Source organism: Caballeronia sp. LZ003, assembly GCF_031451465.1.
Taxonomy (GTDB): domain Bacteria; phylum Pseudomonadota; class Gammaproteobacteria; order Burkholderiales; family Burkholderiaceae; genus Caballeronia.
In genome coordinates this window covers 736,121-851,463 of sequence record NZ_JARUXJ010000004.1, presented here as the reverse complement: position 1 = coordinate 851,463, position 115,343 = coordinate 736,121, and the positions used below count along the sequence as shown (strand labels likewise).

At 60.5% G+C, this 115,343-nt stretch carries 100 protein-coding genes and 5 pseudogenes (1 of these 105 cut by a window edge); 49 read left to right on the top strand and 56 right to left on the bottom strand.

Going from position 1 to position 115,343, the window contains the following annotated elements; genetic code table 11:
- From QCE79_RS28015 to QCE79_RS28005, 3 genes are all read right to left on the bottom strand, one after another.
- A protein-coding gene (locus tag QCE79_RS28015; RefSeq protein ID WP_250493225.1) for a fimbria/pilus periplasmic chaperone crosses the window boundary here: on the bottom strand, positions 1-235 show its 5' end (the start). The gene continues 509 nt to the left of window position 1, outside the view; the window shows 235 of its 744 coding nt (coding positions 1-235); it begins with the start codon at positions 233-235; its stop codon lies beyond the left edge, outside the window.
- A gap of 116 nt (positions 236-351) precedes the next feature.
- Positions 352-897 (bottom strand): fimbrial protein, encoded by a 546-nt coding sequence (locus tag QCE79_RS28010; RefSeq protein ID WP_244828565.1) that lies wholly within the window; start codon positions 895-897, stop codon positions 352-354.
- 416 nt (positions 898-1,313) lie between these two features.
- On the bottom strand, positions 1,314-2,816 hold the full coding sequence (locus tag QCE79_RS28005; RefSeq protein ID WP_309849461.1) for a PLP-dependent aminotransferase family protein: 1,503 nt from the start codon (positions 2,814-2,816) through the stop codon (positions 1,314-1,316).
- A 216-nt stretch (positions 2,817-3,032) separates the two neighbouring features.
- Here QCE79_RS28005 and QCE79_RS28000 point away from each other — a divergent pair, with 216 nt between their 5' ends.
- The 5 genes from QCE79_RS28000 (at position 3,033) to QCE79_RS27980 (ending at position 8,805) form a co-directional block, all read left to right on the top strand.
- On the top strand, positions 3,033-4,130 hold the full coding sequence (locus QCE79_RS28000) for an ABC transporter ATP-binding protein (protein ID WP_250493222.1): 1,098 nt from the start codon (positions 3,033-3,035) through the stop codon (positions 4,128-4,130).
- A gap of 85 nt (positions 4,131-4,215) precedes the next feature.
- Positions 4,216-5,256, top strand: coding sequence for an ABC transporter substrate-binding protein (locus QCE79_RS27995; RefSeq protein WP_250466692.1), 1,041 nt, complete (start codon positions 4,216-4,218; stop codon positions 5,254-5,256).
- A gap of 87 nt (positions 5,257-5,343) precedes the next feature.
- Positions 5,344-6,615, top strand: coding sequence for an ABC transporter permease (locus QCE79_RS27990; RefSeq protein WP_309849457.1), 1,272 nt, complete (start codon positions 5,344-5,346; stop codon positions 6,613-6,615).
- A 4-nt stretch (positions 6,616-6,619) separates the two neighbouring features.
- A complete protein-coding gene (locus tag QCE79_RS27985; protein ID WP_309849454.1) occupies positions 6,620-7,459 on the top strand; it encodes an ABC transporter permease in 840 nt (279 codons plus the stop codon).
- Between the two features lie 872 nt (positions 7,460-8,331).
- Positions 8,332-8,805, top strand: a complete 474-nt coding sequence (locus QCE79_RS27980; protein WP_250466687.1) for a DUF3331 domain-containing protein — start codon at positions 8,332-8,334, stop codon at positions 8,803-8,805.
- Positions 8,806-8,896: 91 nt separating this feature from the next.
- Here the strand turns inward: QCE79_RS27980 and QCE79_RS27975 are convergent, their stop codons facing one another.
- The gene (locus tag QCE79_RS27975; protein WP_250526588.1) at positions 8,897-9,511 is read right to left on the bottom strand and encodes an NAD(P)-dependent oxidoreductase; all 615 of its coding nucleotides are present in this window, start codon (positions 9,509-9,511) and stop codon (positions 8,897-8,899) included.
- A gap of 433 nt (positions 9,512-9,944) precedes the next feature.
- Between QCE79_RS27975 and QCE79_RS27970 the strand changes: the two genes are divergently transcribed.
- The 10 genes from QCE79_RS27970 to QCE79_RS27925 all read left to right on the top strand — a co-directional run bounded on the left by QCE79_RS27970 (position 9,945) and on the right by QCE79_RS27925 (position 24,627).
- Entirely contained in the window at positions 9,945-10,142 is a 198-nt protein-coding gene (locus QCE79_RS27970; RefSeq protein ID WP_244828575.1) for a hypothetical protein, read from the top strand.
- Positions 10,143-10,749: 607 nt separating this feature from the next.
- Positions 10,750-11,208 carry a cellulose biosynthesis protein BcsD gene (gene bcsD, locus QCE79_RS27965; RefSeq protein ID WP_309849447.1) on the top strand — a complete coding sequence of 153 codons (459 nt, stop codon included), beginning with the start codon at positions 10,750-10,752 and terminating at the stop codon, positions 11,206-11,208.
- 157 nt (positions 11,209-11,365) lie between these two features.
- Positions 11,366-12,226: a cellulose biosynthesis protein BcsP gene (gene bcsP, locus QCE79_RS27960; RefSeq protein WP_309849444.1), complete on the top strand. Its 861-nt coding sequence runs from the start codon at positions 11,366-11,368 to the stop codon at positions 12,224-12,226.
- Positions 12,223-13,008 carry a cellulose biosynthesis protein BcsQ gene (bcsQ, locus tag QCE79_RS27955; RefSeq protein ID WP_250466681.1) on the top strand — a complete coding sequence of 262 codons (786 nt, stop codon included), beginning with the start codon at positions 12,223-12,225 and terminating at the stop codon, positions 13,006-13,008. The genes bcsP and bcsQ overlap by 4 nt, the downstream gene beginning before the upstream one ends.
- Positions 13,005-15,221 carry a UDP-forming cellulose synthase catalytic subunit gene (gene bcsA / locus QCE79_RS27950; RefSeq protein ID WP_244828583.1) on the top strand — a complete coding sequence of 739 codons (2,217 nt, stop codon included), beginning with the start codon at positions 13,005-13,007 and terminating at the stop codon, positions 15,219-15,221. Before bcsQ ends, bcsA begins: the two co-directional genes overlap by 4 nt.
- Positions 15,222-15,231: 10 nt before the next feature.
- Positions 15,232-17,712: a cellulose biosynthesis cyclic di-GMP-binding regulatory protein BcsB gene (gene bcsB / locus QCE79_RS27945; RefSeq protein WP_309849439.1), complete on the top strand. Its 2,481-nt coding sequence runs from the start codon at positions 15,232-15,234 to the stop codon at positions 17,710-17,712.
- A gap of 1 nt (position 17,713) precedes the next feature.
- The gene (gene bcsZ / locus QCE79_RS27940) at positions 17,714-18,865 is read left to right on the top strand and encodes a cellulose synthase complex periplasmic endoglucanase BcsZ (protein ID WP_309849437.1); all 1,152 of its coding nucleotides are present in this window, start codon (positions 17,714-17,716) and stop codon (positions 18,863-18,865) included.
- Positions 18,865-23,682: a cellulose synthase subunit BcsC-related outer membrane protein gene (locus tag QCE79_RS27935; protein ID WP_404989443.1), complete on the top strand. Its 4,818-nt coding sequence runs from the start codon at positions 18,865-18,867 to the stop codon at positions 23,680-23,682. The genes bcsZ and QCE79_RS27935 overlap by 1 nt, the downstream gene beginning before the upstream one ends.
- A 195-nt stretch (positions 23,683-23,877) precedes the next feature.
- Positions 23,878-24,213 carry a host attachment protein gene (locus QCE79_RS27930; RefSeq protein WP_250466674.1) on the top strand — a complete coding sequence of 112 codons (336 nt, stop codon included), beginning with the start codon at positions 23,878-23,880 and terminating at the stop codon, positions 24,211-24,213.
- 144 nt (positions 24,214-24,357) lie between these two features.
- Positions 24,358-24,627, top strand: coding sequence for a hypothetical protein (locus QCE79_RS27925; RefSeq protein WP_250466672.1), 270 nt, complete (start codon positions 24,358-24,360; stop codon positions 24,625-24,627).
- Between the two features lie 41 nt (positions 24,628-24,668).
- Here QCE79_RS27925 and QCE79_RS27920 read toward each other — a convergent pair whose 3' ends face one another.
- Together QCE79_RS27920 and QCE79_RS27915 are read right to left on the bottom strand one after the other, a co-directional pair.
- Entirely contained in the window at positions 24,669-25,349 is a 681-nt protein-coding gene (locus tag QCE79_RS27920; RefSeq protein WP_250466671.1) for a response regulator transcription factor, read from the bottom strand.
- The gene (locus QCE79_RS27915) at positions 25,346-26,626 is read right to left on the bottom strand and encodes a PAS domain-containing sensor histidine kinase (RefSeq protein WP_309849430.1); all 1,281 of its coding nucleotides are present in this window, start codon (positions 26,624-26,626) and stop codon (positions 25,346-25,348) included. Before QCE79_RS27915 ends, QCE79_RS27920 begins: the two co-directional genes overlap by 4 nt.
- A gap of 297 nt (positions 26,627-26,923) precedes the next feature.
- Between QCE79_RS27915 and QCE79_RS27910 the strand changes: the two genes are divergently transcribed.
- Positions 26,924-27,112: a hypothetical protein gene (locus QCE79_RS27910; RefSeq protein ID WP_250509899.1), complete on the top strand. Its 189-nt coding sequence runs from the start codon at positions 26,924-26,926 to the stop codon at positions 27,110-27,112.
- Between the two features lies 1 nt (position 27,113).
- Here QCE79_RS27910 and QCE79_RS27905 read toward each other — a convergent pair whose 3' ends face one another.
- The 3 genes and pseudogenes from QCE79_RS27905 to QCE79_RS27895 form a co-directional block, all read right to left on the bottom strand.
- A complete protein-coding gene (locus QCE79_RS27905; RefSeq protein ID WP_309849426.1) occupies positions 27,114-31,970 on the bottom strand; it encodes an NAD-glutamate dehydrogenase in 4,857 nt (1,618 codons plus the stop codon).
- 168 nt (positions 31,971-32,138) lie between these two features.
- Positions 32,139-32,636 (bottom strand): LEA type 2 family protein, encoded by a 498-nt coding sequence (locus tag QCE79_RS27900; RefSeq protein WP_250509897.1) that lies wholly within the window; start codon positions 32,634-32,636, stop codon positions 32,139-32,141.
- Between the two features lie 58 nt (positions 32,637-32,694).
- Positions 32,695-33,253, bottom strand: a pseudogene (locus QCE79_RS27895) (metal-dependent hydrolase).
- A gap of 213 nt (positions 33,254-33,466) precedes the next feature.
- On the opposite strand from QCE79_RS27895, the gene QCE79_RS27890 reads away from it, so the two are divergent.
- A complete protein-coding gene (locus QCE79_RS27890) occupies positions 33,467-33,967 on the top strand; it encodes a M48 family metallopeptidase (RefSeq protein ID WP_244829716.1) in 501 nt (166 codons plus the stop codon).
- Between the two features lie 86 nt (positions 33,968-34,053).
- Here the strand turns inward: QCE79_RS27890 and QCE79_RS27885 are convergent, their stop codons facing one another.
- Positions 34,054-35,850: a ShlB/FhaC/HecB family hemolysin secretion/activation protein gene (locus tag QCE79_RS27885; protein ID WP_309849422.1), complete on the bottom strand. Its 1,797-nt coding sequence runs from the start codon at positions 35,848-35,850 to the stop codon at positions 34,054-34,056.
- A gap of 189 nt (positions 35,851-36,039) precedes the next feature.
- Here QCE79_RS27885 and QCE79_RS27880 point away from each other — a divergent pair, with 189 nt between their 5' ends.
- Positions 36,040-36,300, top strand: coding sequence for a hypothetical protein (locus QCE79_RS27880; protein ID WP_309849420.1), 261 nt, complete (start codon positions 36,040-36,042; stop codon positions 36,298-36,300).
- A 132-nt stretch (positions 36,301-36,432) separates the two neighbouring features.
- Here the strand turns inward: QCE79_RS27880 and QCE79_RS27875 are convergent, their stop codons facing one another.
- The 8 genes from QCE79_RS27875 to QCE79_RS27840 all read right to left on the bottom strand — a co-directional run bounded on the left by QCE79_RS27875 (position 36,433) and on the right by QCE79_RS27840 (position 48,744).
- Entirely contained in the window at positions 36,433-36,681 is a 249-nt protein-coding gene (locus tag QCE79_RS27875) for a hypothetical protein (protein ID WP_309849417.1), read from the bottom strand.
- The gene (locus tag QCE79_RS27870; RefSeq protein WP_250466659.1) at positions 36,678-37,061 is read right to left on the bottom strand and encodes a hypothetical protein; all 384 of its coding nucleotides are present in this window, start codon (positions 37,059-37,061) and stop codon (positions 36,678-36,680) included. The genes QCE79_RS27875 and QCE79_RS27870 overlap by 4 nt, the downstream gene beginning before the upstream one ends.
- 17 nt (positions 37,062-37,078) lie before the next feature.
- Positions 37,079-37,393, bottom strand: a complete 315-nt coding sequence (locus tag QCE79_RS27865; protein ID WP_309849414.1) for a hypothetical protein — start codon at positions 37,391-37,393, stop codon at positions 37,079-37,081.
- Positions 37,394-37,481: 88 nt separating this feature from the next.
- Positions 37,482-37,724: a hypothetical protein gene (locus QCE79_RS27860; RefSeq protein WP_250466657.1), complete on the bottom strand. Its 243-nt coding sequence runs from the start codon at positions 37,722-37,724 to the stop codon at positions 37,482-37,484.
- A 271-nt stretch (positions 37,725-37,995) separates the two neighbouring features.
- Positions 37,996-38,271: a hypothetical protein gene (locus QCE79_RS27855; protein WP_250466655.1), complete on the bottom strand. Its 276-nt coding sequence runs from the start codon at positions 38,269-38,271 to the stop codon at positions 37,996-37,998.
- Position 38,272: 1 nt separating this feature from the next.
- Positions 38,273-47,305, bottom strand: a complete 9,033-nt coding sequence (locus tag QCE79_RS27850; protein ID WP_309849409.1) for a hemagglutinin repeat-containing protein — start codon at positions 47,303-47,305, stop codon at positions 38,273-38,275.
- Positions 47,306-47,750: 445 nt separating this feature from the next.
- A complete protein-coding gene (locus QCE79_RS27845) occupies positions 47,751-48,212 on the bottom strand; it encodes a DUF3293 domain-containing protein (protein WP_309849407.1) in 462 nt (153 codons plus the stop codon).
- Between the two features lie 292 nt (positions 48,213-48,504).
- The gene (locus tag QCE79_RS27840) at positions 48,505-48,744 is read right to left on the bottom strand and encodes a hypothetical protein (RefSeq protein ID WP_244828611.1); all 240 of its coding nucleotides are present in this window, start codon (positions 48,742-48,744) and stop codon (positions 48,505-48,507) included.
- 388 nt (positions 48,745-49,132) lie between these two features.
- On the opposite strand from QCE79_RS27840, the gene QCE79_RS27835 reads away from it, so the two are divergent.
- Positions 49,133-49,396 (top strand): DUF4148 domain-containing protein, encoded by a 264-nt coding sequence (locus tag QCE79_RS27835; protein ID WP_309849403.1) that lies wholly within the window; start codon positions 49,133-49,135, stop codon positions 49,394-49,396.
- 36 nt (positions 49,397-49,432) lie between these two features.
- Here the strand turns inward: QCE79_RS27835 and QCE79_RS27830 are convergent, their stop codons facing one another.
- From QCE79_RS27830 to QCE79_RS27820, 3 genes are read right to left on the bottom strand one after another with little or no spacing between them, the layout of a single operon-like run.
- Positions 49,433-50,608 carry an acyl-CoA dehydrogenase family protein gene (locus tag QCE79_RS27830; RefSeq protein ID WP_309849401.1) on the bottom strand — a complete coding sequence of 392 codons (1,176 nt, stop codon included), beginning with the start codon at positions 50,606-50,608 and terminating at the stop codon, positions 49,433-49,435.
- A 59-nt stretch (positions 50,609-50,667) separates the two neighbouring features.
- Positions 50,668-51,093 carry a nucleotide pyrophosphohydrolase gene (locus QCE79_RS27825; protein WP_250510275.1) on the bottom strand — a complete coding sequence of 142 codons (426 nt, stop codon included), beginning with the start codon at positions 51,091-51,093 and terminating at the stop codon, positions 50,668-50,670.
- Positions 51,094-51,137: 44 nt separating this feature from the next.
- Positions 51,138-52,118, bottom strand: a complete 981-nt coding sequence (locus tag QCE79_RS27820) for a 2-dehydropantoate 2-reductase (RefSeq protein ID WP_309849398.1) — start codon at positions 52,116-52,118, stop codon at positions 51,138-51,140.
- A 261-nt stretch (positions 52,119-52,379) separates the two neighbouring features.
- Here QCE79_RS27820 and QCE79_RS27815 point away from each other — a divergent pair, with 261 nt between their 5' ends.
- The 5 genes from QCE79_RS27815 to QCE79_RS27795 all read left to right on the top strand — a co-directional run bounded on the left by QCE79_RS27815 (position 52,380) and on the right by QCE79_RS27795 (position 55,424).
- Complete coding sequence (locus QCE79_RS27815) at positions 52,380-52,814, top strand: Hsp20/alpha crystallin family protein (RefSeq protein ID WP_250466646.1); 435 nt, start codon at positions 52,380-52,382, stop codon at positions 52,812-52,814.
- A gap of 17 nt (positions 52,815-52,831) precedes the next feature.
- Entirely contained in the window at positions 52,832-53,236 is a 405-nt protein-coding gene (locus QCE79_RS27810) for an Hsp20/alpha crystallin family protein (RefSeq protein WP_250493346.1), read from the top strand.
- A gap of 119 nt (positions 53,237-53,355) precedes the next feature.
- Positions 53,356-54,135: an ABC transporter substrate-binding protein gene (locus QCE79_RS27805; protein ID WP_250509891.1), complete on the top strand. Its 780-nt coding sequence runs from the start codon at positions 53,356-53,358 to the stop codon at positions 54,133-54,135.
- 10 nt (positions 54,136-54,145) lie between these two features.
- Positions 54,146-54,913: a methyltransferase domain-containing protein gene (locus QCE79_RS27800; protein WP_309849393.1), complete on the top strand. Its 768-nt coding sequence runs from the start codon at positions 54,146-54,148 to the stop codon at positions 54,911-54,913.
- A 112-nt stretch (positions 54,914-55,025) separates the two neighbouring features.
- Complete coding sequence (locus tag QCE79_RS27795) at positions 55,026-55,424, top strand: hypothetical protein (RefSeq protein WP_309849391.1); 399 nt, start codon at positions 55,026-55,028, stop codon at positions 55,422-55,424.
- A gap of 17 nt (positions 55,425-55,441) precedes the next feature.
- Here QCE79_RS27795 and QCE79_RS27790 read toward each other — a convergent pair whose 3' ends face one another.
- Positions 55,442-56,851 carry a PLP-dependent aminotransferase family protein gene (locus tag QCE79_RS27790; protein ID WP_309849388.1) on the bottom strand — a complete coding sequence of 470 codons (1,410 nt, stop codon included), beginning with the start codon at positions 56,849-56,851 and terminating at the stop codon, positions 55,442-55,444.
- A gap of 163 nt (positions 56,852-57,014) precedes the next feature.
- On the opposite strand from QCE79_RS27790, the gene QCE79_RS27785 reads away from it, so the two are divergent.
- Positions 57,015-58,343 carry an aspartate aminotransferase family protein gene (locus QCE79_RS27785; RefSeq protein ID WP_250493201.1) on the top strand — a complete coding sequence of 443 codons (1,329 nt, stop codon included), beginning with the start codon at positions 57,015-57,017 and terminating at the stop codon, positions 58,341-58,343.
- 42 nt (positions 58,344-58,385) lie between these two features.
- On the opposite strand, the gene QCE79_RS27780 is transcribed toward QCE79_RS27785, so the two are convergent.
- From QCE79_RS27780 to QCE79_RS27730, 11 genes are all read right to left on the bottom strand, one after another.
- Positions 58,386-58,835 (bottom strand): PaaI family thioesterase, encoded by a 450-nt coding sequence (locus QCE79_RS27780; RefSeq protein WP_244828636.1) that lies wholly within the window; start codon positions 58,833-58,835, stop codon positions 58,386-58,388.
- The gene (locus tag QCE79_RS27775; RefSeq protein WP_309849383.1) at positions 58,832-60,292 is read right to left on the bottom strand and encodes an efflux transporter outer membrane subunit; all 1,461 of its coding nucleotides are present in this window, start codon (positions 60,290-60,292) and stop codon (positions 58,832-58,834) included. The genes QCE79_RS27780 and QCE79_RS27775 overlap by 4 nt, the downstream gene beginning before the upstream one ends.
- A gap of 12 nt (positions 60,293-60,304) precedes the next feature.
- Positions 60,305-61,879, bottom strand: a complete 1,575-nt coding sequence (locus QCE79_RS27770; protein ID WP_309849377.1) for a DHA2 family efflux MFS transporter permease subunit — start codon at positions 61,877-61,879, stop codon at positions 60,305-60,307.
- Between the two features lie 4 nt (positions 61,880-61,883).
- The gene (locus tag QCE79_RS27765; RefSeq protein ID WP_250493198.1) at positions 61,884-62,972 is read right to left on the bottom strand and encodes an HlyD family secretion protein; all 1,089 of its coding nucleotides are present in this window, start codon (positions 62,970-62,972) and stop codon (positions 61,884-61,886) included.
- A 150-nt stretch (positions 62,973-63,122) separates the two neighbouring features.
- Positions 63,123-64,043 carry a LysR family transcriptional regulator gene (locus QCE79_RS27760; protein WP_244828644.1) on the bottom strand — a complete coding sequence of 307 codons (921 nt, stop codon included), beginning with the start codon at positions 64,041-64,043 and terminating at the stop codon, positions 63,123-63,125.
- A gap of 16 nt (positions 64,044-64,059) precedes the next feature.
- Positions 64,060-65,265 carry an ABC transporter substrate-binding protein gene (locus QCE79_RS27755; protein WP_309849373.1) on the bottom strand — a complete coding sequence of 402 codons (1,206 nt, stop codon included), beginning with the start codon at positions 65,263-65,265 and terminating at the stop codon, positions 64,060-64,062.
- Between the two features lie 30 nt (positions 65,266-65,295).
- Positions 65,296-66,015 carry an ABC transporter ATP-binding protein gene (locus QCE79_RS27750; RefSeq protein WP_244828646.1) on the bottom strand — a complete coding sequence of 240 codons (720 nt, stop codon included), beginning with the start codon at positions 66,013-66,015 and terminating at the stop codon, positions 65,296-65,298.
- A complete protein-coding gene (locus QCE79_RS27745; RefSeq protein WP_244828647.1) occupies positions 66,012-66,758 on the bottom strand; it encodes an ABC transporter ATP-binding protein in 747 nt (248 codons plus the stop codon). Before QCE79_RS27745 ends, QCE79_RS27750 begins: the two co-directional genes overlap by 4 nt.
- Positions 66,755-68,632 carry an ABC transporter permease gene (locus QCE79_RS27740; protein ID WP_309849367.1) on the bottom strand — a complete coding sequence of 626 codons (1,878 nt, stop codon included), beginning with the start codon at positions 68,630-68,632 and terminating at the stop codon, positions 66,755-66,757. Before QCE79_RS27740 ends, QCE79_RS27745 begins: the two co-directional genes overlap by 4 nt.
- Before the next feature lie 173 nt (positions 68,633-68,805).
- Positions 68,806-69,705, bottom strand: a complete 900-nt coding sequence (locus QCE79_RS27735) for a LysR substrate-binding domain-containing protein (protein WP_309849365.1) — start codon at positions 69,703-69,705, stop codon at positions 68,806-68,808.
- 85 nt (positions 69,706-69,790) lie between these two features.
- Positions 69,791-70,753, bottom strand: a complete 963-nt coding sequence (locus QCE79_RS27730) for a 2-hydroxyacid dehydrogenase (RefSeq protein WP_309849362.1) — start codon at positions 70,751-70,753, stop codon at positions 69,791-69,793.
- 419 nt (positions 70,754-71,172) lie between these two features.
- On the opposite strand from QCE79_RS27730, the gene QCE79_RS27725 reads away from it, so the two are divergent.
- Positions 71,173-72,552 (top strand): MFS transporter, encoded by a 1,380-nt coding sequence (locus tag QCE79_RS27725; protein WP_244828654.1) that lies wholly within the window; start codon positions 71,173-71,175, stop codon positions 72,550-72,552.
- 56 nt (positions 72,553-72,608) lie between these two features.
- On the opposite strand, the gene QCE79_RS27720 is transcribed toward QCE79_RS27725, so the two are convergent.
- Positions 72,609-73,244, bottom strand: coding sequence for a TetR/AcrR family transcriptional regulator (locus tag QCE79_RS27720; protein ID WP_309849358.1), 636 nt, complete (start codon positions 73,242-73,244; stop codon positions 72,609-72,611).
- A gap of 150 nt (positions 73,245-73,394) precedes the next feature.
- Here QCE79_RS27720 and QCE79_RS27715 point away from each other — a divergent pair, with 150 nt between their 5' ends.
- The 4 genes from QCE79_RS27715 (at position 73,395) to folE (ending at position 75,302) form a co-directional block, all read left to right on the top strand.
- Positions 73,395-73,817: a nuclear transport factor 2 family protein gene (locus QCE79_RS27715; protein WP_250466624.1), complete on the top strand. Its 423-nt coding sequence runs from the start codon at positions 73,395-73,397 to the stop codon at positions 73,815-73,817.
- A gap of 37 nt (positions 73,818-73,854) precedes the next feature.
- Positions 73,855-74,310: a VOC family protein gene (locus QCE79_RS27710; protein ID WP_250509881.1), complete on the top strand. Its 456-nt coding sequence runs from the start codon at positions 73,855-73,857 to the stop codon at positions 74,308-74,310.
- Between the two features lie 49 nt (positions 74,311-74,359).
- Positions 74,360-74,578: a hypothetical protein gene (locus QCE79_RS27705; protein ID WP_309849350.1), complete on the top strand. Its 219-nt coding sequence runs from the start codon at positions 74,360-74,362 to the stop codon at positions 74,576-74,578.
- A gap of 73 nt (positions 74,579-74,651) precedes the next feature.
- The gene (gene folE / locus QCE79_RS27700; protein WP_244828667.1) at positions 74,652-75,302 is read left to right on the top strand and encodes a GTP cyclohydrolase I FolE; all 651 of its coding nucleotides are present in this window, start codon (positions 74,652-74,654) and stop codon (positions 75,300-75,302) included.
- Between the two features lie 5 nt (positions 75,303-75,307).
- Here folE and epsC read toward each other — a convergent pair whose 3' ends face one another.
- Both epsC and QCE79_RS27690 read right to left on the bottom strand, forming a co-directional pair.
- Complete coding sequence (gene epsC / locus QCE79_RS27695; protein ID WP_250466620.1) at positions 75,308-76,288, bottom strand: serine O-acetyltransferase EpsC; 981 nt, start codon at positions 76,286-76,288, stop codon at positions 75,308-75,310.
- Positions 76,289-76,385: 97 nt separating this feature from the next.
- On the bottom strand, positions 76,386-76,619 hold the full coding sequence (locus QCE79_RS27690) for a hypothetical protein (RefSeq protein ID WP_244828671.1): 234 nt from the start codon (positions 76,617-76,619) through the stop codon (positions 76,386-76,388).
- A 280-nt stretch (positions 76,620-76,899) separates the two neighbouring features.
- On the opposite strand from QCE79_RS27690, the gene QCE79_RS27685 reads away from it, so the two are divergent.
- Positions 76,900-77,517 (top strand): DUF3005 domain-containing protein, encoded by a 618-nt coding sequence (locus tag QCE79_RS27685; protein ID WP_250466619.1) that lies wholly within the window; start codon positions 76,900-76,902, stop codon positions 77,515-77,517.
- A 61-nt stretch (positions 77,518-77,578) separates the two neighbouring features.
- Here QCE79_RS27685 and QCE79_RS27680 read toward each other — a convergent pair whose 3' ends face one another.
- The gene (locus QCE79_RS27680) at positions 77,579-77,731 is read right to left on the bottom strand and encodes a hypothetical protein (protein WP_244828674.1); all 153 of its coding nucleotides are present in this window, start codon (positions 77,729-77,731) and stop codon (positions 77,579-77,581) included.
- Positions 77,732-77,916: 185 nt separating this feature from the next.
- On the opposite strand from QCE79_RS27680, the gene QCE79_RS27675 reads away from it, so the two are divergent.
- The gene (locus tag QCE79_RS27675) at positions 77,917-78,375 is read left to right on the top strand and encodes a hypothetical protein (RefSeq protein ID WP_309849342.1); all 459 of its coding nucleotides are present in this window, start codon (positions 77,917-77,919) and stop codon (positions 78,373-78,375) included.
- 98 nt (positions 78,376-78,473) lie between these two features.
- Here the strand turns inward: QCE79_RS27675 and QCE79_RS27670 are convergent, their stop codons facing one another.
- The 3 genes from QCE79_RS27670 to QCE79_RS27660 all read right to left on the bottom strand — a co-directional run bounded on the left by QCE79_RS27670 (position 78,474) and on the right by QCE79_RS27660 (position 82,861).
- Positions 78,474-79,412: an SMP-30/gluconolactonase/LRE family protein gene (locus tag QCE79_RS27670; RefSeq protein WP_309849340.1), complete on the bottom strand. Its 939-nt coding sequence runs from the start codon at positions 79,410-79,412 to the stop codon at positions 78,474-78,476.
- Between the two features lie 32 nt (positions 79,413-79,444).
- Positions 79,445-81,031 carry an aldehyde dehydrogenase (NADP(+)) gene (locus tag QCE79_RS27665; protein ID WP_250509875.1) on the bottom strand — a complete coding sequence of 529 codons (1,587 nt, stop codon included), beginning with the start codon at positions 81,029-81,031 and terminating at the stop codon, positions 79,445-79,447.
- Positions 81,032-81,328: 297 nt separating this feature from the next.
- Positions 81,329-82,861: an MFS transporter gene (locus QCE79_RS27660; RefSeq protein ID WP_250467442.1), complete on the bottom strand. Its 1,533-nt coding sequence runs from the start codon at positions 82,859-82,861 to the stop codon at positions 81,329-81,331.
- 263 nt (positions 82,862-83,124) lie between these two features.
- Between QCE79_RS27660 and QCE79_RS27655 the strand changes: the two genes are divergently transcribed.
- The 3 genes from QCE79_RS27655 (at position 83,125) to QCE79_RS27645 (ending at position 85,842) form a co-directional block, all read left to right on the top strand.
- Positions 83,125-83,595 carry a universal stress protein gene (locus QCE79_RS27655; RefSeq protein ID WP_309849336.1) on the top strand — a complete coding sequence of 157 codons (471 nt, stop codon included), beginning with the start codon at positions 83,125-83,127 and terminating at the stop codon, positions 83,593-83,595.
- Positions 83,596-83,696: 101 nt separating this feature from the next.
- On the top strand, positions 83,697-84,407 hold the full coding sequence (locus tag QCE79_RS27650; protein ID WP_309849333.1) for a helix-turn-helix domain-containing protein: 711 nt from the start codon (positions 83,697-83,699) through the stop codon (positions 84,405-84,407).
- 136 nt (positions 84,408-84,543) lie between these two features.
- The gene (locus QCE79_RS27645; protein ID WP_309849330.1) at positions 84,544-85,842 is read left to right on the top strand and encodes an SUMF1/EgtB/PvdO family nonheme iron enzyme; all 1,299 of its coding nucleotides are present in this window, start codon (positions 84,544-84,546) and stop codon (positions 85,840-85,842) included.
- 81 nt (positions 85,843-85,923) lie between these two features.
- Here QCE79_RS27645 and QCE79_RS27640 read toward each other — a convergent pair whose 3' ends face one another.
- Complete coding sequence (locus QCE79_RS27640; RefSeq protein WP_309849328.1) at positions 85,924-88,131, bottom strand: TonB-dependent siderophore receptor; 2,208 nt, start codon at positions 88,129-88,131, stop codon at positions 85,924-85,926.
- Between the two features lie 343 nt (positions 88,132-88,474).
- On the opposite strand from QCE79_RS27640, the gene QCE79_RS27635 reads away from it, so the two are divergent.
- Positions 88,475-89,386, top strand: a complete 912-nt coding sequence (locus QCE79_RS27635) for a sterol desaturase family protein (protein ID WP_309849326.1) — start codon at positions 88,475-88,477, stop codon at positions 89,384-89,386.
- Between the two features lie 71 nt (positions 89,387-89,457).
- Here QCE79_RS27635 and QCE79_RS27630 read toward each other — a convergent pair whose 3' ends face one another.
- Together QCE79_RS27630 and QCE79_RS27625 are read right to left on the bottom strand one after the other, a co-directional pair.
- Positions 89,458-89,640, bottom strand: a complete 183-nt coding sequence (locus tag QCE79_RS27630; RefSeq protein WP_250466609.1) for a hypothetical protein — start codon at positions 89,638-89,640, stop codon at positions 89,458-89,460.
- 455 nt (positions 89,641-90,095) lie between these two features.
- On the bottom strand, positions 90,096-90,986 hold the full coding sequence (locus QCE79_RS27625; protein WP_250509871.1) for an NAD(P)H-binding protein: 891 nt from the start codon (positions 90,984-90,986) through the stop codon (positions 90,096-90,098).
- Between the two features lie 367 nt (positions 90,987-91,353).
- On the opposite strand from QCE79_RS27625, the gene QCE79_RS27620 reads away from it, so the two are divergent.
- The 3 genes from QCE79_RS27620 (at position 91,354) to QCE79_RS27610 (ending at position 93,570) form a co-directional block, all read left to right on the top strand.
- On the top strand, positions 91,354-91,557 hold the full coding sequence (locus tag QCE79_RS27620) for a hypothetical protein (protein ID WP_309849321.1): 204 nt from the start codon (positions 91,354-91,356) through the stop codon (positions 91,555-91,557).
- A 76-nt stretch (positions 91,558-91,633) separates the two neighbouring features.
- A complete protein-coding gene (locus QCE79_RS27615; protein ID WP_309849319.1) occupies positions 91,634-92,761 on the top strand; it encodes a hypothetical protein in 1,128 nt (375 codons plus the stop codon).
- A 413-nt stretch (positions 92,762-93,174) separates the two neighbouring features.
- The gene (locus tag QCE79_RS27610; RefSeq protein ID WP_309849317.1) at positions 93,175-93,570 is read left to right on the top strand and encodes a hypothetical protein; all 396 of its coding nucleotides are present in this window, start codon (positions 93,175-93,177) and stop codon (positions 93,568-93,570) included.
- 99 nt (positions 93,571-93,669) lie between these two features.
- On the opposite strand, the gene QCE79_RS27605 is transcribed toward QCE79_RS27610, so the two are convergent.
- Complete coding sequence (locus QCE79_RS27605; RefSeq protein ID WP_309849314.1) at positions 93,670-93,930, bottom strand: YfbU family protein; 261 nt, start codon at positions 93,928-93,930, stop codon at positions 93,670-93,672.
- A 191-nt stretch (positions 93,931-94,121) separates the two neighbouring features.
- On the opposite strand from QCE79_RS27605, the gene QCE79_RS27600 reads away from it, so the two are divergent.
- From QCE79_RS27600 to QCE79_RS27570, 7 genes and pseudogenes are all read left to right on the top strand, one after another.
- Positions 94,122-94,949: a hypothetical protein gene (locus tag QCE79_RS27600; protein ID WP_404989425.1), complete on the top strand. Its 828-nt coding sequence runs from the start codon at positions 94,122-94,124 to the stop codon at positions 94,947-94,949.
- Between the two features lie 8 nt (positions 94,950-94,957).
- Positions 94,958-95,575 carry a hypothetical protein gene (locus tag QCE79_RS27595; RefSeq protein WP_309849309.1) on the top strand — a complete coding sequence of 206 codons (618 nt, stop codon included), beginning with the start codon at positions 94,958-94,960 and terminating at the stop codon, positions 95,573-95,575.
- Positions 95,572-96,507 (top strand): ATP-grasp domain-containing protein, encoded by a 936-nt coding sequence (locus QCE79_RS27590; RefSeq protein WP_309849306.1) that lies wholly within the window; start codon positions 95,572-95,574, stop codon positions 96,505-96,507. Before QCE79_RS27595 ends, QCE79_RS27590 begins: the two co-directional genes overlap by 4 nt.
- A 9-nt stretch (positions 96,508-96,516) precedes the next feature.
- Complete coding sequence (locus QCE79_RS27585) at positions 96,517-97,338, top strand: aspartate/glutamate racemase family protein (RefSeq protein ID WP_309849304.1); 822 nt, start codon at positions 96,517-96,519, stop codon at positions 97,336-97,338.
- Positions 97,339-97,421: 83 nt separating this feature from the next.
- A complete protein-coding gene (locus QCE79_RS27580) occupies positions 97,422-98,708 on the top strand; it encodes an MATE family efflux transporter (RefSeq protein ID WP_309849302.1) in 1,287 nt (428 codons plus the stop codon).
- A 534-nt stretch (positions 98,709-99,242) separates the two neighbouring features.
- Positions 99,243-99,471: pseudogene (locus QCE79_RS39385) on the top strand (transposase); the annotation flags it as partial.
- Positions 99,472-99,713: 242 nt separating this feature from the next.
- Complete coding sequence (locus QCE79_RS27570; protein ID WP_309850619.1) at positions 99,714-100,172, top strand: transposase; 459 nt, start codon at positions 99,714-99,716, stop codon at positions 100,170-100,172.
- Here QCE79_RS27570 and QCE79_RS27565 read toward each other — a convergent pair.
- From QCE79_RS27565 to QCE79_RS39375, 4 genes and pseudogenes are all read right to left on the bottom strand, one after another.
- The gene (locus QCE79_RS27565; RefSeq protein ID WP_309849300.1) at positions 100,074-100,928 is read right to left on the bottom strand and encodes a hypothetical protein; all 855 of its coding nucleotides are present in this window, start codon (positions 100,926-100,928) and stop codon (positions 100,074-100,076) included. The genes QCE79_RS27570 and QCE79_RS27565 overlap by 99 nt on opposite strands.
- 30 nt (positions 100,929-100,958) lie before the next feature.
- A pseudogene (locus tag QCE79_RS39380) lies at positions 100,959-101,186 on the bottom strand (RHS repeat-associated core domain-containing protein); the annotation flags it as partial.
- A 266-nt stretch (positions 101,187-101,452) separates the two neighbouring features.
- On the bottom strand, positions 101,453-102,034 hold the full coding sequence (locus tag QCE79_RS27560) for a lysis system i-spanin subunit Rz (protein ID WP_309849298.1): 582 nt from the start codon (positions 102,032-102,034) through the stop codon (positions 101,453-101,455).
- Positions 102,010-102,297: a pentapeptide repeat-containing protein gene (locus tag QCE79_RS39375; RefSeq protein ID WP_404989442.1), complete on the bottom strand. Its 288-nt coding sequence runs from the start codon at positions 102,295-102,297 to the stop codon at positions 102,010-102,012. Before QCE79_RS39375 ends, QCE79_RS27560 begins: the two co-directional genes overlap by 25 nt.
- Positions 102,298-102,578: 281 nt before the next feature.
- Here QCE79_RS39375 and tnpA point away from each other — a divergent pair, with 281 nt between their 5' ends.
- The 3 genes and pseudogenes from tnpA to tnpC all read left to right on the top strand — a co-directional run.
- The gene (gene tnpA, locus QCE79_RS27555; RefSeq protein WP_404989424.1) at positions 102,579-102,974 is read left to right on the top strand and encodes an IS66-like element accessory protein TnpA; all 396 of its coding nucleotides are present in this window, start codon (positions 102,579-102,581) and stop codon (positions 102,972-102,974) included.
- Positions 102,971-103,318, top strand: a complete 348-nt coding sequence (tnpB, locus tag QCE79_RS27550) for an IS66 family insertion sequence element accessory protein TnpB (protein ID WP_309849296.1) — start codon at positions 102,971-102,973, stop codon at positions 103,316-103,318. Before tnpA ends, tnpB begins: the two co-directional genes overlap by 4 nt.
- A 51-nt stretch (positions 103,319-103,369) precedes the next feature.
- Positions 103,370-104,781, top strand: a pseudogene (tnpC, locus tag QCE79_RS27545) (IS66 family transposase); the annotation flags it as partial.
- A gap of 433 nt (positions 104,782-105,214) precedes the next feature.
- Here tnpC and QCE79_RS27540 read toward each other — a convergent pair.
- The 8 genes and pseudogenes from QCE79_RS27540 to QCE79_RS27505 form a co-directional block, all read right to left on the bottom strand.
- Positions 105,215-106,300, bottom strand: a complete 1,086-nt coding sequence (locus QCE79_RS27540) for an RHS repeat-associated core domain-containing protein (RefSeq protein ID WP_309850617.1) — start codon at positions 106,298-106,300, stop codon at positions 105,215-105,217.
- Positions 106,284-110,270 carry a hypothetical protein gene (locus QCE79_RS27535; protein ID WP_309849293.1) on the bottom strand — a complete coding sequence of 1,329 codons (3,987 nt, stop codon included), beginning with the start codon at positions 110,268-110,270 and terminating at the stop codon, positions 106,284-106,286. Before QCE79_RS27535 ends, QCE79_RS27540 begins: the two co-directional genes overlap by 17 nt.
- Positions 110,271-110,336: 66 nt before the next feature.
- A complete protein-coding gene (locus QCE79_RS27530) occupies positions 110,337-111,485 on the bottom strand; it encodes a hypothetical protein (protein WP_309849291.1) in 1,149 nt (382 codons plus the stop codon).
- Between the two features lie 416 nt (positions 111,486-111,901).
- Complete coding sequence (locus tag QCE79_RS27525; protein ID WP_309849289.1) at positions 111,902-112,513, bottom strand: lysis system i-spanin subunit Rz; 612 nt, start codon at positions 112,511-112,513, stop codon at positions 111,902-111,904.
- Complete coding sequence (locus QCE79_RS27520; RefSeq protein ID WP_309849285.1) at positions 112,510-113,007, bottom strand: lysozyme; 498 nt, start codon at positions 113,005-113,007, stop codon at positions 112,510-112,512. The genes QCE79_RS27525 and QCE79_RS27520 overlap by 4 nt, the downstream gene beginning before the upstream one ends.
- Positions 113,008-113,078: 71 nt before the next feature.
- Positions 113,079-113,279 carry a hypothetical protein gene (locus QCE79_RS27515; RefSeq protein ID WP_309849283.1) on the bottom strand — a complete coding sequence of 67 codons (201 nt, stop codon included), beginning with the start codon at positions 113,277-113,279 and terminating at the stop codon, positions 113,079-113,081.
- Positions 113,280-113,315: 36 nt separating this feature from the next.
- Positions 113,316-114,296 (bottom strand): pentapeptide repeat-containing protein, encoded by a 981-nt coding sequence (locus QCE79_RS27510; protein WP_309849281.1) that lies wholly within the window; start codon positions 114,294-114,296, stop codon positions 113,316-113,318.
- 4 nt (positions 114,297-114,300) lie between these two features.
- A pseudogene (locus QCE79_RS27505) lies at positions 114,301-115,343 on the bottom strand (hypothetical protein); the annotation flags it as partial.

Sequence of the window (115,343 nt, the reverse complement as noted above, 5' to 3'; positions counted from 1 at the left end):
TGAACGGCACGTCGATGGCGTCCGGCTTGATGTTCGGATCGCCCTTGTCCATCCACACCTTGGTCAGGCCGGGAAGCTTGCCGTTGTTGGTCAGCTTCACCGTGACTTCGGAATCGCTTTGATTGAAGACGACCCGCGTGCCGGCAATCACCACCGACGCATTCGCGGAAGGAATGAACCCTTGCATCGCGACGATAAATGCCGCGGTCGTTATGAGTCTCTTTGCCACTTTCATGTTGACGTAATGCCCGAAACGGAGCGCGAGTGTAAAGATAAAGCGGGCTCGCGCCCGCATATGTACGGGTCTTCAACCGATGATCGCGCCGAAGACCCCGTTCCACTACCGCAAGATCACATGTAGTCGATGCTGTAGATCACGGACGAGTTGGCTGCGCCAGCGGTCGTCGCGCCCGTCGCGTAATACTGAACTTGATAGCTGAGCGATGCCGCGCCGCTGGAGATGTCGGCCGACTTCACGTTCTGCAGCTCACGCGAGTAGCCTGCCTTGATCATCGAACCATCGGAGTTCAGGAGTTGCAGCTTGACGTTGCCCGCGCCGCCCGTGGCCACGATCAGGCGGCCATCGTTCGCATCGACCGTTGCACCGGCTTCATAGAACACGCCCGCTTCGCTCGTAGCCGTAACCGGCGCGCAACCCGTCAACGCGATGTTGTACGAAGTCGTGCCGGCCGTCTGGCCCGATGCCGTCAGGGTCGACGTGGAAACGGTCGGCAGCGTGACCGTGAAGTCCTTGCTGCTGGTGCCGTTGCCGTTGATCGTGCAGGTCGTGGCCGTCAGCGCGCCATTGAACGTGATGGTGCCGTCCGACGCGAACGCGGCGCTTGCTACGAGGCCCAGTGCTGCGGCGACCATCGCCGAGATCAAGGATTTTTTCATTTGGATGTGCTTATAAAAATTGACAGGGATGGGTCGTCAGATCAAGCTGAATGTTCGGCCGCGAAAGGCGGTCGCCCACTCCTCGAACTTGACGCCCAAATGCCGCATCTCGGCTTCCAGGTTTGCTACAGATAGACATCCGCTTGCGCGCTACGTTTATCTCGTCTGGTTGAAATGCGAAGCGCAACGATAATCGAGACCGTCGAGAAACGGCACTCGATTTTTCCTAATTTGTCAGGGAATAGTTAGTGATGCGATAAATGCTGCCTGGCGCAAGCAGCAGCTATCTTCGACGTGACTTTAGTCAACGAACATCCGACGCCATGCAAGGCGCTCGCCTGCTTCGATTGCGCTTCAGCAGTTATCTTGACCGCCCCGCCGCGGTAACGCGGCGCAATGGTGCCAACGAGCCGTCATCACACCTGCATCGCCGGCGAGAGCGCCATCTCGATCGATTCGGCGAGCTTCGCAAACGCGGGCGCGATCTCATCGTTCGGCACGCACGCGTAGCCGAGCATGAGACCGGAACGCGCGGCATCCGCGTTCATGTAGTAATTGGCTAGCGGCCGTGTCACCACGCCCGCCGTCATTGCGTGACGCGTGATTTCGCGGTCGTCGACGTGTTCCGGCATGCCCAGGACGAAGTGCAGTCCGGCTTGATCGCCGTGCACCGCGAGCGTATTGCCGAACCGCGCGCGAATGGCGTTGATGAGCAATTCCCTTCGTTCGCCGTATAGCCCGCGCATGCGCCGCACGTGCGAGGTGAGATGCCCGTCGAGAATGAATTCGGTGAGCACGGCCTGCTGCATCAGTTGCCCTTCGCGATACAGCTCCGCGACGCCCGTGCGAAACGTATCGACGAGATTTTCCGGCACCACCATATAGCCCATGCGCAAACCGGGGAACAGCATCTTGCCAAGACTGCCGACATAGATCACCTGTCCGGCGTCGTCGAGTCCCTGCAGCGACGAAAGCGGCCGGCTGCCATAGCGAAACTCGCTGTCGTAATCGTCCTCGATGATCCACGTGCCATGTTGCCGCGCGAACTCGAGCAAGGCGCGACGCCGCGCGAGACTCATCACCATGCCGAGCGGATACTGATGCGAAGGCGTAACCAGCGCGATACGCGGCGGCGTGGCCATGTCACGCGCGTTCGGATTCAAGCCTTCGTCATCGACGGGCACGGGCACGAGCAACAGCCCGGACGACTGCAGGACGCTTCGCACGCCCCAGTAACACGGTTCTTCGACCCACGCGCGGTCGCCGAAATCGGTGAGCAGACGCACGGTCAGATCGATCGACTGATGGATGCCCGTCGTGATGATGATCTGATCGGGCGAGCACTTGACCGAGCGCGCGACACGCAAATAGTCCGACAACGCGCGCCGCAGCGGCCGATAACCGCCGCCGGGCGCATAGGTCAGCAAATCGGGATTCGCGCGCTTCCAGAGCCGCGCTTGCAAGCGGCTCCAAGTTTGCGCGGGAAACTCGCGTACATCGGGCACGCCGGGCATGAACGCGCCCCACTGTTTCGGCGATACCCCCGCCTGCGAGATCAAGCGCGCGCCGCGTTGCGAAATCGCGCAGGGCTTCTGAGCGGCGTCGGCGCTCGACTTGGCGCCCGGCTTCGCAGCGGCGCGTTCGCGCGGCGCCGTATCGGCCACATAGGTGCCGCTGCCGGTCGTCGACGTGACATAGCCTTCGGCCGTCAACTGGTCGTACACGTGCAGCACGGTATTGCGCGCGATGCCGAGATCGCTTGCCAGCATGCGCGAACTCGGCAGCTTGGTGCCGGGCGCAAGTTGACCGGTCAGGATGGCCTGCTGCATGAGTTCCAGCATCTGCCGGTACATCGGCTCCGCCTGCGAGCGTTCGACGAGTCGCGTACTCAGCCAGTCCGCGAGGATGATGGTATCCATGAATTTCCCCGAGCCCTCAGGAACCTCGCCAGAAGGCAAAGTGGTTCCAAGTTGAATATTGAAATGGCTCCACATTGTAGAACCGTCACGGGCTATAGTTATCGCAGGCAGTGGAAGAATTTCCGAGCGCCGCAAAGGCGCCGGTCAGGCGCCGTAGAGGCTTCATACAGGCCGCTCCCAGCTACAACGCATCGATTTCCGAAGGAGACACGGAAGATGAAATCCGATCAGGTGATCGTCAGTTTTCGCGGCGTTAGAAAGACTTATGACGGGGAAACCCTAGTCGTCAAATCGCTCGACCTCGACATCTACCAGGGCGAATTCCTCACGCTGCTCGGGCCATCGGGTTCGGGCAAGACCACTTGCCTGATGATGCTCGCTGGCTTCGAATTCCCGACTGGCGGCGAGATCTGGCTAGACGGCAAGTTGCTCAACAAGGTGCCGCCGCATAAGCGCGACATCGGCATGGTGTTTCAGAACTACGCCTTGTTTCCACATCTTTCCGTGCAGCAGAACGTGGAATATCCGCTGACGGTTCGCAAGATGTCCGCCGAGGAACGCGCGCATCGCGTCGACAACGCACTCAGGATGGTGCGCATGGAGAGCTTCGCGAAACGTTACCCGGCGCAATTGTCGGGCGGTCAGCAGCAGCGCATCGCGCTCGCGCGCGCGCTCGTATTCGAGCCCAAGCTCGTGCTGATGGACGAACCGCTCGGCGCGCTCGACAAGCAACTGCGCGAGCACATGCAGTACGAACTGAAGTCGTTGCACGAGAAGCTCGGCGTGACCTTCGTATATGTCACGCACGATCAGGGCGAAGCGCTCACCATGTCGGACCGCGTCGCGGTATTCGACAAAGGCATCGTGCAGCAACTCGATACCGTGGACCATCTCTACGAAGCGCCGTGCAACGAGTTCGTCGCCAACTTCATCGGCGATAGCAACCGCTTGCGCGGCACCATCGAGCAAACACAAGGCGAGTTCTGCGATATCCGCCTAGCCGACGGCACGCGGCTTTCCGGGCTGAATGTCGCGAAGGCGAAGGCGGGTGCGTCGGCTATTGCCTGCATCCGGCCGGAGCGCATGAAGCTCGCGGCTATCCGCGAACAGAACCATGCGACACATAACGCGCTCGCTGGCGAGGCCAAGAGCCTCATCTATTTCGGCGATCACGTACGCATGCGCTGCGGCGTACGCGAACAGGACGAATGCTTCGTGAAAGTGCCGCTCGGCAATGCGTTGCTCGATACCTTCACGCCCGGCGCGCCCGTCGCGCTTGAATTCGCTCCCGAGCATTTGCGCGTATTTGCCTAAAGCGGCGCGCGCTTCATCGCTTTTGCTTTGTCTACTCGCAAGTCCACTGCTAACACCAAGCCAAAAAGGAAGAGAGGAAACCACCATGAAGAAGTTCGCACTGTGCTCCATGGCGTCGGCGGCGCTCGTGTGCATGTCGGGCGCATCCGCATTCGCGGCGGAACTGACCGTCGTCAATTTCGGCGGCGCGAACGGCGATGCGCAAAAGGCCGCATTCAATCAGCCTTACGAAAAATCATCGAGTAACAAGGTCACGGCCGTCGAATACAACGGCGAGCAGGCCAAGGTCAAAGCGATGGTCGAAGCGAAGCACGTCAACTGGGATGTCGTCGAAGTCGAATCGGGCGATCTGGGACGCGGCTGCGACGAAGGTCTCTACGAAAAGCTGGACTGGTCGAAGATCGCGAAGAAGTCGGAACTCGTCACCGAATCGCCGCAAACTTGCGGAGCCGGCTTCTTCGTCTGGTCGACGGCGCTCGCCTATAACGCCGACAAGCTCAAGGGCGCGCCGGCCGGCTGGGCAGACTTCTGGGACACGAAGAAATTCCCCGGCAAACGCGGCATGCGCAAGGGCGCGCGCTACAACCTCGAATTCGCGCTGATGGCCGACGGCGTCCCGCCGAAGGATGTCTACAAGGTGCTCGGCACGAAAGCCGGCGCCGATCGTGCGTTCAAGAAGCTCGAAGAACTGAAGCCGAATATCCAGTGGTGGGAAGCGGGCGCGCAGCCGCCGCAATTCCTCGTCGCGGGCGATGTCGTAATGTCGACGGCCTATAACGGACGTATCGATGCCGCGCGCAAAGAAGGCAAGAATCTGAAGGTCGTCTGGAACGGCAGCATTTATGACCTCGATTACTGGGCCATTCCGAAGGGGTCGCCGAACAAGGATGTCGCGACGCAGTACATCGCATATTCGGTGTCGCAGCAGCCGCAGGAAACGTACGCGAAGAACATCGCCTATGGTCCGGTGAACAAGGCGGCCATCGCGGCGCTCGATCCGAAGATCCAGGCCGACATGCCGAATTCGCCCGCCAACGCGAAGAATGCCGTGCTGCAGGACATGGCGTTCTGGACCGATCACGGCGACGAGCTCGAACAGCGCTTCACGGCGTGGTCGTCGAAGTAAGCGTTTTTTGGTGAAAGCACGGCTGCGTTTCGTGCAATGCGAACCGCAGCCAACGCCAAGCCTTTGCATGGATAGGAGACAGAAAGCGTGAACACCTTGACGATCGCCGCGGACGACACGCGCGAATCGAGCGCGCGACTCAAGCGCGAACTGAAGCTCGTCGATGCGAAAAAGCGCGCAATGGCGCTCGCGCTGATTGCGCCGCTCGCCATTTTTCTGTTCCTGATCTTCGTGGTGCCAATCGGTGCGCTGCTCACGCGCGCCGTGCAGAACCCCGAAGTCGCGAACGCGCTGCCGCACACGGGCGCGGCGCTCGCAAACTGGGATCGCAAAACCGCGCCGCCCGATGCCGCTTATGCCGCGCTCGCGCAAGATCTCACCGCGATACAGGACGGCGAATCGATGGGCGCGCTCGCTCGCCGACTCAACACCGAGATTCCGGGCTATCGCTCGCTGGTTGCAAAAACTGCCCGCGCGATGCCGCTCGCCGCGGACGACGGCAAGCCGCTCGCCGCGCCGCAGATTCGCGCGAAGATCGTCGAACTGGACGAGCGCTGGAACGATCCCGCGTATTGGCAGGCAATCGCGAAAAACGCCGGTCGATATTCGCCGTTTTATCTGCTCGCTTCGCTGGATCACCGGCAGGACGGTTTCGGCGACATCGAGCATGCAGGTCCGGATCAATCCATCTATTTGAACGTCTTTGGACGCACGTTCGTGATCGGCGTCGCGGTGACGTTTTTCGCGCTGCTGCTCGGTTATCCGCTCGCGTACTGGATTTCCACGCTGCCCGCGCGCCGTGCCAATCTCGTGATGGTGCTCGTGCTGATTCCGTTCTGGACCTCCGTGCTGGTGCGTGTCGCCGCGTGGATCGTGCTGTTGCAAAGCGAAGGGCTCGTCAACAAGGCGCTGCTCGCGAGCGGGCTGATTGGTTCGCCGCTCGCGCTGCTGTTCAATCGCGTGGGCGTTTATATCTCGATGACGCACATTCTTCTGCCCTTCATGATTTTGCCGCTCTATAGCGTGATGAAGTCCGTGCCGCCGACTTATCAGCGCGCGGCTGTTTCGCTCGGCAGTCATCCGTTCGCGGCGTTCTGGCGCGTGTATGTGCCGCAGACTTATCCGGGCATCGGGGCCGGCGTGCTGCTGGTGTTTATCTTGGCGATTGGTTACTACATCACGCCGGCGCTTCTCGGCGGGCCGAACGACCAGATGGTCAGCTACTACATCGCGTATTTCACGAACGTAACGATCAACTGGGGCATGGCTTGCGCGCTCGGTGCGCTGCTGCTTGCCGCGACGCTCGTGCTTTACGTCGTCTACGGTCGATTCACGCGCTCGAACGTAAGCCTGGGGTAAGACAATGAAACTCGCCAAACCGATGTTCGCGCCGCATACGTCCGCTATCGAGCGCGTCTGGTATTTCGCATTGCGCGTCATTTGCGTGCTGACGTTGCTCTATTTGATTCTGCCGGTACTTGCCATCGTGCCGCTTTCGTTTTCGTCGAGCACGTTTCTCGTCTATCCCATTCCGGGCTATTCGATGCGCTGGTATCACAATCTCGTCATGTCGGACGAGTGGCGCATGGCGGCAAAGAACAGCTTTATCGTCGCGCCCTCGGCAACGCTCGTCGCGACTATTCTTGGAACGCTCGCGGCGGTTGGATTGACGAAGGCGAATTTCGCCGGCAAGAGCGTGCTCATGGCCGTGCTCATTTCGCCGATGATCGTGCCGGTGATCGTCGTCGGCGTCGGCATGTATTTGTTCTTTGCGCCGCTCGGCATCGCCAATACATATTTCGGGTTGATTCTGGCGCACGCGGCGTTGGGCGTGCCGTTCGTCGTGACCACGGTTGCGGCGACCTTGCAAAACTTCAACATGAATCTCGTGCGGGCGAGTCAGTCGCTTGGCGCAAGTCCGCTGCGGACGTTTTTTCGCGTGACGCTGCCGGTCATTGCGCCGGGCGTGATTTCGGGTGCGTTGTTCGCGTTCGCGACATCGTTCGATGAAGTGGTCGTCACGCTGTTTCTCGCTGGCGCCGATCAGACGACGCTACCGCGTCAGATGTTCACGGGCATCCGCGAGAACATCAGCCCGACGATCGCCGCGTTGGCCACGATTCTGATCGTGTTTTCGACGAGTTTATTGCTGGCGCTGGAGTGGTTGCGGGGTCGTGCGGCGGCGCGTGCGGTTGCGGAGTGATGATCTGCAAGCGGTCCGAGATGGCTCGCCAGATCGAGGCAAAGCATTGCCGGCTGAGGCTTCGAGTGGGGCCTCGGCCGCGAAAAGCACTGCAATGCGATATCGCCGAACTCCGTATTTTCAGGTTTCGGTCGGCGATAAGCGAGAGTTCGGTGTGCTTCTATGAATGTCGACGCTTTATCCGCAATGTTTTCGCTGCTACGCCAGTCCGCAAGCGTGCCCACGGTTGGCGTGAGGCGCTTGCGGGCTGCGCCTTCGATTGGGCCCGCGACCGCCGAACGACATGCAGTTTGCTACCGCTGAAGTCGCCTTTCCGCCGAGGCGCTGCTTGTAGATACTTCATTCATCGCGCGGCAACTGACTCACAGCGCGCGTGAAAATGTGACACGATGGTCATACACAGCGACAACGGCAACGTAAGACGCGGCACGCGCTGCTTGCGTCCGACACCGGCTTCGTTGCGCCACGCGACAGACCCAGGATGGCCACTTTTTGCGCGTTGACGCTTCGCCGGCCGTCAGATAAAGCCGTCGCTTTCCGGCAGATTCGCATTTAGCGCGACGCGTGGAAGCGCGTGCCCGGCGCATCGTCGCTTCCGGGACGAAGGACGCGTAAAGCGCCCGCTTACCCGCTTGCCTCATTGCTATGTCGGCCAATTAAGCCGCCAAGGCCGCCACTTCGGAGAACGATCGTACAATACCGGCGGTCCGCGATCGCAAGCGTCCGGCGCTCAAACCCATGTCCAGCAAGCCTTCGCTTCGCCAGCGCGCGATTATTCGCGGCAACGGGACAGTGTTTTCACCGATGCACTATTTATCGGAATATGCTTAATAGCGTACGTTCTAGGTCGAGTCAAAGCCTGGAACAATGCCATGACAGCTTTTTCGAAAATTGCAGACCCGTGGTCACAGACGGTTCACCTGCTCGAGGCCGCGCCGCACGACGCCGCCCACACCAGCCCCTCGCAAAAAACCGCGCGTATCGAAGATAGTTTCCTCGACCGCCTGACGCGCGACTGGAACCGCGCGCACCCGCATCCGCGCCCGTCGGATGACCGCCTGCCTTTCCCACAGGCAGTCGTGCGCGTGATCGAGCGGCCGTCCAGCGCGACGGCGCTCGTCTACTGGTCGGACCCAGGTACGTGCCACTATGGTTATCAAGGTTGGCGCGCGACGACGGCGAGCGCCGAAGGCATCTGCTCGCTCTCGGGGATGCCGATTCATCGCGGCGATCAGGTGTATCGCCCGTCACAGCGCGATCCGAAACCGCAGAATGCCTCCGCGATGATTCTCGCCGCAGCCATGCCGGCCAACAGCGAGGAAGTCGAATGCGACGTGCACGACTAAGCTGACCGCTCGGTCGCGCAGCGACGACGGCGACGAGTTCCGGCATCCGTGGGTGTCGGGATCGTCGCCGCCTTGCGTCTATTGGTTGCTGTCAGTAACCGACGGTGAAACGCTGCTTGATATGCGCTCCGCTCTCGAATTCATCGAGAAACGCGATGGCAAAGTCAGCGAAAGAGATCCAGCTTCGGCCATTGTTATCGACGAGCAATTCGTCCACGCCGATACGGAATTTGCGCGTGCGCGGACCGTCGACGAATTCCGCCGACGGCGAAACGAACGTCCATTCGAGTTCGCGCTCGCGACGCAGCGCGTCGAGAAATGCCGCGCCCGCGGTTGCCTCCGTGCGGTACATTTCTGGAAAATCGGGCAGATCCAACACGCGCTGGCCCGGCCCGACATAAAGACTCGCCGCGCCGCCCACCACGAGCAAGCGCCTGACGCCCGCGCGTCGAAGCGGCTCGGTGATCGCACTCTCCGACAATGAAGCGAAATGCGCGGCGCTGAAGACGGCATCGTGACCGGCGACGGCTTCGCTTAGCGCGGCCGCATCCGATGCGTCTACATTCTTCGCGGTGACTTCAGGACGCTTGGCGATCTCCGACGTGTTGCGTGCAAGCGCCGTCACCGTGTGTCCGCGCCGCAACGCTTCCTCCAGCAACTTGCTTCCGGCATGTCCGGTCGCGCCAATGATCGCTATTTTGCTCATTGTTGGTTCTCCTTTGTGACACCGCTTTCGCCGGCGATCGAGCCTGCGTTTAACTTACCCCACTTCGCAATAAATCGCTCATTCGCAAGGCGTTTCGCAACGATTCTTCATCATAGTTGCGTCATGCGACGATCTCGTTTTTCGCTGCGTGTTTAGCTACATTTTTCTCGCTAAAAAGGACGCAAGTTTCGAGCCGAAAAACAGATTTGCAAGACAATTCAGAACACGCCTCGTCATAATCAGAACGCACATTCACACGAGCGCGTCGCCCTTACACTGTAGGGCCCCGTGCTCTTGGGAACATGCAACTGCAGCGGTCATCGACGCACCGCGCGAAGCACGCTCATCAAGAGCTTCCATCGATTCGTCAATTTGTCATGTCATTGGTTTATATTGCATTTCCTCGCCGCTCCATTACCGGAAGGAGTTAATCGTGAAGAATCCGCAATTACAGGGTGCCATCGAAGGACGCGACAATCCGTCTGGCGAAACCGCCTACGAGTCGCTTCCGGTCAGTGCCGCGCCCGAAGAGTCCGCCGACGAAAACGGTTATTCCGATGCGCTAGACATTCCGCTCGACTACGGCATCGTCATGGATGCAGTTCGAGACGCAGTGCGCGCAAATCCGTGATCGTTGATTGGCCAAGAAAAAAACGCCCCGCTCAGGGCGTTTTTTTTCGCCTGTTGCGCCTTAGAGGCTTGCGTTGAGCCGCGTCGTAATCGGTCACATTGACCGAAATCAATTCAATCTACAGACATTTTTAAATGCCTCGAAACACTAATGTCAGACAAAAAGATGCATTTTGTCTCAACGCAATTAATAAGAGGATTAACCACTTCCTGTGATTGTCAATCCGTATGAATCAGGCCTGACTTTTGTCGTTTGATAATATTAACAAGATGGTACACTCTCGCGTCCGCGACCGCAGAGCCATAGCGGGCGGGCCTCCGCCCGAGCTTGTCTAAATTTTGTCAATAAGGGCAGGTTTATTCGAATGCTCGAACTAAGCCGCAATCGCATGCCTATTCGCTCAATGCGATAAAAAAATGCGCTGATAGTCTTTCCACTGGCGAAAAAAAACCCAGTGGGATACCTTCAGATGTGTTTTATCGACTGGACAAACCACCGGATCGGTGCTCTCTCGCGCAGTTAGACAGTCGCAGCGTTCCAGGTAAAAAGAACCGACGACATTGCAAGAATTCTTGCAGACTCCCTTAGGCCATTCTGAACGGCAACCATGTCAGCTACTTTCGATTACCTCTTCGACCACACGATTTCCAGGCAATGGCGTGGATTTCTTGGCGCGCTTGCCGAGGAGTTCGAAGCGCAGATCGGTCGTGCGGAACTTCGACAGTTGATGCATCGAGTCGGCAGCCGATTCGCCGATGCCCGGCCGCTTCCTCAATGCGATTCGACCGCCGACCTCGCACACGCGCTGAATGTTTTGTGGCGTGATTCGGAATGGGGCTTCGTCGAATTAGCCGACGAGCGCGAGTATCTGAGCATCGTTCACTACTGCGCGCCGTTGCCGGCGTTCGGAGAAAGCGCGCTTGCATGGACACCGGCTTTTCTCGAAGGCGCGTATCAGCACTGGTTGAGCGGTTTGGGCGCGCAAGGGCTTGCTATTTCCCAGGCAAGCGAATTGAGCAGTGAGGGTGCAGTCGAGTTCCGGCTCGCGCGCGCCGCAACGAGATAAGCGACGCAACTGAAGCGGCGCTGCAAGGATTCAATCAATTTCAACGACCGCCGTTAAATAGGAAGGCAACGGCGATATCGACTGTCCATGCAACGGACAGCGCCAAAAATATTGCATCAGGCCAGTTCGACGCAAGGCACGACGAGGATGCGGCAACATGAATACATCACGCGACATCGAAAAGCTGTTCGATCATTTCGGCGGCAATGCAGGCGACTACCAGGAAATCGGCCGCGAAAACGAGGCCAGGAATGCCCGCACGCGCTGGCCGCTCCTGGCCACGCTCGATTTCGCGCAACCGGCCATCCCGGAAATCGCGCCGCGTCGTGATGTGCAGGCGAGTCCGGTGCACAAGCGCGAGTTTGCGGCACAAGCGGATGCCGACCGTGCCACGGCCGCGCCCACGCCAATGCCGATCAATCGCGCCAAGCCGCCGCTTTTCGCGCGTGCGCATCGCCGCACGATTCCGCCCGTCACGCCGCCCGCCGCGCTCGATTCGCTGAGCGCCTCGCGCTTTTCGGCGCTCGCCGACGCCGCGCCGGTTGCCGTCGAGGCGAAGCCCGAAAGCGCGGCACCGATTCCCGATTCCGCTCCAGCGCCTGTTTTTGCGCGTCCGAGCGCGCCGGCGCGGTTTTCGGCGTCGCCCTTCGCGTCTGAACAGGGGAACGCTGGTGCCGTGACACCTCCGGCCATTCTTGCGGCGGAAGCGAGCGGCAGCATCAAAACCGCTTCGAACTCCCTCGCTCGGGAAGGCGCCTCGACCTTCCGCGCTCGCGAAATACCCGCCGCGCTCGACCCGGCTGTGCAAACCCGCACCGGCCCGCGCGAACTGGAAAGCAACGCGCCTTCCATTCTCGGCAAGCTCTTCAAGCCACAAGAGCCACAAGCACCGCAAGCCCCCGAAGGCTCGCTCACCGCGATGTTCGACCGCCTGCGCCAGCCGAGCCAGTCATCCGGCGCAACCGATTCCGCGCAGCCGAACCGCGCCCTCTTCGCTGCCCGCGTCACACGCTCATGAAAGTCATCACGGTAGTTTCCGCGAAAGGCGGCGTCGGCAAGACCACGCTCGCCGCGAATCTCGCCTCGGTGCTCGCCGCGCGCCATCGCCGCGTGATCGTCGTCGATCTCGATCCGCAAAACGCGCTGCGCTTGCACTTCGGCATTCCGCTCGACAGCATCGACGGCATTTCGCGTGCAACGCTCGCGGGCGACCCGTGGCAGACCGTGATGTTCGATGGCGTCGACGGCGTCACCGTGCTGCCCTACGGCGCGGTGCTGGAAGACGATCGCCGCCGCTTCGAGGCGCTCGTCGACCAGGACCCCGCGTGGCTCGCGCGCTCGCTCGAATCGCTTGCGCTCGATCTCAACGACATCGTTATCGTCGATACCCCTCCGGGCTCGTCGGTCTATACGCGCACCGCGTTGTGCGCCGCGAACTTCGCGCTCAACGTCGTGCTCGCGGATGCCGCTTCCTACGCCGCGATTCCCGGCATGGAGCGCATGATCGACGCCTACGCCGCGCCGCGTCAGGACTTCGGCGGACAGGGCTACGTGGTGAATCAGGTTGACCAATCGCGCCAGTTGAGCAAGGACGTGCTCAAGGTCTTGCGCAACATGCTCGGCACGAAGCTCTTTCCGGGCGTGATCCATCAGGACGAAGGCGTCTCCGAGTCGCTTGCGTGCGACACGACACTCATCCACTACGACCCGCTCTCGCAAGCCGCCGCCGATTTGCGCGCGTGCGGCGACTGGCTTCTCGCCACCGTCGATTCCATGGCCGCTTCGAGGAACGTCGCATGAGCTCCGCCAAGATTCCCTCGCAGGAAACGGAAGTCAGCGTCGCCACGTCGCGGCTGGAACGTTTCGTCGATGCGCGCATCTGGGGCAGCCGCATCCTCACGGTGTTGCTCACGCTGTTCGCGCTGTTCTCGCTCTACTTCGTGGTGACGGTGCCGCTCGCGTTCGGTCAGCAGCTCGCTTTCGCAACCGTTTGCTTTGCCTGCGCGCTCGGCTTCCGGCGTCTGCAAGGCCAGTACGCGACGCTCGTCATGATCATGTTGTCGGTCGTATCGTCGGGACGCTACATGTTCTGGCGTCTGACCGAGACGACCTACTGGGAGCGTCCGCTCGACGCCGCGTGGGGCCTGTTGCTCGTCGCAGCCGAGGTCTACGCGACGCTCGTGCTGCTGCTCGGCTACTTCCAGACCGCGTGGCCACTCAAGCGCAAGCCGCTGCCGCTGCCCGCCGATCGCAACGACTGGCCGACCGTCGACGTCTTCATTCCGACCTACAACGAACCGCTTTCGGTGGTGAAGCCGACCATCTACGCGGCGCTCGCGCTCGACTATCCGACCGACAAGATCGCGATCCACGTGCTCGACGACGGCCGCCGTCCCGAGTTCAAGGCGTTCTGCGAGGAGGTGGGCGTCAACTGGACGATCCGCACGCATAACCGCCACGCGAAGGCCGGCAACATCAACGAAGCGCTCAAGATCACGAAGGGCGAATACCTCGCCATCTTCGATTGCGATCACATTCCGACGCGCTCGTTCCTGCAAATCTGCCTCGGCTGGTTTTTGCGCGACAAGCTCATGTCGATGCTGCAGACGCCGCACCATTTCTTCTCGCCCGATCCGTTCGAGCGCAATCTCGGCACGTTCCGCAAGGTGCCGAACGAAGGCGAACTGTTCTACGGTCTCGTGCAGGACGGCAACGACTTGTGGAACGCGACGTTCTTCTGCGGCTCGTGCGCCGTGCTGCGCCGCTCGATGGTCGAAGAGATCGGCGGCATTGCGGTCGAGACCGTGACGGAAGACGCGCATACCGCGCTCAAGCTGCATCGGCTGGGCTATACCACGGCGTATCTCGCGATTCCGCAGGCAGCCGGACTCGCCACGGAAAGTCTTTCGGGCCACATCGGTCAGCGCATTCGCTGGGCGCGCGGCATGACGCAGATTTTCCGGATCGACAATCCGCTCACCGGCAAGGGACTGAAGCTCGGCCAGCGGCTGTGTTATCTCAATGGCATGCTGCACTTTTTCTATGGCGTGCCGCGTCTCGTGTTCCTTACCGCGCCGCTCTCGTATCTGTTCTTCGGCGCGCACGTGATCGAGGCGGCGGCGGGCACCATCGCCATCTTCGCGCTGCCGCACATGATGCACGCGAGCATCACCAATTCGCGCATGCAGCGTTCTTTCCGCCATTCGTTCTGGGCCGAAGTGTATGAGTCGGTGCTGGCGTCGTACATCACGGCGCCGACGCTGCTGGCCGTCATCAACCCGAAGCTCGGCAAGTTCAACGTCACGGCCAAGGGCGGCCAGATCGCGAAGGATTACTTCGACTGGGGCATCTCGCGTCCGTATCTGTTCTTGTTGCTGCTGAACCTGCTTGGCTTCATAGCGGGCGTGGTGCATATCGTCATCAACTGGCATATCCGCAGCGAAGTGCAGACCACCGTGCTGAATCTCTGCTGGACCGTCTACAACATGCTGATTCTCGGCGCGAGCGTGGCGGCGGCTAGCGAGCGGCGTCAGGTGCGCAGCACGCATCGCGTGACGATGAAGATGCCCGTCATGCTCAAGTTCTCGACGGGGCGCACGCTGGCTTGCGAGACGATCGACTATTCGGAAGGCGGCGTCGGCGTGAAGCTGCCGAACGACATCGAAGTGCCGATGCACGAACGCGTCACCGTCTCGCTCTTTCGAGGCGACGAGGAATACGCGTTCCCGGCCACGGTCGGCTTCACGGCGAAGGGCCGCGTCGGCCTGCGCTTCTCGCAGCTCACGCGCGAGCAGGAATACGACTTCGTGAAAACCACTTTTGCGCGCGCGGACGCGTGGACCGGCTGGTCCGAAGGACGCCGCCCCGATACGCCGCTGCGCGGCCTTTCGCACGTGCTGCTGGTAGGCACGCGCGGTATCGCGGGGCTTTTCGAGCATCTCTACAGCGACCTTCGGACCTGGACGAGCAAGCGTTCAGTCGACATGAAGAAGCTGAACACCAAAGACCAATAAAGGCACCGGCATGGCGAAGTTGCGTGTTGATCACGATGCGGGCGAGCGCGCGCCGCGTTTTTGCGAACGCCCGCTGGTGCGGGCGCTGGCGTTCCTCGCGGCACTGCAGACCGCGCTTGCCGGCCCGCTCGCGTCCATCGCGGCAGCGGCGGATGCCGTCGCGGCCAACGGTGTGCCGACGCAGCAGGCCACCGGCGTCGGCAGCGTGCCCGCGCCAAGCCCGGCCGTGATCTACAACTCCGCGACGATCGCCCAGCCCGCGCTCGCCATGCCGGTTCCCGCGTTCTCCGGCAAGCCGTCCTCGCCGCTCGCCGCGCGTCTTCCGACTACCGCCGATCCGGGCACGCTCGTTCCCGGCGGCCGTCGTCAGACGCTTACCTTCGTGGACCTCGGCGCGCAGGACCCGCTGCAAATGCGCGGCACCGATGGCCAGAACGGCGTGGCGTTTTCCGTGCGCGGCGACGAAGTCGTGACGGCCGCGGTCCTGCATCTGATCTATAGCTATTCGCCGTCGCTGTTGCCGTCCATCTCGCAATTGAAGGTGCTCGTCAACGGCGAAGTCGCGGCGACCCTGCCCGTGCCGCGCGATCAGGCCGGCACGCTCGTGGCGCGCGATATCGCCATCGATCCGCGCTTCATCACCGAGTTCAATCACCTCAACGTTCAGCTGATCGGCCATTACACGCAGCAGTGCGAGGACCCGTCGAATTCGACGCTGTGGGCGACGGTCAGCAACGCGAGTTCGCTCGATCTCACTTATGCGTCGCTTGCCAGCAAGCCCGATCTCGCCGCGCTGCCCGCGCCGTTCTTCGACCGGCGCGACGTGCGTCGCCTGGAACTGCCGTTTGTCTTCGCGGGCAAGCCGAGCCTGCCCGCGCTCGAAGCGGCGGGCACCGTGGCGTCGTACTTCGGCTCGCTCGCGGGCTATCGCGGCGCGATCTTCCCGGCACAGTCCGATAACGTCCCGCTCGCGGGCAACGCCGTCGTGTTTGCCACCGGCGATACGAAAATCGCGGGCGTCGATCTGCCGCCGGTTTCCGGCCCGACCATCGCGGTCGTCGAACGCGATGCCGCCGCGCGCGGCCGCTTGCTGCTCGTGATGGGCCGCGACGACAACGAGTTGAAGACCGCCGCGAAAGCGCTGGGTGTCGGTCGCAACGCGTTCTCCGGCACGAGCGCGACGATCACGCAATTCGCCGATCTGCAACCGCGCCGCCCCTACGATGCGCCTAACTGGCTGCCGTCCGACCGCGCCGTGCGTTTCGGTGAATTGGCCGAAGCGCAGGATCTGACCGCGCGCGGTTACGACGCCGACGCCGTGCGCGTGAACCTGCGTGTGCCGCCTGATCTCTTCATGTGGCAGACCAAGGGCGTGCCGGTCGATCTGAGCTATCGCTACACCGTGCGTCCGGCGCCGGACCGTTCGTCGCTCAATATCAGCGTGAACAATGGCTTCGTGCAGTCGCTGCGCATCCCGGCGGTATCGACTTCGACGTTCGATCTCGGCCAGTACTTCAGCCGCGTGATGCCGGACAAGACCGTGGCCGCGCGCCGCGAGGTTTATCTGCCGCCGCTTCTGATCTCGCCGCGCGCGCAGTTGCGCATGCACTTTTACTACGACATTCCGAAGACCGGCGAATGCACCGGCCGTCTGCTCGATAACGTCGTCGGCGCCATCGATCCGAATTCGACCATCGATCTTTCGAGCTTCCCGCATTACATGGCGCTGCCCGATCTGGCCGCGTTCGCCAACGGCGGTTTCCCGTTCACGCGCATGGCCGACCTGTCGCAGACGGCGGTCGTGCTGCCGAACGATCCGAACTCGGCGGACTACAGTCTCTTTCTGCTGGAGATGGGCCGCATGGGGGCGTCGACGGGTTATCCGGTCACGGGCGTCACGGTGACGAGCGCGAACGATGTCGACCGCTTCGCCGACAAGGACTTGCTGGTCCTCGGCTCGCCGGGCCGCCAGCCGCTTCTGCAACGCTGGGCGAAGAACATGCCCTTTTCCGGCGACGGCGACGCGCGCACCTTCCAGCTGAGCGATGTCGCGTTCAAACTGGTCGACTGGTGGCATGGCGAGCATGGCCCGGAACGTTCTCCGGCGCGCGCCGATCTGTCGCTCGTGAGCTCCAACGGCGACGCGCTTCTCACCGGCTTCGAGTCGCCGTTAAAGAGCGGGCGCAGCGCGGTGGCGCTCATCAGCGCGGCGGGACAGTCGGATGCGGATTTGTCCGCCGCCCTGCTCGACAACGACTTGTTGCCATCCATTCAAGGCGCGATGGCGGTGATTCACGGCCGCACGGTCGCGGTCACGTCCAACGGCGAAGCCTATTACGTCGGCCAGCTTTCGCCCATGCACTACATGCGCTGGGCCTTGTCCGCGCATCCGGTGCTGCTGGTGTTTTCCGCCGTGATCGCCGCGCTCATCATCGCTGCCGTCTTTTATCGTGCGCTGCGCTCGCTCGCCGCGCGGCGTCTGAGGGACTGACATGCGGGGTTCAATTTCGAAGGCCGCCGTCGCGGGTGTTCTTGCCGGCGCGGCGTTGAGTTCACAAGCTGCACAGCAATGCGAATGGCCGGCGTATCGGTTGTTCGTCGAGCGCGTCGTGCAGGCCGATGGCAGAGTCGTCGACCATTCCACCGACGCGCAGCAGACCACCTCAGAAGGCCAGTCCTACGCCCTCTTCTTCGCGCTGGTCGCCAACGACCGCGCGACTTTCGACCGTCTGCTCGACTGGACGCGCGCCAATCTGGCCGGCAATCAGTTCGATGCGAACAACGTGCGTCTGCCTTCGTGGCAATGGGGCAAGAAGCCGGACGGCAGCTATGGCGTGATGGACCCGAACTCGGCATCGGATTCGGACTTGTGGATTGCATACGACTTGCTGCAAGCCGGACGGCTGTGGAAGGAGCCGGCTTATACGAAGCTCGGCCAGGCGCTCGCGGCGCAGATCGCCAAGCAGGAAGTGGTCGATCTGCCGGGCCTCGGGCCGATGCTGCTGCCCGGTCCGCAAGGCTTTCGCACAGGCGATGTCACGCGTCTGAACCCGAGCTATCTGCCGCTGCCGCTCCTGCGCGCATTGGCTCGCGACATGCCCGACGGCCCGTGGGCGAAGCTCGCGCAAAGCGCCGCGCGCATGATCAAGATCACCGCGCCGCGCGGCTATGCGCCCGACTGGGCGGCGTATCAAACAAGTCAGAACGGCCAGTTCGTGGTCGATCCAAAAAGCGGCGATACCGGCAGCTACGACGCGATCCGCGTCTATCTTTGGGCCGGCATGACGGCAGCGGGCGATCCGCTCGCGAAGCCCTGGCTCGACGCGCTCGGCGGCATGCGCCAGAGCGTGGCGCAGACGGGATTTCCGCCGGAGAAGGTTTCTTCGACGACCGGTACGGCCAGCGGCGAAGGCCCGATCTCGTATTGGGGCGCGCTCGCGCCATACTTCAAGGCGCTGAACGACCAGCACGGCCTGGGCCTCGCGCGCACGCATCTCGAAGCACTCGTCGCGCCGCCGGGCGCGGGCCGCGAACCGGTGTATTACGACCGCGTGCTCGGTCTCTTCGGTGGCGGCTTCGTCGAAGGCCGCTATCGCTTCGACGAATCCGGCCGTCTCGTGCCGAACTGGAGAAGCGCATGCTGATGCGGGCCAGACAACGTACCTTGGCCATCCGCATCGCGGCATTGTTCGCGGCGGCGGCGCCGGCCATCGCCATCGCGCAGACGAGTGCCGATCCGCTCAACGTGTTGATCGACCAGGGCAAATACTGGCAGTCGCACAAGCGCGGCGACCTCGCGGAGCAGGCGTGGCAGAAGGTGCTGCGCCTCGACCCGAAGCAGCCCGATGCGCTCTTCGGCATGGGCATGGTGCTCGCCGATCGCAAGGACGGCAGCGGCGCGCAGCAGTATCTCGCGCAACTGCGTCAGGTCGCGCCGAACTATCCGAACATCGACGATCTGGGGCGGCGTCTCGGCGAAACCAGCGCGCGCGATCAGACCGTCAACGACGCGCGCCGTCTCGCGCAGAGCGGACAGAGCGCGTCGGCGGTGCAGGAATACAAGCGTGCCATCGGAGGCAAGCCCGCGACGCCCGAACTTCAGCTCGAGTATTACCAGGCGCTCGCCGCGACGCCGCAAGGCTGGGACGAAGCGCGACGCGGCCTCGAACAGCTCGCGCGCCAGAACGCCGACGATCCGCGCTACACCCTCGCCTATGCGCAGCATCTGACGTATCGCGATTCGACGCGGCGCGATGGCATCGCCCGGCTGGCGGCGTTGTCGAACGACAGCACGGTCGGCGCGCAGGCGAAGAAGAGCTGGCGGCAGGCGCTGCTGTGGCTCGGCGCGCGCGCATCGGACGCACCGCTGTTTCAGGCGTATCTGCAAGGTTCGCCCGACGATGCCGCCGTCAAGGCGCGTTTCGATTCGATGGTGCTGCAGGACAAGGAAGCACGCGAACGCGCGCAGGCGGGCGCAGTCGTCGATGCGCGCGGTCGCACTGTCGCAGAAGGATTCGCTGCCGTGGATCGCGGCGATCTGGTCGCGGCGCAGGCGCGTTTCTCGTCGGTGCTCGCAAGCGATCAGAACGATGCCGACGCGCTAGGCGGCCTCGGCGTCATCGCGCTGAAACAGGAGCGTTTCGCGGAAGCGCGCAGCTATCTCGAACGCGCGTCGCGGGCCGGCAATCCGGTGCGCTGGAAGGACGCGCTGACGAGCGCGACGTACTGGACCTATACGAGCGATGCCATCGGCGCACGCAGCAACGGCGAGATCGCGAAGGCCAAGGCGCTTTTCGAACGCGCCATCGCGACGAGTCCCGCCGATGTCACCGCGCAGACGCTGCTCGGCGAAATGCTGCTGGCGAATGGCGATCCGAAGGGCGCGGAAGCGGCGTACCGCATGGCGTTGCGGCGTCAGGCGGACAATCCCGATGCCATTCGCGGACTCGTCGGCGCGCTCGCGGCGCAGGGACGCGGCGATGAAGCGCTCGAGTTCGCCAACAAGCTGAACTCGGAGCAACAGGCGAAAGCCGGCGGCATCAACAAGCTGCGTGGCGATGCGCAAGCCGCGCAGGCACGCGCCGCCGAAGCACGCGGCGATCTGGGTACGGCGCGCAGTCTCTTCGAGGACGCGCTGCTCAATAGCCCCGACGATCCGTGGCTACGGCTCGACCTCGCGCGCATTTACGTGCGTCAGGGCGCGGTCGGCAATGCGCGCAGCATGATGGACGGCTTGCTCGCGGCGCACCCCGACATGACCGACGCGCTCTACGCGAGCGCCCTTCTGTCCGCCGAAACACAGGACTGGTCGACGGGTCTATCGCAACTGGACCGGATTCCTGCCGCGCAGCGCACGCCGGCGATGGGCGCGTTGCAACATCGTCTGTGGGTGCATCAGCAGACCGAACTCGCGACGCGCGCCGCCGCGGCCGGTCAGCGCCAGCAGGCCTATGCGATTCTGCGTCGCGCCGAGCCGCTTGCTGCCGGCAACGCGGAACTGACGGGCGCGGTGGCGTCGGCGTATCTGAAAGCGGGCGATGCATCGCGCGCACTCTCGCTCACGCGCGGCGCGATCGCCAATTCGCCGAACGATCCCGGTCTCTTGCTGCAATACGCGGGAATCCTCTCGCAGACCCAGCAGGACGCCGAACTCGGTTCCGTGATGCGCCGACTGCAGTCGATGCCGCTCACCGCGCAGCAACGCGCCGACTTCAACAATCTGAACGTCGGAATCGTGATCGCGCGGGCGGACAACGTGCGCCAGAGCGGCAATCTCGCGGCGGCTTACGACGTGATCGCACCTTGGCTCGCCGCGATGCCCGACAACGCCGACTTGCAGGCCGCGCTCGGCCGCATGTACACCTCGGCGGGCGACGACCGCAGCGCGCTCAACTGCTATCGAACTGCGCTCGCGCGCCGTCCGGACGACGTGAATCTGCAAGCCGCCGCGATGTCGGCCGCCACCGGCGTGCGCGATTTCAAGCTGGCGGAGACGCTTGCCAAACAGGCGTACGACACCGCGCCGAACGATCCGGGCGTGCTTGCATCGATCGGGCGGATGTATCGGGCAGAAGGCAAGCTCGATCTCGCCGCGCAGTTCCTCCAGCGCTCGCTGCTTGCGGCCAATACGCCGCTCGCGCCTGCTCCCGGTCAGCCAGCGAGCAACCTGCCGCGCGACTGGCAGACCGCGATGAGCCGTATCGGCACGATGCCGTTGCCGGGCACCAATCCATTCGAAGGCAAGACCGCCGTCGATACGGCGCCGTCCGCGCTTGCCGCCGGATCGAATGCGTTTCCGGGGTATCGCCAGAACATCACACCGACTTATTCGCAGCCCGTGCCGAACTATTTGCCGCCTCCTCAGACCGTGCCTTATTCCGCGCCTTATGTGAGTCCTTATAACGGCGCGCCGGGGGCGCCTGCCAATGTGCCTCGTCCGGTTGCGGGCGGTGGGTATGGCGGTGCGGCGGATGGGTCGGGGGAGTCGGGTGGCGGGGTCGTCCCTGTCAGTGTGCCGCGTCCGGTCGAGGGCGGCTATGGTCCCGACAGTTATGGCTCGGGGCAATCCGGTGCGCCGTTGCAGCCGTACCCGGGACAGGAGCAGGGCGCGGGTGGCGCGCAGCAGGCTTATCCGGGTCAGCAGACTCAGTATGCGCAGCCGGCTTCGTATCCTCAGCAAGCGCAGTACGCGCAACCCGCTTCATATCCGCAACAAGGTCAATACGCGCAGCCCGCGCCGTATCCGCAGCAAGCGCCGATGTATCAAGGCACGCCGTCTGCCGCTCAGGACGCGTACAACAGTTCGCCCTGGCCGATGTCGCCCGCGGCGCAAGCCGCGCAGTCGGAAGCTTATGCGCCGCAAAGCGCGAGCACTCGGGCGGGTACATCGACGGCGAAGCGCTCGGCATCGCGTAAAGCCGCCAACGCGCCGCAGCAGCAGTACGCGCAGGCGTCGTATGGTCAGCAGGCTTATGCGCAGCAAGGCTATCCGCAGCAGCAATATCAGCCGCCGTATCAGCAAGCGTATCCGCAGCAAGCTTATGCGCAGCAGCAATATCAGCAGCCCTACCCGCAGCAACAGTATCCGCAACAGCAATATCAACAACCCTATCCACCGCAATACGCCCAGCAACAGTACGTGCCGCAACCACCCGCCGGTTACGCGCAGCCGTATTATCCGCAAGCCGCGCAAACCGGGCAGCGCGCCGCGTCCGCCGCCACGATGAACACAGGCGGCACGCCCGCGCCCGTCGCGAATCCGCAGACGGCAGGCGTCGCCGATGAACTCGCGCAGATCGAGCGGGAACAGGCCAGCACGGTGTCGGGCGGGATCATCTTCCGCAATCGCAACGGCGAAGACGGTCTCTCGAACCTCACCGATATCGAAGCGCCCATCGAAGGCCGCATCAAGGCCGGCAACGGCCACGTGATCGTGCGGGCGACGCCCGTCACGCTCGACGCCGGCACCGCCAGCAGCGAGCAGAACACGCTCGCGCGCTTCGGCTCCGGAATCAACGCGATCGCTCCGGCCGCCGGCAACCAGTACGGCTCCCAGACGGCGACCGGCGTGGGACTCGCGGTCGGTTACGAGAACCGCAACTTCAAGGGCGACGTCGGCACGACGCCGCTCGGCTTTCGCGAGACCAACGTCGTCGGCGGTTTGCAGTATCAGAACGCCATCACCGATAAAGTCTCGTACTCGCTCGCCGTCGCACGACGCGCGGTCACGGACAGCCTGCTGTCCTATGCCGGCGCGCGCGATCAGCTCGCGGGCGCGACCTGGGGCGGCGTGACATCGAGCGGTGCGCGCGGCGACCTCGCCTGGGACGACGGCACGAGCGGTGTCTATGTCAACGCGATGTACCAGTTCCTCGACGGCAAGAACGTCGCCACGAACAACGCGGTCAAGGGCGGCGGCGGTGTGTACACGCGAATCATCAAGGACGCGGATCAGGCGCTGACCATCGGCGCGAACACCACCTTGATGCACTACGACAAAAACCTTTCGTACTTCACCTACGGACAAGGCGGCTACTTCAGTCCGCAGCAGTACGTCATTCTCAACTTTCCGGTCGAATACATGGGCCGCACCGGCCTTTTCACATACGACCTGAAGGGCTCGATCGGCGTGCAGCATTATCGGCAGGACGCGTCGAACTACTTCCCGACGGAGCCGAATTATCAGGCGGCGTTCGCGGCGGCCAACCTTGCACCGGATGCCGGCGCGGTCTATCCGAGTCAGAGCAAGACGGGCGTGTCCTACTCGCTCAACGCGACGGGCGAATACCAGCTTGCGCCGCAACTCGCCATCGGCGCGACGGCTTCGTTCGGCAACGCGTATCAGTATCGCGAATGGCTCGCTGCCGTGTACGTTCGATACAGCTTCACGCGGCAAACCAGCGTGCAGCCGCTCTTCCCGCCGCAGGCTTTCAGCTCGCCGTATTTGTCGTTCGCGAATTGATGCGGACTCGACGCCATGCGCCTACGTTGCGGTGCATGGCGCATCGAAATTGCATGAAGCTGCCTCACATCGTTGCTCCTCCTGGAACCCGCCGCGCGCTTTGCTGCACTGCGTGACAGACATGTCTGACGACGCGCGAGAGAAAGCGCACAATGTCGGGACTTCGCGCTCAAGGCCGCGAGGAGGAGGAGCAACATGACCGCCATCACCTGGGTTCTGGCCGCCGATGACAGCCGTGCCCGGATCTTCGAAACCAGAGGGCTTAAGCTTGACCTCAGGCAAATCGAGGAGCTTCGTAACCCGGCGCCCCGCGCCCCGCAGTCCAATGAACGCGACCGGCAATTCGCCAAAACCGTTGCCGAAATGCTCGAACGCAGCCGTGTGAATCATCGCTTCGATCGCTTGCGGCTGGCAGTGGAACCGCGTTTTCTCGGCACCTTGCGTGAGTATCTGAGCATCGAGATTCAAAAGCTCGTCCATGAAGATGCCAGCGAAGACTCAGCCGGCATGAGCGCGCGCCGCCCCTTCTGACGGCGCGCGCTCATGCCGACATCTGTGAACAAATGTTGAAAGTCCTTACAACGGCATACTAAGGGTCAACGAAAGACCCAAGCGCACGTTGATTCCGCATCGCGAGCCATCCGGCTTGCGGTCATGGAATCAGGAGCGCTTTAAATGAAAAAGATTTTCGCCGCGATCGTCATGGCTTCGCTGTCGCTGAGCGCGTTCGCCGCGCACGACAAGCACGACAAGCATGAAAAGCACGAGTACCGTCACGAAGAGCGTCGCGACGAACGCCGCGTCGATTCGCGTCGTCACGACGAACGCCGTCCGGACGCACGCCGTCGGGACGAGCTTCACGCCGACAACCGCGGCATGGAGCAGAATCGCGACCACGAGCACGCGCCGATGCAAGCACCGGAACACGGCGCTTTCCCGCACTAAGCCGTAACGGCAAGAAGTCGCGCCTGAGTTTCCGGCGCGGCTCAATGAACCTCTGCATTGCCAGCGCCACGCTCGCCACGATCACGGCTCGCGTACCCCGCGCATGCGCCGACTGAAGTGAAGATGCCCGCCTTGTCGGACAGACGCACCAGTTCCGCGAGCGAATGCGCTTCCATCTTTTCCATCACACGTGCGCGATGCACCTTCACGGTCTTTTCGACGGTGCCGAGTTCACTCGCCACCTGCTTGTTGAGCCAGCCGTTCACCACGAGTATCAGCACTTCGCGTTCGCGCGGCGTGAGTCGTTCGATACGGCGTTGAATTCCGGCCATTTCATCGCGGCTGGCTAGCGCCGCGGCCGAACGAAGCAGCGCGGCATCGATTGCATTGAGCAAGGCCGTATCGCCAACGGGCTTTGACAGAAAATCCGTCGCGCCCGCTTTCATGGCGCTCACCGTCATCGGAATATCGCCGTGACCGGTGATGAAGATGATCGGCAAGGTCTCGCTCGTGTTGCATAACGCGCGTTGCAAGTCGAGTCCGCTCACGCCCGGCAACTGAACATCGAGCACGAGACACGCGGGGTCCGCGCGCTTGCGCGCATGATCGAGAAACGCTTGTGCCGATGCAAACGCCTCCACGCGATAACCCGCCGCGCCCACTAGACGCTCGAGCGCGCGGCGCACGGAAGCATCGTCGTCGACGATGAAGACTTCGCTCATGGCGCGGTCCTTACGTGATCCCGAATCGGCAACCTGAAATGAAACGCCGCGCCATGTCCGCTGTTGCTCTCCGCCCAGATGCGCCCGCCGTGCATCTCCACGATAGTGCGGCTGATGGAAAGCCCAAGCCCGAGACCATCGCGCTTCGACGTATGAAACGGCTTGAAGAGTTCGTCCGTGAAAGCAGCGGGCAAGCCCTCGCCTTCATCACGCACGGTGACTTGCAGCCACGCATTGCCATCACGCGCAGCCGATATGGTCACGACGCGCTTGCCGGTGCAATCGTTCATCGCGTCGAAGGCGTTCAGCAGCAGGTTCAGCACAACCTGTTGCAGCTGAATCTTGTCGCCGTGGATCTGCGGCAAGTCGGGCGCCAATTCGAGCACGACGCGAATGCCGCGCACGATGGCGTCGCTATGCACGAGCAACGCGACATCGCCGATCACGCCAGCCATCGACAAGGGCGTGACTTCCAGCTCGCCCTTTTTCACGAGCGCGCGAATGCGTCGCAAAATCTCGCTCGCACGATTGTTGTCGGCGACGAGATCGCGCAGAATCTCGCGCATTTCGTCGAGGTCGATCGGCTCGCGGCTCATGAAGCGCTGCGCCGCCTGCGCGTTGCTGAGTATGGCTGTGAGCGGCTGATTCAATTCATGCGCGAGCGATGCTGCAAGTTCGCCGAGCATCGACACGCGCGTCATATGCGCGAGTTCCTGGCGATTGCGCTGCAGCTCGTAACGGTCCGTGCGGTCGATGACCACCGCAAGCGTGAGGCAGGCGTCGCTGCCGTGCATCGCGTTGAGGGCGACATCGGCCAGAAACTGCGTGCCGTCCTTGCGGCGTGCGAAGAGTTGCGCGACGGTCGTGCCGATATCGCCAGGCTGCTGCGGGCTCGCCATCTGCAAGCCGGGCACGACGAGCTCCGCGAGTTCGCCGATCAGCTCGCAGCGCGCATAACCGAGCAGCTTTTCGGCGCTGCCGTTCACGAACTCGATACAGCCATCGGCTTGCAGAATCAGGATCGCGAGCGGAAGGCATTCGAGCGTATCGCGCAAGGACGAATTGGGTTCGATGCTCGCGGGCACTGCAATGGCTTGCGATGCGGCACCATGCGCATGCCGCTTGAACGGCGGCACGGAGAACAGCGAGCTGAAACGAAGCGAGAGCGACGCGCGCGCCACCCGAATGTCCCGCGCCGGCGCGCGCTTGCCGAAGGGCGCGAGCGTCAGTCCCATCAACGCGGCCGCGAAGGCCGCTGTGGCGTGCACGATAGCCATGACCCCGTGCTCCTGTCAGTCCGTCGCCCGTTACAAACGCGGCGGCGTGAAATGGCATGCAGGACGTAGGCGATGCCCCGGCATTTGCCAAGCGCGTCGCTACTTTCTTCTCTTGCCGATCAAGGTCGCAGCGCCAACCCGCCATCTGCAAGGCGCAGCGCGAATGTTGCGTTCACCGAAAACCTCGATCGTCAAGGCTTCGTCCAAGCAATACCACAACCGCACCGCGCGGGCACGTCCCGTGCGTTCGAGATGCGTTAAAAACGAATCAACGAACGCAACCATCAGGCAAACGCCATGAAGAACCCTTTTCTGAGCATGTGGTTGTCCGGCGCCAATACCGTGGCCGGATCGGTGCGCGGCCACGCAACGGCGGCCGCCAGGCGACAGACGAAAACGGCGACGCGCCGCAGCCAGAAGCAAGTAGCCGACTTCTGGACCGCCGCGCTCACGCCACCGAAAGCCACCAGGAAAAAGCGCCGCTGATTCAGGCGCGTTCGAGCACCGCCATTTCGCGCACCACGACGAGCAGCATCGACAGACTCGTGCCGCCGCTCGCTCGAAGCTCGGTGAGCAAGCGCGTGTAGCGGTCGAGCGCCGCCTCGCGTTTGGCGCGCCAACTCTCCACGATCACATCCGGATCGTCGATGCCTCTCGACTGTTCGAGCGCACTCACCGTCAGCGCACGCTTGAGCCGGCCGAGCTCTTCGAGCGCGGCGGCGCGGGCCAACAAGTCCCAGTGCGTGGTGATGGGCAAAGCCATCGCGCGCTCGGCGATACCGCGATAATCCAGCAACGTGCCGATGCCGAAGTAGACGCTCGCCACGATTTCGAGACCACGCTCCGAGCAGGCGGCCACTTCCGCGCTATCGAGCACCGCCGTGGCAATCTCGCCACTCGCGACACGTGCGGCGAGACTGCTTTCCACGCCGGCGTCTTCGAGTTCACGACGGCGCGCGTACCAGGCATCGAGTTGCGTGGCCGGCAAGAGCGCGGGCAGTTGCGGCGCGAGCCTATGCGCGGCTTCACGGCAACGCGCGAGCACGCCCGCTGCATCGCTCGGACTTTGTTCGAGCGTTCGCAGAAACCAGAGTGCGGTGTCGTCAAGCAGACGCACGACATCGACGAACATGCGTGCCTGCACTTCATCCGCGACGAGATTGTCCAGTCCGTCGATATTGCGCCACAAGTCATCGAGGCTGAAGACGTCGCGCGCCATCAATGCGGCGCGCACGATATCGCTCGGCCGCGCATCGGTTTCCTCCATCAGCCGATGCACGAACGTGCAACCCGTGCGATTCACGAGCACGTTGGTCAGATGCGTGGCGAGAATTTCGCGCTTGAGTGGATGATGCTGCATGGTCGCGCTAAAACGGCGCTGCAGCGGCTTCGGAAAATACGCGGGCAGCAGATCGGCGACGAGCGGATCTTCCGGCACGTCGGATTCGAGCAATTCGTCGTAGAGCCACATCTTGCCGTAGGCAAGCAGCACGGCGCGTTCGGGCGATGTCAGTCCTGACCTTGCAGCGGCGCGCTCGGCGATTTCGTCGTCGGATGGCAGGAACTCGATCTTGCGCTTGAGCCGGCCCGCGCGTTCGAGATAACGCATCATGCGCGCCTCGGCATCGAGCGTTTCAGCGACGTGACGGTTCGCAATCGACAACGCCTGCGTCTGCGCGTAGTTGTCTTTCAACACGAGCAGGCCCACTTCGTCCGTCATTTCCGCGAGCAGCACGTTGCGCTGCTTCTCGGTCATCTCGCCGTCCGCGACCACGAGGCCGAGCAAAATCTTGATGTTGACTTCGTGATCCGAGCAGTCGACACCCGCCGAATTGTCGATGGCATCCGTATTGATGCGTCCGCCCCGCTGCGCGAACTCGATGCGCCCCAGTTGCGTGAAGCCCAAATTGCCGCCTTCGGCGACGACCTTGCAGCGCAGTTCCGCACCGTTCACGCGCACGGCGTCGTTGGTGCGATCGCCGACTTGCGCGTTGGTCTCGATACTCGATTTCACGTACGTACCGACGCCGCCGTTATAGAGCAGATCGGCTTCGGCGAGCAGAATCGCGCGGATCAGCTCGACGGGCGCAAGACTCGATGCCGTGATGCCCAGCACCTTCTGCACTTGCGGCGACACGGGAATGGTCTTCGCCGTGCGCGCATGGATGCCGCCGCCCGCCGAAATCAACGCGGTGTTGTAATCGGCCCAGCTCGAACGCGGCAACGCAAAGAGACGCTGACGTTCCTCGAAGCTCGTGGCCGCATCCGGATTCGGATCGAGGAACACATGCCGATGATCGAACGCCGCGATCAGGCGGATATGCCGCGACAGCAACATGCCGTTGCCAAACACATCGCCCGACATGTCGCCGACGCCGACCACGGTGAAGTCGGTGGTCTGCGTATCGAAGTTCATCTCGCGGAAATGCCGCTTGACCGACTCCCACGCGCCACGCGCCGTAATGCCCATCTTCTTGTGATCGTAGCCAACCGAGCCGCCCGAGGCGAAGGCATCGTCGAGCCAGAAGCCGTATTCATGCGCAATGGCGTTCGCATAATCGGAGAAGGTGGCCGTGCCCTTGTCCGCCGCCACGACGAGATACGGATCGTCGGGATCGTGGCGCACGACATCGGGCGGCGGCACGATGCCATCGGGCTTGCGGTTGTCGGTGACATCGAGCAGGCCGCGCAGGAACATCTGATAGCACGCGACGCCTTCCGCGAGAAACGCTTCGCGGTCGGTGAGCGGCGGCGGATTCTTCACGACGAAACCGCCCTTCGAACCGACCGGCACGATCACCACGTTCTTCACCATCTGCGCCTTCATGAGGCCAAGCACCTCGGTGCGGAAGTCTTCGCGCCGGTCCGACCAGCGCAAGCCGCCGCGCGCCACGCGGCCGCCGCGCAGATGCACGCCTTCCACGCGCGGCGCGTAGACCCATATCTCGAACATCGGCTTGGGTTCGGGCAGACCCGGCACTTTCGAAGGATCGAGCTTGAACGACAGATACGGACGCGGTTCTCCGTTCGGCTCGCGGCGGAAATGATTCGTGCGCACGGTCGCCGTGATGACGCCGAGGAACTGCCGCAGAATGCGGTCTTCATCGAGATTCGGCACCTTGTCGAGGGCCGCTTCGATATCGGCGAGCACGCGTTCGACGTGCGGTTCGCGCTCTTCGGCCGAGCCGCCGCGTGCGGGATCGAAACGCACCATGAAAAGTTCGAGCAGCTTCGTCGCGATTTTCGGATTGCCGGTGAGCGCGCGTTCGATATACGCGTCGCTGAAATTCGAGCCGACCTGCCGCAGATACTTCGCATACGCGCGCATGATGGTCACGTCGCGTGCGCCGAACTGCGCGCGCAGCACGAGGCGATTGAAGTCGTCGCTCTCGGTTTCGCCGGTCCAGACGCTCGCGAACGCGTTTTCGAAGAGCGGCTTCACGCGGTCGATATCGAACTCCACGTCGTCCTGCAATTCGAGACCGAAATCGTGAATCCACGCGGTAGGCGCACCGATCGGCTCGATCAGATACGGCCGCTCCTCGTCCACGCGCACGCCGAGATGTTCGAGCATCGGCAAGCTTGCGGACAACGCGATCGGCTCGCCCACGCGATACACCTTGAAGCGAAACGCGCGCCGTCCCGGTTCTATGGCCGCTTCGATCGGCCGATAAAGACTCATCGCGAGACCGCCGGGGCGCGAATGCGTCGCCTCGATCAGTTCGATGTCGCGCACCGCCGTGCGTGCCGGATAATCCTCGCGATAACCGGCGGGAAACGAATCCGCATAACGGCGCAACAGCCGGTTGCCCTCTTCCTCGCCGTGACTGTCGATGAGCGCATCGGCGAGATCGTCCTGCCAGCGGCGCGCGACTTGCACGACGCGCGCTTCGAGTTCGCGCGTATCGACTTCGGGCATTGCGCCACGATCCGCGCGCACGACGATATGAATTCGCGCCAGCGGCGACTCCGACAACAGCGGCGTGAACTCGATGCTCTTGCCGTTGAACGCCTCCATCAGCACTTTGGAAATGCGGCGGCGCAAGTCGGTGTTGAACTTGTCGCGCGGCACGAACACGAGACACGACACGAAGCGGTCGAAGCGATCGCGCCGCACGAACAGACGCGTGCGCTGATGTTCCTGCAGACGCAGCACGCCGAGCGCGATGTCGAAGAGCACGTCTTCATCGGCCTGGAAAAGTTCGTCGCGCGGATATTGTTCGAGCACGGAGATGAGCGACTTCGCGAGATGCCCTTTTTCGAGGAAGCCCGCGCGCCGCACGATGTTCGCGCACTTGCGCCTCACGATAGGAATCTCGGAGGTCGGCACGAGATAAGCCGTCGATGTGTAAAGCCCGAGAAAGCGCCGTTCGCCCGTGACCTTGCCGTCGGGCGAGATGCGCTTCACGCCGACGTAATCCAGATAGCCCGGCCGATGCACCGTGGCACGCGAATTCGCCTTGGTCAGAAAGATCGGCGCCGCGCCTTCGACGATAGTAGCCGCGCCCGGCGGCAGCGGCGTGAGATCGCCGCCCGCCGGCTCGCGCAGAATGCCCGCTCCCGAACCCGGCACGCCGCGCAGCGCGAGACCGTCTTCGTGCTCGACGAGGTCGTAATCGCGGCAGCCGAGGAACGTGAAGTGATCGGCCACCATCCATTCGAGAAAGGCGCGCGCTTCGAGACCGTCGGGAGACGTATCGCGCGTTTTCAGATCGGCGATGGACGCGCGCGCCGCATCGACCACTTTCGGCCAGTCCTCGACCGCCTCGCGCACGTCGCCGAGCACCCGCGCAATGCTCTCGCGCACTTCTTCGAGCCGCTCGCCTTCGCTGCAGCGGTCCACTTCGAAATGAATGAACGATTCGAGCGACGAGCGGCCATCGCCTGCATCGGCGTGACCTTGTCCTATACGCACGATCTCGCCGGCGTGCGGCCCGGCATCCGCGCGCCACACGCGAAACACCGGATGAATGGCCGAATGCAGCGCAAGACCGAGACGGTTCAGCTCCATGGTCACGGAATCGACGAGGAAAGGCATGTCGTCGTTGACGATCTCGACCACCGTATGGTCGGAATGCCAGCCGTGCTGTTCGAGATTGGGGTTGTAGACGCGCAGGACTTCGCGCCCGCCCGCGAACTGCTGCGCCGTTTGCCAGTGCGCCATGGCCGCGCCGTAGAGATCGGCGATATCGCGGCTCGCGATATCCTCGATATCCACCTGGTCGTAGTAATGACGCAGGAAAGGCTCGATGAGCTGGAAGGCGGCGTCAGGCAGACGCCCGCGTGCGAATTCGAGCAGATCCTTGATGAGATGTTCGACCTGCGCTTCGTTCCTGACCAGCATGGTGCCCTCCTCAGTCTTTTCGAGTCTGTCGGATGCTCTGCAGGATTATGCGCCCCGTCGTGCGGAAGCCTTGGATGGACCATGTGCGGATGCACAATGCGCGAGCGCTCGTCAGGGCACCTTATTCCGTCACGATGACGAACGCGCGACAGCCCGAAGACGGGCTGCTCAGTAACCCAACGCGCCGTTGCCGCCGGGAAAGTCGATGGTGCCGGAGTCGGAGAAACGCGTGCCGCCGAATGGACCGCCCGCGAGCTTGCCGCGCGCGACGTAGGAGACCTTGCTGACCGAGTCGCCGGATGCATAGCCGAGCGCCTGACGCGCCACCGATACCGCCGACACCGTCACCGGCACCGACACCACGACTTCGCCGAAGCGCGGCACCGTGCCGCTTTGCGGACTGACGCCGCTTGCGAAGGAACGGCCGTTGACGTCGAGATCGAGCGCGACGCCGTCGAAGTTCACGGCGGTATCGTTCGGATTCTGCACGCGCAGCTTCACGGCGAAGCGCATTTCGAGCCCCTGCCCTTCGAGCGGTTCGATGCCCGCGACGCTCACGCGCATGCTGTCGCGGTTGAGCAGACTCGCGCACCCGGAGAAGGCGAACAGCATCACGAGAGCGGTGATCAGGAAAAGGAAACGGCTTCGCGCGTGATTCGGTTGCATCGGCAAGGGCTCCTGTTGCGAGAGATTAGGCAACGGACATTCTAACGGGGTGATGCCTTCATGCCGGACCGGTCAGCACATGCACCGCGTTCAGCAGCATGCGAACATGCGCGTGATGGAACCAGAGATCGTCCACGACATAGAACGCGGCAACCCATGACAAGCCGACCACGATCAGGTCGCAGGTTCCGCTCGTCCAGAGATTGAGCGAATGACGCGGACCGATCCAGGGCACGCCGAGCGGGTTGGGCCAGTCCGCGAGCAAATGCATGATGCCGCCGCACGCGAACCCGAAGCCGGCCGCCGCGGCGGGATGTTGTCTCAGCAGATGCCACGAAAGCGCGAGCAAGGCGCCCCAGCCGATGCCCCAATGGGTCAGCGTGCGATGCGTGATCCAGAGCTTGCGCCTCTTGCTCCACCAGGCGACTTCGAGCCAGTCCGGCGCGGTTGCACCGGCTACCCCAGCGAGTAACGCCAGCGCAAGGTAAAGGTAATACATGCCGCCGCTGGTCTTGTCGATGCCTTGCGCGCTGCCGATGGCCCATATGGCCAACGATTGCCGCCGCGATGATTCCCGCAGCCCACCCGGTCGCGTGATGGGCCTTGCTCGATGCCATGACTGCCTTGTCCTGCTTGCAATGAAGAGCGCAGATGTTCGCATGGCGCGCGTCTGCCGGAGCGGGCGGATACAGAAACTTACGTAAATGCGGGACCTGCAACACCGCTCATGGTTCTTTCGGCGGCGAGATGGCGCAGCGTTGACTAGAATGAATAAAACAACGCTGCGCGTGCGCGCCTTCGTGCATCTTTATCTATCGACTTTTATCGTCATGCAACAGCTGAAATACCTGAGCGCTTATCCGAATACGCTACAGGACAAAGTGCGCCGATTGATTGCCCAGCAACAGCTCGGCAGCTATCTCGAAGCGCGTTATCCGCAGAAGCACGCGGTGCAGTCCGACCGCGCGCTCTATCAATACTGCGCGGAGCTCAAGAGCGAGTTTCTGCGCGTGGCGCCTTCCATCGACAAGGTTATCTACGACAGCAAGCTCGATGTGCTGCGTCATGCGCTCGGTCTTCATACGGCGATTTCACGTGTGCAGGGCGGCAAGCTCAAGGCGAAGAAAGAGATACGGATCGCATCGCTCTTCAAGGATACGGCTCCCGAGTTTCTTCGGATGATTGTCGTGCATGAACTCGCGCACCTGAAAGAGAACGATCACAACAAGGCGTTTTACCGGCTTTGCGAATTGATGCAGCCGGGGTATCACCAAATCGAGTTCGATCTACGGCTTTATTTGACGCATCGGGATTTGGTGCGGGGAGGATGATCAGAAAGAAGGCTAAGGGTGCGACGCCTGCTCGCTCAGTGCCCGAGCGAGGGGTCGTACTTTCAAGTACGCCCCTTCGCGATGACTTAGAGTTGGGCCGTCATCTGGAATCCAACCGTTACGCGTGAGGTTGGAAACCCTGACGGCTTGTAGATTGGCGTGCCGGCAAAAAGGTCGTAACTCAAGCCCGCATATTTCGTTGGGACGCCGCCGCGAATGCCGATTACCGCGCCCACGAGCTGCGTACCCGCGAGAAACGCCGTGTTCGGGCCAAACACGCGTCCATAGTCGATGCCTGCGTAGAGCGCTTGCCCTGTCTTTCCGATCGGCGCTTGCAACTCGTTGCGCCAGTAGAAACCGCGCTCGGCCGCGAGCATCTGTTCACCGTCGAAGCCACGCACCGTGTAGCGACTGCCGATGGTCAGATCGTCGATGTAGTTCAGCGTGTCGTTCGTGTACTGGCCGTGGATCGTCGTCACGTAGCGAAGCGCTTGATTTGCGATGGCGAACGGCACCGAGAGGTTCGCATCGAGCACGGCCATGTGGAAGCGGTAAGTCGGGCCGCTTGGCTTGGTCGCCGGCGTCGGTGCGATATTCGGGTCGGGCGGCAAGGATGGATCGGGCGTCGCGCCAAATGCGCCGATGCCCTGGCGAAACGCAAGCGTGCCGTCGAACTGCGCGCCACCCAGGTAATGCCGATCCGTCAGACCGAGTTCCAGGAACGTGTTGTTGCGGTGCTGGAGTTCGATCTCGGTGTCGTCAATGAAGCTCGCGCCGAAGCGCTTCGACAGTTGCACGTAGGTGCCGAACACGTCGCTTTGTCCGCGATGTAAGACGCGCGCGAGTTTGACGCCGGCGGTCTGTGAGTTGCCACTCGACACGAAGGTCTGGTTGGCGCCCGCGATCTGTTGATAGTACGTGTTGGTGTTGCCGAAGACGGTCGCGGTCCAATAGCCCCATGGCATCGAGTACGATCCGTTGAAGCCATGCGAGCCCAAGCCCTTGTCGCCGAACTCGAGGTCCTGATTTGCGCCGACAGTGAGGACGTCATTCAGGCCAAGGAGATTGTCGATGCCGAGACTGAGGTTGCCTTGCAGCTTGCCCGTTGCGCGACTGCCCGAGTTATCGACCGATGCGACGAACGAATAAGGCTTGCCGCGCTTGACCGTGAGCACGACATCGCTCTCGCCGGGGATGTCGGTCGGCTCGATCTTCATGTCCGCATCTTGACTGGCGACGCGCTTCATCTGTTCGATGCCTTGTTCAAGATCGCGTAAGTCGAGTACGTCGCCGGGTCTTGTGGGGAAAGCGGTTTTCCACGAACCCCGTGACAAGGGTTCGGCGAACCGTATGTCACGAATGACGCCCGGGACCAGCGCGAACTTGAGCGTGCCGTGCGACAGGTCTTGCTCGGGTAACAACACGCGCGTGGTGATGTAGCCGCGACTCAGGATCGCTTGCTGCAGGCCCTTGGTCAGCAGGTTCACGCCTTCCTTGCCGATGCATTGATAGGTGTAGTGGCCGAGCCATTCACGCGCGAACGCAAACGGATCGAGCGGTAAGGCCGATGCGCCTTTGGCGCGTATCGCGTCGGGCAGGCTTGGTGGAACGTCGAGCGTGAATGTGTTGATGCGAAAGCACGGCGATTCGGTGGGCAGGGTTGAAAAGTCCTGAGCACCGGGAACGGCTGAACGCACGGCGGGAGCTTGCACGGCGTCGTCGCGTTGCTGCGCTTCGCGTTGCTGCTGGACCTGTTGTTCTTGCTGGGCGTTGGCGCGCGCTGCTGCCGCTTCATTTGCGGAGTTTGGTGCTTGCTGTGCGTGTATCCCTAGTGATGCGAAGGCTGTAAGCGGCAAAGCCGTCAGCCACTTTCTGATTCTCATAATGCTCAAATACTCACTTTTACTTCGCATGCCTTCGTCTTCGCAAGCCTTCTTCGCTCATCATTTAAGCTCGAAATCACTTCGTCGGACGATGGCTCTCGTACGCTGCGTCTTTGAGGTGGCGATTTAGCGCGCTCTAGGTTCCCGAAGACGACGCGTCTTGCTTAGGCCAAACTCAGTTAAATCGCCATGATCAAAAAAGTCGCGAAACATCCCGATGACCACATCAACATCGCGGCAAACTGTTTGGTCATTCGACTGACCACCGTTGAGTTATTCAGTTCACTGGAGTGCTACCAACACTCGCGGCTTGCTGACCACCACCAACTCGACCAAGGAGTTGATATGGTTGATGCCAATCTTAAAGCAACAAACACGTTTTCGGTGCGCCCGATCAATTGCGACGCCAACGAGCACCACATGCCGCGTATCCGGCTTATGGGCCGATGACTTGAACAGGCCGGGTTCAAACCCGATTTCCGTGTCTGCATGCTTGTGCAGCACGGGCAGCTAATCATTACGCCACTACCTGCTATGCCTTAAAACAACAAAGCCGGCTGCGGCCGGGTTTGTTGTGGGTGCCTACATCGATGCTTCTTCGTCCGCTATTGCTTTGGGCAAGAATTCGCGGCCCCGCTTCACGATTTCCTTCCACTGCTCAATAGTCAATGCAACGTTTTTATCATTTGCATAAAACGTAAGTGCAAGCTGCTTTTCATCGGTAACACCTATTTCCATAAAAGCATTACCTTCTCCCTCTACATATACACAAATGTATGGGTATAGACTATTAACGTCACCAACCTTCTCGAATATCAAACCGTAGTTCATTTCTGCAATCCTCTAAATCCGATGAACTCACCCGATGTTGTCCAGCTAGCCGCTCGACCATCAGGAAGTGTGTACGTAATCCAACCATTCGGATACCGACCTCCGGCACCTTTCGTCTGTGTGCCATTTTGCAAGATATCTTGGACCGCTTGCGATGCAAGTTCATTCAACTGAGCACCGCTTCGATAGGTCTGCCGCATATCCTGTGTAGAGTCGAAACCAAAGTACTCGGGATGCTTGGTAGCAGCACGACCAGCATTGGTTATCGCTTGCCCATCTTTAAATGGTTCATTTGCTGCATTTTCAAGGTCGCTGACATTTCCACTGTTTGCGGACGCCTGGCTATCGCTGCCGCTATTCAGTATGGCATTACTAGGCACATACCCCGATGCGGAATCTATTCGAAGACCATGGCAAAGCCGTCTCCTGATAAGTTCATACCTACGTACTGAGTGAGCAATCCTTCTATGAGGCTGGAAGCCACAGCTACCGAGCGACTGACGTCAACCCCATCAAGATGAAGCGAGAAAACACTCTGATTACCGTCTTCATTCCACGATACAAACATATCTTCACTGCGTGAAATCCAAAACTGCACGTTTTTGAGCGCCCTTGACTTAATTTCGTGTAAAAGGTTTTCCGTGGCGGTCACGATCTGCTCACCTTCATCAGACCAAGAGGTTACTCTTCCAGTCTCTGGATTTTCGATCACCAAGCCCGCCGAATTGAGGCAAGCTGCGATAAAGTGAATGCCAAAACTAGGCGTCCTGGAATCGAAACACGCAAGATACGAGTTGCCATCATTTGGTCCCTGAGATGATTTTTACGTTCCCTTCGCCAAGAATTTTGGTCGCAAGGTTGATTGCCGATTGCGGGGTTCCTTCGGCGAAGTAGACCTGTGCCGACACGCCACGTTGATCAGCAATCGTTTGATAGATTCGAAGCTCCTGCCCCAACTTGCCAAGGTTGTTTGCCTTCGCGGGACCACCCACCGCAATAAGGTCACCGTTTGGCGCAACCACGTCGATGTCCGTCGATCCCATCGTCTCCGTGCTTGGTCGAATGGCCATAGGCATTTTCGACTGGCGTTTTATCCTTAGTGGAGGACCAGAACGAACTCTTATCGTTATCCCCACCGTCCGCACCGCTATCTCCATTTCCGCTATTCAGTATGGCAATACTCGGCACACCGCCCGAAGGAGGCCAGCGGGTGAGAATCTAGGTCGAGCGCAGCAGGCTCGTCATCACACCGGATTGAACGACTCTACAAACGACAAGCCCGGCGGCGGCCGGCGGCGGCCGAGTTTGTCGTCATCAGCGAGTAGCTTTATCCAAACTCATGAGTCGATGGGCAACAGTTCTGGTATGTAATTCATCTCCATCGAGACCAATATGCTCGACCTCAATCCACCTGAGGTGAGAGTACAGTTCGTCGACTGTCTTTTCCTCTCGAAGCATACGGCTAATATCCTGGACATATGAGTCGTATTCATCGTCCGCCTCAGGTGAAGCGCCAACACCAATTGGATCCCATTCCTTGAGCAAGATTTTTTTTACATCCAGATCCAGACCAATAAACGTTCTCGTCATTTTAAGGTGCTCCAGGGATAACCGTGACGACAAGCCCGGTTTTTGAATTCGTGACGACCCGAACGTTGTTCACCGGATCATAGTATCCCGTTGTTCCAGGACGCGTAGGGTAGTTAACGCCATTATCAATGGTGTTTTTCACCACTGAGGGTGGCACACCCCGACCCTGCATTTGGTCTATAGCATGAGCTGAGTAATCAACTCCTCCAATGGTCGCCGGGGCATTAGTACCCCGTGGCACATCCATTGGACTACCGCTGACCCCCACCGGCGTACTTGCATCCTGCGACCCAGAATTGTCGCCACTATTAAACGTCGCATTACCCGGCCCATACCCCGGTGTCCCAGGAACAGCGTTTGCCGCCGTGGAATCCGCGAGCACCACTCCTGGACTGGCAGCAGGCGGCTTGCCACCGCCCGTACCTACTATCGCATTGAGCCCGTTCGCCGCGCCTTGCGCCATTAGGTCCGCCGGCGATTCGGACATCTTAGCCTGCGCGCCGGACTTCATCAGCCCAACAAACTGGTCAATCAGCGTACCAAGCGAAATCGCATTGAAGTCAGGCGGGTTGCCGAGCGCTTGCGCAATTACGGCTTTCACATGGGAGTCTTTCGCGGCTGCGTCCTTGTCATTTCCCTGGTTGTACAGGTTCACATTCGATCCCATCGCCGCGCCCGCTGTGCCACCCACGGCCGCACCGGCCAGACCTGACAGGATATTCCCAGCGAGGTTACCCATCAACGACGAACCCGTCGCACCCGTCACTGCGTCGGCCGCCGCTTTCGTCTGGTCTGCGAGCTTCGAGGAAATAGCCGCGCCCGCTGCGCCACCGAATGCACTGAATGCACCGCCGCCCAGCCCGCCGATCAAGGCGCCACCGCCTGCTTGGAGAATCGCACGCGAGTCACCGCCTTCACGCCAATCGGCGTAGTCGGCCAGCGCCGCGGCCAGCGCCTGCGGATCATCGCTCTTGGCTGCCGCGTCGACCGCATCGACCGCCTCATCCCGCTTGCTATCCGCATACGCCCCGATCCCCTGCGCCACCACCTGACCCGCTGCCTGCGCGGCCTGCATCGTATCGGCTTGCTGGCTAAGAATCTTGTTCACGTCCGGCGTCTTCGAAACGGTGCCATTCGTGCTCGTCGTGTCGCGAGAAAGACCCGCCACATCCTGCGTATGACTTGAACCGTTCGTGATGCTGATCGTGCCTGCGCTCACGGCGCTACGCGTCGTGGCGCTATGATCGCCGTGCTCGTCCTGAGAAATCATCGGTACAACGCCGGGCGTCCCGCTCACCGAGCCCGTGCCCACCGCCTTGCCGGTGCTTCCAACACCCATGCCCGCGCTGACCCCGTTGCTCGCCGCGCTGTAGTGCGAGTGGTTTTCGATGTCGCTATACGTGAGCGTGCCAGTCGTGAGGCTATTCTTCGAGGCGTCCGCCGTGCTCGATATCACCGCGCCAGTGAGACCGGTGTTGCCCTTGACGTTGACGTTGAAACCGGCATCGCCCGCATTGATCCCGGCCTGCTCATTGACGCCTTGGTAGTTCGAATCGGCATGACCGTTTTGTGCGCTGAAGCTCGCGCTACCGCCACCCTGGCTGATCGTAACCCCGCCGCCCGCGCTGCTCTGGTGCGCGGCGCTGTTCGTCACGTCCTGCACGCTCGTGATGTTGAGGTTCCCGCCTACATCGGCCGCAATCTGCTTGCCGTTCACCTGCGAGCCGATGATGTTGGTGTCGCCGCCCGAAATAACCGTGACGCTGTTCGTCCCCGTGACATGCGAGGCGTTCTGGATCGATGCGTCACTGTTCGCATCGCCATGCGCGTTTGCCATCGCCGCCGAGACGCCATAGCCGCTGCCCAACGTGTACTGGACGCCGATGCTTGCGCTGCTCGAACTATTCGAGCTACGCGTCGAGTCGGTGTCCGTCGTGTTAACGATATTCACTTGGTTCTTGGCCGCGAGCGATACGTCGTTCGCGCTCACATTCGAACCGGCGATGGTCACGTTACCGCTGCCCGGCGTGCCATCCCCGGTCGCGACGAACGCCACGGTGCCGCCTGCCTGCACACTGGAGCCGCGCTGCGTGGTCTGATCTTCCGACGACTGGCTCTGGCTCTTGCTCGAACCGATACTCACCTTGACACCGATGTCGGGCTTGCCGCCACCGGCGAGGGCTTTTGCACCGTTCGCGACCATCGCGGCGTCGCCCACCGCCGCGATGCTGTGGAGCGCTGCCGCCCGGTCATTGCCACTGCTGGCCGAATGGCCGATCGCCTGAGATTCCGAATACGCGTTGTTGATCGCGTCGCCCACCGAACCCGCAAGTCCGAGCGTGACGCCGCTGCTGCTGGTCTTCTGCGTCTGCGCCTGATGCGAGGTATCGGTTGCAGCGTCGATGATGACGTTCGCCGCCGTGCCAGCGAGGTTTCCGCCCGCAACAAGATCGCTACCCGTCACGTGTAACGTGTTGCCGGCCTGGATCGACAGGTCGCCGTTGATCGAGCCGACCGTACTCGCGTTGTTCGTCACGCTCGATGCCTGATCGGTCGTGGCGAGCTTGTTGGTGCCGACCGTGACAGTCAGCCCGCTCGTGCCCAATCCCGTGCGTGTCTCCTGATGGCTGCCCGACGACTGCATGGTGTCTTGCGTCGTGGTGATATTCACGTCGTGCGTGGCATTGAGCGACACATCGTTCGTGCCCACAATCGTGCTGCCTTGTACGTTGATATCCTTGCCGCTGGTGATCGTCACCGCATCGGCGGAAATCATGCTGCCTTGCGAAAGGATCGCCGTCGAATTAGACGAACTCGCCACCTCCTTACCGCTCACCACATTGCTGTGGCTATGCGTTTCCTGCGAGTTGTCGACATGCGTTTCGGTGGCCGCGCCGACATTGACATTGCCCGCCGCTGCAAGCGTCGCCGTCCCTTTGTCGAGGCTGATTGCGCTGCCGGTGAGGCTGATGTCCTTGCCTGCCACCACGCTCAGCGAATTGCCCGCGTTGAGTGTGGTGGCCGTGAGCGTATCGTCGGCGGTGTGCATCGACTCCGCGTAGCTGCCGTGGTGGTCGCTGCCCGCGCTGCTGGCGTCGATCGTCGAGGTCGTTTTCGCTGCCTGCAACGTCACGTTGCCATTGGCTGCAAGCGAGCCGCCACCGCCGAGATTCAGGTTCGCGCCGGTCGCCGTCAGATCGCCACCCACGCCAATCAGCGATACACCCCCGACGTTCACGTTGCTGCCCGTCGTCCGATTGATATCGGTGTTCGACACACCGTTCGCGCGCTCGACCACCTTGTGCTCACCGGTCTGCACCGAGCCGAGATCCCAGTCGCCACCGACGATCATGCCGAGGTTGCCACCCACGTTCAGGTTGCCCGCGTTCTGCTCGACGTTACCGCCCGTCACGATGACCGCGTTGCCCGCGACGTTCAGGCTCGCGATGGGTCCGAGCGTTGCCGTGGTGCGCGTGGCGCCCGTCGGGCTGATCTGATCGACCGTCTTCACCGCCGTGTTGAGGATCAAATCGCCACCTGCATTCAGCGCGAGACTGCCGGCGTTCACGCTCGCCGACGTTAGATCGACATTACCCTTCGTCGTGAGCGACATGAGGCCGCCGCTTTGCAGCGTGCCAAAGGCGTTGTTGATCTGATTGCCTTGAATGGACAAGGTATTGCCCGCCTGCACCGTGCCGCTGTTGGTGAAGGTCTGCGCGTTCTTCAGATCGATGTCGGTCGCCGCGATCAGCGGTCCGTTCATGTTCTGCTGACTCGACTTTGCCAGATACACCACCGGCACCAGCACCGACTGCCCGTCAACCACCTCGGTCTGCATGATGATGACGTTGGACGTCAACGACGCCACCTGTTCCGGCGACAGACTCATGCCCAGCGGCAGATTCAACGATTGCGCGAGCGATGCACCCGCGCCGAGCATCGCCTCGTACATCGACTGGAGATCGGTGTACGGTCCCAGCACCGCCTTGCCCGTCAGCGACGTGATCTGATTGCGTACGAGCTGCTGCTCGTAGAAGCCATCGCCCAGACGCTTCTCGACCTTCTGCGGGTCGATGTCGAGCTGCTGCAGGTAGTAATCGCTGGAGATGAAACTCTTCTGGTTCGTGAAGGCCGGGTTCGTCGCGATCAGATACGTGACGCCCGGCGCGGTGGTCCGACTGAACAATCCGCCTGCGGGAATCGTAAGATTCTCCAGGACATTGAGCGCCGTCGCGCTGGCGATGACGGGATTCACGAGGCCCGAGCCGCCATTGACGCTCGCCGCGCCAGCCTTGGCGCCGCCCGCATTACCGCTCAAGCCGCCGATGCTCACGCCTGACATCGCCTGACCGGGCGCGAGTCCCATCGACGGAATGACCGCGTTGCCTGCCGTGTTGTCGATGCTGATGCCCGTGCCCGAAAGCGTGCCGCCCGCAACGAAGCTCGATTCGTCGCTTGGCAACGCGTACAAGCGGACGTCGGCAGGCGCGGCCTGACTGTAGCCACCGGGCCGGCCGCCCACGAAAGGCGCGTCACCAAACGGCAGCGTCCAGTTGTGTTCCGAGTTGTCGTAGTTGTTGTAGTGGTAGTAGCCCGAATAGGTGATCTGCACCTGAGGCGCGGATTGCCCCTGCCAGCTGTTCTGGTCGAGCGAAACGGGCGCGGCGATGTTGCTCACCGCCGTCACCGCACTCCAGTAGTTCTGGAACAGCCCCACCTTCGACGCGTCCAGATTGCCGCCCGCCACGATCTGCGCTTGCGGGCTGATGGAGGCGATCAGGTTCGCCACCGCCACGCCCGTATAGGTCGTGTACTGGTAGCCGCTGTTCCACTGGCCACCGTGCGGCGGCTCGATATCGACGCCGCCGATCATGTCCGGGGTCGAGGTGGTCCAGCCCACATCTTGACCCGCGCACGCGGCGGCAACCACCGCTGTGCATCCGGACAGACTGATGCCGAGTTGCGTCAGCAGATTCGGATCGACCGGCTGATTCAGCCCGGTGGTGGTCATCGTCGTACGGGTGTTCGTGACCTGATCGGCGTGCAGCGCCATATCGCCCGCCGATTCGATCAGCGCAGACTGGTTGCGGATCAAGTTTGCGTTCGTATAGTTGCCGTTCGCATCCTTGCCGCCTGCCAGCACGACGTTGCCGAGACCGAAGATCGCAGTGGTGGCCTGCGTATCGGTCATCGTCGTGTCGTCGCGGTTCTCGATGTCGGATGCGAGAAGTTCCAGCAAACCATTGCTGTCGGTGGCGCCGATCAGTGCGGTCGGTCCGACGTTGGAGAGCGTGCTGTTTGCATTCAGCGAGACGCTGCCACCGATGATCGCGCCGGTGTTCGTCAGCGTATTCGAGTGCGTGGTGAGCGTGCCGCCGGCCATCATGACGCCGCTGTTTGCGATGTCGCCTGCGTTGACGTTCAGGTTGTTGACCGACTCCAGCGCGGCGCCGTTGTTGAACGTGCCGGGCAGGGTGAAGGTCAGGTCGTGACCGGCTTTGAGTTGCAGATCTGAAGCGAGCGTGAAGTTGCCCTGAACGTTCACCGCAACGTCGTCGGCCGCGCTGTATGCACCGCCGCCCGCGAGGGTGGCAGCGGTCACCAACAGATCGTGACTCGCGCCAATTTGTCCGTTCGTGTTCGTGATCACGCCGGTGGTCGTGATGGCGACATCGCCCATCGTGTCCGCAAGGCTGCCAATCTGGCCAGCGCTGTTGTCCACGGTGTCCGCCTGCACGGCGACATTCGCGCCACTGAGTTGCGCGCCGTTGGTATTTACGAGCGTTGATGTGTCGACGGCGACGTTACCGTTGCCCGTGATCACGCCACCGCTGTTGACGATCCGGCTGCCGCCTTGCACGTGCATGTCGCCTGTACCGAGATCGCCGATAAGCCCGCTCGTGTTATCGATGGACGCCGCCTGAACGTCGAGCGTGCTTGCATCGCCGGTGTCCGTGCCAGACTGAATCTGGCCATTCGTGTTGCTCAGCGCGCCGCCGCTCGCAAGCGACAGCGATCCAAGCGAACGCATCGCGCCCTGCGCGTTGTTCACATCGCCCGCAATGTTGGCCGCGAGATTGCCCTGCGCGGCTAGCACCCCGTTCGCGTTGTTCAGGCTGGCCGCTTGCGCCGCAATCTGGCCAGCCGCGATGATCTTGCCGCCCGCGTTCGAGAAGGCGCCCGCGCCGTTGCCGGGCGCAATCGTCAATGTGCCGCTGCCGGCCGCGAGGATAGCGCCGCCGTCATTGATCAGCGTGGCGGGCGTGAGCGTCAGGTCGGTGTTGTTGCTCTGAAGCGTGCCGCCGTTCGAATTATCGAACGTGCCGACGACGTTGAACCCCATCGTCGCCGTGCCGTACTGCGTGATCGTGCCGCTGTGGTTCAGCAAGTCGGTCGCGGTCAAGGCGAGCTGGTTCGCTTCGATGTCGCCGCCGCTGTTATCGAGCGTGCCGCTGGTCGCAAGCGTGAGGTTCGGGGCGACAATGGAGCCGCCGTTGTTCGTCAGCGATCCGGTACGAATCGTTTCGTTCGCGCCCGCGCCGATCTGCCCGCCGTCATTGGTCAGCGTGCCGCTCGTCACGCTCAGATCGGCATTTGACATCAGCTTGCCGTTGGCGTTGTTGAGCGTGCCGCCGACTGTGGCCGCAAGGCCTTTCTGGCCGATCAGCGTGCCTGCTGCGTTGTTGAAAGTTCCAGCCTGCGCGGTGACCTGCCCGTTGCTCTGGATGGTCCCGCCTGAGTTCGACAGTGCGCCCGCGCCGTTGGCAGCATTGATCGACAACGTGCCGTTACCGGCATGCGTAATCGTGCCGCCGTCATTATTGAGCGTGGCGGGTGTCAACGTCAGATCCGTGCTATTGGTCTGCAGCGTGCCGCCGTTCGAATTATCCAGCGTGCCCGATACGGCGACAGTCATCGGCCCGGAGCCCGTCTGCGTAACGATGCCCGCGTGATTGACGAGGCTCGTCGCGTTCAGCGACAACTGCGCCGCCTGCACGACCCCTGCGCTGTTGTCGAGCGTGGTCGCGCTCAGTGTGGCGCGCTGGCCCGCCGTGATCGACCCGCCGTTGTTGGTCAGATGCGTGCCGGCGTTCACCGTCGCATTGCCGGCCGCCGCGAGCGTGCCGTTGCTGTTATCGAGCGAGGCGCTCGTGAGCTGCAAATCCGTCTGCGCGCTCACCGCGCCGTGGTTCGCGATGCTCCCGCCTTGGAGCGTAACCGCGCCATTACCACCGATCACGCCACCCTGTGCGCCCGTCGCGGTCGCGCCAGCCACGTTTGTGAGCTGGCCGGTGGTCGACAGCGTCAGGCCATCGCCGTTGAGCGACGTGATGCGCCCAGCGGTATTGTCAAGCGATGTCCCCGACACCGACAGCGCCGCCGCACTTTGCATCGTCCCCTGATTGTTCGCGATGATGCCGCCGCGCACCTGCATCGCGCCTTGCGATACGAGCGAGCCGCTCTGGTTGACAATCTGACTCGCGCTCTGCACGATGAGCGGTCCTTGCGCCGAGACCTGGCCCCCTTGATTCGAGAGCCTGCCCGCGTCGAGCGTCACACTCCCGCCAGCCGTCAAGGCCCCGTGATCATTTACAAGCGCGCCTGCTGCACGGGCCACCACCGATGAACCCGCGCTCGTCGTCGCGCCCGACAGGTTTAGATCCCCTGCGGTCGCGGACAACGAAACGTCGCCGTTTGCCGCGGTCTGGCTGCCCGCAAGATTGATGCTGCTGCCGGAGAGCGTCGCACTTGCGCCCGCCACGTTCTGACCGGTCGCGCTTACCGCACCCGAGGCCATGACGGTCAGATCGCCGCTCTGAGCGACCGCGCCATTGGTACTCACGCCCGCGCCGAGCGTCCCCGTCGACGCGACGCTGCCTGCGCTGACTGACGTGTTCTGCTGCGCGGCCAGTGTGCCGCTATTGTTCAGCGCACCACTCGTCGTGGCGATGACATTGCCTTGCGCGTAAGTCGTGCCACTGTTCGCAATGCCATCGCGCGCCGATGCGTTGATCGAGCCGCTGGCATTGGTTGTTCCGGCAAGCACGAGTTGACCATTCGACTGCAGCGTCAGATCGCCGGCTTGCGCGGCCAGCACACCCTTGGTCGATACACCGACGCCATATTCGTTGCTCGTGAGAAAGATCCGGTTGGCGTACATACCACCCAGGGCGCTCACGTCGATCGCGACTGCCGGTGCCGTGCCATTGCCAGCGATGGGCGTCGCAGCAAGGGTGTCGTGATCAACCTGATTTGAACCTGCGATGGCGTTCAAATTGTTGGCGTACACCGCCGCATTGATTTGAATCGCGCGAGCCAGAAGATCAACTTGATCGATGTTCGTCGCGTTCAGCCCCGCGCCTTGCACGGTGATATTGCCGCCCGTGACATTGAAGCCCGCGAGACTACCGTTCGGGCCATAATTCGGCGTGCCGGTGGTGAGAATGACGCGCGAAGTGTTGATGAAGCCCGCGCCGTCGACTACCAAGCCATTCGGATTGGCGACGACCACCTCTGCTTTAGACCCCGCAACTTCCAAATACCCGTGCAGTTGGGAAGGCGCATTGTTCAGCACCTGATTGACGATGATCTTCGCTGAATTGCCGGGCGTCAGATTCCCATTACCCGAGATGTATCCCGCTAGCTGGCTTTGGATATTGACCGGCGAATTATTGAGAATCGCGCCCTTCGCAGGCACGTCGAATTGTGAAAAATTATTGACGGAAACACCGCTGCCGGACGGTCTTGCGATATTGACCTGATTCAAACCATTCTGAGTTTGAATGACCTGCGCGCCGGAACCGGGTGCGGCGACGATCTGTGCAAACGTCAGCCCGGAAGCCGAACCGAGCAGCAGCATGGCCGCCCAGGCCATTGCGCTAAAAGCTGATTGAAACATCGAGGCGACGGGCGCGCGCCGTGCAAGACCTTCTCCCCGTGCAGCACCATTACCGTGGGCCGATGCAAACTCAGCCACTACCACCAACATACGTCGCACGCGACTGAAAACCAGCCGGTAGGAATGCTTATTCATTTCTTATAGTTTTATAAAGATTTCAAAACGCAGGTCACGCCCGAAGCGGAAGGCCGCTATTTACTCGCGGATTAACCGTTCGTAACAATCAGAATGTTCCTACTTTGATGGGACGCCGGACATTCGACAGAAGGACTTGTCGCTAACGAAAAGCAGAACAAAGTCACACGCTTGCAAGACGCGGACTGAAAACGCGGTATCGGGTCCGAAGCGTTCGGTAGTGTTGGCAAATCGATCGGGCAGAAGGCATGCAGACATCGTCGACGAAGGTGTCGAAAACTGTCTACGTTTGTCGCGCGTGCCACGCATTACTTGCAATTGCGTTGCGTGTCTTATGGACGATCACGTTAGCAACTGGCGCGTGCACATAGCACCACCTGTCCGAATCATGCGATGTGGTCAGTCAGAAAACCCAGTGATGGAGAATCAACGGCGAATACCGATATCAACGATAAACCGGATGCCACAGCAAACAAGGCAGACCTGCAGCATCGACATAAACCACGGCGTTCTGCTCGAACTTTTGCATAAGCGCATCTGCGAATTGGGGTGTCGTGCCGAGGACGAAGAGACTTGCTTCGGCGGTCCACTTTCCCTTCGGATCGATGCCGGCTCCGGGCAGCGCATGCAAGCCCGCTCGTTCGATATGGTCGATCAGCAAGCACTGCCGCTTTGCGTTATGCGCCGGTTTAAGCACGTGTCCGAATGGATTGAAGGCCGTCACGAACACCGCGCTAAAGACATGATGCCTTGAAAGAAGTGAAGCAACATCGGCATTATGCTCGCCGATTTTCATCTCCACGACCGGCTCGATATCGATGCGATAAATCGCCTCGCGGTAACTATCTCGCGTCGCGTCCAAAAGGCTCGGGCTGGGCTGAAACCGTTGGTGCTCGTCGTGGTTCATGTAGGTAATCCGCGGATCGGCGGCTGAGAAAGCATGCGCTGAAGACGCACGTTGCATCTCGAACTTTACCGCGCTCGACTTAGCGGATCGATGAAACGCAGACTACCGCACGGCGAAGCGAATTTATGCAAGGCATCGCGAAGCGGAGTGCATCGAGAGAGAGAAACAGAGAGACATCGACCCATGCGATTCGTGTCGATAACGACGCGCAGCGTGTCACGCATAACGCAGCCGAAAATAAAACGCAGAGAAGCTAGAAGACAGAGAAGCAACGAGGCCCGACGATCGTCCGTTATGTGCAACCCTGCTGCCGCTCGCCGCGGCTGAAGATTTGACGCGAACGCCAGTCGTCGGAGCGAAGCACTTGCTCGCCGTCTTCGCGCGCTTCCTCTTCCGTATCGAAACCTTCGTCGCTATAAGCGGCGATTTTCATGCCGACACCCGCGGCACGTTCGACGGTGATGGCCCAATGCCAGCCGCCTTCCTGATAAAAAACATGCAGCGTCGGCAGAGACGATAAGGTCAAGTCCATGTTTGCGGCTCCTTCAAGCTGACGTTCGTAAGGCTAACCTGCCTCCTCGACGAACGCCCTCGAAAACGGGCGCTTTGTTATTGCGTCGATGTCTGTTGATATTCTTGAGCGGCTGTGAGCCGCCCCGCTCAGAACAGCATACGCAATGGGATGCTGCATTGCAACACGGGGTTTCCCGAGGCGTGGTACCGATCCGACGAGGCCGATCATTGCGGAACCTTTTACACGAGATAGACGGAAGATCGACAATGAAGCACCCGTATTGACTCAAGGCTATCTCGCCAAAAACACCTCTATTCGATGCGGATAAGTGGCGCTTCTAACGTGTCCGCCGTGTGTCCGTCGCCTAGAATGGAATAACCGCTCGACGCGATGCGAGGTGATCGCCATGGCATCTAAATTTCGTATTTCCCATCTGATACTTTTTGCGACCGTCGTCTCATGTGCCGCGAGCGCGCTCGCCCAGCCGGTCGCGCCGATCGGCGACCCTTCCGCGCCGAAGACACGCGCTCAGGTCAAGCAGGAGTTTCTCGCCTGGCGCGCGGCCGGCTACGATCCGAACGACTGGCTGAACTATCCCGACAATGCCATGCGCGCGGGACAGATCGTCTCCCAGCAACGGCAAGCGCAACGCGCGACCGGTGCGAACTAGGTAGCGTTTCTGCTGCCTGAGCACGGTACTCGCGCGTTACTCCGCGCGCGGCCGCTGACCGCGCAAGATACGCCGCGCGATGCTCCAGCGATGCACTTCGGACGGACCGTCGTAAATGCGAAATGCGCGCATGTCGCTGAAAATGCGCGCGACGACCGTTTCGTGCGTGACGCCTTGTCCGCCGAGCATTTGCACCGAACGATCCACGACACGCCATAACGCCTCGGACGACACCACTTTCGCGACGCTCGATTCGTGCTTGCCGAGCACGCCCTGGTCGAGCACCCACGCGCAATGCCAGATGGCGAGGCGCGTGATGTGCAGATCCATTTCGTTATCGGCGAGCATGAAGCCGACGCCCTCGTGTTCGCCGAGCGACTTGCCGAACGCCTGACGCTGACGCGCATACGCCGTGGCGACATCGTGCGCACGCCGGGCCGCGCCGAGCCAGCGCATGCAATGCGTGAGACGCGCGGGCGACAGGCGCACTTGCGCGTATCGGAACCCCTCGCCCGCTTCGCCAAGGACGTTTTGCGCGGGCACGCGCAAGCCTTCGAAACGCACCACGCCGTGGCCGCCGGGGAAGCATGTATCGAGCGAATCCATTGCGCGCTCGATCACGATGCCGGGGCTCCTCATATCGGCGAGGAACATGGTCGCGGGGCCGTCCTCGAAACGCGCCATGATGATCGCGACCGCCGCGCCATGTGCGCCCGTGATGAACCACTTGCCGCCGTCGATCACGTAGCCGTCGCCATCGCGCACGGCAAGCGTTTGCAGCATGGAAGGATCGGCGCCCGCGCCCGGCGGCGGTTCGGTCATGCAAAAGCACGAACGAATCTCGCCCGCAGCGAGCGGACGTAGCCAGCGCTCCTTCTGCTCGGGCGTCGCGACGGCTTCGAGCAAATGCATGTTGCCTTCGTCCGGTGCGGCGATATTGAGCGCGACCGGACCGAGCGGCGAATAACCCGCTTCCTCGAAAAGGATCGCCTTAGCGACATGATTGAGCCCAAGGCCGCCGAATTCCGGCGATACGTGACTCGACAGAAGTCCCGCACGACGGCCCTTGGCGATCAGTTCCGCGCGCAGCGACTCGTCCGGGCCATGCGGCGTGCAGCGCGCATCGCTTTCCAGCGGCACGATCTCTTCGGCGATGAAGGCACGCACGCGCGCCTGCAATTCGGTCAACTCGGGCGTGAGGGAGAAGTCCATCGGCAAATCCTTTGAAGGCGGTGATCCACAAGCTTAACCGCGCGCGAAACGGCGCGTCATCAGGCTTTGTACCCGGCCGCTTTGTTTTCATCCGCTTTGTTATCTGCGGCTTTGTACTCGGAGTATTTGCGGGCATCGCCGCGAACCATGTCCGCCGGATACTTCGCGCGATTCAACGCCATCTTCTCGATGAGCGCGCGATGCAGATCCACGTCGAGCGAATCGGCGAGCATCACGAGATACGCGAGCACGTCGGCCATTTCGTGGCGAATCGCCACGAGCTTCGTCTCGTCCAGCTCGCTCTTGTCGCCGCTGGCCAGCCATGTGAACGGTTCGAGCAATTCGCTCGCTTCGACTGAAAGCGCGCTCGCCAGATTCTTCGGTGAGTGAAAGCGGCTCCAGTCCCGCTCGCGCACGAACTCGCGCAGCATGTCGCGCATTTCCGTGAGTTCGCTTCGGCCTTCTGGCGCGTTGTGCTGATCCATCGCCATCCTTTGACGTGTCGTCATGCCGCTATGCCGTTGTGTCGTTATGCGGGATAAAGGCCCAGCGTGCGCGCATGCAGACGCGCGAGGCCGAGCAAGGCGTCGGTGAAAGGCGTGGCGACGCCGGTCATGGCGCCCAGTTCGCGTACCGACGCCACGAGCGCATCCAGTTCGACGGCCTTACGCGCTTCCACGTCTTGCAGCATGGAGGTTTTCATTGCACCGAGCTTGAGTGTCACGGCATGGCGATCCGCCGGATTCTGCTCGATCGGAATGCCGAAGCGCGCGCCGATTTGCTTCGCTTCCAGCATGATGTTCGTGACGAAGCCGCGCACGAGATCGTCGCTCAGGATGCGGTCGGTGGTCGCGCCGGTGATCGCGCTGATCGGGTTCATCGTCATGTTGCCCCAGAGCTTGAACCACACGTCACGCTGAATCTGCGGCGAGAGCGTCGCGTCGAACCCGGCCTTCGTGAAGAGCGAAACGAGCGCTTCGGCACGCGTGCCCGACTGCCCCGCCGCCTCGCCGAGAATGAGACCCTTGCCTTGATGATGCCGGATCACGCCCGGCGCTTCGACCAAGCAACTCGCGTGGACCACGCAGCCCACCGTTTGCGCGGCCGGAATGGCGGCGGCGATGGCACCGTGCGGATCGATCGAGCTCAGCCGCTTGCCCGCGAACTCGGCGCCCAGGCCTTCGCAGAACCACCACGGCACGCCGTTCATCGCGCTCAGAACCGTGGTCTTTTCGCTCAAAAGCAGCGCGATCTGTGCGGCCACGGCTTCCATCGCGGGCGCTTTCACCGCCACCACGACGAGATCCTGCGCACCGAGTTCTTCGGGCGATGCGCTTGCCGCGACCTTCACGGCATGCGTCGCATCTTTCTCGACGAGTTGCAGACCGTGCGCGCGAATGGCGTTTAGTGTCGCGCCGCGTGCGACCACGCTGACATCGCAACCCGCCTGCGCGAGCTTCACGCCGATCCAGCCGCCGATCGCGCCTGCGCCATAAATGCACACCTTCATGTCTCGTCTCCTCGTCTGAACTGTCGGACTTCATTGTAAGAGCTTGGCGCATGCCGAAACGGTTCAATCTAGGCGCGCCGACGCGCATTTCAAGAGCACGAAAGCGAATAAATATTCCCGCTCAAAATACGCTTTTCGATATTGAAACGATAGCCGTCGCACCTACCTTGCATGCAGAGGCAGCGAACCAGCGCGCTGTCATGGTGACATATCTCAACTTCCTGCTGCCGGCTTGACGGCCGTAACATCGGAGACCGAATCATGAGTGACTTTTATTTTGGCGGCGACTTCCTGAGCGATCTGAACCGCGTGCAACGGCAGATGTCTTCGCTTCTCGGCAATCTGCCTTCCAGCATTCGCGCCAGCCGCGCGGATGCGTTTCCCTCGCTGAACGTCGGCAGCACCGACGAGGCCATCGAAGTCGTGGCATTCGTGCCGGGCGTCGAGCCGGCATCGCTCGACGTGACGGTCGACAAAGGCCTGCTTACCATCAGCGGCGAACGGCGCGCCGAAGCATTGACCGAAGGCTCGCGCACCTACGCGAGGGAACGCTTCACGGGCGCGTTTCGCCGCGTGATCGAACTGCCGCAAAACGCGGATGCCGACAAGGTCGAAGCGCGTTATGAAAACGGCACTTTGTTTATCGTCATCGGCAAGCGCGAGGCATCCAAGCCGCGCGCCATCACCATTCAGTAAGGCACAGGGAGAACATGATGAACGACACCACGCAAATCACCGAGCGTCAGGCAAACGAAGTTGCACGCAGGAAGGAAGACACCGTGCGCCGCACGACGGTCACGCCTGCGGTCGATATCGTCGAGGATAGTCAGGGCATCACGCTGTGGGCCGACCTGCCCGGCGTGCCCCGCGAGAAACTCGATGTGAAAGTACATGACTCGCGTCTCACCATCGAAGCCGAGGCAATCGTGCCTGTCACGGCGTCGCTGCGTGTGCATCACGCCGAATTGCGCGTGCCGCGCTTTGCACGCGCATTCACGATAAGCGACGACTTCGACACCGCGAAGATCGATGCGAACCTGCAGAACGGCGTGCTGAAGCTGACCATTCCGCGTCGTGAAGAAGCGCGTCCGCGTCGCGTGGAAGTGCGCGCGAGTTGAGCGCTTCGATGTCTCAGCAATAATGAACGGCCGCTATCACGCGGCCGTTTTTCGTCTGCACGAGCCTCTATAATCCCAGGGCGGTCACAAGCAATCAAACTCAAACAAGGGACTTAATCGTGAAGAGGCTGTTGACGGTGTTGCTGGGCTCCATGCTGACTGTAGCCGTCAGCGCGCATGCAAAAGACTGGTCGACCATTCGCTTCGGCACGGACGCGAGCTATCCGCCGTTCGAATCGAAAGCGCCCGATGGAACGCTCGTCGGCTTCGATATCGATGTCGGCAACGAACTCTGCCGGCGGCTCGAAGCAAAATGCGTGTGGGTCGAAAACGCCTTCGACGGCATGATTCCCGGCCTCAAGTCGCGCAAGTTCGACGGCGTGCTCTCCACCATGTCGATGACGCCCGCGCGCGTCAAGCAGATCGCCTTCTCCAGCAAGCTCTTCCACGTTCCCACGCGTCTCGTCTCGAAGCGCGATGCGCACATCCAGCCTACGGCCGAATCGCTCGCGGGCAAGTCCGTGGGCGTCGAACAAGGGTCGATGCAAGAGACATACGCAAAGGCGCATTGGGGCGCGAAGGGCGTGACCATCGTGTCGTATGCGGATCAGGATCAGGTCTATGCGGATCTGCTCACGGGCCGGCTCGACGCGTCGCTGCAAAACGCGGTGCAAGCGGAACGCGGCTTTCTCGATACCCCGCGCGGCAAGCCCTACGCATTCGCAGGCGGCGCGCTCGAAGACCCCGCGATCTTCGGACCGGGCACGGCTATCGGCTTGCGTCGCGAAGACACCGACTTGAAGGAGAAGCTCGATGGCGCCATCGCCGCGATGATCAAGGACGGCACGTACAAGCGCATCGAGCAAAAGTATTTCGATTTCGATATCTATGGCGAATGAAGGAGCTGCCATGACCAACGTTCATCAGGCCGCAAGCGTCGGCTACACGGCGAACGCGGATAGCTACGTGCGCGGACGGCCCGACTATCCGCCCGAACTCGCGGGTTGGCTCGCCGAGACGCTCGGCTTGCGGCCGGGCGCGAGCGTTGTCGACCTGGGCGCGGGCACGGGCAAGTTCACGCCGCGCCTCGTTGCAACCGGCGCGCGCGTGATTGCCGTCGAACCCGTCGCTTCGATGCGCGCGAAGCTCGCCGCCGCGCAGCCGGGTGTGGAAGTGCTGGAAGGCGCCGCACAAGCCATTCCGCTTGACGATGCATCGGTGGATGCCGTCGTGTGCGCACAGTCGTTCCACTGGTTTGCGAACGGCGAAGCGTTGAGCGAGATTCATCGCGTGTTGAAGCCGGGCGGAAAGCTCGGCCTCGTCTGGAATCTGCGCGACTTTCGTGTGCCGTGGGTGGCGAAGCTCGACGCCATCGTGAACCGCTACGAGGGCGACGCGCCGCGCTTTTATACAGGCGAATGGCGCCACGCGTTTCCGCATAAAGGTTTCGACGCGCTCGCCGAAACCCATTTTTCGATCGGACACACCGGTTCCCCCGACGATGTGATCGTGCATCGCGTGCGCTCGACCAGTTTTATCGCGGCGTTGCCGGAAGCGGAACGCGTGCTCATCGACGATGAAGTACGCGCGTTGATCGAAGCCGAACCGGAGTTGCGCGGCAAGGATGTCGTCACTGTGCCCTACACGACTGCGGCCTTCGTTGCGGTCAGGAAATGACGCGTGCACGAAGACGGGGCGCGTAGTTTGAAGCGCGCGTTGTCCTTTTTGCACGCGGGCGAATGCGCCTCGAAACGCGCTCGACCATCCGACGTGCTTTGCGCATCTCGGCATGGTGCTTGCATTGCTCTCGCTCACCCAGCCGGCTAATGTCGAGGACACCATGCATCAGGCGATCGAACCGCATGAATTGACCAAGATCGATCTTGCACGTTTTCAGGTCGTGCAGGTTTCCGATGGCACGCACACCGTCGTGCTGTGGGAGGCGCTCGAGCCCGCCACCAATCGTCTCAAGCATATCGACGCTTGCACGCTCACCATTCGTCTGTGCGATCCGCTCAATCCCGTACGCAGAAAAGACGTGTGTGAGCGGCTACAGGCGCATCTGGCCGCGTCGCGCGAGACACGGCATGGTCTGCGCAATCCTTCCGATGTGAGCGCAGCGGTGACGCCGCCACGCAACGCGAACATCGCGAGGCAGCGCACGCATGAGTCCAGCGGAAGTGCTTGAGGCTGCATCGCGGTTGCCTACGTAATCGCGCCTTCTAGGAACGACCACAGCGAATCGTCCATCGAATACGGGACGTTGAAGCGGAACGACGCGCTCTCGGCGTCGCCCGGGCGAAAGTACGAGCCAGGCGCGAGCCAGATTCCATGCGATAACGCGCGCGTTGCGATGTCGCCTGAATCGGCGGGATCGATTGGCAATTCGCCCCATACGAACAGCCCCGCGCGCGGCCGGCGGAACAGTGCTATGCCGAGCGCATCCATGCGCTCCTCCACGAGCGCGTGCGCGTCCTTCAGCTTTTCCACGACGAATTCGACATGCCGCGCGTAGCGGCCTTCGGTCAGCACTTTCTCGACGATCCGTTCAGTCGTCTCCGACGATGTCAGTCCCACCGCCATCTTCGTGCGCGCGAGTTCGCGCAGCACTTCGCGCTCGGCGACGACATAACCGCATCGCAACGAAGGCGTGATGGTCTTCGCGAAACCGCCGACATACAGCACGCGGTGCAACCCTTCCATCGCCGCGAGCAAGGGCGCGCCGGGCGGCGCGAGTTCACGATTGACATCGTCCTCGACGACCCACATGCCGTGGCGCTCCGCAATCTGCATCAGACGAAACGCCGACGCCATGCTCAACGTCGCGCCCGTCGGGTTCTGCAGCGTCGTATTGAGAAAAACCGCTTTCGGCCGATGCTCGATCGCAATCCGCTCGAACGCTTCCGTATCGATGCCCGCCACGGTGCGCGGCACGCCATGCACGTCGAGACCCGCGAGCTGCAGAATCTGCAGCAGATTGCAGTAGCCGGGATCTTCGACGACGACCGCATCGCCCGGGCGCAGCAGCGTGCGCACGATCAGATCGAGCGCCTGCGTGGCGCCGGCCGTCAACAGTACGTTCGACGCGGCATCGACGGGCAAACCGTGCCGGTCGAGCTGCTCCGCAATGCGTTCGCGCAGAGGCGCAAATCCATAAGGCCGCCCGTAATCGGCAATGCGCGCCGCCGGCACGCGGCTCACCGCGCGCAACGCGTGCTGCAAACCGCTTTCGTTGACCCATTCGTTCGGCAGCCAGCCGCAGCCGGATTTGATCGGCACGGAATGATCCGCGAAGACATCCGAGAGCAGCCAGGTCGCCGTGAGACTAGGCGGCTGCCATTCGACGGCCCGCACGCGCTCGCTTTTCTGGCGCACCGCCACGCGATACCCCGAACCGCGCCGCGCGATGACGAGACCCATCGACACGAGCCTGCCATACGCTTCGGTCACCGTGAACGTGCTGAGCGCGTGCGACTCGGCGAGCCGGCGCACCGAGGGCAAAAGCGCGCCCGCGCGCAGCGTCTCGGCCTCGATAGCGCCCGAAAAAGCCTGCACGAGTTGTTCGACGAGCGTCGGCGCATGACGCGAGCCGCGTTCGAGCCTGAGTTCTATCATGTATATGGATAGTCGAAACACGCGGGACTCGATGAATATGCGCCGCGCTCGCCACTACAGTTTGCATCATTTTGCCAGCACAGTTGGCAATGCAGTGAACCAACTGTCTATGCCTCGCCATTTTGTCGAGGAATAGAGTGACCGTTCCTTGAGGAGACTTGATATGAATGCCCGCCCCGTCATCGAAGACCTTTCGTCGTTCTGGATGCCCTTTACCGCCAACCGTCAGTTCAAGGCCGCACCGCGCCTGCTCGAAAGCGCGAAAGGCATGTACTACCGCTCGACGGACGGCCGCGAAATTCTCGATGGATGCGCGGGCCTTTGGTGCGTGAACGCAGGCCATTGCCGCGACGAGATCGTCGAAGCGGTGCAGAAGGCGCTCTCGACGCTCGACTTCGCGCCGACCTTCCAGATGGGCCATCCGCTTGCCTTCGAGGCGGCCACCAAGGTCGCGGGCCTGATGCCCGAAGGACTGGATCGCATCTTCTTCACGAACTCCGGTTCCGAATCCGTCGATACGGCGTTGAAGATCGCGATTGCCTACCATCGCGCGCGCGGCGAAGGTCAGCGCACGCGTCTCATCGGCCGCGAGCGCGGTTATCACGGCGTCGGCTTCGGCGGCATCTCGGTGGGCGGCATCGCGCCGAATCGCAAAACCTTCTCGGGCGCGCTGTTGCCGTCGATCGATCACTTGCCGCATACGCACGACCTCGCGCACAACGCGTTTTCCAAGGGTCAGCCCGCGTGGGGCGAGCATCTTGCGGAAGAACTGGAACGTATCGTCGCGCTGCACGATGCATCGACGATTGCCGCGGTCATCGTCGAGCCGCTCGCGGGTTCGACTGGCGTTCTGGTGCCGCCGAAGGGCTACTTGCAGAAGCTGCGCGAAATCTGCACGAAGCACGGCATTCTTCTGATCTTCGACGAAGTCATCACCGGCTTCGGGCGTCTGGGCAAGGCCACGGCGAGCGAGTATTTTGGCGTGACGCCGGACCTCATCACCATGGCGAAAGCCATCAACAACGCCACCATTCCCATGGGCGCGGTCGCGGCGCATCGCAAGGTGCACGACGCAATCGTCGATGCAGGCGCGGCGAACGCGATCGAACTGTTCCACGGCTATACGTATTCGGCACACCCTGTTGCAACCGCGGCGGCTGTCGCGACACTCGATCTGTATGCGCGTGACAAGTTGTTCGAGCGCGCGGCGTCGAAGGCGGAGAAGTTCGAAAGCGCCGTGCACGCGTTGCGCGATGCGCCGTATGTGAAGGACATCCGCAATCTCGGACTCGTCGCGGGCGTGGAGTTGGAATCGCGTGAAGGCGCGCCGGGTGCGCGTGCTTATGAAGTGTTCGTGAAGTGCTTCGAGGCAGGCGTGCTCGTGCGCTACACCGGCGATATCCTCGCGTTCTCGCCGCCGCTGATCGTCGAGGACGATCAGATCGATCATATCTTCGGCACGGTGCGCAAGGTGTTGCAGAGCGTGAAGTAAGCGCCATTGCCCGGCATCCCGATTCGAGGATGCCGGGCCTTCTCACCGTTCGATGACCAGCAGCGTCGATGTCGCCGAAGCCAACAACCTTCCGCTCGCGTCCTTGAGCGTCGCTTCGGCAAACGCCGCGCGCCGCCCCATCGTCAGCACGCGTCCTTCGGCGCGCACTACACCGGAATCGCGCGTCACGGCCTTGTGATAGGCCACTTTCAACTCGAGCGTCGTATAGGCCTGTGTCGCGGTCAGACACGAATGCACCGCGCATCCACATGCCGAATCGAGCAAGGTGGCCGCGTAGCCGCCATGCACCGTGCCGATCGGGTTATACGCATGATCGCCCGGTATGCCTTCGAACACGGCCCTGCCCGCCTCCACTTCCACGAAGTCGAGCCTGAGCGACTCGAATATGCCGGGCTTGCGGCCGCTAGCGATCAGCCGGCGCAATTGAGCGAGGCCGTCGAGGCCGGGTGCGGTTTCGTCGATCAAGCTCATTTCGTGTACTCCTTGAGACTCGCTGTCTTGATGGGATCGTCATCGTTAGTCACGCTCCAGCCGCCGCCGAGCGACCGATACAGCGCCACCGCCGCGAGCGCGTGCTCGCGCTTCGCCTGGTTCAGCGCATCGGCGTCGCGCAGATAGGACTGTTGGGCATCGAGCACATCCAGAAAGCTTGCCGCGCCTCCCTTGTAGAGCTGCGTCGAAAGCGTGAGCGACTGTCCCGATGCACCGAGCGCGTCGGTCAATCTCGCGCTCTGCTCGGTCGTGCTGATGAGGTCGCTGCGCGTGTCTTCCACGTCCTTGAGCGCTTCGAGCAGGGTCTGCCGCAAATGCAGTTCCGACTCACGCATCCTGCTCTCGTTCTGTTCGATCTCGGCCGTGATACGCCCCGCGTTGAAAATCGGACTCGTGGCGTTGAGCGCGGCCGAAAACAGGTTGTCGGTGAGCGTCGGCAAGCCGAGATAAGACGATGCAAGCAAGCCATCCGACAAGCGCAGAGAGAACTTCGGATAGCGCTCCGCGCGCGCCACGCCCACTTCCGCCGCGCGTTGCTGAAGCGTCGCGTAGGCCACCAGCACATCGGGTCGACGCAGCAGCGCTTCGGAAGGCAGCAATTGCGGCGCGCCCTCGGCAGGGACGGGAATCACGGGCGATGCGCCGGGATTGGCGAGCATCAGTTGGTCGATGGACTCCGGCGTGCGGCCCGAATACACGGCAATAAGGCTCAACTGATGCTGAATGGTCGACTGCGTGCGCGGCATGCGCGATTGCAGATCACTGAGCTGATTCTGCGCGCGCGCCACGTCGAGTTTCGTCGACAAGCCGAATTGCAGGCGGCGTTGCGTGAGCTTCAGCGCGCGTTCGCGGATCGCCTCGTTGTCTTGCAGAATCTTGAGTTCGGCCTGCGCCCAACGTAAATCGACGTAAGCAGCGGCCGTATCGGCAGCGAGTGCAAGACGCAGTTGATCCGACGCGTGTTCGCGGCCGACCAGTTGCGCCTGCGCCGCCAGCAATTCGAGCCGCTCGCCGCCGAACACATCCGGCGTCCAACTCAGTGCGAGACCGACGCCCGCCTGACGCACGTAGCCAAGCGGCGGCGGCGTGTTCTGGCGCGTATCGGACGCCGTGGCGTTCGCGTCGAGTTGCGGCAGCAAGGCAGCGCGGCGTTGCGTGGTGAGCGCCTCGGCCTGCTTCACGCGCTCCACTGCGGCCTGGAGGTCGAGATTGCCGTTCAGCACCGACGCGACGAGTTCATGCATCACCGGGTCGTTGAACTGATTCCACCATGCGGCCGGATCGGCGGTATTGGCGGGCACGTCCACGTTCCAATCGACAGGAGCCGTCGTCTGAACCGTCGCCGGAAGATCGGCGTGCGTCGCGGGTTGCACGGCGCAAGCACTCAACGCGCTGAACGCGCTCAAGGCCAGAAATTCGATGAGAAGCTTCTTCATGGTCGTATTCACTCAATGCGCATCGGACGAAGGCGGCGCGCTTGCAATCGGCTTCGAAAAAATCACGCTGACGATACCGACGAGAAAGCACAGCGCGAGCAAATAGAAGCAGTCGGCGAAAGTCAGAACGAGTGCTTCGCGAAACACGAGCGCATGCAGCGAAGCGAGCCCGGCTTGCGATGCATCGAGCGCATCGCCGGCGGCGGCGGCGAGATACGCGGAACTGCGCGAGAGCATCTGCTCGATGACAGGCCGGCCAACGGTCACGCTCTCGCTCAGCCGCAGATAGTGCAGGTTCAGCCTGTCGTTGAGCATGGTCGCACTCACTGCAATGCCGATCGCGCCGCCCAGATTACGCATCAGATTGAACAGTCCGCTCGCCGATTTGAGCCGCGACTGTGGCAACGACCCGAGCGCCATCGTCACGATGGGCGGCACCGCGAACTGTTGCCCGATGCCGCGCAACGCCTGCGGTAAAAGCAGTTCCTGCCAGCCCCAGTCATGCGTGAGCGGCGTATAGAGAAAGCATCCCGCGCCGAAGCAGATGAGCCCGAAAACCAGCAAGATGCGCATGTCGAAGAAGCGCGTGGCGAACGCGTAAGCCCCGAGCGCGATCAACTGAAAGCAGCCGACGGAAAGCAGCGCGAGACCCGTCTGCAACGAGTCGAAGCCGCGCACGCGGCTCAGGAACACGGGCGTCAGAAACACTGACACGAAGATGCCGATGCCCGTCACGAATGAGAGCAGACTGCCGATTGCGAAGTTGCGAACCGCGAGCGCGCGCAGATCGACGATAGGTTCTTTCGCGGTGAACGCATGTACGAGGAAGAGGAAACCGCAGATCGCCGAAATCCAGGTGCAGGCCACGATTACGTTGTCGCCGAACCAGTTCTTGCGCGGCCCTTCTTCGAGCACGTATTCCAGACAGCCGAGGAAGCCGGACATCAGCGCGATGCCGATGTAATCGCCCTTCTTGAGCAGCGAAAGATCGGGCGAATCGATATGCACGTATTTCGGCACCAGCACCGCGACCACGATTCCCGGCACGACGTTCAGATAGAAGAGCCAGTGCCATGACCATTGATCGGTGATCCACCCGCCGATCACCGGTCCGATTGCAGGCGCGAGCGAGGCCAGCGCGCCAATAGTTGTCGATGCAATCAGTCGCTGTTTGCCGGGGAACAGCACGAAGGCGGTCGTGAACACGGTTGGGATCATCGCGGCGCCGAGCGCGCCCTGCATGCCGCGAAAGAGGATCATCGAATCGATGTCCCACGCCATGCCGCACAACATGCTCGTGATGGTGAAGCCCACCGCGGATGCCACGAACAGCCAGCGCGTGGAGAACACTTTCGAGAGCCAGCCCGACATCGGAATGACGAGAATCTCCGCGATCAGATACGACGTCTGCACCCACGAAAGCTCGTCCTGACTCGCCGATAAACCGCCGCCGATATCCTTGAGCGATGACGCGACGATCTGAATATCGAGCGTCGCCATGAAAAAGCCGAGGCACATCAGCGCGAACGCGAGCACGCGCTGACGCGTGGGCTGACTTGCCGGGTCCAAGGGAGCGGTCTGTGTCATCGTCTTATCCGCGCGATTTGTCGAGATGAACCTTCACCGTCGCGGAAAGGCCGGGCCGCAACACGTGCTCCATGCCTTTCGGTACGTCCAGACGAATGCGCACCGGCACACGCTGAACGATCTTGGTGAAGTTGCCGGTGGCGTTTTCGGCGGGAAGCACGCTGAAGGTCGCGCCCGTGGCCGGCGCGAGACTTTCGATGTGACCCGTCAGCGGCACGCTCGATGCGTCGAGGTTCACATCGGCTTCATCGCCGGCGCGCATTTTCTTGAGCTGGTCTTCCTTGAAGTTGGCGTCGACCCAGAGGCCCGTGGCGGGCACCACGGTCAACAACGATGTCCCGACGTTCGCGAGCACGCCGACGCGCGCCGTGCGATTTCCCACGTAGCCATCGACAGGCGAACGGATCGTCGTGTATTCGACGTTGAGTTCGGCCACGCGCCGCGCGGCTTCGGCGGTCTGCACGCGCGCTTGCGCGTCTGCAATCTGCGCTTCGATCACCGTCAACTGGCGTTTTGCCGCGACGAGCGATGCGCCGCTGCGATCCATCGCCGCTTGCGCCTTGAGATAGTCGGCATCGGCGCGTTCGACGATCTGGTTCGACACCGCGTCGTCCTTGACGAGTTCCCGATAACGCGAACGGTCGGACGTGCTGCGCGACAATTCCGCCGACGAAGCACGCACTTCCGCCTGCTGCTGGTTGATGACCGCCGCCTGCAACGCGTCCTTGGCGCGCAGTTCATCGACCGCGGCCCGCGCGCTCGACACTTCCGCGTTCGCTTGCGCCAGGCGGGCGTCGTAGTCGCGCGCATCGAGGCGAATCAGCACCTGGCCTGCCTTCACCGGCTGATTGTCCGTGACGAGCACATCCGTCACGAAGCCGTTGACCTTCGGGGCGAGCACGGTGACATCGCCGCCGACGTAAGCGTCGTCGGTGGTCTGCACGAAGCGCAGCACGAGCGCCCAGTACGCCGCAGCCGCAATCACGATGATCGCGACAAGTCCTAGCGAGAGCAGCATCCACGATATCCGGCGCGGCTTCGCGGCCGCTGCGGGCGAAGTGGCCGAAGGAAGATTGGTCGATGGAGTCGTCATTTGCGAGTCGTTGTGCATATGCACGAAAGTGAACGGAATAGCGCGCGTTTCGAGCCGCGCATGATGACTCGAAAGACTATATGTGCATATGCACCCGGTCAACCTGCGCGGCCGACATGAGTGAATAACGCGGAGAGAAAGAATCGGGGATCAGGCGTGCGGGCGGGCTGTTGCGCTTTGGTCCGAGCAGAAACGCACCGCATGTTCGACGAAGGCGCGCACCTTGGCGGGCAAGAGCGTACGCGTGCTGAAGGCAAGCTTGAATTCGATGGCGCCATCGACGAGTTCGTAGGCATCGAGTAACGTCACGAGCCGGCCGGCTTGCACTTCCTCGTGCACGAGCGCGACAGGCAACATGCCGATGCCGAAGCCTTCCAGCACCATTGCGCGATTGAAGACGGCGCTGTTCGACGAGGTATCGTAACGCAGCGGCACGATCACGTCCTCGCCGCCGATTCGAAACGTCAGCGCCGGTTTGCGGATGGACGCGGACATCGGCACGAAGTCGTGATCGATGAGTTCGGATGGATGACGCGGCGCCGGATGAGCCGCAAGATACGTGGGACTGGCGACGAGCGCAAGCGGAATGGTTTCGAGCAGACGCGTGACCACGGTATCGCTCGACAACATGAACGGCATGACGATACCCAGATCGTAGCCTTCGCCGACGAGATCGACGGGACGCTCGGTCAGCGTCACATCGAGCCGCACTTGCGGATGCTCGCGTCTGAAGCTCGCGATCAACGGGACATAGCGGCTCATCATCACCGTGGTGTGCGCGACGAGCCGCAAGAGGCCTGTCGCCTCGCTCGCGCGATTGGAGGCGCGTTCCTCCATTGCCTGAAGTTCGTCGAGAAGCCGCGAGCAGTCGGTGAAGAAGCGCTCGGCGGTTTCGGTCAGCGATATCTGCCGCGTCGTGCGATTGAAAAGCCTGCTGCCCAGGCGCTGCTCCAGGCCCGCGATCGCGCGCGAAACGACCGGCGGCGACAAGCCGAGAATATCCGCCGCGCGCGCGAAGCTGCGCGCCTCCACTACCGTGCGAAAGATCTTCAGGCTTGTCAGGTAGTCCATTTCTAATGTCGATGCGTCAGTCGGCGGGCCGCAGTTTCTTCACTTCGTCGTCGGATGGCTGCACGCTCGCGCCGTCGATATAACGATACGACGTCATCACGCCCTTGCCGTCCTTGAGCGCGGTGACGCCGACATACGCGCCCATCGTCGATTGATTGTCCTGCTTGCGGTAGGTGATCGGTCCGAACGGTGAATCGACGCCAAGGCCCTTGAAGGCGGCCGCGAGCTTGTCGGGATCGGCGGAACCGGCTTTCTTCAGGCCGTTGGCAAGCGACATCATCGCGGTATAACCGACCACGGAACCGAGCCGCGGATAGTCGTGATACTTCGCCTCGTAGTCCGCGACGAACTTCTTGTTGGCGGGGGTATCGATTGAATACCACGGGTAGCCCGTCACCACCCAACCGACCGGCGCTTCAGCGCCCAACGGATCGAGATAATCAGGCTCGCCCGTCAGCAACGACACCACCGCGCGATCCTTGAACAAGCCACGCGTATTGCCTTCGCGCACGAACTTGCCGAGGTCGGCGCTAAAGAGCACGTTGAAGATGGCGTCGGGCCTGGCGTCGGCGAGCGCTTGCGTCACCGCGCCGGCATCCACCTTGCCGAGCGGCGTCGCTTGTTCGGCGACGAACTCCACATCCGGCTGCGCGGCCTTGAGCAGACGCTTGAAGGTCGCCACGGCCGATTGTCCGTACTCGTAATTCGGATACACCAGCGCCCAGCGCTTTTTCTTGAGCTTCGCGGCTTCGGGCACGAGCATCGCCACTTGCATATAGGTCGATGGCCGCAGCCGATACGTGTACTTGTTGCCATCTTGCCAGACGATCTTGTCCGTCAAGGGCTCGGCGGCGAGGAAGAAAATGCGCCGCTGCTTGGCGAAGTCCGAGAGCGCGAGGCCAGTGTTGGACAAGTAGCCGCCGAAGAGCAGTTGCACCTGTTCGCGCGCGATGAGTTCCTGCGCGACGCGCACCGTATCGCCCGGATTGCCGTTGTCGTCGCGCGAGACGACTTCGAGCTTGTTGCCGTGGATGCCGCCCGCCGCGTTGATCTCGTCGAGCGCCAGATTCCAGCCGTTCTTGTACGGCATGAGAAACGCAGGCTGCGCCTTGTAGCTATTGATCTCGCCGATGCGAATGGTGTCGGCGTGCGCGCCGAGGGTCACGCTCATGGCGGCGGAAGTCAGGGTCAGGCGAATCAGCGTGCCTGCTCGGGTAATCATCAAGCGTTCTCCTTTGGTCGATTCGTTCCGTCAGACGCCGAGCAAGTCGCGTCGCGCGGTGCCGTCGCGCACGAAATCGCGCATCGCGCCCGCATAGCGCACTTGCCCTTTCTCCAGCACATACGCGCGGTCGCAGACGCGTTCCGCGAAGTTCAGATTCTGCTCGGACAGCAGGATCGACAAGCCCTCGCGCTTCAGTTCGAGGATCATGTCGGCCATTTGCCGCACGATCACCGGCGCAACGCCTTCCGATGGCTCGTCGAGCAACACGAGGCGCGGATTGCCCATCAGTGTGCGCGAAACCGTGAGCATCTGCTGCTCGCCGCCGCTCATGCGGCTGCCGCGCCGCTCGCGCATCTCGCCAAGGTTCGGAAATACGCGAAAGAGCTTGTCCGGCGTCCACTGCGGCGCACCTTCGCGCGGCGGCTGGCGTCCCGTGTCGAGATTTTCCATCACCGTGAGATCGCCGAACACGCGCCGGTCTTCCGGCACGTAGCCAAGCCCCATGCGCGCGATACGGTAAGGCGCCATGCCCGCAATGTCCTCGCCCATGAAGCGAATGGTGCCCGATGTCCGCGCGAGCATGCCCATGACCGCTTTCATCGTCGTGGATTTGCCCGCGCCGTTACGGCCCATCAACGCGACGACTTCGCCGCGCCCCACTTCGAAGCCGACATCGAACAGAATCTGCGCGCGGCCATAGTATGCGTTCAAAGCCTCGACCTTGAGGAGCGCGTTCGATCGACTCATTCGCTGCCCTCCCCGAGATAGACTTCGCGCACGCGCGGATCGTCGCGTACGGTGCGCGCGTCGCCTGCCGCGATCAGCTTGCCCCGCGCCAGCACGATCAACCGGTCCGCATATTCGAACACCACGTCCATGCTGTGCTCCGTGAACAGCACGCCGATATCGCGCTCCCTTGCAAGCCGCGCCGTCAACGCCATTAGCGCGTGACGCTCTTGCGGCGCCATGCCTGCGGTGGGCTCATCCATCAACAGCAGCTTCGGTCGATTCGCAAGCGCGATCGCCAGTTCGACGCGTTTCACATCGCCATACGCCAAGACCGCGCAACTACGGTTCGCGTGCGACGTCATGCCGACGAGTTCGAGCAGTGCGAGCGCTTCATCCTCGCGCCACGCGGCCACGCGCGCAAACGGATTGAACACGCGACGCTCACGCGATAACAACGCCATTTGCACGTTTTCGAGCACCGTCATCGAATTGAACGTGGCGGCAATCTGAAACGTGCGCCCGACGCCCAGCCGCCAGATATCGCGCGGACGCTTGCCCGCGATCTCGTGACCGTCGAAACGGATCGATCCCGACGAAGGCTTCAACTGCCCGTTGATCATGTTGAAGCACGTCGACTTGCCCGCGCCATTCGGCCCGATGAGCGCAAGCAACTGGCCCGCCGCGAGATCGAACGACACGCTATCGACAGCCTTGACGCCGTCGAACGATTTCGAAAGATGCTCGATGCGCAAGAGCGTCATTGCGCCTTCCCGAAACGTTCGCGCGCAAAGCCCACGATGCCCTGCGGAAACGCGATCACGAGCAGCAGGATCACGCCGCCGAGCAGCGCCTGCCAGTAGTCGGTCTGACGCGCGACGGTATCCTGCAGCCACATGAAGAGCGCGGCGCCGACGACAGGCCCGGATAGCGTCTGTATGCCGCCGAGCAGGACCATGACGAGACCATCGACGGATCGGGAGACGCTGATCGCATCCGGCGAGATATTGCCTTTGGAAAAGGCATAGAGCGATCCGGCGAGACCGCACACGAGCGCCGCGACGACGAACGCCATCCATTGAACGCGCATGACGTCGATGCCGATTGCTTCCGCACGCAACGGCGAATCGCGGCCGGCGCGCATGGCGAGGCCGAGCGGCGCGAACAGCATGCGCCTCAACAGCCATACGCCGAAGATCGCGAACACGAGCGTCAAATAGTAGAACGCAACCGGCGACGCCAGCCACGCCGCTGGCCAGATACCGAGCACACCATTGCTGCCGCCGGTGACTTCATCCCATTGGTACACGACGGACCATACGATCTGCGCGAACGCGAGCGTGAGCATGGCGAGATAGACGCCCGACAAGCGCACGCAGAACCAGCCGAACACGAGCGCGCCGACGCCTGCCATGAGCGGGCCGAGCACGAGCGACACTTCCATCGGCCACGAAAAGAGCTTCAGGAAAAGGGCCGCGCCATAGGCGCCTAAGCCGAAATAAGCCGCGTGCCCGAACGAATGCATGCCGCCCGGTCCCATGATGAAATGCAGGCTCGCGACGAACAACACGGCGATAAAGATTTCGACGAGCAACACGGGCATGTAGGGAAACGCGCCAGCGGCGAGCGGCGCAAGCGCCAGCAAGACGATGACGCCCGCTGCTGCGATTTTCAGGCGGCGCGTGGCGGGACGAAGCGGCGTATCGGCGGGCGCGGCAGTGCGCGCGATGGCTTGCGGACGGCCGAAGAGTCCCCACGGACGCAACACGAGCACCACGGCCATCACGACGAACTCCGCGACGAGCGTGAACTTCGACAGGGAAAAGTCGATACCGCCGAGCGACACATGCCCGATGCCAATGCATAGCGCCTTGATCTCCGCAATCAGCAAGGCAGCGACGAACGCGCCGGGTATCGAACCCATGCCGCCCACGACCACCACGACGAACGCGTTGCCGATAGTCTCCAGATCGAGCGAGAGATTCGCCGACATGCGCGGCACTTGCAGCGCGCCGCCCAGCCCCGCGAGAAACGCGCCCGCGAAAAAGACACCGGTGAAAAGCCACGCCTGATTCACGCCGAGCGCGCCGAGCATCTCGCGGTCGGCGCTTGCCGCGCGCACGAGCGTGCCCCAGCGCGTGCGCGTCAGCGCCCACCACAACACCGCGAGCACGAGCGGGCCGATGCACATCAGCGCGATGTCATACGAAGGCAACGCGTGACCGAGCAATTGCACGGCGCCCGCGAGATGCGGCGCGCGCGGACCGAACAGGTCTTCGGGGCCCCAGAGATAGAGCGCGGCATCGCGAAAGATCAAAACAAGCGCAAAGGTTGCGAGGAGGTGGAACAACTCGGGCGCGCGATAGATGCGCCTCAACACGCCGACTTCGATCAGCGCGCCAAGCACGCCGATGACGAGCGCCGCCGCCAGCACCGACATCCAGAAGCCCGCGACGCTCTGTCCGAAGCGGCTCGTCAGGCTGTACGCGACGTACACGCCGAGCATGTAGAGCGAGCCGTGCGCGAAGTTGACGATGCGCGTCACCCCGAATATCAGCGATAAACCCGAGGCGACGAGAAAGAGCGCGGAGGCATCGGCGAGACCGTTGACGAGTTGGACGAGCAAGTTGGCGAGCATCGGGCGCGGTCGGGAGTCGGCTTGAATCGGGCTGAGTCGTGCGTTGGGCGAGCGAGCCGTCATTATCGATGAAATGCACGCTTCGGCCTTATTGCATCAAAAAGCAGCGCGCGGGAAACCGGTTCGAGCGCTGCTTTTGAAGCTCGCATGGGCGCTTGGGGCGCAAGCGTCGATCAGTCCTGCACCCGGCTCGCGAAGTGATCCGCGGCCATGAGTCTGAAGGCCGTCACAGCGGGATTATCCTGATCCACGCGCCATGCCATGCTCATTTCCGCCTGCACGTGATTGTTGGCGATATGCCTGAACTCGACGTTGTCGTAATGAAAGCGCTGCGCCGACGCCGGCAGGATGCTAAGACCAAGCCCCGCGCGCACGAGCGAGAGAATGGTGGGCGTCTGGTCGATATATTGCGTGAAATGCGGGTTCACTTCTTCCCTCGCGAGCATGCCCATGATGCGGTCGCAGAAGTATTTGCCGTGAACCGGCGAGTGCATGATGAACGGCTCTTGATCGAGTTGCGGCAGGGCGATCTCGTCGTAAGCGCATAGCTCGTGACCGGCGGGCAGCGCGACGATCAGCGGCTCTCTGTCGATGAGCAGAAATTCGAGCTGTTGCCGCGAAGGCAAGGGCCGCAGAAAGCCGAGGTCGATGGTATTGGCCGCGAAGGCCTCGATCTGCGCGACGGAAACGAGTTCGAGCAGGACGACATCGATATCGGGCAGCGCGTGCTTGGCCGCGACGAGCAGTCGCGGAATCAACTCGTAGCCGGCCGCGCCCGTGAAGCCGAGCCGCACGCGTCCCGTCTTGCCCTTGCTCGCGCGCCGCACCGTGCTTTCCGCTTGCTCAGAGAGATTCAGGAGGCGCGCGGCATCGGCAAGGAAGACACGCCCTTCCGGCGTCAGTTTGACCGTGCGGCCAACGCGTTCGAACAACAGGACGCCGAGATTCTCTTCAAGCAGATGAATCTGCCTGGAAAGCGGCGGCTGCGTCATGTTGAGCAGCGCAGCCGCACGCCTGAAGTTCAGTTCCGTCGCGGCGGCGACGAAGCAACGCACTTGTCCGAGATCGAGCATGCGGAATCGACTTTGACGAAATAGCCGATCATTATAGGTCGAGGCTCGCGAGTGGCTCCTGCGTTGCTTTACGGCCGTGCATGCATCAGGTCGTCAGGCTGCCTTCGGGACGCTGCCCGGCAAGCGCCTGCGCGATGCTCGACAGCACCATCTCGCCCATGGCCGTGCGCGATTCCACCGTCGCGCTCGCGCGATGCGCCTGCAACACCACGCGGTCCATGCCGAAGAGTTCGGCGGGCACGTTGGGTTCATCGACGAATACGTCGAGACCCGCGCCCGCGATCACGCCGCCCTGCAACGCCTGCACGAGATCGCTTTCCACCACGAGCTTGCCGCGCGCGATGTTGATGAGATAGCCGTCGCGGCCCAGGGCGTCCAACACGGCTGCATCGACGATGCCTTGCGCTTTATCGGCGGCTGCGGCAAGCACGAGGATGTCGCTGTCGCGCGCGAGTTGCAGCAGGTCGGGCACAAAGCGATGCGCAATGTCGTCCATGTCGCGTACATCGGTATAGGCGACAGGACAGCCGAACGCCGCGGCGCGCACGGCGATGGCGCGCCCGACCTTGCCCATGCCGACGATGCCCACGCGCTTGCCGCTGAAACGGCGTGACAGCGGAATCGCAGCGGGGCTCGGGTTTTCAGGCCACTTGCCGGTCTTCACGAAGTCGTTGCCCGGACAGATTTCACGCAACACCGCGAGAATCAGGCCAATGGCGAGATCCGCGACGTCCTCGGTCAAGGCGCCGAAGGTGGCTGTGACCGGAATGCCGCGCGAACGGGCGTACGCGAGATCGACGGCATCGGTGCCCACGCCATTGACCGCGATCACCTTGAGCGCGGGCAGTTTGTCGACGAGATCGTTGGAGATGCCCGTATGGCCGCCCGTGATGACGCCTTCGATCGCAGCGCCATGCTCGCGGATATACGCGTCCTTATCGTCCACCTGAAAGAGACGATGCATGATGTAGAGCGACTCCAGCGTCTCGTTGATCGCGGGAACGAGGATGGGGTTCAGTTGCAGAATGCTCGGCTTCGTCGGCTTCAATTGGGTGGCTCCTTTGGGTCGTGTCTCGCCTGCCATGCGCCAGGCCGCGATGTCGACGGATCATGTCGCCTTTTGCGTGGCGCGTCCAATCCCAAAGCGCTATCAACTGATACCGTTATTGGCGTGCTCTCAAAGGTATCGCTCGATCGATTCAATCCGGGAATCAGGTAATAGCAATAAAAGATTGGACGCCCAAAATCACCACCCCGACAATGGGATCACCGGCAGGAACACCATAAAAAAGCCTTGCATACAGATCGGAGACACAGCTTGAAAACACGCCGCTTCTTTTCCCCTTCTGCATCGCATTCCACCCAGTCGGTCCATCTCGGCGGCAACGCGCGCTGAAATTCATCTGTTGCAGCATCGCGCGGAAAAGGCGTCGAAGCGCTGAAGCCGTATGAACCGGAGGAAGACGAATGAACAATGCCGACAGCGTCGCGGGCGCGGCGAAAGCAGAACCGATCGCGGAGAAACGAACCAGCCATCGCTGGGTAGTGATGGGCCTGATCTTCTGCATCTGGGCCATCGCGTGCGCGGACCGCGCCAACTTCGGCTTCGCTTTGCCGTATCTCAAGAAGGAATATCACATCTCCAATTCGGAAGCGGGGATGATCGTCAGTCTCTTTTCCTTCGCTTACGGTTTCGTGCAGATTCCGGTTGGCCTGCTCTACAAACGGCTCAGTGAACGCACCACTGGCATTCTGTTTTCCGTCTTCATGCTGCTGACATCGGTCTTCACGGGCTTGATGGGAACGACGTCCTCGGTATTGCTTTTGATGACGTATCGCGTGGGTCTGGGGCTGTCGGAAGGGCCGCTCGGCATTGGCTGCACGAACGTCATCAACCGCTGGTTTCCGACGCGCGAAAAAGGCACGGCAGCAGGACTCTGGATCGCCGCATCGAAGCTCGGACCGTTGATCGTGCCTTCGGTGTGCATCATCGTGATCCAGCTTTGGGGCTGGCGCGAAATCTTTTATGTGTTCGCCATTCCGGGCATTCTCTTTGCCGTCGCATGGATGTTTCTCGTCACGAATTCGCCGAGCGAAAACCGCTTCTGCTCGCCCGCGGAACGCCGCTATATTCTCGATGAATCCGCCACCGATGGCTCGACCGGCAAGCTTGTGCGCCGTGGCGAAATGGAGCCCATGCCCTGGCTCGACGGCATCAATCGCACGAAGCGCGTGGCGCCGCTGGAAACGGTCGGGCAAGTGTTCCGCTCGTGGAATATCTTCGGCATTGCGCTGGGCTATGGCTGCATGATCGGCATCAGCAACATCTTCATCTCGTGGATCCCCACGTATCTCGTCACCGTGAAGGGTTTTGCCTCGGTGAAGATGGGCTTTCTCGCTTCGGCGCCGTTCATCGGCGCGGTGGCGGGCAACATGCTCGGCGGCCTGATCTCCGACCGTCTGCTCGGCGGCCGCCGCAAGCCGATGATGATGCTCGGCGCGCTCGGCACCATGCTCATGATGTTCGCGCTCATCGACGCGCCGGACAGCGTGGTCTATCTCGGCGCGGCGTTGATTCTCTCGGGCCTCATGCTCGGCATCGGCTTCGCGGGATACTCGGCGTATCCCATGGGACTTGCAAGCAAGGCGACGTATCCGACTGCATTCGGTATCGTCAATTCGCTCGGGCAGATAGGCGGCGCGTGCGCACCGCTCGCGGTGGGCTTCCTGCTCGACAGCTATAGCTGGACCAGTGTGTTCCTTTACATGCTCGGGACGTCGCTGCTCTGTTTGCTGCTGTTGTTCAGCGTGGTCGAGCCTGCGTCCGGAAAGATAGAACGAGTTTAACCAGCGTTCGCTTCTGCCAAGGGCCGCGATTGTCTCGCGGCCTTTTTTCATGGCGATTACAAACCGTTCTCCACCATCGTGAGCAAGCGCTCGGCAAGCGGTTCGATGGCTTCGCCGGGCAATCCCTGCAACGGCCCTTCGATCAGCAAGAGCGCGAAGCCATGCACCGCGCTCCACGCGAGATATTCGGCTTCTGGCCGGCTTGACGGATCGAGCGCGCCGGCATCCACCATCTCATCGAGGGCGCGGCTCAACAACTGAAAGGGATCGAGCCCGCCCGGCCCCACGCCATACGAGGCTTCATGCTCGCCCCACTCGGTTGGCGGCGCGGTGAACGCGGTGCGAAAGAGACCCGTCTCGGTCTGCGCGAAACGCAGATAACCCACGCCGACCGCGCGTAGCCCCGCCTTCGCGGCATCGGCACGCTTGCGCTTTTTCGGCCGCGCGGCGAGTTCTTCCTCCATTGCTTGCGCGACCGCCGATAACGCCGCGGAACGCACGGCCGTCAACAACTCCTGTCTACTTCCGAAGTGACGATACGCGGCGTTCGGCACCACGCCCGCGCGCCGCGTGACTTCGCGCAGCACGATGGCGTCCGGCCCGCCGTCGCGTGCGAGCGCAATGCCGGCATCGATCATTGCGCGGCGCAAATCGCCATGTCGATACGTGCTGCGCGGCTTGGCTTTTGTCATTTTTATAAGCGAGGTTTTACCTATGTGGACACTGTCCATTATCTCTGCTATTTTTTGTGGACGGTGTACACAAACAAAAATATCGCCTGAAACAAAGGCTGTGTCGTTGCATTGTCACGACTCAGGTTCAACGTCATCGAGGAGAAGGTCATGGTCGTCAAGAACGAACGTGCGCAAGATGAAGCACGCATCCGTGAACTCACGGAATCGTGGCGTCAAGCCGTGCTTGCAAAAGACGCGGCTGCGCTGGTGACTCATTACGCGGCGGATGTCGTCGTGTTCGATGTCGTGCCGCCCGCATCCTTCAAAGGCGTCGAGCTGTATCGCGAGCATTGGCAGCGCTGGTTCGACAGCATCAGCGGCCCGCTCGTGTTCGAGGTGCGCGATCTGCACGTGGCGGTGAGCGGCGATCTCGCGTTCGCGCATGCGGTGAATCGCGTGGCCGCGGGCGGGCGCGACGACGTCGTGCGTGCAACCGTGTGCTTCAGAAGAATCGACGGCGACTGGCGCGTCGTGCACGAACACGCGTCGGTGCCATTGACAATGGATATGGACCCCGACGAGTCCCAGTAATTCACCTGGCAACTCACGCATTACTCAAGGAGCAGACATGCAAGTGCAACCCTATTTGTTCTTCGAAGGCCGCTGCGAAGAAGCGATCACGTTTTATCGCGAGAGTCTCGGCGCACAAGTGCTGATGATGATGCGCTTTCGCGACAACCCTGACGCCGGCAAATCCGGTGGCGGCAGCGAGGCCGCGAGCGGTTGCGGCATGCCGCCTGGGTCGGAAGACAAGGTCATGCATGTGGCCTTTACAGTGGGCCAGTCCATGCTGATGGCGTCCGACGGCATGTGCAGCGGCAAGCCGAATTTCCAGGGCGTGTCGCTGTCCATTTCCACGGAGGACGAGCAGGAAGCCGAAAAGTTCTTCCACGCACTATCGGACGGCGGACAGGTGCAGATGCCACTCACGCAGACGTTCTTCGCCAAGCGCTTCGGCATGGTGCAGGATAAGTTCGGCGTGTCGTGGATGGTGGTTGGCGGCGCGGAAAACAAACCCGCCTAGGTATAGCTCTTGCGCGCTTCTGGTCGTAACTTAATCGAGGAGAAGCGCCATGATCAATGCAGGCAGCAACAATTACGCGGGACGTTCGCAAGAGGAGCGCATCGAGCAGCGCAAGGGCGAGAAGCAGCCCGCGCAGGAGCAACCGGGCGGCCATCTGGCCGAACCGGGCACCGAGCCTGACAAAGACAACAGTAGCGGCACGCTCAACGAAGACGGCAAGCAAGTCTGGCGGACGGGCTCAGGCATCGACGGTGGAGGAAAGACCTGACCCCTGATAGGGTCCGAAAACATGGAACAATACAGGGGTGCTATCCGCACTTTCGATGTGAAAGGAGCTAATAATGAGCGCCCCGCGCAAAACCCATTTTTCCGATTCGGACATCCACGCTAAACCGGCCGATCGTCCGTCCCGCGAGGAAGCCGAAGCCGCCGTGCGCGTTCTCTTGCGCTGGGCGGGCGACGATCCGCGTCGCGAAGGCCTGCTCGACACTCCGGCGCGTGTCGTGCGGTCGTATGAAGAGTTCTTCGCCGGCTATCAGCAAGACCCGCATGAAATCCTTGCCCGCACTTTTTCCGAAGTGCAGGGCTACGACGAGATGATCGTCCTGAAGGACATTCGCTTCGAGAGCTATTGCGAGCATCACATGGTGCCGATCATCGGGCGGGCGCACGTCGCGTATCTGCCCCGAGAACGCGTGGTTGGCATTTCCAAGCTCGCGCGTCTGGTCGACGCCTTCGCCAAGCGCCTTCAGATTCAAGAGAAGATGACCGCGCAGATTGCCGATACGCTCAACGAAGTGCTGCAACCGCTCGGTGTCGGCGTGATTCTGGAAGCCGCGCATCAATGCATGTCGACGCGCGGCGTGCACAAGGCGGGCGTGTCGATGGTTACATCGCGCATGCTTGGCTCGTTCCGCGACGACCCATCGACGCGGCGTGAGTTCTTGTCTATCGTCGGCACTCAAAGCGTGTTCAACGTCTCGAACACTTAGAGCTATCAAGCGCCGTAACCGTTGCCCGGTGAATCGGCGCCGCTGCCTTCGCGGATCTTGCCCTGCGAAACGCTGCTGCCCGGCGGCACGCTGTGCGTGAGCCAAACGTTGCCGCCGATTACCGAGCCCTTGCCGATGACCACGCGCCCGAGAATGGTCGCGCCCGCGTAGATCACGACATCGTCCTCGACAACCGGATGCCGCGCGTTGCCTTTCACGAGCACACCGTCGCTGCTGGAGGGAAAGCTCTTTGCGCCCAGCGTCACGGCCTGATACACGCGCACATGCCGGCCGATCACGGCCGTTTCGCCGATCACCACGCCCGTGCCGTGATCGATGAAGAAGCTCGGCCCGATGGTCGCGCCCGGATGAATGTCGATACCCGTCAGCGAATGCGCGATCTCATTGATGAAGCGCGCGAGCAGCGGCACGCCCAACCGATGCAACGCATGCGCGAGCCGGTGATGCGTCATCGCCCAGATGCCGGGATAGCACAGCAGAATCTCGGTGATGTGCTGCGCGGCGGGGTCGCCCGTGAAGGCAGCCTGAATGTCGCTGACGAGCAGCGCGCGAATCTCCGGCAACTGCGAGCCGAACTCGCGCGCAATGGCGAACGCTTGCGCCGTGACCTCTGCTTCGCCCGTCTCACGATGCTCGGGCAAGAAGCGCAGCGCGCGGCGAATCTGCTCATGCAAGAGACGCAGGGTGGTTTCCAGCGTCTGGCCGACGTAGTAGTCGACGCTTTCATCGGTCAGATCGGGCGCGCCGTAGTGCGTGGGAAAGAGCGCGGAGCGCAGGCCGTTGACGATCCTCACGATCGCCTCGCGCGAAGGCAACTCACGTATGCCAAGCGGATGCCGCGTGCGATGCAGTTCCTCGCGCGATTGGCGTAAGTCGGCGACGATGCGCGACAAGCCCCATTCGTGGGGCGCGTGAGTGGAAGAATCGGATGGCGCTGCCTGCTCGGGTAAGGACTTGTTCTGCATGTCTTCTGGGCTGGCGTTCGGAGGCCGCGCAGTGGCGGCGGATGAACACTAAGCGTAAACGGTTTTGCGCAAGCGTGCTGCGTGTACGGCCTGCGGATTAAACGGTAACGTGACTTGCGTCAATCCATCGGACGGCCCAATCGCGGCCGTGCGCGATGGCTTCCCCCTCGTTGCGAAATCGCAAGTCCGCAGGGAAGAATCGGTTCGCAACGAGCTCGCCGTCGCTGGATCGCGAAATCACGACGTACGGCTGATAATTGCCATCCCCCGTCCTGGCTGGCGCACAGTTGAGTAGATAGCCTCGATGTGAAAAGGCTGCATCTTGTTGCATGAGTCACCTGTGTGAAGTGCCCTGCTCGTTCGTATGACTTGCTCAACCAGCAGCCGTACTGGACACGCCCTCCTTGTTGCTCGCGTCCCGCATTCGCGCTTTGCTGCCAGCAGGTTCCAAATAATACTTGCAGGAAATCCGCTTGGCATTCAAAAAAAAGCCTTAAAAATTCGATGACGATTGAGTGTCCCGCCTGCAAGGGCTGGAGTTCCGTCGCCAAATTTCCGGAACGAGTCTTGCGTGAGGAAAAACGGTTTAGCCAGTTCCCAAGGAGCAGGAAATGAATAACGCCGAATCCAACGAGTCGCAAGACAAGCAAGCGGATCGCGCCGCCGACAGCCCGATCAAGACGCCGAGCGCAGAGACTGCGCGCGTGAACATGAGCGATGCGAAGAAGGCCGAGTCTGGCCGCGAGGCGCATGCGGGCGCGGGCGCGGGCGCGAAGCAGGAAAGCGCGGGCCAGGCCGACCGCAATATCGGACCGCTCGGCACGCCGGAGTCGCGGCCGCGCGGCATCGACGTCGCCAACGACGAGACCCTCGACGACACCGTCGATGCCGATGGCAAGAACATCCAGGCGAAGCGCTATGAGCAGATGCAGGCCACCGATCCGGATGCCGTCATCAATTCGAACGCGACGCATGCTAACCATGTCGCCGAGCAAGGCGACGGCTTTGGCGGGTTCGACAGCCGGCCAGGTCGCAACGGAATATTGCTGGCGCTAGATCACGGTTATCGCGTGATCGACCGCGGGATGGTGCCGCCAAGCATTCGCGCCGTCGAGGAAAATCAGGTTTATGTAAGCCGCGACGCGCATGGCAACACCTTGCGTGGACGTAAGCATTACGCCCTGAATCACATGCGGCCTTCGCGGCTTTTCGAAATCGACAAGTCGTAACGTAGCGCGGCGCCACGCTGGCGTGACGCCACTAAAAGCCACGCGCGAAGCGTGGCTTTTTTCATTTCTTCTGATCTTTCTCTTCATCCGGCTCGATACGCGTGACGCCGCCGGTTGCTGGCGGGTCGCTTGCCGGGAAAGTATCTTCCACGGCTTTGTCGACGTCTTCCTCGTCGCGCTCGGAGTGAGGATTTTGCTCTTTCTGGTTGCTCATGTTCGGCTCCTGTCGTGGTGAAAGCTGATGTTCAGCGAGCAACGCGTGTTCCTCCGACGAACGTCAATCGCTCAGGCACGCCGTATGCTCATGTCATGCAACGAAAAAACGCCTGAGAACAGGCATGAGAACGACAGCGCGGATAACGCGTTAATCGACTGAAGCGCGACCAAGGGGAAGAACAAATGGCCACGATCGAAGCCTACGAAAGCTACGCGAGCGACACCGCCGCATCCGTCCCAATAGATAACACGCGTCCTCCTGAGCCGCGCACGGCGGCCGAACAGCGCTTCAGATCCGCGCTCGTGTGCCTTGGCGCGGCGTACGCGCTGTCATGGGCCGAACTCGCGCTAGCTATCGCGATTGGATTTCCGGGCGATGCGTCGAGTCATCCGCTCGCTGCATCTATTGTCTCGCGCTTGCTTGTCGGCTTGCTTTATCTGTGCGTCGCCGCGCGACTGCAGTGGGCGCGCTGGATGACTGTCGCGCTCGGCTTCGTGTCCGTCATGTTCGTGGCGCCGACCATCGCCCTGCAATGGCATGCGTTGCCGACCGGCGCAATCATTTGCGGTGCGGCACTGGTGTGCAAGCTCGCGGCATCGCTCTATCTCGTCTCGCGGATGCCGCCGCGCGCTACAGCCTGAATCGCGTAGGCCTTGCGCTCGGTGCCGGGACACGTTCAGATTTTAAGAAAGCATCGGCTTGAACGCGCCGCGCTCACACACGGCGCATTCTGAATGGCTTAACCGCCTTTTGCGCCCTGCGTATTCACATAAAGCGCGTACAGGCCGTGACTTGCCGCCATGAACAGCCGGTTGCGATGCCTTCCCCCAAAACACACGTTCGCGCAACGCTCCGGCAAATCGATATGTCCGATCGCCTCGCCTTGCGGCGTGAAAACGCGCACGCCGTCGAGTTCCGCGTCGCCCATACCCCAGCCACACCAAAGATTGCCGTGGATATCCACGCGAAAGCCATCCGGCGTACCGCGTGCGGCGTCGATGACGAGGCGCGGTTCGCCTAGCTTCCAGCCGTCGTCGAGCACATCGAACGCGTGAATCGTGCGTGGCGACGAACGCGATTCGACGACATACAGCACCGACTCATCGGGCGAAAAAGCCAGCCCGTTCGGCCCGATGAAGCCATCGAACACAAGCGTGACCTCGCCGCTTTGGCCGTCGACGCGATACACCGCGGGCTTCAATTGCGCCGTCTGCTTTTCGCCTTCGTAATAGCCGTCGATGCCGAAAGGCGGATCGCTGAACCAGATCGAGCCGTCCGACTTCACGACCACATCGTTCGGCGAATTGAGCGGCTTGCCCTGGTATTGATCCGCGAGCACGGTGATCGAACCGTCGTACTCGGTGCGCGTCACGCGCCGGGTGAGATGCTCGCACGTGACGAGCCGCCCTTCGCGATCGCGCGTGTTGCCGTTGGCATTATTCGACGGCTTGCGGAATTCGCCGACCTGCCCGCTTTCTTCGTCCCAGCGCAGGATGCGGTTGTTCGGAATGTCGCTCCACAGCAGATAGCGGCCATCGCCGAACCATACCGGGCCTTCCGACCATCGCGCGCCCTGATACAGACATTCCACCGACGCCGATGCCAGCCTCAACGCATTGAAGCGCGGGTCCAGCACACGGACGGCAGGGTCGGGATAGCGGCGCTCGTTGCTTGTCATGCTTGGGGTCTCCTCGGTTTGGCTCAAGTGGATCAATTCGGTCCCAGCTCGCCATCGCGCAGGCGCCAGAGATTGAGCGGGTTGTCATCGGCAAGCGATTCCGGCAAGAGCGCTGCCGGCAAATCCTGATAGCAGACCGGCCGCAGGAATCGTTCGATTGCCATCGCGCCGACCGAAGTCGCTCGGCTGTCGGAAGTCGCCGGGTACGGGCCGCCGTGCACCATCGCGTACGACACCTCGACGCCGGTCGGAAAGCCGTTCGCCAAAATGCGGCCCACTTTGCGTTCGAGCACGGGCATGAGCCGGCGCGCGAGATCGATGTCGTCGTTGTCCATCAGCAAGGTCGCGGTCAACTGGCCTTCCAAACGACGCGCGACGTCGATCATCTCGTCCTCGCCCTGACACACAACGATGATCGACGTGGGCCCGAAAATTTCGTCGGCGAGCTGCGGCACGGTCAAGAACTGCTCCGCCGTCACGCGATACAGCGCCGGCAACGCGCCGCCCTTGCCAGCTGCGCCACCTTCCTGCTTGCCCGTTGCAATGCGTTCCGCTCCCGTCGCGTCGCGTTCCTTCACGCCGTTCGCGTAGGCGTCGGCGATGCCCGCGGTCAGCATTGTCTGCGTGCCCTTCTTTTCGAGCGCGGCCGCCGCGTGATCGATGAAGTCGTCGAGATCGGAATCCGCCAGCGCGATCACGAGGCCGGGATTCGTACAAAACTGGCCGACGCCCAATGTCACCGAATCGATATAGCCCGAAGCGAGCGTATCGCCGCGCTTGGCGAGCGCGCCCGGCAAAGCGAAGACCGGATTCACGCTGCTCATTTCGGCGAAAACGGGAATCGGCTCGGGGCGCTTCGCCGCGATGTTCACGAGCGCGAGGCCGCCGCGGCGCGAGCCCGTGAAACCAACCGATTTGATCGCGGGATGCGCCACCAGCGCCTCGCCGATGGCATTGCCCGCGCCGACCACCAGCGAGAACACGCCTTCGGGCAGGCCACTGTCGGCAACGGCTTTCTGGATCGCGCGTCCCACGAGTTCCGACGTGCCGAGATGAGCCGGATGCGACTTGACGACGACAGGACAGCCCGCCGCGAGCGCCGACGCCGTGTCGCCGCCCGCGACCGAGAACGCCAGCGGAAAATTGCTAGCGCCGAACACGGCAACCGGACCGACCGGAATCTTTTGCAAACGCAGATCGGAGCGCGGCAACGGCTTTCTGTCGGGTTGGGCGGAATCGAGCGTCGCGGCAAGCCATCGGCCTTCACGCACGAGCGACGCGAAGAGCCGCAGTTGTCCGACCGTGCGCGCGCGTTCGCCTTCGATTCGCGCCTTCGGCAACGCGGATTCCGCGTGCGCACGGTCGATCAGCGTATCGCCGAGCGCGATGATGTTGTCCGCGATCGCTTCGAGAAACTGCGCGCGGGTTTCCAGCGGCGCGAGACGATACGCGTCGAATGCGGCATCCGCGAGTTCGCAGGCACGCGCGACTTCGGCGTCGCCGCCACCGCCGAAGACGGGTTCGAGTTCGATGTCGCGTGCGGGATCGAAGGCGCGCAGCGTGGCGTCGGTGCCTCGTACGGCCGATGCGCCGATCAGCATTTCGCCGGTGATCTTCATGTCAGCTCCTTGTATCGATGAGGCCGGATGCGCCTTCTTTCATTAAATCCGAGGGCGCGCGGCAATGAACGTGTCGACGAACGGGCGCAGTAAGCGTGCCGCGTGCGGCGCTGCGCGTCTTGATTTAAGTGACCGGCGACGCGAGGGAAGCGTTCCGCGAATGCATGAGCGACGCGTGTCGTAGCTGCGGTGATCGCGTCGAAAAGCTAGCACACTGGCGCCAGAAAGGTACCAAACCGTGGAAGGCGCAGCCGATCGTACTAAAGCGCGGCAGCCGTTCAGCCTGACCGCCGCGCCTTACGCCGCGTCTTTCGCCGAAGCCCCAGCCCGCCGAAAAGTGATATGCGAAATCCGCCGCACGAGCAACGCCGCCACCAGCGCGGCCACTGCGGTCAACATCACGCCGATGTGAATGGACTGCACGAGCGCGTCGCGGGCAGCATCGAAGAGCGCGGGAGCATCGAGCCCGGCCGTGCGCAGTTCGGACAGCAGTGTGTCGCGCAACGCTTCATCGACGAGAATGCGCGGGTCGATAAAACGCGGCCGCCACTGCGACGCCGCGCTCGTACCCAGAACGCTGATCGTGCGCGAAACCACGCTCGCGTAATGATGCGCGACGATCGTCCCGACGATACTCGTTCCGAGCATGCCGCCGACCATGCGTGTGGACTGCAAGAGCGCCGTTGTGATGCCGAAACGCTCGCGCCCCGCGATCTCCTGCCCGAAGATGTTCATGTTGTTGAGCACGAAGCCCAAACCAATGCCGACCGCGCCCATCGGCAGCTCGATATACAAATAGGGCGTCGTTTCCTGCGCGAAGGCAAGCGCCACCGACGCCAGCATCAGCAGCGTGAAGCCGATGGTGAGGATCATCGTCGGCTTGCGCAAATGAATGACGATACGCGTGTTGATGAAGCTGCCAAGCGCAATGCACGCGGCAATCGGCGTGGCGAGCAACCCCGCCTCCTGCGGCGAAAGGCCGAAGCCGCCCTGCAGCAAAAGCGGCGCGAAGAAGATCAGCGAGAACATGACGAAGCCGGCGAGGAACGACAGCGTGAACAACGTGACGAGTTGTGGCTCACGAAAAATATCGAGCGGGATGATCGGATGCGTCGCGCGCCGCTCGCAAATCAGAAGCGCCGCCGCGCCCACGATCACCGCGCCGCCGAGCGCGAGATTGCCAGCCGACAGTCCGCCTTTCGGCAGTGCCTCGATCAACGCCTGGAAACCGCCGAGCACGAGCGCGACGAGCACGGCGCCGGGCCAGTCGATCTTCACGCCACCTTCACGCGGCTGATGCAGATTCGGCAAATGCGCCCAGATGAAGTACAGCGCCAGCGCGCCGACCGGCAAGTTCACGAGGAAGGTCGAGCGCCAGCCCCAGTGCTGACTCATCCAGCCGCCGAGCGACGGCCCCGCCGCCGTGCCTATGCCGTATGCCGCCGCCAGCACCACCTGCCAGCGCACGCGGGCACGCGGATCGGGGAAGAGATCGGGGATCGCGGCGAACGCGGTGCCGACCATCATGCCGCCGCCCACGCCCTGCAAGCCGCGCGCAAGCGCGAGAAACAGCATGTCCGGCGCAAGTCCGCACAACACCGACGCCACGGTAAACGTGATCACCGCGGCGATCACGAAACGCTTGCGGCCGAAGTAATCGCCGAGACGTCCGAACACGGGCACCGTCACCACCGACGCCAGCAGATACGCGCTCGCGATCCACGCGTAATACTCGAAGCCGTGCAGTTCCGCGACGATAGACGGCAGCGCGGTGCTCACCACGGTCTGATCGAGCGCCACGAGCATGTTGACGAGTCCGATGCCGAGCATCGCGTAAAGCGCGGTTCTGAAGGCGAGTGCTGGCGGCTGGGTTTCGGTCATGCGGCGGGCTGGGAAAACGAGTCGGAGGAACGCCCATGGAATTTTTAAGCGGGCGCTGATGTCAGAAAGACGAATTGTACGGGTTAGCTTGCGGCAGATCGACTCAGCGCAAAATTAACCGCACGTCTTCGGACTACTCGCGCGCTATGCTGGAAGCGCCTTCTCGCCGTGCAATCCACGGTGAAACATCGACCGGGAATGAGGAAAACGTCATGTTCAAACGCATTGTCGTCGCCATCGACGGAAGCCGCACTTCACAGCGCGCCTTCGAAATCGCGCTCGATCTCGCTGTCACGCATCAGGCCGTCGTGCAGCCGTATTACGTCGTCGAGAGCGGGGCCGTGTACTTCGACGTGCCCGGCTACGATCCGAGCCAGTTGCAGAAAACGCTGGCGGAGGAAAGCTCCGACCTTGCTCGACAGGCGGCGGACGCGCTCAGGCAACGCGGCATCGAAGGGCAGGTCGTGACCGTCGAGGCCACCGCGAGCGACGACATCGCGATGCTTATCACCAAGGCCGCCGTCGACTTCAACGCCGATGTGCTGATCATGGGCACGCACGGACGCAAAGGCTTTCAGCGCCTGCTTCTTGGCAGCGTTGCTGAGCGATGCCTGCGGCAAGCCACGCTGCCCGTTCTGCTGATTCCCTCGGCAGCCAGCCCGGAAGGCGACGAGAGCGCCTAACCATGGACTAGCGCAAACGGATGCGCGGCATTTTGTCGCCAGGGTTAACAATCCCGCGATGGGACAATGGTTTTTGTCATCCATCAACAAAAGCGGCCGCCATGTCCGACATTTTTCCCTCACGGCGCAATCTGGCTCAGTGCTCGACCTGCGCCATGCGCCATCTCTGCATGCCCGAAGGCCTGAACGCTCGTGACATCGCCAAGCTCGAACATGTGATCTCGGTTACGCGTTCGGTGCGGCGTGGCGAAGCGCTCTACCGTGCGGGCGCTCCGTTCGATTCGCTGTTCGCGTTGCGCTCGGGGTCGATCAAGACCGTGGTCATCCGCGAAGGCGGACGCGAACAGGTCACGGGCCTCTTGCTGGCGGGCGACGCGCTCGGGCTCGACGGTATCGGCGAAGGCGAGCATGCCTGCGACGCGATCGCGCTCGAAGACAGTTCCGTGTGTGTCATTCCGTATGCGCTTTTCGAGCGCATGTGCCGCGAAACCGACACCCTGCAAAAGCGGATGCTTCGCATGCTCGGACAGGCTATCAATCGCGAGGCGGATCATGTCCTGCAACTCGGCCTGCTGCGCGCCGAAGAGCGCGTTGCACGCTTGCTGCTCGATCTATCCATGCGGCTCGCCAAGCGGGGGTATGCCACGGCGGAGTTCACGTTGCGCATGACGCGGGACGATATCGGTAGCTATCTCGGCATGACGCTTGAAACCGTGAGCCGCACGCTCTCGCGTTTCGACAAGCTCGGCCTCATCGAAGCGAAGGGCAAATCCATTCGCATCAACGATTTCGAACGCCTGCGCAGCATCTGACGCAAAGCCTTGCGCGGCGCGCCTTGCGCCGCGATTGTTAGACAAAACGCGCATAAACCGCGTGGATTTTTCAGTTGGCACGCGGTTCGCTACGCTTTAATCTTTCTGATTGGCCAAGCCACGGAGATTGGGCGACATGAATCGCGAACCTTCCCTGCGTCACCCGTTGCTCGACCGGCTCGCCGAGGCGCGTCGCGTGACCGACGAATTGTTCGATATCGTCAAGCCGGAGCATCTTTACGACCGGCCGATTGCCGAACGGCATCGCATCGTTTTCTACATCGGGCATCTCGAAGCCTTCGACCGTAATCTGCTCGACAAACGGCTCTTCAACCTGCCGGACTTCAATCCTGCCTACGACCAACTCTTTGCTTTCGGCATCGATCCGGTCGATGGCGGCTTGCCCACCGATCAGCCCGCCGACTGGCCCACGCTCGCCGAAGTGCGGGCGTATCGCGACCGCGTGCGCGCGGATATCGACGCGCAATTCGATCCGGTGACCATCGCCGCACGGCCGCTTTCCGCCGACGAATCGCCCGCGCAGTTGCTGGAAGTCGCAATCGAACATCGGCTGATGCATGCCGAAACGCTTGCCTACATGCTGCATCAATTGCCAGTCGATAGAAAAATCGCGCCGGCGAATGCGATTTCGCAGCGAAACTCCGAACGTGAACTTTCCCACGAGACGGTGAGCGTGCCGGCCGGAACGGCGACACTCGGGCTGACGCGCGAAGGCGGCATGTTCGGTTGGGACAACGAGTTCGGCCAGGTTCGCGTGGACGTGCCTGCGTTCGAGATCGACCGCCACATGGTGACGAACGGCGACTATTTGCGCTTCATCGATGCCGGCGGCTACTGGAATTGTGCCTATTGGACCGATGCCGACTGGGCGTGGAAGGAGGAGCAACGCGTGGCGCATCCGGCCTTCTGGATTCCCGCCGAAAGCGACAGCTCCGATGGCTGGCGACTGCGCACGATGTTCGAGGAAATCGAGTTGCCGCTCGACTGGCCGGTGTACGTGAGTTATGCCGAGGCGAACGCCTATGCGCGCTGGGCCGGCAAGGCGCTGCCGAGCGAGGCGCAATGGCAGCGCGCGGCGGAGGGTGCGCCGCACGAAGTAGAAGGCAACTTCGACTTCCGGCGCTGGGACCCCTCACCCGTGCAGGCGTATCCGGAGAATCGCAGCGGCTTTGGCGTCGAAGGCCAGTTCGGCAATGGCTGGGAATGGACCTCGACGGTATTCGGGCCGCTCGAAGGCTTCGAGCCCTTCCCGTTCTATCTCGGCTATTCGGCCAATTTCTTCGACGGCAAGCACTTCATCATGAAGGGCGGCTCACCGCGTACCGCGGCATGCATGTTGAGACCAAGTTTTCGCAACTGGTTTCAAGGGCATTACCAGTACGTCTACGCCGGGTTTCGCTGCATAAGTGCCTGAACGCCTGATTGCCTGACGTGTATCGCGCAAACGAAAACGCCGCCGGTTCCATTGCGAACCAGCGGCGTTTTTATGTGAGCATCAGAAATCCGTCGTTACCGACAACAGCACCGTGCGCGGCGCGCCTTGCAGCAAATACCCGCCGCTCGTCGACGACCAATAAGACTTGTTCGCCACGTTGAGCACGCTTGCGCGGAAGGTCGTCGGACGGCCGAAAACCGCTGTCGAGTAGCGCGCGCCGAGGTCGAAGGTATCCCACGCCGGGATCGACAACGTGTTGTTCACGTTCAGATACTGCGAGCCCGTGTGGATCCAGCGCGCCGTTAGCGTGAGGCCGTTCAGCATCGGCACATCGTATTCTGCGTTCAGGTTGAACATCATGGTCGGCACGCCGATCGGCTTGTTACCGTTGGTCACGGCCGTGCCCGTGTCCTGCTGCGTCGCGTTGATGTAAGTCGCGCCCGCGATCAGGCGCACGCCCTTTACCGGCTCGCCGTACACCGATGCCTCCACGCCGCGATGGCGCTCGTCACCGTCCGCGACGAAGAAGCCCGCGGTGTTGGTGTAGGTCATCGGCTTTTCGATCTGGAATAGCGCGAGCGATGCGCCGTACTTGCCGTTGTCGTACTTCGCGCCGACTTCGTATTGCTTCGACTTCTCGGGCGCGAGTTGCTGGCCAAAGTTGAGCGCGGTGTTGGGCGCCGTGTCGCCGATGGTCAGTGCTTCGCTGCGATTCGCGAACAGCGCCACGTTTTCCCACGGCTTCACGACCAGGCCGAAGACCGGCGTCGTGATCGACTGGTTATAGTTCGCCGTCTGCGCTCCGGTGTACGAGTAAGAATTCGACAGCAATTCCTGGTGCCGGGCGCCAATGGTGAAGAGCACGCGATCGTTCAGGAAGCCGAGCGTATCCGACACGGAAATGCTGCGCAGCAGATTCAGCGCGGTGGTCTGCGGATCTTGCAGATTGCCGCCCGTGAACGCGTTAGCCGGATAGCCGACTTGCGGCGTGTCATACAGACTCGTCGGGAACGAACCGGAAAGCGTGTAGGCCGACTGCGAATCCGTCCGTACGATCGACGCGCCCGCCGCCACGAAATGCGACACCGGTCCCGTGTTGAAATGACCGTGCACACCCGCTTCCGCCGACGTGTTGTCCTCCTGGTGCGGCACGCCGAGACGCGTGGCCGTCACGCCAGTCGCGCTCACCGTGGGCGACGAATACTCCCCGTGCTCGTTGGTGTGACGCGTGCCGCCCGTCACGTAAGCCGTCCAGCCAGGCAGAAAATCGTATTCCGCGCGCAGGATGCCGACGGTATCTTCGAGCGATGAATAGCTCCACGTCTGCGCATAGTTATACGTGGCCGAGGGCGGCTCGGGGATGTAGTTCGCCGAGTCGTTGACCGTCGGCCGGCCGCCGTTCACGCGCTGGCGCTGATACAGAAAATCGCCGTAGAGACGCAGCTTTTCGCCGCGCCAGTCGAGCGACACGGCCGTCGTATTGTCGCGCCGATGTTCGCCGTCGATACTCGTCTCGCCGTCGTGATTCGCCTGGTTCACGCGAATACCGAACTGCCCTTCGCTGCCGAAACGGCGACCCACGTCGACATGCGCGCCGAAATCGCCCGAAGCGGTTTCCTCCACCGTCACGCGCGTAAGCGGCTTATCGTCCGCGCGCTTCAACTGCAGATTCAAACCACCGCCCACCGCCGAACCGCCCGGCGATGCGCCATTCAGAAACGCATTTGCGCCCTTGAAGACATCGACGCGTTCGAGCGCGTCGGTCGCGACGAGCTGGCGCGGCGTGATGCCATAGAGACCGTTGAGCGACACATCGTCGCCCTGCAACTGGAAGCCGCGAATGACGTAGGTCTCGGCGAAGTTGCCGAAGCCGTAAGACGTGCGCACTGACGGGTCGTTCATCAGCACGTCGCCGATAGTGCGCGCTTGTTGATCTTCGATCAGCTTGGACGTGTAAGTCGTCATGCTGAACGGCACGTCGAGCATCTTCTGCTGGCCGAGCACGCCAAAACTTGCGCCGCGCGCGACTTGGCCGCCTGCATAAGTCGGTTCGAGCGAACCGGGCAACGCTTCTTTCGATGCCTGAATCTTGACCGCAGGCAAAGTGTTGGCGGGAGAAGCACTGTTATCGGTGCTGGATGGAGCGTCGGCAGTTTGAGCTTGGGCCGACACGGAAAACACGACGGCGATAGCGGCAACGATAGCGGCGCGATGAACAAGCGCCTTGGCAGGCAAGGCCTGCGCGGAATTCGAACGGAACACGGGCATGAATCGGAAGAACGTCGGTGATGGTCGATTACCGTCCCAGGGCAAGGGGAATCCGGGCGGGATTATTTTGGCGAACGCCGAAAGGCTCACGCACGTTCGGTCTGTTCTATTGTCGCCGGCATTATAGGGTAAATGCGATTCGTTATCATTAACCGCATGGAAAATTTGTAGCGACGCAACATTCAGACGGCTGTCCAAAGGCAAGCGCATCTAAATTCGATTTTTCGGCAGGCCCGGTGCAGGTCGTTGACGTGACATCCCGCGAAATAACTTCTGCATGGTTTTCAACGAAGCCGATCGCTAAAGTGACTTCATTCGCAACCCACTGGAATCAAGTGAAATCATGGAATTGATCGGCAAAATCACGACGTACATGATGGCCATCGTGCTTGTTGCATCGATGACCGAAGCGTTCGTGCTGCATGGCAAGTACAAAGGCACCGACCGCGCGTTTGACTGGCACGAGTTCTGGATCTCGCTCGCCGATCTGATCGGCCGAAAGCTGCTCGCATTTTTGCCGCTTTCGCTAGCAACGCCTGTGTTTCATTTCGCGTGGGAGCACCGTATTCATACCGTCGCGACCAACGACATGCTGACGATCTTCCTGCTCTTCATTGGCCAGGAGTTCTGCTACTACTGGTATCACCGCATCGCGCATACGGTGCGCTTCTTCTGGGCGAGCCACGCGGTTCATCACTCGCCGAACCAGTTGACGTTGTCATCCGCTTATCGGCTCGGCTGGACCACCAAGCTCACGGGTTCGGCCATCTTCTTCACGCCGCTCTCGTGGCTCGGCGTGAAACCGGAAGTGGTGATAGCCGTCGTGTCCATCAATCTGCTCTATCAGTTCTGGTTGCACGCTACGTGGATACCCAAGCTCGGCTGGCTCGAATACGTGTTCAACACGCCCTCTTCACACCGAGTTCATCATGCTTCGAATGCCACTTACCTGGATGCCAACTTCGGCGGTGTGCTGATTATCTTCGACCGGCTGTTCGGCACTTACGTGGAGGAACGCGCCGATGAACCCTGCCGCTACGGCCTGACAACGCCGACCACTTCGCATAACCCGGTCGTCGTGGAGACGGAGCACTGGGTGAGCCTTGCAAAAGACATGGCCGGTGCAAAGCGCGTTTCGGATGCCGTGTCCTTCGTGCTTCGCCCGCCGGGTTGGTTGCCGAACGGTCAAGGCGAGACGACGCAGGAACTGCAGCGCAGGCAGAAAGACAGCGTACAACCCGCGCAGGCAGGTTAAACGGCAGTTACACACTTGAACGAAGGCGGATCGTGCGATCCGCCTTTGTCGACTGTCAGCCGCAGCGTTCGTTAGAACGTGACGCTTTGACTGATGACCGTCTGACCGTTGACGATGATGACGGAACTGGCAGTGCCCGTTTGCGTCGGTGCGGCAGGCGTGCTCGGCGAGTACGGGCCGGTGCCCGTGCCCTGCTTCACAGCGCCGCCAGCGATATTCGATTGTGCCAGTGCAATGCGATCGATCTTGATCATTTCAAACCTTTTCTGGTTATGTGGGGCGACAGTCCGCTTTCAGCAAACATGCTGTCGCCAGATACTTAAGCTGTCGACAACCGGAGCCACCAGGCTCGGTCGTTCGAAAGCAAGCGGAACCCCAATCGTAACCAAGCTGCACGAAAGATACTTTATTAAACGTCCTAAATATGTCTGTCGTTTGGCAAGACGCATATACGTTGCGCTGCCAGTCGGCCGGTAACGATTTAGACCGGTTGCAAAACTCAAGCTATTCGGCCGTACATGGCGCGGACGACGCGGTACGCGCTCTGCAGCGAATAAGCCAGCGTACCCAAAGACCGCTACGGGTCGGAACGCATGCGACGCGTTAATGCAGAGAACATCTGCAAACGGCACACGTCCGTGATGCTGAAGCGGGCCGGTGACGCGCTCTTACACTAAACGCGCCACGGCAACGCTACAGAGCACGCGCCTTAAATGCCGCGCTTTTCGAACGCAGCCCGATTGGCTTCCACAAACTCCTCGACGGTCTGCGGCGCCTTCCCGGTGACCCGGCCGATGATCTCGTCGCGCCCTTCGAATACGCCGTTCTGATAGTCCACCGCCACTTCGATGAAATGCTGGATCATGAACTCGGGCAGCTTGTATTGGCTCAGATGCTCGCGATAAGCGTCGAGCGTCATCGGGTCGTAGACGACTTTGCGATCGAGCACCGCGCCGATCTTCTCGGCAATTTCCTTCTGACTCAGCTCGATGGGACCGCAAAGCTCGTACGTCTTGCCGATATGACCTGCGGGGTTCGCGAGCACTGTCGCGATGAAGCGCGCCTGATCTTCGGCGGCAATCGGCGCGTGACGTCCGTTGCCGAATGGCAGCGCAATCTTGCCGTCCTGCACGATCGTATCGCGCACCCACGGAAAAACCATCCACTCGGAGAAAAACGTCGGACGGATATGCACCGTCGGCACGCCCGACCAGTCGAGCACTCTCTCGGCAATCCAATGGTCGCGCGCAGCGTGGCTCTTCGAATCTTCTCGCGCGGAGATTTGCGACATGTTGACGACGACATCGAGTCCATTGCGACGCGCTGCATCGGCGAAATACGCGGTCGCCTGGATGAAGCCCGGACGCACGGGAAAACAGAGATACGCGGCAGAGACGCCATCCGTCGCACGAATGGCGTCGTCGTGCGAGAGCAAGTCTCCGACGACGACTTCCGCCCCGGCCTGCCGAAGCGCCTCGCTGCGCGCATCCACTGTTCGCACGAGCGCGCGGACTGCATGTCCGCTGTCGAGGAGGTTCTGAACGGTATGCACGCCCGTCTTGCCCGCCGCTGCCGTAACCAAAATTCGTTGCTGTCCCATGATGCCTCTCCTGTTTCGTGGTTAAGCACGTCCGTTCCAGGTTGGCCGGCTAAAGTGCATATGCACTTTCAAGCGCGGGCAAGAGCTGCAAAAACCCGAAACGAACACACCAAGTGATTGGATGTTAGCCAAAATCTATACAGAGGTCAAAGCAAGTCTGAATTGTGAATTCCGCATGGCTCGAAGATTCGCGCTGAATTGGCTGTGCCCGAAACCCACCGGACGCATCCGACGAGCGTCTTGTCATTGCCTTGCATTCCGCTTCGTTCCGACTATGCTAAGTCAGGTCATCGCCAGCGTCCCAGCGCGCGCCAGAAAGCAACCGCGCATCCGACCGTTCGGTATATTTCAGACTCCAAACGAATTCATGCTGCTCGACGGACACGAGCACGCCTCTCCTTTTGTCCGCGCAATTCAGCAAGACCAGACGCCGCACGCGACGTCGATGAAAGCCACGGCCGTACACACATGTCGCGACACAGATGCGCGATCGGACCGTGGCGCATACGAGGAACACATCAAGCTCATCCATGGAGGCGGCAATGAAACCAGCTTTCCCGGTCTCAAGTGAGACACGGCACGCAAAAGCGGTATTCGCGTCGAAGATTATTCGTTCTTTACTTTTGAGTGCGGCCGTCGCGGGCGGCATGTTCACGACGCATTGGGCGCAAGCCGATGACTCGTTCTCGCGAGGAGGCGGCAACAGAAGCGAGAGCATCTTCGTCGGCGATATCGGCGACCCGAATGACACGAACGATGACACCATCAAGCAGGTCGACCTCCGTACCGGAGCCGTGCGCGTTTTCGCATCTTCTACCTTCGGTGGCGAGTTGAACGGCGTCATGGGCATCATCTTCAACGACGCCTCCTTGATCGCCAGCATTCAAAACTTCAGCATCGATCCTACGGCGAGCGGCGACGTCATCAAGCTGAATGGGCGCACGGGCATGTTCGAGCAGTACCTCGTGAATCCAAAATCGCGAAACGTACCTTATGCGCCGCAAGGCATCGTTTTCGGCGGCGGCACGCGCGACTGGCATTACGGTTATCAGCCGGACCATTACTACGTCGCGAACGTCATCAAGAGCGGGCAAACCTGCACGAAGGTGGACGAAGGCGATGTGCGGGAATACAGCGAATCGGGCGCGTTCGTTCGCACGCTGGACCGTGTCGGATTCTCGGCGGGTTTCTATCCGCGTGGCGTCGTGTTCGGGCCGGACGGCATGCTGTATGTCGCGGCGCGCGGCTGTCCGGCGGTGGCGCCGACGGACCCCTTATCGCTGCTCGCGTACATCCTTCGCTTCAATCCCTACACCCATAAACTGGACAAGGTGATTGCGACCAATGCATCGGTGCAAAGTCAGGGCTTGAAGTTCGGATTCCATCGGCCAGAAGGCTTGGTGTTCGACGACAAGGGCTACCTTTGGGTCACGAGTTTTCGCGATACCACCAGCAGCGCCGATCCGCTGGATAAGAACAACGTCGACCGCATCCTCAAGGTCGACGTGAGGAGCGGGAAAGTCGTCGACTCCTTGCCGCTATCCGACTTCGATAAACCGCGAGCATCCGCGCAGGCACTGATCTTCGGTCCCGAGGGAAAGCTGTACATTCCGATCTCTGGGAGCGCAGCGGAGACGACAGGCGAATTGCGCCGATGCGACACGCGCACCAAGAAATGCGACGTCGTCGTTCCGGTTGGCGGAGGCCTCGTCGATCCGTGGTTTGCGGTCTTCAGAAACAGCGATCCGGCGACGTTGTCGTACGAGCGTCGCTAACGGCACGCAAAGAGGCGCGAGGAAAGGCATTGGCGGAAGGCAGCCGACTCTATCTATCGGCTGAATGCGTTGCTAGGTAAGGATCCCACGGAGACACCAATCGGCTACCCCCATTGCTACCCACAGTTGCTACTGTGCGGCAGCGAGAACGTACGAGAGCCTCGCCTGGGGGACAACCGACCTTGCTGACGCTCCGCGCTATACTGTACATCGATACAGTATTTCGAAGTTGGCGAGAATTGGCGGAGACGTCGATGTGGTGCCCGCTCTGCGCGGCGGCTCGAGCGCGACGAGTTCCAGCCGGCGGTGGGCGACATGCCGAACCGGTGGATGTGCGGCGATTGTAATTGCGCGGTCAACGAACACGACGACGAGTACGAGCAGCCCGACTGGATCGAACGCGCCGAAGTGTCGTGAAGCCGCTGGCGCCGAACCCGCCCACCCTCGACGAGCTTCGGCAACTGTGGTTGAGACGGACGCCCGAGATCGAAGACCTACGCCGCCTGATCCCGGAAGTGCAACACGCGCGCATTCGGCTCGACGAAGTGCGAGCGCTGTTGGCCGAGCACGATAAGAAGCTGCGGCACCTCGGCCTCGACGATCTGCGCGAGAAGCACTCGCCTTTCCAGAGAGCCGAGCGACTGGCCCTGCGGGAGACCGAACGCATCGGGACAATCGACGACGCGCCGAAACGTCCTGAGCCCGGCGCGCACGCTACTCCAGACACCCTGCGCAACCTAAAGCGCGGTTACTTCCGGCAGTGCAGATGCCTGTCTAGCGAACGAACCGCGCCTTCATCACTTCGATGATCTGATCGGCGGTCATTATGCCGATGTGGCGATTCTTGCGAATTGGCAGGGAGACCCGGAGCATTCTTTTGTAGCTGGGGACGGACTCGCTATGAGAGTTCAACTCACGCCGGCGAACTGCTGAAACCGTCCAAGATCGGGGACCAAGAACGGGGCAACCGAGTAATGATCCCCGTTGTTGCTATCAAACCCGGCAAATTCGACGGTGTCACCGTAGACGACCCCGTCTTTCGCCACCTTCTCCTTATCTGCCGGCGGCAACTTCTCAAAGGCCGCCTCCAGAAACGACCAAATGTCCAGAATGTCAACAACCTCCTTCAAGACAGCTAAATTCTCGGCGGGGTGACGCTTACATCGCACACAAAACGCACTTTCGTATCCGTCCGATTACGCTAAGACTTAACGGTTGCTAAACTGATTTCCAGTTGCTACCCAAAATTTAAACTATGCTTATAAATCTCATAACTGGAGGCCCAGGCCCCGAACGAGAAGGCTCATTAGCGTCCGGGCGAGATGTCAAGCGCGCGCTGGAATCGCTCGGGCACAAAGTAGTGGTTTTTGACCTTGTATCCCCGAAATTTTTGACGGAAGTCCACGACTGCGATGTCGCATTCCTTACCACCCATGGGTGGTTCGGTGAGGACGGTAAGCTTCAAGGTGCGCTTGATATTCTAGGTATTCCTTATCTCGGTTCGGGGTCTTTAGCCAGTGCTACCGCAATGTATAAGCCAGCAACTCTGCGATTGGCGCATCTGCTGGGCATCCCTCACCCTAGGTGGAGACTTCTAGAAGCGGGCCCCGTTAAGTCCGAGACGACTGGCGAAATTTATGATGAGCTTGAACCATGCATCTTCATCAAGCCCGCTTCTGGCGGTGGGAGCATTGGTGCTGGCATCGCGCAAAGCGCTGCTAAATTGGCATCCATGATCGCGACCACCCAGCGCGATCAGCCCTGTGTCGTGTCTGAGTACATACGCGGAACAGATGTGACAGTAGGTATTCTCGAAATAAACGGCGAACTATGCTGCTTGCCACCATTAGCCACGTATTACGACGCACCTTTCTACGACTATGATGTGAAGCACACTACACACTTACGACGTCATGAGTGCCCGGCGGCGATTCCTCGCGAGACGGCCAAAAGGTTAGAGCATCATTCTCGAAAGTTGTTCCAGATGCTTCTGTGTCGCGGCTTTGCTCGCTTCGACTACATCGTAGATCGGCAGGGGCGTGAATGGTTCCTTGAAGCTAATACGCTTCCCGGTCTTTCTGAGGCTGGCAACTTTGCAACGATGGCAGCGAGTTACGGAATGTCATATTCACAGCTGATAGACACAATGCTGGAGACGTCAAGCGCTGCTCTTTCCTATCAGCCTTAGAAATCATCATGGTTTCTCTCAATGATGTCCGCTATTTTAGTCAATGGGCTGACCCCTTGTATAACAGAAGAATCATTGAAGGAGAGGACCCATGTTTCGATCCTACCTGGTCTGCATCCGGATTTGCTGACGCGGACGATTACCGTTTCTGGGCTCGACGACTGTGCGGTATTGCTTGTCTTAAATCGATTTTGTCTGCCTATCGCGTGCATGTGCCTACTACGTTTCAGTTGTTAGAGCTGGCTCTTGAGTCGGGTTCATATCGAAAACGAGGCGACGGGACGGTGGAAGGCCTGCTCTACGAACCCTTCGTGCAGATGATCGACAGTCAATTCGGTCTAAGCGGCAAAATAGTCGTCGACACGCCCGCATCACGAATTGCAACGGTTCTACCTTCGGACGGTTTCGTTATATGGTCAGTGAGCAGTGAAATACGGTCGCCGCATCTGCCCAATCAACGTACCGGTGGTCATCTGATACTTGTTATGGCCGCTGATCGCGATGCCTGTATTTTTCATAACCCTTCAGGTATCGAACCCTACCAAAGCTGGGTCAAACTCGATTACGAAACCCTTTACCGATTTTCGGCCGGACGCGGTATGGCCATCTCCAGGAAGCCTTTATGAAAGTAGCAATTATCGTTGGCTCTGGCACCCCCGAGGCAAGCGATATCATGAGCTCGGCGCGACTCATCGAAACTACGCTGTGTCAGCTCGACCACAGCACAACAATTATCCATTGGCATCCAACGTTAAGCGATGCTCCGCAATGCCTCGCAGAGCTATGCTCATGCCAAGCGGCATTTCCGCTGATCTCCGGTATCGAGGGCCTCTTAGAAGCGATCGGTATTCCGTATATTGGGTCCGACTCTACCGCGGCAGGTATCGCGGCGAATAAAGGGATTCTCAATGATCTTCTTGTCGTCTGGGGTTTCGGGAAAACCAGGTATGCGCGTCTACTCGGAAGCGAATCATTTAGCGCTCAAAGCATTGAACATCTTAAGTACCCACTATTTGTAAAACCTGCGCGGCTAGGCGCGTCCCTCGGTATCGAGAAGGTCGAAGACTCGACAGAGATTTTATCGGTCATCGCGCGCGTAAGAGAGTTTGATTCGGAGCTTGTCATTGAAGAAGCCGTCGTCGGGCACGAGGCAGAGGTAGCAGTCATTGCGGGTGCCACCGAAGTCATTGCGAGCCAGCCAGGAATTGTAAAGCTCCCGCCTGAGGTACGCTGGCACACGTACGCCGCAAAGGATCTCTCCCGAATAATTGTGCCCAGCGACCTTTCCGCTGAAGTATGTGAGCAGTTGCAAGCTCTCGCCCGCGAACTCACTCGCCGACTGGGGGCGAGTGGCGCTTTGCGATTAGATTTTTTCGTGACAGCCGACAATACCATTCTTGTTGGCGAAATTAATTGCCTTCCCGGGCAGGGCCGAGAAAGCAACTTCCCGCGATTATTCGAAGAGAGCGGAATTAACCGACAAGAGCAAATGCACCGTTTGCTCTGCTCGGCTTTCGAGAGCGCTAACTACGGAAATAGAAATAAAACAAAGTTTTAAGAAAAAGATATGAGTCAACGCGGCATGAACTGCGGGCAACCGCTGTCAATCATCTTTTACGACTCCGGACTTGGGGGACTAAACGTCATCGATCTTTTAGGAATAAGTGCAAAAAAAATTAAAAAAATATTTGTAGCAGATAATGCGGTGTTCCCGATCGGCCGCTTTACTGAAGCCCAAGTGCGCGACCGTTGCATTTCAACGTTGTTGCCGCTGCAATCTAAGTACAACGCAGATTTCATAGTCATTGCCTGTAATACTGCCGCGACAGCATGTCTATCAGAAATGCGGAAATTGAGTCCGGTGCCAGTCTATGGTGTGATTCCCGATCTCGGACCTGCAGTGGTTAGATCGCATACCAAGAACATAGCACTAATAGCTACTCCATCGACGCTGCAAAGAGATTTCATAAGGAAGTCCATCCATGAACATAGGAAGCACGCCAATGTTATCTGTCATGCATCGATCGGTCTTGTCGCATCATCTCAGGAAAAAATGCTTACTGGATTTATCAGTGAATCGGCTATTGCACATCAAATGTCTTCGCTCATGAACAATTCGGCGGCTCAACTTATCGACACCGTGGTTCTTGCATGCACGCATTTCTGGGCCATACGTCATGAAATATGTCGTCTCCTAAGATTGGAGACGTCGGCGGTCTATGATCCCGCTATGGCCGTGGCGGACGAACTCTTGCAGCTGCTCGCACCGCTGCCAAGCGTAGAGCCGCGTGATCAGCCAACGCCATATCTAATATTGACCGGAAACCATGACCGCCATCGATTGGAAGCGGCATTCCATTCGCGAGGATATCGAATTACTGAAGTATGAGATTATTAGCTCAAAGGCGGAGAATAAGCGCGTCACCGCGGCTAGCAGCGCTATGGTTATACCTAAACGTATGGCTTGGACAATTGCTTTTGATTAGTTATGCATTACTAGACTCGCTTGTCGTTGGACATGTGGCTCCGCTCGATCTAGGTGCCTTAACGCTTGGAAATTCCCTCTATGTTCCAATTATGGTCACATCGACTGCTGTGTTGTCTGGGACGACTTTCTTGATTGCACGAGAGCATCGGGCGACCAGTGATAGCCTGGGCGCACTCGTTGCACGATCATTTGTGATCGCGATCGTAATTGGGGCCTTTGATATCGCCATACTACAGATGGCTGCCCATGCAAGCATCTGGCGAGGAGCGCCTTTACACTTGCAGGTTAGCGCAAGTATGTATTTGAATTGGCTTTCTATCGGCGTGTTGCCCTCAATGTTGTTCCGCGTTACTGCTGCGATATGCCATGGAGCGCTTCTCTCTCGATACGGCACAGCGCTTCAGGCGCTCGGCTTAGTCACGAAGTGCATCATTTTGCGCGAGTTGATCAAGCTACCTGATAGGCTTACCGTGATCGATGCTTGCGGAATATCAACCGCGGGCAGCTTTCTCCTCATTGGCTTACTGGGTGTAGTCTTGCTTCACAGACGATCGCGGTTTCATAGCTATCGACCAAGATGGATAAAGGAATTACTCCGTTTGCGAAGCTATGCACTTTTCCTTCGCAGCGGCATCCCATTCGGCCTTTCAGCGTTCGCAGAACTCTCTGCGTTTGCTTTCATTTCTGGGGAAATTAGCCATCGTGGAGCTGTAGCGCTTGCGGCACATCAGATTGCTAGCAACGTTATGAACGTCGGATACTCATTCATATCGGCGTTCGCTATCGTGACCTCGGTCTACATTAGTCGGTCACGTCGTGTCGCAATAGCGGCAATGTTAGATGATCGGATCGTTCATGCACTGTTTCTATCTGCAGGCCTGGGATTGATTTTGATGGCGTTATGCCTAGCCGTGCGGCCTGTTATCGTATCTTCCTATACGTCGGTGGTCACTGTTTCGGCGATAGGGAATCGAGTGCTTCCAATTGTGGCATGCGTCTTTTTGTTCGATTCGTTACAGTCGACCGCGGCGTCGATACTTCGCGCAAATGGATTTAACCTGCTTCCAACTTGCATACAAATTTTCGGTCTATGGCTCTGCGGTGTCTTTTTGGGAAGCCTATTGGTCGCTTTCCCCTCTGACATCCAGCCGTCGTCATCAAGTGTGGTCTTTCTTTATTGGTTCTCGATTGCCATCGGAATGCTGCTGACGGCGGCTGTACTTTGTCGGCTTGCGATCACACGGCTACGTCAAACCGACTGTCGTCGATAACGACAAGTGCGGACAGAAGCCTAAGCAAGAGTGGCGGACTCAGAGTTCTGGCATGCGCGCAGGTGGAACGGCCCCTGCCCGCGACAACAAGGCGTAGACGGTGTGTTTGTTCTTCGAATGATATGGGATCGCACGTTCTTGTTGCTGCTTCGTCGCAGCCCCTTTAGGCGCTTTACGTCGAACACCGTCTAGGCCCATTTCGCATTCCAGTTAAAGTGGTCGCCTCCTAGAGGCCGTACTTGCGGCACAGTTCCGCTGTGCTTCAAGTCTGCCTCGCCTTCCTAGAGAACACCAATAATCTGTTCGGTGAATCGCTTTTTCATGACCGCTCGTTAATGCAAAGGACTCGACATCTTTAGCGTCCTAACCTCGGGGAGCAGATCACCCGACTTTCCCATGCCGAGTTTGGGTGCGAAAACTCGCAAAACGCACAAGGCGTCGGCGGCGCATGATCGATGCGCCGGTATAACTGCACTAACGTCAATGAAACGAAATCAACGAGTCAAGAACTAAAGCGGTCTATGTAGTGATGGCAGCTATACACGCAATCGGTGGCATTACTTGCAACGCTACGTCGATGATGGCAGCTTATCCATTGACAACAATCTGCTCGAGCGCGACATGCAGCATGATGCTGACGTTTCGTGTATGCGTTTCGCTACGCGTGCTGACGAAGCTTCCGCAACGCGCAGCGGATCACGATGTCCGTAACCTGCTCCTATTCAACTTCGTGAAGTCGAACGACGCATTCGCGTCAACGTGATCGAGCACAGATCATCAAGTGGTCCGCGTGGTGCGTGTTAATCTGCGCTTACGGTGTTTCAATGGCAGGGCTCGATAAGCCTATGTTTAGATTGCGCGTCGTAGCGACGCTTGCAGGAGCATCCGACGTGGGCCACCGCAAGAAGCGCCGTATCTGAGCGAGGCTGAGTTATATGATGTGTCCACAGAATATCAGTGGACGCAGCTTGCCTTGTTCTCAACCCAGACGCTATGTTTACGTAAATTCGCGCTTACCGTCGATCACGGGGGAAGTCTGATCCGATCGATGCGGAAAATGCAGCGCATGCGGTTTTCGCCGGAAAAGCAACCGCGCTTCCCAAAGAGCGATCTGGCGCAGCCGAAGCGATGCGAGCCGTTTGCGTTGTTCATCGCAGTGCCATCAAGGCCTGGACTCAGGCCATCAACCAGTTGCGGAGCTTGCTGGTGAGCGCGCCGCAGGACATCCGCGAACGTCTTCTGAATACGAAGAAAGCTGAGCGCGTTGCCAGCTGCAAGCGGCTGCGCTCTCTGGGTGACACGGTGATGTTGCAAGCGCTGACATCGTTGTTGATTGCTTCGGAACAGCCGCCCGCGGTGTCAAGCTTAAGGCATCGGAAATCGGCTGGCCTCCGCCTGATTCCATACCCTTCCTCCGCTATCAAATCGCACAGGATGGTAGAACCCATTTGCCTTGTTCATTAAGAAAGAGAATTCAGCGTTGTTGAAAATTGCGATCCTTCTCGTTAAGTTGTAATGGGGCCACAAGGTCAGTCCAATATCCCCCTTGAATAAACTGACCATAGCCATCGGTAGATAACCGATTGTCGTACTGACACAACCCTCATACGCTTTTACAGGCTTACGGATTATTCGCGCGAATTGCGCGGCAAAGGAATGCTCGCCGCCATTTGCTCCGTGGCAAGTAATAAGACGTACCGTGCTAAAGCGGTTCAGAGAAAAACGCTCATATAGGAAATTTGCTAACCCGAGAGGTGATGCGGCATATTCGTGGGTCACATCTAAATAGAGGGTGTCGGCGACAATACGCGAGTGACCAATAACATTGAGTCGGGCCTCCCCCTTGTATGTATCTTCAAAGATATAACTTGAAGGGCCGACTCCTTTTAGTCGCATGGGACCGCCCCAAGTGATTGACGCGTTGCGGTACCGGGTCTTCGGACCACTCAATTTTGCAGCTCTGATGCCACCGGATAACAAGCCGATCCCGGCTGCCGCAAGCGACACCCAATCTAAAACGCCCGAAGCTTTCAGATCGCAATCTTCGACAGCGCCGCTCGCGATCGCAGCTGCATCTGCAACAATACCAGCGGTCCCAACTGCAAGCGACACTGCGGACGCGCTTTCTATCGCGGCCAAGATACCACCCGCAGCCGCGATTGATGCGCCTGCTGTAAAGCCCGCCAGTCCCAATCCCGCGAAGCCCAAGCCGATACCCATCCACGCCTGCCAACTAAGATGCCCGGAGGGATCCAGCCTGTTAATGGGGTCGCCCGCGCAATATGCGTAGGGATTAATGCCGCCCGCTCCAAACGGGCTCAAGCTATCCGGGCATCGGAAGCGCATTAATGCGGGACTGTACGCTCTGTACCCGTTACCCAGGTGGTAGGCGTTGCTAAATGCATCGTGCCGCTCCCCGCCGAATGCCGGGAGTTTTCTGTCTGCATTCCGTGTGCTGCCTGATGCCGTTTGATCCATATGAAATCTCGAATGTCTGCGCCTCGTCTGACGTGACAACAACGTCGTGTAGGTCGTTCAAAAGCAAAGCCGTGTTGTCCTTTTCCGTGACGTGCAATTTTGTGCGCGAACAGTGTCGTCGAGCAAGCGTCCCTCCGGAACGACCGAACACCGAATTCGCCAATACAACCTGAATTGGTTAGTTATTCGCTAGAACCTGACCCGTCGTTCAGCGCCCCGGCGGATCGACGCATTATTGACGGAGGAATACCGAATATCCCGCCTCGCTAATCAAATTCTTTGGCCGCGTTACTAGACGGCTCGCCTCCGGTGATCAGACCTCGCCGTTGCAGCATGAGCACGTAGTGCTGCAAGTAAGTTGCCTTCATTCGGGCGTTGCCATCAGCATCGTCAACTATTGCAAAAAGATCTCTTCCAATCTCTGGTGGTAGCTCGGCGTAGCGACGGGCTCCATCGCCCACGCGGCCGGTGGCGGGGCTTGGATTTGCGGCACCGCTATGGTTTGCGGAGGCATTGGCGGTTGCGATGCGCAACCGACGAGAGCCGTCAGCAATAGCAGCGCGACTTTTCGCGTTATCAGCTTCATGAGATGCAACCTCCTTAAAGAATCGTTTGTCGAGCTTTGCGATTTGCGCGGCCGCTGCGTTATGCGAGGCGATCGCCCCGCTTGCGGCCTTTTCCGTAGCATCAGATAGCGCGCTAAGCTTTTGCGCATTCGCTTCGTTATCGCGTGCATGCGCAGCCTGCTCGAGAACGAGTTGAGGACCGTCGAATGCATGCATTGCCGTCGCACCGATTGCGACGCCAAAGACCAAAAGGAGAGTTATGCCGCCGAAAGTTGAGGACACGAGTAGTCCGCTCCATACAAGTTGGCACCGGTCAGATCCGCACCGCTCAAGACAGCCCCAGCCATCTTTGCCTTAACTAGACTCGCGCCAGACAAGCGCACACCGCTAAGCTGCGCATCTTGGAGATTCGACTCATCCAGACATGCGCATCGCAAGTCCGCCTTCTCAAGATTAACCTGCTCAAGGATCGCGCCCGTTAGATTGGCATCGGCGAGTAGCGCTTTCGGCAGCCGCGCCCGCGCGAGCGGCGCGCCACTATTCAACCTGTCCGGCTCTAGCCCAATGTGACTGAGGTCGCGCGCGCTTGCGACCGCATTCAGGCCACACGCCCACTTGAGTCGCAGGACTTCCTTCAAGTTGCGCATGCTCATCCGAGGTGTCGGCATCAGCGCTTCCCCCGCAAGAAAGGGAGCAGGTTAACGCCGCCGGTGAATACATGCGCAACGCACCGCTGTAACCGTCCGACCCTGACCGTATAGACGGCTGATGAAGGCGAAGCCATGCTTTCCCGGGGCACAGATGTGACTGTGTCCATAAGGGAATCATGGACACAGTGACTGAATTCACCGAAGTTAAAGGCGCCCGGAAATATCACCGGCGTACCGTGGACGAGAAACGCCGGATCGTCGAAGAGACGTTATCCGGTAAACGTTCGGTGGCGGAGATTGCACGCCGTCACGAAGTGAACGCGAATCAGCTGTTTGACTGGCGCAAGCAGTATCTGGAGGGACGCCTTGGTGTGAACGATCGCGAATGCGCCTTGCTGCCGATCACTTTGAATGAGGCCAGCGACAGCGGCGCGGCCGAACAGGCCGCTTCTACGCCTTTGACACAGGCGCTCGGCACGATCCGGATCCAGTTGCCACGAGGCGAGGTACACGTGGAAGGGAGCGTCGATCCCGACGCGCTGCGCGTTGTGATCCAGTGCCTTAGCCGATGATTGGTCCGCTGACAAACACGCGCATCTGGGTTGCCGCCGGATTTACGGATATGCGCTGCGGCTTCGACGGCCTGGCCGCGAAGGTGCAGACTGTGCTGGCGAAGGATCCATTCTCTGGTCACATCTTCGTGTTCAGGGGCAAACGTGGCGACCTCATCAAATGCTTGTACTGGCGCGACGGCGGCCTATGCCTTTTCGCCAAACGCCTGGAGCACGGGCGCTTTGCGTGGCCTCGTGCTGACGGCGGTGTTGTTTCGCTGACCAGCGCTCAACTTGGCCTCCTACTTGAAGGTTTCGACTGGCGACAGCCCGTCGATGCAGCGCGACCCTCCAGCGCTTTGTAAACGTATGTGACAACGCACGCATGGGGCAATGCACGCGCGTAAACTGCGTGCATGGCATCCAGCGACGCTATCCTTCCGGACGATATCGAGGCTTTGAAGGCGCTCCTGATCGAGCGCGAGGCGGCGTTACGTGAGCACGAAGGCGAGCTTACGGATCTGCGCGACACTGTAACGATGCTCCGGAAGACACTCTCCGACCGGGCGCTCGAGATCGAGCACCTGAAGCTGTGGATTGCGAAGCTGCAGCGCCTGCAGTTCGGGCGCAAGTCGGAGAAGATTGATCGTCAGATCGAGCAACTCGAATTGCGTCTCGAAGATTTGCAGGCCGACGATGGCGCGGCAACGGTCGACGCACCAACAAGGCCTCGCTCTGAGACCGGCAAGTCGACGGGACGCAAGCCGCTTCCGCAACATCTTCAGCGCGAAGACGTTATACATCAGCCCGAGGACGCGTGCTGTCCGCAATGCGGCGGTGCGCTTGGCGACCTCGGCGAGGACGTCTCCGAGCAACTCGACTATGTGCCGGGGCATTGGCGAGTGATTCGTCACCGCCGACTCAAGAAGGCCTGTACCTGTTGCGACTGCATCGTGCAGGCGGCTGCGCCCAGCCGGCCAATCGATCGCGGCATGCCGGGTCCGGGGTTGCTCGCGCATGTCTTGGTCGCTAAATTCTGTGACCACCTCCCCTTGTATCGACAGTCAGTGATTTACGCGCGCGACGGCGTGCAGCTCAGCCGTTCGACACTCGCGGACTGGGTCGGCCAGTGCAGTGCGTTGCTCCGGCCACTAGTAGATGTCGTTCGCCGATACGTGATGGCGCCTCGAAGATCCACGCGGATGACACCCCGGTACCGGTGCTCGAGCCCGGCAATGGCAAGACCCATACCGCACGTCTCTGGACATACGTTCGGGACGACCGGCCAGCGGGCTCCAAGGACGCGCCAGCAGTCTGGTTTGCATACAGTCCTACAAGGGCTGGAGAATATCCGCAGGCCCATCTGAAGGACTTCAGGGGAACGTTGCAGGCCGATGCGTTCGCGGGGTACAACGCGATCTACGAAAGCGGTGATGTGCGGGAGGCTGCGTGCATGGCGCATGCACGTCGCAAATTCCACGATTTGTTCGTCGCGCGCAAAAACGAAGTCAACACTGAAGCGTTGCGCCGGATCGGCGAACTGTACGCAATTGAGGCCGCAGTTCGAGGTAAGCCACCGGACGAACGAAGACGTGTCAGGCAGGAGCAGGCGCGGCCGTTACTCGATGCCTTCGAGATCTGGCTGCGCTCGACGTTGGCGACGGTTTCGCAGAAAGGCGACACCGCCAAAGCCATCAACTACGCTTTGAATCAGTGGGCAGCGCTCACGCTGTACATCGATGACGGTGCTGTGGAAATTGACAACAACGCAGCCGAACGCGCTTTACGTGCCGTCGCTCTCGGTAGAAAAGACTTCCTGCACTTCGGTGGATGCCCACCAATCGGAGCCCTCACTATCACTGACCTGAGGGTCAATAGTTTTTGCTAGTCCGTGGATGCTGATTAAAGCCGCTGCATTGTCAACACGGTGTCGATCGGACTATTACCCACCGCTAGACTTAAACCCGGATTACATTCCGGTTACGTGATTACCCGTTTCGGTCCCGTGATCGCTCATTCCGGCATTGCGATCACGCATTTCGGAAACCTGTGATCGGCGATCACGATGAACTGAAACGGGTGATCACGATCATTCGGAATCTATGATCACGATCCGTCGGAATACGTGATCACGTCCGCCGAAATACGCAGGTTAGCCCTACGCTTGGTGCGACGCTGGAGTCGCCACATGCTGGCTTCCCGCCGTCTGCAGTCGTGATCCAACTCTTTCAGCGGCGAAGGTAAGGAATACCGCGCCGTGTTTATGGGTAGAATGTTTTCGCTTCCGCGTAACTAGAACAGCAAACATCGAGAATTTCGTGACCCTCTTCGGCCTCCCCTATAAATCTGAAAGGCTCTAGTTCCTCTATGCCCTCTGAACGATTCCAGAAGGCTTCCATTATATCCCTGAACTTACCTTGGCTTAAGGGGCGGCTTAGACGCACAGTGCCTTCATAACCTTCTACTGGCCTTTGGATATCTCGTGCCAGCCGAGCCGCAAAAGAAGCACTCCCGTGCAAAGCAGTGTACCCCGCTACCAGTCGAAAGCGCGCAAACTCTGGTACCTCGAAATCTTTCGAGCTCCTCAATGCTTCAGCTAGGCCTCTTGGATTCACAAACCTCGTCCCAGACGCTTGTAGCCAGACCTTCCCTTTTACAATACGGCTCTGCGCAACAACATTCAGCCGATGCATCCGCCGGCAGAGATCGACATAAACAAACGGACTAAAAGATGGAATTATGGACGCCGTGCCATGTTCCACGAAGCAACCAGGAACAGAACTTAAGTCATGCAATTCTATTGACATTGCTCGAACTCGGCCATAGCCAGCCCGCCTCCGTATCGCGATTGCCGATGAACCTAGAAATCCAAACACCCCGGCTCCCAACGACAACCAACCTAGGACGGCTGACGCTTTCGGATGGCTATCCTCAAAAGCGCCGCTCGCGATTGCCGTAAGGTCTGCAAACACTCCCGCCGTTCCAACAGCCAGTCCCACGGCGGAAGCGCTTTCGATTGCGGCTATGACGCCGCCTGCAGCAGCGATGGAAGTGCCTGCGGTGAATGCCGCGAGCCCTAGTCCCACTACCCCCAAACCGATACCCATCCACGCCTGCCAACTGAGATGCCCGGAAGGGTCCAGCCTGTTAATGGGGTCGCCCGCGCAATATGCGTACGGATTAATGCCACCCGCTTGAAAAGGGCTCAAACTATCTGGACATGTGAAGCGCATCAAGCTGGGACTGTAGGCTCTGTACCCGTTACCAAGATGGTAAGCGCCGCTCACGGCGTCTCGACGTTCTCCGCCATAACCCGGGAGGCCCGGCGCCTCACTTCTTTTCACCATACGGGCCATATACATACTCCACATGTTCAGTTCCATTAAACGCAGCAACGACTTCATGGCCATCGCTAGTACCAGTGAGCCACGTCGTCTGCTGCGCGCCTTCGCTAACCTGAGCCAAAGTGACCGAACCCAGGCGCACAAGTCGCTGCTGCTCTGCGGCGGCGTCTGGAATCCGATTTACAAGTTTCTCTGCCCGGTAGTAGAGCATTTCGGTTTCGTCGCCCGTCTTTTGTGAGACCAACCGATCCCACGCATCGTAACCGTATTCGCTTTTTTGTTCGCCCGATTCCGTCGACACAAGTCGTCCAAGCTCGTCGTATGAGAGCTCTTGACCGCACTCGTTGAGGAGCATTCGTCCAGCATCGTCATATTCAAAGCGGAGCCGCCGAGGCCACCCATCATGCGTGTTGGCGACGCCTACAAGCAGACACGGATCCTTCTTGTCATAGTCAAAGGTCGCGATATTAGCGCCACCTTCGAACTCACTGACGCACTGCGTGATGTTGTCGAGCGCATCAAACGCGAACGTCTGCCGTGTGACCCTCTTACCGAATTCGTTCATGGGTACGTCGGCTCCGGAACAGGTATAGGTCACAAGCCGGTTACGCGCGTCATATTCATAAGCGTCCTTTCGTCGAGTCTGCCCGCCAATACTCCATGTGCGCGTGCGCACTTGATGATTGGCTTTCCACGTCTGAGCGATCGCCCATGTCTGTCCCCGACTGCTGCTAATCGTTCGCTCAATCTCACGGCCAAGCGCGTCCAACCTCAAGATCGTTGTGAGCGTATGGCATTGGGTTGACGATAGGTCTGTGGCGACCCATCTCTCTATGCGCCCGAAGACGTCGTAACTTAGGTTAACTCGTACCGCCGGATCCGCAATTGTGATCAGACGGCCGTGCTCGTCGTAATCGTACTTTTGCTGCGCGCCTGCGACGTCCGTCCAATGCATGAGTTTGCCGCCCGACGAAAAGTCGTGCACGGTGGAACGCGTCCGCCCATCGACACCGGTTTGCGCTTCGCCTTTAAGACGGCCGGACGGGTGATATTCCAGACGGGTTAGGACTGGATTTGGCGTCGCCTGAGCTTCAGTGACCGCGCCGCTTCGTCGATCGTGCTTGAAATTTTGTTCAATGCCAGGGCTGAGAATATGCCACCGCTCGCGTTTTGCGCGAACACGAGAAACTGCGTTATCGAGTTCCGGAATATACGTGTACTCTAGCGTCACCCCATCGGGTGCCGTGACCTTCGAAGGAGTCGCGGCTCCTGGATTCATATACTCATAGAACCACGAGCGAGGGCCGCATTGACTGTGCGTCACTCTACCCAGGCCGTCAAATGTTTGCTCACCCAAGGTGATACGTCGAACATCTGGCGGCTCCCCGATTTCTACGCCGATTTCTCGAACGAGCGTCTGCTCCGAAAACGATCCGTAATTTTTAAATACCACGGTTCCGTCGGCGAGCTTAATCCGACTCACGCGACTGTGTGCGTCGTATTCATAGAGCGTCATTTGGCCGAGTTCGTCGACATCCTGTCGCAGCCTCCCCCAAGCATCGTGCATGTGCTGGCGTTCGCTGTATAACGTCCGCGCCGCGCCGTCAACGAGATATAGGCACTCCTGTCGAGGTCGACCATGCACGTCGTACACGGTCTCATGGATCGCAGTTTGCGTACCATCTGTACCTTGCACATAGACTGTTTGCGTGCGGGTAACAGGATCATACTGACGTACGTGCCTCAATCCATCGCCCGTTTTTACAGTTTCAGCTTGTCCCCACTGATCGTACGCAAACCGTTCTGTTAGGTTGATGCCCGGACGGTCTGCATCATGCACGGTCCAGTCGTACGCCTCTCGCATCGCAAGCCGACCAGCGGCGTCATAGCCGCACTTACCAATTTCCACCCACCGCCTCGACGGACCATCAATATCCCATTGCCACGATTGAACGACGCGACCCAGTCCGTCAAATCTCGATTTCGTCTTGTTGCCAAGCGCATCCTCGTGTGTAGTAAATAAACCCTCATCGGTCTTCTCGTGGGCATATCGCGTGACGAGCTCATAAGTAGTGCCCGCGTTTCGGGTTTCGCACACCAGCCGGCCGAGCGCATCGTACACATAGGTCGTTCGCAGCCCTTGGTGATCTTCCTTTTCGAGAAGCCTGCCGCTTTGAAGTGACTGAATGCGTTTTTCGCAAATCTGCAAACCATCGTGTGCAACTGAGGTTACGGTTTGCGCCAATACATGCTGATCATGTGGCCGCACTGCAAAATCAAATGTCCGCCGAGTTTCGTACACATGCTGGCCTTCAGCGCTGTAATGATAGAGGGCGACCGCCTCGTTTTTTAGTCGACAGTGTTCGTCCTTACTCGGGTCGTCGACATACTCGCGCTCAATCTTCCGAATTAGTTGGCCGTCGACAAGATGCTGCTCGCTCGACTGCAACACGACTGAGGTCAAAGGAGCGCCCTTACGCGTGCGATGCGAGCAATAGGTATACCGAGTTTGGGTAACCGGTACACTCAAGGGAAGTTTGCCGGCGTTTGCCATCACGACCGGTGCATGCACCGTCACGCTCTTGAGCAGGCGCACGAAACCATTGGGTTCCCCAGGGCAAAGCTCTTCTCCATTCTGATCCTTCTCACCTCCAGCGGGATAATACGTATATTCCGTCCTAGTGCCATCGGGCCGGACATGTGTGAGCGGATTTCCCGCGTCATCGAACGTCGAGGTGATCGTCTCTGAACGGCTTTGCTCTTCGAGAGGATTCGACTCGTCTCTCCAAGTAACGATTTGCTGCATTGGAAGCAGGAAAGTTTTTGGCTGTTGCTCCAGTGGCTGACCAAGCCGCACGTTATATTTCGTATCATGGAGGGTGACACAATGTCCGCTACGAATTTCTTCCCGCGTTTGCAGATGGAAATGATTGTAAGTTCGGGTGGTGGCGGTGTGCTCCTCTCCGTCAACCATTAATTTTTCCTGGCTCCAGTATTCATACTCGGAGGCCACGCCGTACAGCGCGTCAAGTTCGGATGACCAATCGCCGCCGGACCCGCCGGCGAGATAGTTATTTTCTGAATATGCAAACTCCCGGTTGATGTCAGGCTGCCCTGCCCCCGGCATTAGAGTGTGTTTTACGACCGCAGGGAGCGCCGTCAACTGAGCTCCCTGCGGGAAATGCATCGCCTCGCTAAGATAGGTCACCTCTTCAACCAAACCCGTTGAGTGCTCAATGCGATTCAGGTAACTCATCGTTTCACTGTCGGCAGACGAGCCGACTGCGTCATAGCCCAGTATCGTACGCAAATCAGCTCGTAGGATCTCCGTCAAATAATTGTTGGTGAACGAGAGAACGACTTCGAACTGATCAGGCGTGCGCGGCCATAACGTCAATGTCGAGGAAACATTGTTCTTGTATGCCACCTCCATTAAGCTCGCGCCCGTGTCATCGGTGATTGCCTCTAGCCGAGGGGACTGATTAACCTCGACCGAGCTCCATGTCCAAGTCAACCCGTGACCAGCTGGCGTGAACGTATGAAGGGGCATCTTGAGCACGTCGCCTACATCAGGACCCGCTAGGATTTCTACGGACCCGTCCTTCCAGCGAATGCGGTAGAAACGCTTACCCCCAAGAACCACACAATCAAACCGAAAGTGGTCTGTGTGTTTTTGCAGGATGACGGGATCTTCTTTGCCCGCGACCCGATACTGCTCGCCGTTTGAAAGAACGAGCACTCCCCCGTCGGAGTCAAAATGGGAGTACCCCAGAGAGAATCCGATACCATATCCGAGGTTATGGCGCTGAAGCGGGGAGTACCCTAATGTGGCTTTGAAACAGGGGCCCTGATTGTGATTTCCCGTGAGTTCACCCACGACCAGTTGTACATTGAACAGCCCGGTGCGCGGATCTACTCCACCACTCACGGCGCTACCAAAATTTTGCGCTTGTGTTGTAAAACCTGAGCTCATACGCCCTCGAAAATTCAACCAAAAATCAATTCCTGAGATCTTTCCACAGCGTTATCGGCTATCCAATCAATCGATAAGCGCTGGAAGCAGACTGTCGTAGTCGAACCGCATCTTCAGGATGCTTTGGTTTCCAAAATTGTCACTGACCAACACTTTCCTCACTCCGTCCTCGTTGTTCCAGCCGGAATGCTCGAGCCCGGAAACTGGGACGCGCAGATTCCACAGGTAAATGTGAAATTCCCCTTTATGACGCGTGGACGGCGACGCCTTGTGCAAGAGGTCATTTTTATCGATATGTATCCAGCGGTTTGTGCTGGCTAGGCTCGATCTCTTCAGCAGCAAGTCAGCGTTGGGTTTGATCCCAAAGGGACTGTCCGGGTCGATGTACCAGATCAACACGTCGAATGCTTCTCCGCGATTACATCCGGCGTAAGCTTGAGCCTTGCCAAGCAGCGGCAAACTGGCCCCCCTACGGAACATCTCCGAATGAATCTTCTCAAAAAGGTGCTTCGGATCGGGCGTTGCTGATAGCTTGAAGCGGGTGGGCGCCTGTATAAGTTTGACCGCGATCTTTTTCCAGCGACTTTCGCCTATCCAGTCATCAACCCATGTAGGGGTTGGATCGACTGGCGATGCTTGATATGAGAGGCAGTTGATATCTTTTGCTACGACGTCAAAGCTTCCTTGCTGGATATCCCATATTTCCGGTCGGCCATAGTCGACCGGGGGGATCGTTGCTACATGTACTTTATTGCGATCTCCCGTCATTTCTCCACGGCGAGTCGAGACCTGTTTGCCGTTTGACAGAGTGATCGTCACAGCCACGTCCATACTCTGCATCTGAGCGGAGTTCGAGCATGTCACGTACAACCTGACGAAATTGCCTCTGTCTGCATCAATCGATTCAGCAACACCCACATCGCCGCGCGTATTAAGTACCGGATAATTTCCGTTTTTCGCCGACCAGCCCCACCCTTCACTGGAGGAGCCGCCGAGTCGCCCGCCGGTCTCGTAATCCACCAGCGTGACATGATCGAGCAGTTCCTTAGAGCTGATCTCGATGACCTCCCGATCCACGTTAATGGGAGTTAGGAACACGTCAACAACAGCCTGATGCCTGCCGTTGGCATAGATTTGAGGCTGACTCGTGTCGTGCGACACGATATTGAGAGTGGTAAGGGCTGTGACCTGTTCCCAGGCTGCGTTCTGCTCCATAGTGCGTCCTTCCTCAGTTAGTAGACTCAATCCTGATCGGACACGTGGCGCTGCGACTCATTGCGTAGGCTCTGTACCCGTTACCCAGGTGGTAGGCGTTGCTAAATGCATCGTGCCGCTCCCCGCCGAATGCCGGGAGTTTTCTGTCTGCATTCCGTGTGCTGCCTGATGCCGTTTGATCCATATGAAATCTCGAATGTCTGCGCCTCGTCTGACGTGACAACAACGTCGTGTAGGTCGTTCAAAAGCAAAGCCGTGTTGTCATTTTCCGTGACGTTCAATTTTGTGCGCGAACGGTGTCGTCGAGCAAGCGTCCCTCCGGAACGACCGAACACCACATTCGCAAATACAACCTGAATTGGTTAGTTATTCGCTAGAACCTGACCCGTCGTTCAGCGCCCCGGCGGATCGACGCATTATTGACGGAGGAATACCGAGTATCCCGCCTCGCTAATCAAATTCTTGGCCGCGTTACCCGACGGCTCGCCTCCGGTGATCAGACCTCGCCGCTGCAGCATGAGCACGTAATGCTGCAAGTAAGTTGCTTTCATTCGGGCGTCGCCATCAGCATCGTCGACTATTTCAAAAAGAGCTGCTCCAACCGTCGGTGATAGCTCGGCGTAGCGACTGGCTCCATCGCCCATGCCGCCGGCGGCGGAGCTTGGATTTGCGGCACCGCTGTGGTCTGTGGAGCCCGCGTCGGCGATTGCGATGCGCAGCCGACGAGTGCCGTCAGCAATAGCGGCGCGATTTTTGGCGTTGTCAGCTTCATGGGAAATCCTCTCACGGTGGAACTGTTCGTCGAGCGCTGCGATACGGGCGGCTGCCGTGTTGTGAGCCGCGATCGCGTCGCTCGCTGCCTTCGCGGCACGCTCCGAGAGGGTCGCGATATTTCGTACGTTCGCCTCGTTGTCGCGCGCGTGAGCAGCCTGCTCCTTGGCAAGTTGGCTGCGATCAAATACGTGGACGGCAGCGCCGCCGACTGCGACGCCGACCACACATATGATGAGGTACGGTGCGTGACTCACAGGTCCCGCTCGCAAAGCGAACGCTCTTCGGCGCGACGCTTCACGAGGCCGGGAAGCACTTTCCCTCGCGAGCTCACCCACTGCGCGCGACCATCGTCCGATTCGTTCATCGCCCGGCAAGCGCCCCTCCAATCGTGCTCATTGAATCGCTTTGCAGTCGCGCTCGCGCAATAGTTGCGACTGCCTATGTTGTAGGCAAAACTCACCGCGGCCGCGAGTTGGTTAGGATGGTCCTTGAGGCCCGGCGTGCATCGAAGCACATCATCGGCGTGCGTCATAAGTTGGCGGTTCAACGACTCCCAGCACTCGTCCGGACTGTACGACTGGCCGACAACGACGTCATGCGTGTCGCCGCTGCATTTCGTCGCAACGCCCACAGGGTCGAGGTAACCGCGATGCACAACCCCTTCGAAGCGAGGCACGATGCAATACAGCGTGGTTGCAGCTACGGTGCCAACTATGCCCGCGAGCGCTGCTTTCCCAAGGTTTGCCATTCAATGATCTCCAGAAACAACAAAGCCCCGACTGCCGATGGCAAGCGGGGCTTCATCCATGCTCAGGCAAATCAGGCGTGAGCCGACTCGCGTTCGCGCGCGCGTTGGTCGCGCCGGTCTTTTCTCCAGGCGAACACGAAACTCGCGCCAATATAGGCAAGCGTCGCCACCGCGACCCACCAGTTGATGTCGTGACTGCTCAGCCACAACCAAAAGTTTCCGCCCGCCACGGGCACAGCCTTCGCCGCGCTGGCGCCCCACTCGTCTTTCATTGGATATCCCGCTAAGAGATTTGTGAACGTTGATCGCTATCGCACAACGCCTTCCATGTGCGCACCGCGCAGATTCGTGCCTGCTAGGTCCGCTCCCCGAAGCTTCGCTTTTTCAAAACGCGCTCCGTCCAGGTCCGCGCCGCTTAGGTCCGCTCCGCGCAAGTCAGCTTCGGACAGGTCCGCGCTGCGCAGACATGCTCCGCTCAGATTCGCGCCCTCAAGCGCAGCTCGCACAAGAATCGCACCCCGCATATCGGCCCGACTTAGGTCCGCGCATGTGAGCTTTGCTCCAGTGAAGTCGACATCGCAAAGCGAGGCGTTCGCGAGCTTCACATTCACGAGCGGCGCACTGCCCCGATGCTCGCCGCCAAGATCTGCGTGACTTAAATTCCTGTTCGCGGCTTGACTGAGATCGTCAGCAAGGTTGTCGCTCTGCGTGGTTAGAATCACCGCGCCGGTATGACGGTTTTTGATCTCAGTGCCACGCTTCCATGACGTGTCGCTGCGAATTGCGCCGTCGAGGTTCGCGCCCTCAAGCATCGCGCCGCTCAGGTTGCAATCGCGCAAATCAGCCCCTTTCAAGTCAGCTCCGTACAAGTTAGCGCCCATCAAATCCGCGCCACGCAATACAGCCCCAGCCATCTTGGCATTGACCAAATTAGCGCCGCACAGAACGGTACCGCTCAATTGCGCGCCAACGAGCACTGCCTCCTCTAGATCGGCACTGCGCATATCGGCTTGCTCAATCGTAGCTCGTTCCAGATTCGCCCCCACCAAATTTGCGTCGGCCAGGCGCGCTGCGCGCAGCTGCGAATTTGATAGCGGAGCGCCACTAAATATTGTTGTTCTACCCAAGTCGATATGGCTGAGATCACGCTTTTTGGAAACAGCCTCACGCAGCGAATCTCGAAATTCACTGTCGGTTTGCGTGAGGATCAGTTTGCCCGTTCGGCGATTCTTATAGTCGAAACCTTTATTCCAAGGTAAAAGATCCCACCCGGTCCCGTTCGCTTTCATCGCGTCAATCCATTTCGTATCGCATGCCAGGCCCGACTTCACTCGGAAACCAGGCGCTTGAATGAGGGCTATCGAAGTCGCCAGATGGAGAGGGGATCGCATAGATCACCCGGACCCAGCAATATCCTGAACGGCGCGCGTGTATCTGCATCCGTGCGGAGCCAGTTTCGCCGTATAGGTTGCCCCTGGCATCAGTGAACTTGTCCGTCTCACCTAGGCGAACCTCAACGCGCCATTGCAGTGTGTTCGTTGCGCCTTCGAGCTCGCAGTCGATCCTCAACGCTCTACGATCTCGTCCCAGGCGCAGGTCCTTGATTGAGACCAATCCATTGAGCGTCCGGCCCACCTCAGCCACCTCCGACAAGCGACCGTCCCACACCTCGGCCTGAACGCGCGCTTTGTAGTTGCCGGGCTTTAAGTCGTGCACGACCCACTCGCACTTCGTGTTTGCAAGCCGTTCTTTCTTTACTTCGTGACCCGGCTCATGCCATTCAATCAAATACTGCTTGGCGCTGGCCACCGCGCCCCACGATATCTTGGCCGACATTCTGGCACCGTAGTCCGCGAGTGCTTCAATGCGTAGGGCGCTTGGCGCGGCAATCGGCACGTAAGCTTGATCGGTCATGTCAGTCGACGCCGCATTGTCGACGAGCGCAAACTTTTCTGGCGCGTGCCGCGTCGCCGTGATCGTGAAAGACGTTCCGTCATGCGATTCAGATATGCTGACCACGCGATACAACTGCCGTACCTCGGCTGCCGGCTGAATCGTCCATGCGGCACCACAAACCGGCGTCTGCAAGAGTGGCCTGCAAGGCGTAACCTCCGCGCCGTGCGCACTCTCAATTTCCACGCGCTGAATCTGCGCATCCGGCAGCATCAACGTAAGGTAACTCCCAGGAAGGGCCTCGACCTCCCGGTCCAGGATCACACGGCCTGTATCCGTCACACCCTTAATTCGCCCACCTATCGAACGCTGCGAGCGCAACGGATCGGCAATCTCGATCACCTGTCCTGGAAGCGCAAGCGCTCCATCCAGACCGACACCGA

Bases quoted from the DNA above. Each gene is read 5' to 3' on its own strand.
- QCE79_RS28010 (WP_244828565.1), bottom strand. From the start codon at position 897: ATGAAAAAATCCTTGATCTCGGCGATGGTCGCCGCAGCACTGGGCCTC.
- QCE79_RS28005 (WP_309849461.1), bottom strand. From the start codon at position 2,816: ATGGATACCATCATCCTCGCGGACTGGCTGAGTACGCGACTCGTCGAA.
- QCE79_RS28000 (WP_250493222.1), top strand. From the start codon at position 3,033: ATGAAATCCGATCAGGTGATCGTCAGTTTTCGCGGCGTTAGAAAGACT.
- QCE79_RS27995 (WP_250466692.1), top strand. From the start codon at position 4,216: ATGAAGAAGTTCGCACTGTGCTCCATGGCGTCGGCGGCGCTCGTGTGC.
- QCE79_RS27985 (WP_309849454.1), top strand. From the start codon at position 6,620: ATGAAACTCGCCAAACCGATGTTCGCGCCGCATACGTCCGCTATCGAG.
- QCE79_RS27980 (WP_250466687.1), top strand. From the start codon at position 8,332: ATGACAGCTTTTTCGAAAATTGCAGACCCGTGGTCACAGACGGTTCAC.
- QCE79_RS27975 (WP_250526588.1), bottom strand. From the start codon at position 9,511: ATGAGCAAAATAGCGATCATTGGCGCGACCGGACATGCCGGAAGCAAG.
- bcsD (WP_309849447.1), top strand. From the start codon at position 10,750: ATGTCAGCTACTTTCGATTACCTCTTCGACCACACGATTTCCAGGCAA.
- bcsP (WP_309849444.1), top strand. From the start codon at position 11,366: ATGAATACATCACGCGACATCGAAAAGCTGTTCGATCATTTCGGCGGC.
- bcsQ (WP_250466681.1), top strand. From the start codon at position 12,223: ATGAAAGTCATCACGGTAGTTTCCGCGAAAGGCGGCGTCGGCAAGACC.
- bcsA (WP_244828583.1), top strand. From the start codon at position 13,005: ATGAGCTCCGCCAAGATTCCCTCGCAGGAAACGGAAGTCAGCGTCGCC.
- bcsB (WP_309849439.1), top strand. From the start codon at position 15,232: ATGGCGAAGTTGCGTGTTGATCACGATGCGGGCGAGCGCGCGCCGCGT.
- bcsZ (WP_309849437.1), top strand. From the start codon at position 17,714: ATGCGGGGTTCAATTTCGAAGGCCGCCGTCGCGGGTGTTCTTGCCGGC.
- QCE79_RS27935 (WP_404989443.1), top strand. From the start codon at position 18,865: ATGCGGGCCAGACAACGTACCTTGGCCATCCGCATCGCGGCATTGTTC.
- QCE79_RS27930 (WP_250466674.1), top strand. From the start codon at position 23,878: ATGACCGCCATCACCTGGGTTCTGGCCGCCGATGACAGCCGTGCCCGG.
- QCE79_RS27925 (WP_250466672.1), top strand. From the start codon at position 24,358: ATGAAAAAGATTTTCGCCGCGATCGTCATGGCTTCGCTGTCGCTGAGC.
- QCE79_RS27920 (WP_250466671.1), bottom strand. From the start codon at position 25,349: ATGAGCGAAGTCTTCATCGTCGACGACGATGCTTCCGTGCGCCGCGCG.
- QCE79_RS27915 (WP_309849430.1), bottom strand. From the start codon at position 26,626: ATGGCTATCGTGCACGCCACAGCGGCCTTCGCGGCCGCGTTGATGGGA.
- QCE79_RS27910 (WP_250509899.1), top strand. From the start codon at position 26,924: ATGAAGAACCCTTTTCTGAGCATGTGGTTGTCCGGCGCCAATACCGTG.
- QCE79_RS27905 (WP_309849426.1), bottom strand. From the start codon at position 31,970: ATGCTGGTCAGGAACGAAGCGCAGGTCGAACATCTCATCAAGGATCTG.
- QCE79_RS27900 (WP_250509897.1), bottom strand. From the start codon at position 32,636: ATGCAACCGAATCACGCGCGAAGCCGTTTCCTTTTCCTGATCACCGCT.
- QCE79_RS27890 (WP_244829716.1), top strand. From the start codon at position 33,467: ATGCAACAGCTGAAATACCTGAGCGCTTATCCGAATACGCTACAGGAC.
- QCE79_RS27885 (WP_309849422.1), bottom strand. From the start codon at position 35,850: ATGAGAATCAGAAAGTGGCTGACGGCTTTGCCGCTTACAGCCTTCGCA.
- QCE79_RS27880 (WP_309849420.1), top strand. From the start codon at position 36,040: ATGATCAAAAAAGTCGCGAAACATCCCGATGACCACATCAACATCGCG.
- QCE79_RS27875 (WP_309849417.1), bottom strand. From the start codon at position 36,681: ATGAACTACGGTTTGATATTCGAGAAGGTTGGTGACGTTAATAGTCTA.
- QCE79_RS27860 (WP_250466657.1), bottom strand. From the start codon at position 37,724: ATGGGATCGACGGACATCGACGTGGTTGCGCCAAACGGTGACCTTATT.
- QCE79_RS27855 (WP_250466655.1), bottom strand. From the start codon at position 38,271: ATGACGAGAACGTTTATTGGTCTGGATCTGGATGTAAAAAAAATCTTG.
- QCE79_RS27850 (WP_309849409.1), bottom strand. From the start codon at position 47,305: ATGAATAAGCATTCCTACCGGCTGGTTTTCAGTCGCGTGCGACGTATG.
- QCE79_RS27845 (WP_309849407.1), bottom strand. From the start codon at position 48,212: ATGAACCACGACGAGCACCAACGGTTTCAGCCCAGCCCGAGCCTTTTG.
- QCE79_RS27840 (WP_244828611.1), bottom strand. From the start codon at position 48,744: ATGGACTTGACCTTATCGTCTCTGCCGACGCTGCATGTTTTTTATCAG.
- QCE79_RS27835 (WP_309849403.1), top strand. From the start codon at position 49,133: ATGGCATCTAAATTTCGTATTTCCCATCTGATACTTTTTGCGACCGTC.
- QCE79_RS27830 (WP_309849401.1), bottom strand. From the start codon at position 50,608: ATGGACTTCTCCCTCACGCCCGAGTTGACCGAATTGCAGGCGCGCGTG.
- QCE79_RS27825 (WP_250510275.1), bottom strand. From the start codon at position 51,093: ATGGATCAGCACAACGCGCCAGAAGGCCGAAGCGAACTCACGGAAATG.
- QCE79_RS27820 (WP_309849398.1), bottom strand. From the start codon at position 52,118: ATGAAGGTGTGCATTTATGGCGCAGGCGCGATCGGCGGCTGGATCGGC.
- QCE79_RS27815 (WP_250466646.1), top strand. From the start codon at position 52,380: ATGAGTGACTTTTATTTTGGCGGCGACTTCCTGAGCGATCTGAACCGC.
- QCE79_RS27810 (WP_250493346.1), top strand. From the start codon at position 52,832: ATGAACGACACCACGCAAATCACCGAGCGTCAGGCAAACGAAGTTGCA.
- QCE79_RS27800 (WP_309849393.1), top strand. From the start codon at position 54,146: ATGACCAACGTTCATCAGGCCGCAAGCGTCGGCTACACGGCGAACGCG.
- QCE79_RS27795 (WP_309849391.1), top strand. From the start codon at position 55,026: ATGGTGCTTGCATTGCTCTCGCTCACCCAGCCGGCTAATGTCGAGGAC.
- QCE79_RS27790 (WP_309849388.1), bottom strand. From the start codon at position 56,851: ATGATAGAACTCAGGCTCGAACGCGGCTCGCGTCATGCGCCGACGCTC.
- QCE79_RS27785 (WP_250493201.1), top strand. From the start codon at position 57,015: ATGAATGCCCGCCCCGTCATCGAAGACCTTTCGTCGTTCTGGATGCCC.
- QCE79_RS27780 (WP_244828636.1), bottom strand. From the start codon at position 58,835: ATGAGCTTGATCGACGAAACCGCACCCGGCCTCGACGGCCTCGCTCAA.
- QCE79_RS27775 (WP_309849383.1), bottom strand. From the start codon at position 60,292: ATGAAGAAGCTTCTCATCGAATTTCTGGCCTTGAGCGCGTTCAGCGCG.
- QCE79_RS27770 (WP_309849377.1), bottom strand. From the start codon at position 61,879: ATGACACAGACCGCTCCCTTGGACCCGGCAAGTCAGCCCACGCGTCAG.
- QCE79_RS27765 (WP_250493198.1), bottom strand. From the start codon at position 62,972: ATGACGACTCCATCGACCAATCTTCCTTCGGCCACTTCGCCCGCAGCG.
- QCE79_RS27760 (WP_244828644.1), bottom strand. From the start codon at position 64,043: ATGGACTACCTGACAAGCCTGAAGATCTTTCGCACGGTAGTGGAGGCG.
- QCE79_RS27755 (WP_309849373.1), bottom strand. From the start codon at position 65,265: ATGATTACCCGAGCAGGCACGCTGATTCGCCTGACCCTGACTTCCGCC.
- QCE79_RS27750 (WP_244828646.1), bottom strand. From the start codon at position 66,015: ATGAGTCGATCGAACGCGCTCCTCAAGGTCGAGGCTTTGAACGCATAC.
- QCE79_RS27745 (WP_244828647.1), bottom strand. From the start codon at position 66,758: ATGACGCTCTTGCGCATCGAGCATCTTTCGAAATCGTTCGACGGCGTC.
- QCE79_RS27740 (WP_309849367.1), bottom strand. From the start codon at position 68,632: ATGCTCGCCAACTTGCTCGTCCAACTCGTCAACGGTCTCGCCGATGCC.
- QCE79_RS27735 (WP_309849365.1), bottom strand. From the start codon at position 69,705: ATGCTCGATCTCGGACAAGTGCGTTGCTTCGTCGCCGCCGCGACGGAA.
- QCE79_RS27725 (WP_244828654.1), top strand. From the start codon at position 71,173: ATGAACAATGCCGACAGCGTCGCGGGCGCGGCGAAAGCAGAACCGATC.
- QCE79_RS27720 (WP_309849358.1), bottom strand. From the start codon at position 73,244: ATGACAAAAGCCAAGCCGCGCAGCACGTATCGACATGGCGATTTGCGC.
- QCE79_RS27715 (WP_250466624.1), top strand. From the start codon at position 73,395: ATGGTCGTCAAGAACGAACGTGCGCAAGATGAAGCACGCATCCGTGAA.
- QCE79_RS27710 (WP_250509881.1), top strand. From the start codon at position 73,855: ATGCAAGTGCAACCCTATTTGTTCTTCGAAGGCCGCTGCGAAGAAGCG.
- QCE79_RS27705 (WP_309849350.1), top strand. From the start codon at position 74,360: ATGATCAATGCAGGCAGCAACAATTACGCGGGACGTTCGCAAGAGGAG.
- folE (WP_244828667.1), top strand. From the start codon at position 74,652: ATGAGCGCCCCGCGCAAAACCCATTTTTCCGATTCGGACATCCACGCT.
- epsC (WP_250466620.1), bottom strand. From the start codon at position 76,288: ATGCAGAACAAGTCCTTACCCGAGCAGGCAGCGCCATCCGATTCTTCC.
- QCE79_RS27690 (WP_244828671.1), bottom strand. From the start codon at position 76,619: ATGCAACAAGATGCAGCCTTTTCACATCGAGGCTATCTACTCAACTGT.
- QCE79_RS27685 (WP_250466619.1), top strand. From the start codon at position 76,900: ATGAATAACGCCGAATCCAACGAGTCGCAAGACAAGCAAGCGGATCGC.
- QCE79_RS27680 (WP_244828674.1), bottom strand. From the start codon at position 77,731: ATGAGCAACCAGAAAGAGCAAAATCCTCACTCCGAGCGCGACGAGGAA.
- QCE79_RS27675 (WP_309849342.1), top strand. From the start codon at position 77,917: ATGGCCACGATCGAAGCCTACGAAAGCTACGCGAGCGACACCGCCGCA.
- QCE79_RS27670 (WP_309849340.1), bottom strand. From the start codon at position 79,412: ATGACAAGCAACGAGCGCCGCTATCCCGACCCTGCCGTCCGTGTGCTG.
- QCE79_RS27665 (WP_250509875.1), bottom strand. From the start codon at position 81,031: ATGAAGATCACCGGCGAAATGCTGATCGGCGCATCGGCCGTACGAGGC.
- QCE79_RS27660 (WP_250467442.1), bottom strand. From the start codon at position 82,861: ATGCTCGGCATCGGACTCGTCAACATGCTCGTGGCGCTCGATCAGACC.
- QCE79_RS27655 (WP_309849336.1), top strand. From the start codon at position 83,125: ATGTTCAAACGCATTGTCGTCGCCATCGACGGAAGCCGCACTTCACAG.
- QCE79_RS27650 (WP_309849333.1), top strand. From the start codon at position 83,697: ATGTCCGACATTTTTCCCTCACGGCGCAATCTGGCTCAGTGCTCGACC.
- QCE79_RS27645 (WP_309849330.1), top strand. From the start codon at position 84,544: ATGAATCGCGAACCTTCCCTGCGTCACCCGTTGCTCGACCGGCTCGCC.
- QCE79_RS27640 (WP_309849328.1), bottom strand. From the start codon at position 88,131: ATGCCCGTGTTCCGTTCGAATTCCGCGCAGGCCTTGCCTGCCAAGGCG.
- QCE79_RS27635 (WP_309849326.1), top strand. From the start codon at position 88,475: ATGGAATTGATCGGCAAAATCACGACGTACATGATGGCCATCGTGCTT.
- QCE79_RS27630 (WP_250466609.1), bottom strand. From the start codon at position 89,640: ATGATCAAGATCGATCGCATTGCACTGGCACAATCGAATATCGCTGGC.
- QCE79_RS27625 (WP_250509871.1), bottom strand. From the start codon at position 90,986: ATGGGACAGCAACGAATTTTGGTTACGGCAGCGGCGGGCAAGACGGGC.
- QCE79_RS27620 (WP_309849321.1), top strand. From the start codon at position 91,354: ATGCTGCTCGACGGACACGAGCACGCCTCTCCTTTTGTCCGCGCAATT.
- QCE79_RS27615 (WP_309849319.1), top strand. From the start codon at position 91,634: ATGTTCACGACGCATTGGGCGCAAGCCGATGACTCGTTCTCGCGAGGA.
- QCE79_RS27595 (WP_309849309.1), top strand. From the start codon at position 94,958: ATGGTTTCTCTCAATGATGTCCGCTATTTTAGTCAATGGGCTGACCCC.
- QCE79_RS27590 (WP_309849306.1), top strand. From the start codon at position 95,572: ATGAAAGTAGCAATTATCGTTGGCTCTGGCACCCCCGAGGCAAGCGAT.
- QCE79_RS27585 (WP_309849304.1), top strand. From the start codon at position 96,517: ATGAGTCAACGCGGCATGAACTGCGGGCAACCGCTGTCAATCATCTTT.
- QCE79_RS27565 (WP_309849300.1), bottom strand. From the start codon at position 100,928: ATGGGTATCGGCTTGGGCTTCGCGGGATTGGGACTGGCGGGCTTTACA.
- tnpA (WP_404989424.1), top strand. From the start codon at position 102,579: ATGGACACAGTGACTGAATTCACCGAAGTTAAAGGCGCCCGGAAATAT.
- tnpB (WP_309849296.1), top strand. From the start codon at position 102,971: ATGATTGGTCCGCTGACAAACACGCGCATCTGGGTTGCCGCCGGATTT.
- QCE79_RS27540 (WP_309850617.1), bottom strand. From the start codon at position 106,300: ATGGTGAAAAGAAGTGAGGCGCCGGGCCTCCCGGGTTATGGCGGAGAA.
- QCE79_RS27535 (WP_309849293.1), bottom strand. From the start codon at position 110,270: ATGAGCTCAGGTTTTACAACACAAGCGCAAAATTTTGGTAGCGCCGTG.
- QCE79_RS27530 (WP_309849291.1), bottom strand. From the start codon at position 111,485: ATGGAGCAGAACGCAGCCTGGGAACAGGTCACAGCCCTTACCACTCTC.
- QCE79_RS27520 (WP_309849285.1), bottom strand. From the start codon at position 113,007: ATGGCAAACCTTGGGAAAGCAGCGCTCGCGGGCATAGTTGGCACCGTA.
- QCE79_RS27515 (WP_309849283.1), bottom strand. From the start codon at position 113,279: ATGAAAGACGAGTGGGGCGCCAGCGCGGCGAAGGCTGTGCCCGTGGCG.
- QCE79_RS27510 (WP_309849281.1), bottom strand. From the start codon at position 114,296: ATGAAAGCGAACGGGACCGGGTGGGATCTTTTACCTTGGAATAAAGGT.